The organism is Ruegeria sp. BHSC223 (assembly GCF_059613025.1).
Genome location: NZ_JBXWRR010000001.1, coordinates 668,653 through 778,864 on the forward strand (window position 1 = coordinate 668,653; position 110,212 = coordinate 778,864).

General features: G+C 63.8%; 115 protein-coding genes and 2 pseudogenes (2 of these 117 running past the window's edge). 40 read left to right on the forward strand and 77 right to left on the reverse strand.

What is annotated here, in order from left to right; translation table 11 throughout:
* The 5 genes from lptG to rsmA all read left to right on the forward strand — a co-directional run.
* A protein-coding gene (lptG, locus tag AC2FNY_RS03280) for an LPS export ABC transporter permease LptG (protein WP_234136417.1) crosses the window boundary here: on the forward strand, window positions 1-74 show its end. The gene continues 1,024 nt to the left of window position 1, outside the view; 74 of the gene's 1,098 nt are visible here — the last part of the coding sequence; the start codon falls outside the window, past its left edge; it ends in the stop codon at window positions 72-74.
* The gene (locus AC2FNY_RS03285; RefSeq protein ID WP_496801618.1) at window positions 74-2,230 is read left to right on the forward strand and encodes an LPS-assembly protein LptD; all 2,157 of its coding nucleotides are present in this window, start codon (window positions 74-76) and stop codon (window positions 2,228-2,230) included. The genes lptG and AC2FNY_RS03285 overlap by 1 nt, the downstream gene beginning before the upstream one ends.
* A complete protein-coding gene (locus AC2FNY_RS03290) occupies window positions 2,215-3,453 on the forward strand; it encodes a peptidylprolyl isomerase (protein WP_496801619.1) in 1,239 nt (412 codons plus the stop codon). Before AC2FNY_RS03285 ends, AC2FNY_RS03290 begins: the two co-directional genes overlap by 16 nt.
* Window positions 3,454-3,457: 4 nt before the next feature.
* Window positions 3,458-4,417, forward strand: a complete 960-nt coding sequence (gene pdxA, locus AC2FNY_RS03295; RefSeq protein ID WP_496801620.1) for a 4-hydroxythreonine-4-phosphate dehydrogenase PdxA — start codon at window positions 3,458-3,460, stop codon at window positions 4,415-4,417.
* Window positions 4,418-4,502: 85 nt separating this feature from the next.
* Window positions 4,503-5,342 carry a 16S rRNA (adenine(1518)-N(6)/adenine(1519)-N(6))-dimethyltransferase RsmA gene (gene rsmA / locus AC2FNY_RS03300; protein WP_496801621.1) on the forward strand — a complete coding sequence of 280 codons (840 nt, stop codon included), beginning with the start codon at window positions 4,503-4,505 and terminating at the stop codon, window positions 5,340-5,342.
* 170 nt (window positions 5,343-5,512) lie between these two features.
* Here rsmA and AC2FNY_RS03305 read toward each other — a convergent pair whose 3' ends face one another.
* The 3 genes from AC2FNY_RS03305 to prfA all read right to left on the reverse strand — a co-directional run bounded on the left by AC2FNY_RS03305 (window position 5,513) and on the right by prfA (window position 8,275).
* Window positions 5,513-6,148: a DUF4167 domain-containing protein gene (locus tag AC2FNY_RS03305; RefSeq protein WP_496801622.1), complete on the reverse strand. Its 636-nt coding sequence runs from the start codon at window positions 6,146-6,148 to the stop codon at window positions 5,513-5,515.
* A 232-nt stretch (window positions 6,149-6,380) separates the two neighbouring features.
* Window positions 6,381-7,223 carry a peptide chain release factor N(5)-glutamine methyltransferase gene (gene prmC, locus AC2FNY_RS03310; RefSeq protein ID WP_496801623.1) on the reverse strand — a complete coding sequence of 281 codons (843 nt, stop codon included), beginning with the start codon at window positions 7,221-7,223 and terminating at the stop codon, window positions 6,381-6,383.
* Entirely contained in the window at window positions 7,220-8,275 is a 1,056-nt protein-coding gene (gene prfA / locus AC2FNY_RS03315) for a peptide chain release factor 1 (RefSeq protein WP_234136410.1), read from the reverse strand. The genes prmC and prfA overlap by 4 nt, the downstream gene beginning before the upstream one ends.
* Window positions 8,276-8,337: 62 nt before the next feature.
* Between prfA and AC2FNY_RS03320 the strand changes: the two genes are divergently transcribed.
* Window positions 8,338-8,631, forward strand: coding sequence for a hypothetical protein (locus tag AC2FNY_RS03320; protein WP_496801624.1), 294 nt, complete (start codon window positions 8,338-8,340; stop codon window positions 8,629-8,631).
* On the opposite strand, the gene AC2FNY_RS03325 is transcribed toward AC2FNY_RS03320, so the two are convergent.
* From AC2FNY_RS03325 to AC2FNY_RS03335, 3 genes are all read right to left on the reverse strand, one after another.
* Complete coding sequence (locus AC2FNY_RS03325; RefSeq protein ID WP_496801625.1) at window positions 8,572-8,970, reverse strand: DUF1499 domain-containing protein; 399 nt, start codon at window positions 8,968-8,970, stop codon at window positions 8,572-8,574. The genes AC2FNY_RS03320 and AC2FNY_RS03325 overlap by 60 nt on opposite strands.
* A 9-nt stretch (window positions 8,971-8,979) precedes the next feature.
* A complete protein-coding gene (gene speB / locus AC2FNY_RS03330; RefSeq protein ID WP_496801626.1) occupies window positions 8,980-9,927 on the reverse strand; it encodes an agmatinase in 948 nt (315 codons plus the stop codon).
* An 84-nt stretch (window positions 9,928-10,011) separates the two neighbouring features.
* Complete coding sequence (locus AC2FNY_RS03335; protein WP_496801627.1) at window positions 10,012-10,551, reverse strand: winged helix-turn-helix transcriptional regulator; 540 nt, start codon at window positions 10,549-10,551, stop codon at window positions 10,012-10,014.
* A 39-nt stretch (window positions 10,552-10,590) separates the two neighbouring features.
* Between AC2FNY_RS03335 and AC2FNY_RS03340 the strand changes: the two genes are divergently transcribed.
* Window positions 10,591-10,968, forward strand: coding sequence for a VOC family protein (locus AC2FNY_RS03340; RefSeq protein ID WP_234170870.1), 378 nt, complete (start codon window positions 10,591-10,593; stop codon window positions 10,966-10,968).
* Window positions 10,969-11,010: 42 nt separating this feature from the next.
* Here the strand turns inward: AC2FNY_RS03340 and speB (AC2FNY_RS03345) are convergent, their stop codons facing one another.
* Both speB (AC2FNY_RS03345) and AC2FNY_RS03350 read right to left on the reverse strand, forming a co-directional pair.
* Complete coding sequence (gene speB / locus AC2FNY_RS03345; protein ID WP_234136404.1) at window positions 11,011-11,988, reverse strand: agmatinase; 978 nt, start codon at window positions 11,986-11,988, stop codon at window positions 11,011-11,013.
* A 51-nt stretch (window positions 11,989-12,039) separates the two neighbouring features.
* Window positions 12,040-13,203 (reverse strand): M20 aminoacylase family protein, encoded by a 1,164-nt coding sequence (locus AC2FNY_RS03350; protein WP_496801628.1) that lies wholly within the window; start codon window positions 13,201-13,203, stop codon window positions 12,040-12,042.
* 65 nt (window positions 13,204-13,268) lie between these two features.
* Here AC2FNY_RS03350 and mazG point away from each other — a divergent pair, with 65 nt between their 5' ends.
* The 4 genes from mazG (at window position 13,269) to AC2FNY_RS03370 (ending at window position 15,966) form a co-directional block, all read left to right on the forward strand.
* Window positions 13,269-14,090 carry a nucleoside triphosphate pyrophosphohydrolase gene (gene mazG / locus AC2FNY_RS03355; RefSeq protein ID WP_496801629.1) on the forward strand — a complete coding sequence of 274 codons (822 nt, stop codon included), beginning with the start codon at window positions 13,269-13,271 and terminating at the stop codon, window positions 14,088-14,090.
* Between the two features lie 125 nt (window positions 14,091-14,215).
* A complete protein-coding gene (locus AC2FNY_RS03360) occupies window positions 14,216-15,157 on the forward strand; it encodes a nucleoside hydrolase (RefSeq protein ID WP_496801630.1) in 942 nt (313 codons plus the stop codon).
* Window positions 15,154-15,603 carry a GNAT family N-acetyltransferase gene (locus tag AC2FNY_RS03365; protein WP_234166306.1) on the forward strand — a complete coding sequence of 150 codons (450 nt, stop codon included), beginning with the start codon at window positions 15,154-15,156 and terminating at the stop codon, window positions 15,601-15,603. Before AC2FNY_RS03360 ends, AC2FNY_RS03365 begins: the two co-directional genes overlap by 4 nt.
* Window positions 15,604-15,699: 96 nt before the next feature.
* Entirely contained in the window at window positions 15,700-15,966 is a 267-nt protein-coding gene (locus tag AC2FNY_RS03370) for a hypothetical protein (protein ID WP_496801631.1), read from the forward strand.
* On the opposite strand, the gene AC2FNY_RS03375 is transcribed toward AC2FNY_RS03370, so the two are convergent.
* The gene (locus AC2FNY_RS03375) at window positions 15,947-16,663 is read right to left on the reverse strand and encodes a haloacid dehalogenase type II (RefSeq protein WP_234166304.1); all 717 of its coding nucleotides are present in this window, start codon (window positions 16,661-16,663) and stop codon (window positions 15,947-15,949) included. The genes AC2FNY_RS03370 and AC2FNY_RS03375 overlap by 20 nt on opposite strands.
* Before the next feature lie 62 nt (window positions 16,664-16,725).
* Here AC2FNY_RS03375 and AC2FNY_RS03380 point away from each other — a divergent pair, with 62 nt between their 5' ends.
* Window positions 16,726-17,013, forward strand: a complete 288-nt coding sequence (locus tag AC2FNY_RS03380) for a DUF1330 domain-containing protein (RefSeq protein ID WP_496801632.1) — start codon at window positions 16,726-16,728, stop codon at window positions 17,011-17,013.
* Between the two features lie 172 nt (window positions 17,014-17,185).
* Here AC2FNY_RS03380 and eno read toward each other — a convergent pair whose 3' ends face one another.
* Together eno and AC2FNY_RS03390 are read right to left on the reverse strand one after the other, a co-directional pair.
* The gene (gene eno, locus AC2FNY_RS03385; protein WP_234136397.1) at window positions 17,186-18,463 is read right to left on the reverse strand and encodes a phosphopyruvate hydratase; all 1,278 of its coding nucleotides are present in this window, start codon (window positions 18,461-18,463) and stop codon (window positions 17,186-17,188) included.
* 149 nt (window positions 18,464-18,612) lie between these two features.
* A complete protein-coding gene (locus AC2FNY_RS03390) occupies window positions 18,613-19,497 on the reverse strand; it encodes a DMT family transporter (protein ID WP_496801633.1) in 885 nt (294 codons plus the stop codon).
* A gap of 226 nt (window positions 19,498-19,723) precedes the next feature.
* Between AC2FNY_RS03390 and AC2FNY_RS03395 the strand changes: the two genes are divergently transcribed.
* Complete coding sequence (locus AC2FNY_RS03395; RefSeq protein ID WP_496801634.1) at window positions 19,724-20,041, forward strand: hypothetical protein; 318 nt, start codon at window positions 19,724-19,726, stop codon at window positions 20,039-20,041.
* 99 nt (window positions 20,042-20,140) lie between these two features.
* Here the strand turns inward: AC2FNY_RS03395 and AC2FNY_RS03400 are convergent, their stop codons facing one another.
* Entirely contained in the window at window positions 20,141-20,554 is a 414-nt protein-coding gene (locus tag AC2FNY_RS03400; RefSeq protein WP_234136394.1) for a Fur family transcriptional regulator, read from the reverse strand.
* A gap of 339 nt (window positions 20,555-20,893) precedes the next feature.
* Between AC2FNY_RS03400 and AC2FNY_RS03405 the strand changes: the two genes are divergently transcribed.
* On the forward strand, window positions 20,894-22,153 hold the full coding sequence (locus AC2FNY_RS03405; RefSeq protein ID WP_496801635.1) for a DEAD/DEAH box helicase: 1,260 nt from the start codon (window positions 20,894-20,896) through the stop codon (window positions 22,151-22,153).
* 38 nt (window positions 22,154-22,191) lie between these two features.
* Here the strand turns inward: AC2FNY_RS03405 and AC2FNY_RS03410 are convergent, their stop codons facing one another.
* Window positions 22,192-22,611: a cupin domain-containing protein gene (locus AC2FNY_RS03410; RefSeq protein ID WP_234137011.1), complete on the reverse strand. Its 420-nt coding sequence runs from the start codon at window positions 22,609-22,611 to the stop codon at window positions 22,192-22,194.
* 64 nt (window positions 22,612-22,675) lie between these two features.
* On the opposite strand from AC2FNY_RS03410, the gene AC2FNY_RS03415 reads away from it, so the two are divergent.
* Window positions 22,676-24,094, forward strand: a complete 1,419-nt coding sequence (locus tag AC2FNY_RS03415) for a protein adenylyltransferase SelO (RefSeq protein ID WP_496801636.1) — start codon at window positions 22,676-22,678, stop codon at window positions 24,092-24,094.
* Between the two features lie 164 nt (window positions 24,095-24,258).
* On the opposite strand, the gene AC2FNY_RS03420 is transcribed toward AC2FNY_RS03415, so the two are convergent.
* On the reverse strand, window positions 24,259-24,858 hold the full coding sequence (locus AC2FNY_RS03420) for a superoxide dismutase (RefSeq protein ID WP_234136391.1): 600 nt from the start codon (window positions 24,856-24,858) through the stop codon (window positions 24,259-24,261).
* A 101-nt stretch (window positions 24,859-24,959) separates the two neighbouring features.
* Here AC2FNY_RS03420 and AC2FNY_RS03425 point away from each other — a divergent pair, with 101 nt between their 5' ends.
* A complete protein-coding gene (locus AC2FNY_RS03425) occupies window positions 24,960-25,712 on the forward strand; it encodes an FkbM family methyltransferase (protein ID WP_234136390.1) in 753 nt (250 codons plus the stop codon).
* Between the two features lie 184 nt (window positions 25,713-25,896).
* On the opposite strand, the gene AC2FNY_RS03430 is transcribed toward AC2FNY_RS03425, so the two are convergent.
* From AC2FNY_RS03430 to AC2FNY_RS03450, 5 genes are all read right to left on the reverse strand, one after another.
* A complete protein-coding gene (locus AC2FNY_RS03430) occupies window positions 25,897-26,463 on the reverse strand; it encodes a sarcosine oxidase subunit gamma (RefSeq protein WP_496801637.1) in 567 nt (188 codons plus the stop codon).
* Window positions 26,456-29,488, reverse strand: coding sequence for a sarcosine oxidase subunit alpha family protein (locus tag AC2FNY_RS03435; protein WP_496801638.1), 3,033 nt, complete (start codon window positions 29,486-29,488; stop codon window positions 26,456-26,458). Before AC2FNY_RS03435 ends, AC2FNY_RS03430 begins: the two co-directional genes overlap by 8 nt.
* Window positions 29,489-29,533: 45 nt before the next feature.
* Window positions 29,534-29,863, reverse strand: coding sequence for a sarcosine oxidase subunit delta (locus AC2FNY_RS03440; RefSeq protein ID WP_234136387.1), 330 nt, complete (start codon window positions 29,861-29,863; stop codon window positions 29,534-29,536).
* A gap of 4 nt (window positions 29,864-29,867) precedes the next feature.
* On the reverse strand, window positions 29,868-30,197 hold the full coding sequence (locus AC2FNY_RS03445; protein ID WP_234136386.1) for a TfoX/Sxy family protein: 330 nt from the start codon (window positions 30,195-30,197) through the stop codon (window positions 29,868-29,870).
* Between the two features lie 79 nt (window positions 30,198-30,276).
* Window positions 30,277-31,521 (reverse strand): sarcosine oxidase subunit beta family protein, encoded by a 1,245-nt coding sequence (locus AC2FNY_RS03450; RefSeq protein ID WP_496801639.1) that lies wholly within the window; start codon window positions 31,519-31,521, stop codon window positions 30,277-30,279.
* Window positions 31,522-31,698: 177 nt separating this feature from the next.
* Between AC2FNY_RS03450 and ccmI the strand changes: the two genes are divergently transcribed.
* From ccmI to AC2FNY_RS03465, 3 genes are read left to right on the forward strand one after another with little or no spacing between them, the layout of a single operon-like run.
* Window positions 31,699-32,937, forward strand: a complete 1,239-nt coding sequence (ccmI, locus tag AC2FNY_RS03455) for a c-type cytochrome biogenesis protein CcmI (protein ID WP_496801640.1) — start codon at window positions 31,699-31,701, stop codon at window positions 32,935-32,937.
* On the forward strand, window positions 32,934-33,398 hold the full coding sequence (ruvX, locus tag AC2FNY_RS03460; RefSeq protein ID WP_496801641.1) for a Holliday junction resolvase RuvX: 465 nt from the start codon (window positions 32,934-32,936) through the stop codon (window positions 33,396-33,398). Before ccmI ends, ruvX begins: the two co-directional genes overlap by 4 nt.
* A 13-nt stretch (window positions 33,399-33,411) precedes the next feature.
* Window positions 33,412-33,645, forward strand: a complete 234-nt coding sequence (locus tag AC2FNY_RS03465; protein WP_234136382.1) for a DUF1289 domain-containing protein — start codon at window positions 33,412-33,414, stop codon at window positions 33,643-33,645.
* Between the two features lie 9 nt (window positions 33,646-33,654).
* Here the strand turns inward: AC2FNY_RS03465 and AC2FNY_RS03470 are convergent, their stop codons facing one another.
* From AC2FNY_RS03470 to AC2FNY_RS03545, 16 genes are all read right to left on the reverse strand, one after another.
* The gene (locus tag AC2FNY_RS03470; RefSeq protein WP_496801642.1) at window positions 33,655-34,440 is read right to left on the reverse strand and encodes a hypothetical protein; all 786 of its coding nucleotides are present in this window, start codon (window positions 34,438-34,440) and stop codon (window positions 33,655-33,657) included.
* Complete coding sequence (locus AC2FNY_RS03475) at window positions 34,434-35,258, reverse strand: sulfite exporter TauE/SafE family protein (RefSeq protein WP_234136380.1); 825 nt, start codon at window positions 35,256-35,258, stop codon at window positions 34,434-34,436. Before AC2FNY_RS03475 ends, AC2FNY_RS03470 begins: the two co-directional genes overlap by 7 nt.
* 595 nt (window positions 35,259-35,853) lie before the next feature.
* A complete protein-coding gene (locus AC2FNY_RS03480; RefSeq protein ID WP_496801643.1) occupies window positions 35,854-37,158 on the reverse strand; it encodes an amidase in 1,305 nt (434 codons plus the stop codon).
* Complete coding sequence (locus tag AC2FNY_RS03485; protein WP_496801644.1) at window positions 37,124-37,288, reverse strand: hypothetical protein; 165 nt, start codon at window positions 37,286-37,288, stop codon at window positions 37,124-37,126. Before AC2FNY_RS03485 ends, AC2FNY_RS03480 begins: the two co-directional genes overlap by 35 nt.
* A 45-nt stretch (window positions 37,289-37,333) precedes the next feature.
* Complete coding sequence (locus AC2FNY_RS03490) at window positions 37,334-39,049, reverse strand: AMP-binding protein (RefSeq protein ID WP_496801645.1); 1,716 nt, start codon at window positions 39,047-39,049, stop codon at window positions 37,334-37,336.
* A 3-nt stretch (window positions 39,050-39,052) separates the two neighbouring features.
* A complete protein-coding gene (locus tag AC2FNY_RS03495; RefSeq protein ID WP_496801646.1) occupies window positions 39,053-39,844 on the reverse strand; it encodes an amidohydrolase family protein in 792 nt (263 codons plus the stop codon).
* Window positions 39,845-40,714 carry an amidohydrolase family protein gene (locus AC2FNY_RS03500; protein ID WP_496801647.1) on the reverse strand — a complete coding sequence of 290 codons (870 nt, stop codon included), beginning with the start codon at window positions 40,712-40,714 and terminating at the stop codon, window positions 39,845-39,847.
* Window positions 40,711-41,733, reverse strand: a complete 1,023-nt coding sequence (locus AC2FNY_RS03505; protein ID WP_496801648.1) for a branched-chain amino acid ABC transporter permease — start codon at window positions 41,731-41,733, stop codon at window positions 40,711-40,713. Before AC2FNY_RS03505 ends, AC2FNY_RS03500 begins: the two co-directional genes overlap by 4 nt.
* A 67-nt stretch (window positions 41,734-41,800) precedes the next feature.
* On the reverse strand, window positions 41,801-42,559 hold the full coding sequence (locus tag AC2FNY_RS03510; RefSeq protein ID WP_496801649.1) for a branched-chain amino acid ABC transporter permease: 759 nt from the start codon (window positions 42,557-42,559) through the stop codon (window positions 41,801-41,803).
* A 50-nt stretch (window positions 42,560-42,609) separates the two neighbouring features.
* Window positions 42,610-43,272 (reverse strand): ABC transporter ATP-binding protein, encoded by a 663-nt coding sequence (locus AC2FNY_RS03515; RefSeq protein WP_496801650.1) that lies wholly within the window; start codon window positions 43,270-43,272, stop codon window positions 42,610-42,612.
* Window positions 43,273-43,322: 50 nt separating this feature from the next.
* Complete coding sequence (locus AC2FNY_RS03520) at window positions 43,323-43,892, reverse strand: ATP-binding cassette domain-containing protein (protein WP_496801651.1); 570 nt, start codon at window positions 43,890-43,892, stop codon at window positions 43,323-43,325.
* A 38-nt stretch (window positions 43,893-43,930) separates the two neighbouring features.
* Entirely contained in the window at window positions 43,931-44,092 is a 162-nt protein-coding gene (locus AC2FNY_RS03525; RefSeq protein WP_255699783.1) for an ATP-binding cassette domain-containing protein, read from the reverse strand.
* 4 nt (window positions 44,093-44,096) lie between these two features.
* The gene (locus AC2FNY_RS03530; protein WP_496801652.1) at window positions 44,097-44,276 is read right to left on the reverse strand and encodes a hypothetical protein; all 180 of its coding nucleotides are present in this window, start codon (window positions 44,274-44,276) and stop codon (window positions 44,097-44,099) included.
* 138 nt (window positions 44,277-44,414) lie between these two features.
* A complete protein-coding gene (locus AC2FNY_RS03535) occupies window positions 44,415-45,338 on the reverse strand; it encodes an ABC transporter substrate-binding protein (protein ID WP_496801653.1) in 924 nt (307 codons plus the stop codon).
* 97 nt (window positions 45,339-45,435) lie between these two features.
* Window positions 45,436-45,630, reverse strand: a complete 195-nt coding sequence (locus AC2FNY_RS03540; protein WP_234166284.1) for an arginase family protein — start codon at window positions 45,628-45,630, stop codon at window positions 45,436-45,438.
* Window positions 45,630-46,373 carry an arginase family protein gene (locus AC2FNY_RS03545; RefSeq protein WP_496801654.1) on the reverse strand — a complete coding sequence of 248 codons (744 nt, stop codon included), beginning with the start codon at window positions 46,371-46,373 and terminating at the stop codon, window positions 45,630-45,632. The genes AC2FNY_RS03540 and AC2FNY_RS03545 overlap by 1 nt, the downstream gene beginning before the upstream one ends.
* 87 nt (window positions 46,374-46,460) lie before the next feature.
* On the opposite strand from AC2FNY_RS03545, the gene AC2FNY_RS03550 reads away from it, so the two are divergent.
* Window positions 46,461-47,159 carry a hypothetical protein gene (locus AC2FNY_RS03550; protein ID WP_496801655.1) on the forward strand — a complete coding sequence of 233 codons (699 nt, stop codon included), beginning with the start codon at window positions 46,461-46,463 and terminating at the stop codon, window positions 47,157-47,159.
* Complete coding sequence (locus AC2FNY_RS03555) at window positions 47,159-47,365, forward strand: LuxR C-terminal-related transcriptional regulator (protein WP_234237207.1); 207 nt, start codon at window positions 47,159-47,161, stop codon at window positions 47,363-47,365. Before AC2FNY_RS03550 ends, AC2FNY_RS03555 begins: the two co-directional genes overlap by 1 nt.
* A gap of 238 nt (window positions 47,366-47,603) precedes the next feature.
* Here the strand turns inward: AC2FNY_RS03555 and AC2FNY_RS03560 are convergent.
* The 5 genes and pseudogenes from AC2FNY_RS03560 to AC2FNY_RS03580 all read right to left on the reverse strand — a co-directional run.
* Window positions 47,604-47,798: pseudogene (locus tag AC2FNY_RS03560) on the reverse strand (cupin domain-containing protein); the annotation flags it as partial.
* Between the two features lie 227 nt (window positions 47,799-48,025).
* Complete coding sequence (locus AC2FNY_RS03565; protein WP_496801656.1) at window positions 48,026-49,267, reverse strand: acyl-CoA dehydrogenase family protein; 1,242 nt, start codon at window positions 49,265-49,267, stop codon at window positions 48,026-48,028.
* Between the two features lie 29 nt (window positions 49,268-49,296).
* On the reverse strand, window positions 49,297-50,844 hold the full coding sequence (locus tag AC2FNY_RS03570; RefSeq protein WP_234136367.1) for a class I adenylate-forming enzyme family protein: 1,548 nt from the start codon (window positions 50,842-50,844) through the stop codon (window positions 49,297-49,299).
* A 23-nt stretch (window positions 50,845-50,867) separates the two neighbouring features.
* On the reverse strand, window positions 50,868-52,238 hold the full coding sequence (locus tag AC2FNY_RS03575; protein ID WP_496801657.1) for an acetyl-CoA carboxylase biotin carboxylase subunit: 1,371 nt from the start codon (window positions 52,236-52,238) through the stop codon (window positions 50,868-50,870).
* Between the two features lie 7 nt (window positions 52,239-52,245).
* Window positions 52,246-53,802, reverse strand: coding sequence for an acyl-CoA carboxylase subunit beta (locus tag AC2FNY_RS03580; protein WP_234136365.1), 1,557 nt, complete (start codon window positions 53,800-53,802; stop codon window positions 52,246-52,248).
* A gap of 149 nt (window positions 53,803-53,951) precedes the next feature.
* On the opposite strand from AC2FNY_RS03580, the gene AC2FNY_RS03585 reads away from it, so the two are divergent.
* Both AC2FNY_RS03585 and AC2FNY_RS03590 read left to right on the forward strand, forming a co-directional pair.
* Window positions 53,952-54,179: an acyl-CoA carboxylase biotin carboxyl carrier protein subunit gene (locus AC2FNY_RS03585; RefSeq protein WP_496801658.1), complete on the forward strand. Its 228-nt coding sequence runs from the start codon at window positions 53,952-53,954 to the stop codon at window positions 54,177-54,179.
* Between the two features lie 40 nt (window positions 54,180-54,219).
* A complete protein-coding gene (locus AC2FNY_RS03590) occupies window positions 54,220-54,960 on the forward strand; it encodes a GntR family transcriptional regulator (RefSeq protein WP_234136363.1) in 741 nt (246 codons plus the stop codon).
* On the opposite strand, the gene AC2FNY_RS03595 is transcribed toward AC2FNY_RS03590, so the two are convergent.
* From AC2FNY_RS03595 to AC2FNY_RS03610, 4 genes are read right to left on the reverse strand one after another with little or no spacing between them, the layout of a single operon-like run.
* Window positions 54,957-55,862, reverse strand: coding sequence for an amidohydrolase family protein (locus AC2FNY_RS03595; protein WP_496801659.1), 906 nt, complete (start codon window positions 55,860-55,862; stop codon window positions 54,957-54,959). The two genes, AC2FNY_RS03590 and AC2FNY_RS03595, sit on opposite strands and share 4 nt — an antisense overlap.
* A 58-nt stretch (window positions 55,863-55,920) precedes the next feature.
* On the reverse strand, window positions 55,921-56,964 hold the full coding sequence (locus AC2FNY_RS03600; protein WP_234166278.1) for a TRAP transporter substrate-binding protein: 1,044 nt from the start codon (window positions 56,962-56,964) through the stop codon (window positions 55,921-55,923).
* Window positions 56,965-57,009: 45 nt separating this feature from the next.
* Window positions 57,010-57,522, reverse strand: a complete 513-nt coding sequence (locus AC2FNY_RS03605) for a TRAP transporter small permease (RefSeq protein ID WP_234136360.1) — start codon at window positions 57,520-57,522, stop codon at window positions 57,010-57,012.
* Window position 57,523: 1 nt separating this feature from the next.
* Window positions 57,524-58,810 (reverse strand): TRAP transporter large permease, encoded by a 1,287-nt coding sequence (locus AC2FNY_RS03610; RefSeq protein WP_234136359.1) that lies wholly within the window; start codon window positions 58,808-58,810, stop codon window positions 57,524-57,526.
* 151 nt (window positions 58,811-58,961) lie between these two features.
* Here AC2FNY_RS03610 and AC2FNY_RS03615 point away from each other — a divergent pair, with 151 nt between their 5' ends.
* Window positions 58,962-59,951, forward strand: coding sequence for an NADPH:quinone oxidoreductase family protein (locus tag AC2FNY_RS03615; RefSeq protein WP_496801660.1), 990 nt, complete (start codon window positions 58,962-58,964; stop codon window positions 59,949-59,951).
* 9 nt (window positions 59,952-59,960) lie between these two features.
* Entirely contained in the window at window positions 59,961-60,989 is a 1,029-nt protein-coding gene (locus tag AC2FNY_RS03620) for a phosphotransferase (RefSeq protein ID WP_496801661.1), read from the forward strand.
* A gap of 56 nt (window positions 60,990-61,045) precedes the next feature.
* On the opposite strand, the gene AC2FNY_RS03625 is transcribed toward AC2FNY_RS03620, so the two are convergent.
* The 5 genes from AC2FNY_RS03625 to AC2FNY_RS03645 are packed head-to-tail and all read right to left on the reverse strand — an operon-like array spanning window position 61,046 to window position 67,182.
* Window positions 61,046-61,759: a FadR/GntR family transcriptional regulator gene (locus tag AC2FNY_RS03625; protein ID WP_011048257.1), complete on the reverse strand. Its 714-nt coding sequence runs from the start codon at window positions 61,757-61,759 to the stop codon at window positions 61,046-61,048.
* Between the two features lie 19 nt (window positions 61,760-61,778).
* Window positions 61,779-62,735 (reverse strand): ABC transporter ATP-binding protein, encoded by a 957-nt coding sequence (locus AC2FNY_RS03630; protein WP_439653262.1) that lies wholly within the window; start codon window positions 62,733-62,735, stop codon window positions 61,779-61,781.
* Window positions 62,735-64,600, reverse strand: coding sequence for a dipeptide/oligopeptide/nickel ABC transporter permease/ATP-binding protein (locus AC2FNY_RS03635; RefSeq protein ID WP_234215901.1), 1,866 nt, complete (start codon window positions 64,598-64,600; stop codon window positions 62,735-62,737). Before AC2FNY_RS03635 ends, AC2FNY_RS03630 begins: the two co-directional genes overlap by 1 nt.
* Window positions 64,597-65,544 (reverse strand): ABC transporter permease, encoded by a 948-nt coding sequence (locus AC2FNY_RS03640; RefSeq protein WP_496801662.1) that lies wholly within the window; start codon window positions 65,542-65,544, stop codon window positions 64,597-64,599. The genes AC2FNY_RS03635 and AC2FNY_RS03640 overlap by 4 nt, the downstream gene beginning before the upstream one ends.
* 60 nt (window positions 65,545-65,604) lie before the next feature.
* Window positions 65,605-67,182 (reverse strand): ABC transporter substrate-binding protein, encoded by a 1,578-nt coding sequence (locus AC2FNY_RS03645; protein ID WP_234176000.1) that lies wholly within the window; start codon window positions 67,180-67,182, stop codon window positions 65,605-65,607.
* 101 nt (window positions 67,183-67,283) lie between these two features.
* Between AC2FNY_RS03645 and AC2FNY_RS03650 the strand changes: the two genes are divergently transcribed.
* Both AC2FNY_RS03650 and AC2FNY_RS03655 read left to right on the forward strand, forming a co-directional pair.
* Window positions 67,284-67,949, forward strand: a complete 666-nt coding sequence (locus AC2FNY_RS03650) for a DUF1028 domain-containing protein (RefSeq protein ID WP_496801663.1) — start codon at window positions 67,284-67,286, stop codon at window positions 67,947-67,949.
* Window positions 67,942-69,171 (forward strand): Zn-dependent hydrolase, encoded by a 1,230-nt coding sequence (locus tag AC2FNY_RS03655; RefSeq protein WP_496801664.1) that lies wholly within the window; start codon window positions 67,942-67,944, stop codon window positions 69,169-69,171. Before AC2FNY_RS03650 ends, AC2FNY_RS03655 begins: the two co-directional genes overlap by 8 nt.
* A 425-nt stretch (window positions 69,172-69,596) precedes the next feature.
* Here AC2FNY_RS03655 and AC2FNY_RS03660 read toward each other — a convergent pair whose 3' ends face one another.
* Together AC2FNY_RS03660 and AC2FNY_RS03665 are read right to left on the reverse strand one after the other, a co-directional pair.
* Window positions 69,597-71,141, reverse strand: a complete 1,545-nt coding sequence (locus tag AC2FNY_RS03660; protein WP_496801665.1) for an alanine/glycine:cation symporter family protein — start codon at window positions 71,139-71,141, stop codon at window positions 69,597-69,599.
* Window positions 71,142-71,164: 23 nt separating this feature from the next.
* Window positions 71,165-71,599, reverse strand: a complete 435-nt coding sequence (locus AC2FNY_RS03665; RefSeq protein WP_234136350.1) for a universal stress protein — start codon at window positions 71,597-71,599, stop codon at window positions 71,165-71,167.
* 146 nt (window positions 71,600-71,745) lie between these two features.
* On the opposite strand from AC2FNY_RS03665, the gene AC2FNY_RS03670 reads away from it, so the two are divergent.
* Entirely contained in the window at window positions 71,746-72,201 is a 456-nt protein-coding gene (locus AC2FNY_RS03670) for an Lrp/AsnC family transcriptional regulator (RefSeq protein WP_234166270.1), read from the forward strand.
* A gap of 12 nt (window positions 72,202-72,213) precedes the next feature.
* On the opposite strand, the gene AC2FNY_RS03675 is transcribed toward AC2FNY_RS03670, so the two are convergent.
* Window positions 72,214-72,630, reverse strand: coding sequence for a VOC family protein (locus AC2FNY_RS03675; protein ID WP_496801666.1), 417 nt, complete (start codon window positions 72,628-72,630; stop codon window positions 72,214-72,216).
* A gap of 31 nt (window positions 72,631-72,661) precedes the next feature.
* Window positions 72,662-73,600, reverse strand: coding sequence for a tRNA dihydrouridine(20/20a) synthase DusA (dusA, locus tag AC2FNY_RS03680; RefSeq protein ID WP_496801701.1), 939 nt, complete (start codon window positions 73,598-73,600; stop codon window positions 72,662-72,664).
* On the opposite strand from dusA, the gene AC2FNY_RS03685 reads away from it, so the two are divergent.
* The gene (locus AC2FNY_RS03685) at window positions 73,599-73,973 is read left to right on the forward strand and encodes a hypothetical protein (protein WP_496801703.1); all 375 of its coding nucleotides are present in this window, start codon (window positions 73,599-73,601) and stop codon (window positions 73,971-73,973) included. The two genes, dusA and AC2FNY_RS03685, sit on opposite strands and share 2 nt — an antisense overlap.
* Here AC2FNY_RS03685 and AC2FNY_RS03690 read toward each other — a convergent pair.
* From AC2FNY_RS03690 to yajC, 11 genes and pseudogenes are all read right to left on the reverse strand, one after another.
* Window positions 73,906-74,260: pseudogene (locus AC2FNY_RS03690) on the reverse strand (transposase); the annotation flags it as partial. The gene AC2FNY_RS03685 and the pseudogene AC2FNY_RS03690 sit on opposite strands and share 68 nt — an antisense overlap.
* A 220-nt stretch (window positions 74,261-74,480) precedes the next feature.
* Window positions 74,481-75,020, reverse strand: coding sequence for a DsbE family thiol:disulfide interchange protein (locus tag AC2FNY_RS03695; protein WP_234136346.1), 540 nt, complete (start codon window positions 75,018-75,020; stop codon window positions 74,481-74,483).
* Window positions 75,013-75,171, reverse strand: coding sequence for a heme exporter protein CcmD (gene ccmD, locus AC2FNY_RS03700; RefSeq protein WP_234136345.1), 159 nt, complete (start codon window positions 75,169-75,171; stop codon window positions 75,013-75,015). Before ccmD ends, AC2FNY_RS03695 begins: the two co-directional genes overlap by 8 nt.
* Window positions 75,168-75,941 carry a heme ABC transporter permease CcmC gene (gene ccmC / locus AC2FNY_RS03705; RefSeq protein ID WP_234168847.1) on the reverse strand — a complete coding sequence of 258 codons (774 nt, stop codon included), beginning with the start codon at window positions 75,939-75,941 and terminating at the stop codon, window positions 75,168-75,170. The genes ccmD and ccmC overlap by 4 nt, the downstream gene beginning before the upstream one ends.
* A 45-nt stretch (window positions 75,942-75,986) precedes the next feature.
* Window positions 75,987-76,643, reverse strand: a complete 657-nt coding sequence (gene ccmB / locus AC2FNY_RS03710; protein ID WP_234168846.1) for a heme exporter protein CcmB — start codon at window positions 76,641-76,643, stop codon at window positions 75,987-75,989.
* A complete protein-coding gene (ccmA, locus tag AC2FNY_RS03715) occupies window positions 76,640-77,254 on the reverse strand; it encodes a heme ABC exporter ATP-binding protein CcmA (RefSeq protein WP_496801667.1) in 615 nt (204 codons plus the stop codon). The genes ccmB and ccmA overlap by 4 nt, the downstream gene beginning before the upstream one ends.
* A 139-nt stretch (window positions 77,255-77,393) precedes the next feature.
* Entirely contained in the window at window positions 77,394-77,747 is a 354-nt protein-coding gene (locus tag AC2FNY_RS03720; protein WP_234168842.1) for an Mth938-like domain-containing protein, read from the reverse strand.
* Window positions 77,748-77,749: 2 nt separating this feature from the next.
* Window positions 77,750-78,505 carry a sulfite exporter TauE/SafE family protein gene (locus AC2FNY_RS03725; protein WP_234143855.1) on the reverse strand — a complete coding sequence of 252 codons (756 nt, stop codon included), beginning with the start codon at window positions 78,503-78,505 and terminating at the stop codon, window positions 77,750-77,752.
* A 69-nt stretch (window positions 78,506-78,574) separates the two neighbouring features.
* Entirely contained in the window at window positions 78,575-79,543 is a 969-nt protein-coding gene (gene secF, locus AC2FNY_RS03730; RefSeq protein ID WP_496801668.1) for a protein translocase subunit SecF, read from the reverse strand.
* A 1-nt stretch (window position 79,544) separates the two neighbouring features.
* The gene (secD, locus tag AC2FNY_RS03735) at window positions 79,545-81,206 is read right to left on the reverse strand and encodes a protein translocase subunit SecD (RefSeq protein WP_234136338.1); all 1,662 of its coding nucleotides are present in this window, start codon (window positions 81,204-81,206) and stop codon (window positions 79,545-79,547) included.
* 28 nt (window positions 81,207-81,234) lie between these two features.
* The gene (gene yajC / locus AC2FNY_RS03740) at window positions 81,235-81,519 is read right to left on the reverse strand and encodes a preprotein translocase subunit YajC (RefSeq protein ID WP_234136337.1); all 285 of its coding nucleotides are present in this window, start codon (window positions 81,517-81,519) and stop codon (window positions 81,235-81,237) included.
* Window positions 81,520-81,683: 164 nt separating this feature from the next.
* Here yajC and AC2FNY_RS03745 point away from each other — a divergent pair, with 164 nt between their 5' ends.
* From AC2FNY_RS03745 to serS, 3 genes are all read left to right on the forward strand, one after another.
* Window positions 81,684-83,300 carry a mechanosensitive ion channel family protein gene (locus AC2FNY_RS03745; RefSeq protein WP_496801669.1) on the forward strand — a complete coding sequence of 539 codons (1,617 nt, stop codon included), beginning with the start codon at window positions 81,684-81,686 and terminating at the stop codon, window positions 83,298-83,300.
* A gap of 145 nt (window positions 83,301-83,445) precedes the next feature.
* The gene (locus AC2FNY_RS03750; protein ID WP_234136335.1) at window positions 83,446-83,862 is read left to right on the forward strand and encodes an SET domain-containing protein; all 417 of its coding nucleotides are present in this window, start codon (window positions 83,446-83,448) and stop codon (window positions 83,860-83,862) included.
* 140 nt (window positions 83,863-84,002) lie between these two features.
* Entirely contained in the window at window positions 84,003-85,295 is a 1,293-nt protein-coding gene (serS, locus tag AC2FNY_RS03755) for a serine--tRNA ligase (RefSeq protein ID WP_496801670.1), read from the forward strand.
* 39 nt (window positions 85,296-85,334) lie between these two features.
* On the opposite strand, the gene AC2FNY_RS03760 is transcribed toward serS, so the two are convergent.
* From AC2FNY_RS03760 to AC2FNY_RS03780, 5 genes are all read right to left on the reverse strand, one after another.
* Window positions 85,335-85,976 carry a helix-hairpin-helix domain-containing protein gene (locus AC2FNY_RS03760; protein WP_234136333.1) on the reverse strand — a complete coding sequence of 214 codons (642 nt, stop codon included), beginning with the start codon at window positions 85,974-85,976 and terminating at the stop codon, window positions 85,335-85,337.
* Window positions 85,977-86,069: 93 nt separating this feature from the next.
* Window positions 86,070-87,053: a fatty acid desaturase gene (locus tag AC2FNY_RS03765; RefSeq protein WP_496801671.1), complete on the reverse strand. Its 984-nt coding sequence runs from the start codon at window positions 87,051-87,053 to the stop codon at window positions 86,070-86,072.
* Between the two features lie 179 nt (window positions 87,054-87,232).
* Window positions 87,233-88,705, reverse strand: a complete 1,473-nt coding sequence (gene der, locus AC2FNY_RS03770; RefSeq protein WP_234183311.1) for a ribosome biogenesis GTPase Der — start codon at window positions 88,703-88,705, stop codon at window positions 87,233-87,235.
* 49 nt (window positions 88,706-88,754) lie between these two features.
* Entirely contained in the window at window positions 88,755-90,032 is a 1,278-nt protein-coding gene (locus tag AC2FNY_RS03775; RefSeq protein ID WP_496801672.1) for a PQQ-like beta-propeller repeat protein, read from the reverse strand.
* A 102-nt stretch (window positions 90,033-90,134) separates the two neighbouring features.
* On the reverse strand, window positions 90,135-90,806 hold the full coding sequence (locus AC2FNY_RS03780; RefSeq protein ID WP_496801673.1) for a tetratricopeptide repeat protein: 672 nt from the start codon (window positions 90,804-90,806) through the stop codon (window positions 90,135-90,137).
* A gap of 238 nt (window positions 90,807-91,044) precedes the next feature.
* On the opposite strand from AC2FNY_RS03780, the gene AC2FNY_RS03785 reads away from it, so the two are divergent.
* The 3 genes from AC2FNY_RS03785 to AC2FNY_RS03795 all read left to right on the forward strand — a co-directional run bounded on the left by AC2FNY_RS03785 (window position 91,045) and on the right by AC2FNY_RS03795 (window position 96,589).
* Window positions 91,045-92,286, forward strand: a complete 1,242-nt coding sequence (locus AC2FNY_RS03785; protein ID WP_234136328.1) for an efflux RND transporter periplasmic adaptor subunit — start codon at window positions 91,045-91,047, stop codon at window positions 92,284-92,286.
* Window positions 92,283-96,077: an efflux RND transporter permease subunit gene (locus AC2FNY_RS03790; protein ID WP_496801674.1), complete on the forward strand. Its 3,795-nt coding sequence runs from the start codon at window positions 92,283-92,285 to the stop codon at window positions 96,075-96,077. The genes AC2FNY_RS03785 and AC2FNY_RS03790 overlap by 4 nt, the downstream gene beginning before the upstream one ends.
* Window positions 96,078-96,334: 257 nt before the next feature.
* Window positions 96,335-96,589: a VPEID-CTERM sorting domain-containing protein gene (locus tag AC2FNY_RS03795; RefSeq protein WP_234166257.1), complete on the forward strand. Its 255-nt coding sequence runs from the start codon at window positions 96,335-96,337 to the stop codon at window positions 96,587-96,589.
* 9 nt (window positions 96,590-96,598) lie between these two features.
* Here AC2FNY_RS03795 and xrtE read toward each other — a convergent pair whose 3' ends face one another.
* The 3 genes from xrtE to AC2FNY_RS03810 form a co-directional block, all read right to left on the reverse strand.
* Window positions 96,599-98,182, reverse strand: coding sequence for an exosortase E/protease, VPEID-CTERM system (xrtE, locus tag AC2FNY_RS03800; RefSeq protein ID WP_496801675.1), 1,584 nt, complete (start codon window positions 98,180-98,182; stop codon window positions 96,599-96,601).
* Window positions 98,183-98,294: 112 nt separating this feature from the next.
* Complete coding sequence (locus AC2FNY_RS03805; protein WP_234166255.1) at window positions 98,295-100,121, reverse strand: ABCB family ABC transporter ATP-binding protein/permease; 1,827 nt, start codon at window positions 100,119-100,121, stop codon at window positions 98,295-98,297.
* Between the two features lie 71 nt (window positions 100,122-100,192).
* Window positions 100,193-101,866, reverse strand: a complete 1,674-nt coding sequence (locus AC2FNY_RS03810; RefSeq protein WP_496801676.1) for a LysM peptidoglycan-binding domain-containing protein — start codon at window positions 101,864-101,866, stop codon at window positions 100,193-100,195.
* Between the two features lie 125 nt (window positions 101,867-101,991).
* Between AC2FNY_RS03810 and AC2FNY_RS03815 the strand changes: the two genes are divergently transcribed.
* Window positions 101,992-102,543: an LOG family protein gene (locus tag AC2FNY_RS03815; protein WP_496801677.1), complete on the forward strand. Its 552-nt coding sequence runs from the start codon at window positions 101,992-101,994 to the stop codon at window positions 102,541-102,543.
* On the opposite strand, the gene rarD is transcribed toward AC2FNY_RS03815, so the two are convergent.
* The 3 genes from rarD to AC2FNY_RS03830 all read right to left on the reverse strand — a co-directional run bounded on the left by rarD (window position 102,480) and on the right by AC2FNY_RS03830 (window position 105,281).
* A complete protein-coding gene (rarD, locus tag AC2FNY_RS03820; RefSeq protein WP_496801678.1) occupies window positions 102,480-103,400 on the reverse strand; it encodes an EamA family transporter RarD in 921 nt (306 codons plus the stop codon). The two genes, AC2FNY_RS03815 and rarD, sit on opposite strands and share 64 nt — an antisense overlap.
* 97 nt (window positions 103,401-103,497) lie before the next feature.
* On the reverse strand, window positions 103,498-104,268 hold the full coding sequence (locus AC2FNY_RS03825; RefSeq protein WP_234136320.1) for an enoyl-CoA hydratase-related protein: 771 nt from the start codon (window positions 104,266-104,268) through the stop codon (window positions 103,498-103,500).
* Window positions 104,269-104,405: 137 nt separating this feature from the next.
* A complete protein-coding gene (locus tag AC2FNY_RS03830) occupies window positions 104,406-105,281 on the reverse strand; it encodes a DMT family transporter (RefSeq protein ID WP_234166252.1) in 876 nt (291 codons plus the stop codon).
* 111 nt (window positions 105,282-105,392) lie between these two features.
* Between AC2FNY_RS03830 and AC2FNY_RS03835 the strand changes: the two genes are divergently transcribed.
* Entirely contained in the window at window positions 105,393-106,097 is a 705-nt protein-coding gene (locus AC2FNY_RS03835; protein ID WP_496801679.1) for an endonuclease/exonuclease/phosphatase family protein, read from the forward strand.
* Window positions 106,098-106,190: 93 nt separating this feature from the next.
* On the opposite strand, the gene AC2FNY_RS03840 is transcribed toward AC2FNY_RS03835, so the two are convergent.
* Window positions 106,191-107,303 (reverse strand): anhydro-N-acetylmuramic acid kinase, encoded by a 1,113-nt coding sequence (locus AC2FNY_RS03840; RefSeq protein WP_496801680.1) that lies wholly within the window; start codon window positions 107,301-107,303, stop codon window positions 106,191-106,193.
* 62 nt (window positions 107,304-107,365) lie between these two features.
* On the opposite strand from AC2FNY_RS03840, the gene tyrS reads away from it, so the two are divergent.
* Window positions 107,366-108,613: a tyrosine--tRNA ligase gene (gene tyrS, locus AC2FNY_RS03845; RefSeq protein WP_496801681.1), complete on the forward strand. Its 1,248-nt coding sequence runs from the start codon at window positions 107,366-107,368 to the stop codon at window positions 108,611-108,613.
* 88 nt (window positions 108,614-108,701) lie between these two features.
* On the opposite strand, the gene AC2FNY_RS03850 is transcribed toward tyrS, so the two are convergent.
* A complete protein-coding gene (locus tag AC2FNY_RS03850; RefSeq protein ID WP_496801682.1) occupies window positions 108,702-108,824 on the reverse strand; it encodes a hypothetical protein in 123 nt (40 codons plus the stop codon).
* 45 nt (window positions 108,825-108,869) lie between these two features.
* Between AC2FNY_RS03850 and AC2FNY_RS03855 the strand changes: the two genes are divergently transcribed.
* Together AC2FNY_RS03855 and AC2FNY_RS03860 are read left to right on the forward strand one after the other, a co-directional pair.
* Window positions 108,870-109,772 (forward strand): GNAT family N-acetyltransferase, encoded by a 903-nt coding sequence (locus tag AC2FNY_RS03855; RefSeq protein ID WP_496801683.1) that lies wholly within the window; start codon window positions 108,870-108,872, stop codon window positions 109,770-109,772.
* 27 nt (window positions 109,773-109,799) lie between these two features.
* Window positions 109,800-110,212, forward strand: the 5' portion of a protein-coding gene (locus tag AC2FNY_RS03860; protein ID WP_234145464.1) for a 3-hydroxyacyl-CoA dehydrogenase. The gene runs 343 nt beyond the window's last position; 413 of the gene's 756 nt are visible here — the first part of the coding sequence; its start codon is at window positions 109,800-109,802; its stop codon lies off the right edge, out of view.

Consider the following 110,212-nt stretch of genomic DNA (forward strand, 5'->3'; position numbering starts at 1 on the left):
TGGCCGCCTGGGCGCCGCCGGTGGCGGCGATCCTGCTGACCTTTGGCCTCTTGCTGCATGCGGAGGACGGCTGATGCGGGCGCTGCTTTCCACCCTGTTGTCTGGCGTCGCCTGCCTGCATCTGGCGGGCGCCGCCACCGCCCAGACGTTGCCCCCTGTGCCCGCGGAACAGACCGAGGTGCAGCCCGCGATCCTTGTGGCCGACAGCGTCTTCATCACGCCAGAGCGGCAATTGATCGCCGAGGGCAATGTCGAGGCGTTCCAGGGCGATATCCGCCTGCAGGCCCAAAAGATCACCTTTGACAGACAGTCGGGACAGCTGAGCATCGAGGGACCGATCCGCATCGACCAGGGCGGTCGGGCGACGGTGCTGGCGGATGCGGCCGAGTTGGACAAGACCCTGCAAGACGGCCTGTTGACCGGCGCGCGCATGGTATTCGATCAACAGCTGCAACTGGCCGCGCTGCAAATGACGCGCGTGGGCGGGCGTTATACCCAGCTTTACAAGACCTCGGTCACCTCGTGCCATGTCTGCGAGAACGGCAAGCCGCCGCTCTGGCAGATCCGGGCACAGAAAGTGGTCCACGACCAGCTTGAACAACAGCTCTATTTCGAGGGCGCGCAATTCCGGGTGCTGGATGTACCGGTGTTCTACTTTCCGGCCATGCGCTTGCCCGACCCGAACCTGAAACGCGCGACCGGGTTCCTGATCCCGTCGATCCGAACCACCTCGCAGCTGGGCACCGGGATTAAGGTACCGTATTTCTTTCGCCTGGGCGACCACCGCGACCTGACGGTTTCTCCCTATGTCTCGTCCAAGACAAAGACGCTCGACCTGCGCTATCGCCAGGCCTTTGCCCGCGGCCGGATCGAGATCGAGGGCGCCTATACCCGCGACGACCTGATCCCGGGCGAGGATCGCGGCTATGTCTTTGCCACCGGCCAGTTCGACCTGCGCGACGATTACAAGCTGAAGCTTGGGGTACAGGCCGTCTCGGACAACGGCTATCTGGCCGATTACGGCCTGCCCGAATACGACCGACTGCGCAGCGAGATCTCGATCGAAAGGTTCCGCCGCGACAGCGCCTTTCGCATCGGGCTGATCCATTACGAGACCCTGCGCGACAGCGAGATCGAGGACGAGATCCCCACGGAGATCTTCGACATCAATGCCGAGAAACGGTATTTCCCGACCGGCCTTGGCGGCGAGGTGCGTCTTGCCTTTGACGGCCATGCGCATCAGCGCCAATCCTCGGCCAATGTTGTCGGGCGCGATATCGCGCGGGCGACGCTGGATGCGGAATGGCTGCGCAGCTGGACCTTTGCCAGCGGGCTGCGCGCCGATTGGCGCATGGGTGTCGCGGTCGACGATTACCGGGTCTGGGACGATTCCAACTATGCCAGCGGCACCCTGCGCAGCGCCCCGCGCGCCGCGCTGACCCTTCGCTATCCGATGATCTATCGCGGCACCACCGGCACCCATTTCCTGGAACCCATTGCGCAACTGGGCTGGAGCGACGTGTCCGGCGCGCCACTCCCCAATGGCGAGAGCAATTTTGTCGAGTTCGATCAGGGCAACCTGCTGGCGCTGTCTCGTTTTCCCGCCAACGATCAGCGCGAGGAAGGCAAGCGCGCGGTGTTCGGCCTGAACTGGGCGCGCTTCTCGCCCTCGGGCTGGCAGGCCTTTGCGACCGTTGGCCAAGTGTTCCGCAGCACGTCGGATCCTCGGTTCTCCAAATCTTCGGGTTTGGGTGGCACCGCCTCGGACCTGCTATTGGCCGGCCAGATCACCCTGCCCCAGGGTCTGGGCCTGACCGCACGCGGCCTGCTTGACGGTTCGCTCAACTTCTCCAAGGTCGAGGTGCGCGGCAGCTGGACGGATGACCGCACCAGCGTCAGCGGCAGCTATCTGTGGCTGGGCCGGGATCTGGCCGAGAACCGGGCGCTGGCGGTGTCCGAGTTCTGGTTCGACGGCAGCTACAAGGTGAACCCCTATTGGACCGCCTCTGCCAATATCCGCTACGATATCGAGGATTCGCGTGCCACCCGTGCCGGCATCGGATTTGCCTATCAAAACGAATGTGTCACGGTTAACATTTCGGTCAATCGCCGCTACACCTCTTCGACAAGTGTTGAGCCTTCGACCGATTTCGGATTTACCATTGCCCTGAGCGGCTTTGCCGTGGAAAGCGCAAACAAAGAATACAGGCGATCATGCAGCAAAACCTGACCACCCTGTCCCGATGCCTGGCCCGTATGATGGGCGCCGCCGCGCTGACCCTGACGCTGGCCGGTGGCCCCGTTGCGGCGCAAAGCCTGTTCAGCCCGGCGATCCGCGTCAATCAGGGCGTGATTACCCATTTCGAGCTGGAACAGCGCATCCGCCTGATGGAGGTGCTGCGCATCCCGGGCGATCCGCAGAAAGATGCCCGCCGCTCGCTGATCGAGGAAGCGCTCAAGATGCAGGCGGTCGAAGAGGCCGGCATCGAGGTGGCCCCCGAGGACGTGCAACTGGGCATCGACGATTTCGCCGCCCGCGCGCGCCTGTCGACCGACGAGTTCCTGGCGGCGCTCGCGAACGAGGGCGTCTCGGCCGAAACCGTGCGCGATTTCGTCAGCAAGCAGATGGCCTGGCGCGACTATGTCAGCGCCCGCTTCCTGTCCCGCGCCCGCCCCACTCCGGACGAGATCGACCGGGCGCTGGGCCTGGGTGGCGGTGGCGGACTGCAGGTGCTGCTCTCCGAGATCATCATTCCGCTTACTCCCCAGACCGTGGATCAGGTCGACGAGGTGGCCCAGCAGATCGCCGCGCTGACCAGCTACGAGGCCTTCTCAAGCGCCGCGGCCCAGGTCTCGGCAGCCGAAACGCGCGAGAATGGCGGCCGCATGCCCTGGATCCCGCTGGCGCAACTGCCCCCGGCCTTGCAACCGGTGATACTGGAACTTGAACCAGGCGAGATTTCGTCTCCGATCACCCTGCCTAACGCAGTGGCGCTGTTCCAGATGCGCGGTCTACGCGAAGCGGCGGTAGGCACCCCCCGCTATGCCGTGATCGACTATGCCGCCTATCGGATGGCGGGTGGGCGCAGCCCCGAGACGCTGAAGGCAGCAACAGGGCTGCGCCAGCGCGTCGATACTTGCGACGACCTCTATGGCGTAGCCAAGGGCCAGCCGGTCGAGGTGCTGGACAGGATCAGTGCGAAACCGTCAGAGATACCGCAGGATATCGCGCTGGAACTGGCGAAGCTCGACCCGGGCGAAACTTCGATTGCGCTGACCCGCAACAATGGCCAGACCCTGTTGTTTCTGATGATGTGCAACCGGACCCGCGATCTGGGCGGCGATGCCTCGCGCGAGGATGTGGCCAACGCCCTGACACAGCAACGCCTGCAAACCCTGGCAGAAAGCCATCTCGAGCAACTGCGCGCCGACGCCGTCATCACCGAGGAATAGCGCCATGCGCCCGATTGCGCTCAGCTGCGGCGAACCGGCGGGGATCGGCCCGGAACTGGCCGCCGCCGCGTGGGCGGCGCTGCGCGCGGACTGTCCCTTTGCCTGGATCGGCGACCCGTCGCATCTGCCCGCCGAGACACCGGTGGCCCTGCTTGACGACCCGGCGCAAGCGGTAGCGGCCTCCGCCCATGCCCTGCCGGTGCTGCCGCTGCCCTTTGCCGCCCCAAGCCAGCCCGGCCGCCCCGATCCGCGCAACGCCGCCGGTGTGATCGCCGCCATCGAACGCGCCGTGGCGCTTGTGCAATCGGGCGCCTGCTCGGCGCTCTGCACCGCCCCCATCCACAAGAAGGCGCTGATCGACGGCGCAGCCTTTGCCCATCCCGGTCATACCGAATTCCTCGCCGCGCTCGCGGGGTGTGACCGGGTGGTGATGATGCTGGCCAGCGATCAGCTGCGCGTGGTGCCCGCCACCATCCATATCGCCCTGTCCGAGGTCCCCCGCGCGCTGACCCCGGCACTGCTGCGCGAAACGATCGAGATCACCGCCGCCGGGTTGCGTGAGCGGTTCGCCATCGCCCATCCCCGGATCGCTGTGGCCGGACTGAACCCGCACGCGGGCGAAGGCGGCGCCATGGGGCGCGAAGAAATCGACTGGATCGCCCCGCTGCTGCAAGAGATCACGGGCGATTTCACGCTCACCGGCCCGCATCCCGCCGACACCCTGTTCCACGCCGCCGCCCGCGCCCGCTATGACGCGGCCGTGTGCATGTATCACGACCAGGCGCTGATCCCGATCAAGACGCTCGATTTTGACCGAGGCGTGAATGTCACGCTGGGCCTGCCCTTCATCCGCACCTCGCCCGATCACGGCACCGCCTTCGATATCGCCGGTAAAGGCATCGCCAACCCGACCAGCCTGATCGCGGCGCTGAAACTGGCCCAGCGCATGGCCACAAGCGGCTAGCTTCTTCATTCCGCGCCAAATACTCCCGCCGGAGGCGGAAAATATCTGGCACTCCCCCCCTGGCTGCGACTAAACCCGACACATCATGAGCGCCATCGACACCCTGCCCCCGCTGCGCGAGGTCATCGCCAGCCACCAGCTCTCGGCCCGCAAGTCGCTGGGCCAGAACTTCCTGCTCGACCTCAACCTGACCGCCAAGATCGCGCGGCAGGCGGGGACTCTGTCCGAATGCGACGTGCTGGAGATCGGACCCGGTCCGGGCGGGCTGACCCGAGGCCTGCTGGCCGAGGGCGCACGTCGGGTACTGGCCATCGAAAAGGACCCGCGCTGCCTGCCCGCGCTGGCCGAAATCGCTGCCGCCTATCCGGGCCGGCTCGAGGTGATCAATGGCGACGCGCTCGAGATCGACCCGCTGGCGCATTTGCGCCCACCGATCCGCATCGCCGCCAACCTTCCCTACAATGTGGGCACCGAGCTGCTGGTGCGCTGGCTGACCCCGCGCGACTGGCCGCCCTTCTGGCAAAGCCTGACACTGATGTTCCAGCGTGAGGTGGCCGAGCGGATCGTCGCGAAACCGGGGACCAAGGCCTATGGCAGGCTGGCCTTGCTGGCGCAATGGCGCGCCGAGGCGCGCATCGTGATGTCATTGCCGCCCGAGGCCTTCACCCCGCCCCCCAAGGTCTCCAGCGCCGTGGTCCATCTGACCGCCCTGCCGGAACCGCGCTTTCCCGCCGATGCCGCGATCCTCAGCCGCGTGGTCGCCGCCGCCTTCAACCAGCGCCGCAAGATGCTGCGCGCCGCGCTCAAGGGGCAGGCCCCCGATATCGAGGACCGTCTGATCGCCGCCGGGATCAAACCCACCGAACGGGCCGAACAGGTCCCGCTCGAAGCCTTCTGCGCGCTGGCGCGGGAATTGGAACGCTGAAACACGCGACACAGAATTTCTCAGAAATTCTGTGTCAGAAAATGGGACATTTTCTGAGCGTTTTCCTTGCAGGAAAACGACTGTCGTGGTCTTTATGCGCATCGCGACAAAAAACGCCGCCTCCGGTCGAGAGACGACGTTTCAAAGTTTCGGCGAACAGGCCCCAGTTCCTATTCGGCGGCCTCGGCGGGGCCACCCGGTTGTGGATCGGGCGCATCGCCCTCGCCTGCAGCGGGTTTGCGGGTACGCGGGCGGCGCGGTGCTTTCTTCTTAGGTTGATCCGCGCCCTCATCGGACGCGGCCGCGGCCTCTTCCGACCGCGGGGCGCGGCGCTTGCGACCTTCGCCCTTGCTTTCCGGGGTTTCGACCAGGCCGCTGACATCATCAGAGCCTTCGTCCGAACCAAGGTCGAATACATCGGGCTGCGGAGCACTGGACGGATCGGCCACCGCCACGGCGGGCGCGTTGTCGCGCTCCTGACGTTCGGCGCGCTCACGGTCGCGTTCCGCCTGCCGTTCGCGGTTCTGGCGTTCCTGCTCTTCGCGACGGGCGTCGATCTCGCGCTGTGCCTCGCTCAGCAGACGCAGGTAATGCTCGGCATGCTGCTGAAAGTTCTCGGCAGCCACCCGGTCATTGGCCAGCTGTGCATCGCGCGCCAGCTGATTGTATTTCTCGATGATCTGCTGAGGGGTGCCACGCACCTTGCCCTCGGGGCCCGAGCTGTCGAATACGCGATTGACGACATTGCCGCCAGAGGGCCGGTTGCGGTTGTTCTTCGACCGCGAACGGGATTTGGACGATCTCATATGTTTAACGTCAGCCTTGTTGGTCTTTGCCGATGAACCCGTTCGATGCCGCTTGCGGTTGGTGTTGCCGGACATCGACTTTTTGGGCTTGCTGTCGGGGATGCGCCAAGAGGGGCATCAAGTGCCGCGACGCCCTTGAGTAAGCACGTCCCGGCCCGGCAGACAAGGGGTTATGAGTAAAAATATCGGGAATTTGAGACAAACTGGCACATTTGCGCCTCACCCATCCGGGTTAGCGCGGCAGATGCGCCGCGACCACCCGGTCACGCCCATCCAGATCCGGAATCACCCTCAGCCCCGAAAGGCCCGCAGCCTGAAAGAGGTTCGAGACCGCCCGCGCCTGGGTCGGGCCGATCTCGACCAGCAGCCGGCCGCCGGGCAACAGGTAATCGGGCGCACCCGCGGCGATATGGCGATAGGCGCCCAACCCGTCTCCACCATCGGTCAACGCCAGTTCCGGCTCGTGCTCGCGCACTTCGGGGGCCAGCGTGTCCATCTCGCTCAGCGCGATATAGGGCGGATTGGACACGATCAGGTCGAACCGGCCCTCGACCGCCTCGAACCAGTCCGACCGGCGGATATCGGCGCGCGCGCCAACCCGGTGCAGCACCGCATTGGCGCTGGCCTGCAGACAGGCGGCCTCGCTCAGATCGACGCCCAGTCCGGTGGCGCTGGGACGTTCTCCCAGAAGGGTGACCAGGATTGCGCCCGACCCCACACCCAGGTCCAGAACCCGGTCGAACGGGGCACTCAGCGCCGCCTCGATCAGGGTCTCGGTCTCGGGGCGCGGGTCCAGCACCTCGCCCGAGACCTTGAACCGGCGGCCGTAGAAATCGCGCTCGCCCACCAGGTGCGAGACCGGCACGCGTACCGCGCGCAGCGAGATCAGCTGGTCATAGCGCTCGGCGATTTCGGGGGCGAGGTCCTCGGGCGCGATCAGGGTCACGCGGCTGGCCTCGATCCGGGCGGCATGGGCCAGGAGCAGCCGCGCATCGCGGGCCGGATCGGGCACACCGGCGGCGCGCAGCCGGGCGGTGGCGGCAACCATCGCCTTGGCGGCGGTCTGGCCGCTCATTGCCCCATCTCGGCCAACATGCGCGCCTGCCCGTCGGCGATCAGCGCGTCGATCACCTCGTCCAGATCACCCTGCATCACCGCGTCAAGCTTGTAGAGCGTCAGGTTGATGCGATGGTCGGTCATGCGGCCCTGGGGGAAATTATAGGTGCGGATGCGTTCCGACCGGTCCCCCGTCCCCACCTGCGCCGAGCGGCTGGCCGAGCGTTCGCTGTCCAGCCGCTGGCGTTCCAGATCGTAAAGCCGGGTCTTGAGCACCTGCATGGCGATCTCGCGGTTGCGGTGCTGTGATTTCTCGGAACTGGTAACCACGATGCCGCTGGGCAGATGGGTGATGCGGACGGCGGAATCGGTTGTATTCACGTGCTGCCCGCCCGCGCCCGAGGAGCGCATCGTGTCGATGCGGATGTCGCCCGGGTCGATCTGGATATCCACATCCTGCGCCTCGGGCAGCACCGCCACCGTCGCGGCCGAGGTATGGATGCGCCCGCCGCTTTCGGTCTCGGGCACGCGTTGCACCCGGTGCACGCCACTCTCGTATTTCAGCCGGGCAAAGACATTCTCGCCGCTGACCCGCGCCACCACTTCCTTGATGCCGCCCAGCTCGGTCTCTTGCAGTTCGATCAGTTCCAGCTTCCAGCCGCGCGCCTCGGCATAGCGTTGATACATGCGCAGCAGGTCGCCCGCGAACAAAGCCGCCTCGTCACCGCCTGTTCCGGGCCGGATTTCCAGCATCGCGGGCCGCGCGTCGGCCTCGTCCTTGGGCAACAGCGCCAGTTGCAGCGCGCGTTCGGCCTCGGGCAGGCGCGCTTTCAGAACCGGCAACTCTTCTTCGGCGAGCGCTTTCATGTCGGGGTCCGACAGCATCTCTTGGGCGTCGGCCATATCGGCGCAGAGCTGTCGCCAGGCGGCGATCTGTTCGACCACCGGGCGCAGGTCGGAGTATTCCTTGGCCAGACGCGCGATATCGCCGCCCGAGGCGCCATCGGCCATGGCCGCCTCCAGATACTGGAAGCGCTGGGTGATCTGGTCTAGGCGTTCTTCTGGGATCATTGCGGCGGTGTCCGATATCCGGGGGCATTGGTCAAGAGGCTGGGCTGTGCTAGCTTAGGGGCATGACACGGATTCTCGCCCTGATCCTGCTCATCGCGCCCCCGGCGCTGGCCGATGTCGTCGGCCCCGGCGGCAAGACCATCGACTGTTATTGCACCGACAGCTCCGGCGCGCGGATCGAGTTGGGCGAGACCATCTGCCTGATGGTCGACGGGCGCATGTTCATGGCGCAATGCCAGATGTCGCTGAACGTGCCGATGTGGCGCGAGGTGCAACCCGGCTGCCTCTCCTCGGATCTAATGCCCGAGCGCCGCCAGCCATTGGTCAACACGCGCGCGGTTTACCCCAAGATCTGAGCGTCCGAACCGGTTGCGCGCATGGATCAGCAACAGGTCCCCCTGTTGCCTGGCGGTGGTGTAATCGGGAAAGCCAAAGACACGGGTGCGGGTGACATAGGTCACCATGCCCTCGGTCACCGAACCGGCCAGCACCCGCGTGCGCGGGGCCAAGCGCGCGATGGCGTCGAACCGGGCCAGACCGTCCGCTCCCGTTTCGACCCGGCGCAGGACACCGCCCCGCATGTCGCGGTCGGCGCTGACTTGCGGCGCGCGGTGCCAGCGCGCCGGGTCCGAGGGCGCCAGCCGGATCCAGGCCAGACCCAGCACCACCAGCGCGATCAGGAACCAGATCAGCATTCGCACCGCTCAGCGCGCCCGCACACCGGGCAGCACGCAAAGCAGTTCATAGAGCAGGTTGGCCGCGGTCAGCGCGGTATTGCCCGACGGATCATAGGGCGGCGACACCTCGACCAGATCGCAGCCGACGATCTTCAACCCCCTCAGCGCCTGAATCAGTTCCAGCGCCTGCGGCGTGGTCAGCCCGCCAATCTCGGGCGTGCCGGTACCGGGCGCATAAGCGGGGTCCAGACTGTCGATATCATAGGTGACATAGACCGGCCGGTCGCCGATATCGCGGCGGATCTCGTCACCCAGCGGCTTCAGGCTGCGGTGCCACAACTCCCACGCCGGGAAGTGCTGGAACCCCCAGCCCTGCGCCTCGGTAAAGTCGGTGGCAGCATAGCCCGAGCCGCGAATTCCGATCTGATAGGTCTTGTCGGGTCGGATCAGCCCTTCCTCATAGGCGCGGCGGAACACGGTGCCGTGGGTTTCCCGCTCGCCGAACATCTCGTCGTTCACATCCGCATGGGCATCCACATGCACCAGCGCCACCGGGCCATGTCTGGCCGCAATCGCCCGCAGGATCGGCAGGGTGATCGAATGATCGCCCCCCATCGCCACCGGGATCACGTCATGGGTCAGGATCGCGTCGTAACTCTCCTTGATGATGCGCAAACTGTCGGCCAGTGAAAACGTGTTGATCGCCAGATCGCCGATATCGGCGACCTGCAAACTGTCGAACGGCGCCGCGCCGGTCGCCATGTTATAGGGCCGGATCATCGCGCTTTCCGAACGGATCTGTTTCGGCCCGAACCGCGTGCCCGAACGCCACGATGTGCCGATATCCATCGGTATCCCCAGAATGGCCACGTCCAGTCCATCCAGCGCCTGCGCCTGCGGCAGCCGCATGAAGGTGTTGGGGCCCGAGAACCGGGCCAGATCGTTGCCACCGATGGGCTGGTTGAATTCGCTCATGCGCGCCCTCCTGCTCTCCAGGTGCAAGCTTTCCCAGATTTCCGCACAACTGACAATTGCAGAAACAGGCGCAGGCCCCGCCCCCTATCCAAGGTCAAGAGCAATCGCGCGATGGATTTCGGCCCCGCGATTTGCCGCGCTATAGACCGGGAACGGCACCCGCTGCGACAGGTCCAGATCACGCCGCAGCCAGTCGTGATCCTCCAGCTGTTTCAGCGACACCGACAGCGCCCGGTCGGTGATTGGGGACAGGTCGGATCGGATCGCCGAAAACCGTCTGGGCTGGCCGGTCAGCGCCAGAATCGGCACCGTCCAGCTGCGCCGCAACAAGGCGCCCTCGGCCGCGCCGGGCACGGTGCCAAGCAGCCGGCCCGCCAGCGCGGCGGCCTCCTGCCCGGATGCGGTCAGCCGAAACTCGGGCCGCAGCGGATGGCCATGACCCGGGTTCCGCTCCAGCAGCCCAAGCTGCAACAGATGCGCCAGGCTTGCGGCAAAGGCGGTGCGCCCCGCGCCGGTCGCGGCCAGCAGCGGCGCCTGCCGTCCCGCTACGCCCTGATGCAGGTTCGCGAGGATCGGCAGCGACCAGGCCCGTGCGGTCAGCTTGACAAGCAGGTTTATGTCCATAAAGTATAGCTACTATATTTCTCGTGAAGGATAAACCCCATGCCCCTCGTCACTTTGGACAGCACGATCACGCTGGCGCTGTCGGTCCGGGACCGCCACGCCAGCGCCGAATGGTATCGCGAGACATTGGGATTCGACCTGATCCACCACATTGACGAGGCGGGATGGAGCGAGATGCGCACCCTGACACCGGGCGTGACCCTGGGCTTGGGCGAACAGGCGGAACCGGCACCGGGCAACACAGTGCCGGTCTTCGGCGTGGCCGATATCGCCACGGCCCGAACCGCGATGGAGGCGGCGGGCATCCGTTTTGACGGCCCGACCGAGACGATCGAGGGCATGGTGAGCACCGCCACCTTCTATGACCCGGACGGCAACGCGCTGATGCTGGCACAGGACCTGACTGAGAGCGCCTGACCCGCCCCCGCAAACAGGTCGCAGGGGCGGACCGACCGTGTTTCAGCCCGCGGCAGCCCCACAGAGCTTGGTCCACCCAAGCAGGCAGATGATCTGGGTCGCCACATGCGCCCCCGCAATCGCGGTGGCCCCGGTGGTGTCAAAGGGCGGAGAGACCTCGACCACGTCGCCGCCCTTGATGTTGATCCCACCCAGGTCGCGCAACATGATCGACGCCTGAAGCGAGGTCAGCCCGCCCCAAACCGGGGTGCCGGTGCCGGGCGCAAAAGCCGGGTCCAGCGCGTCGATGTCGAATGTCAGATAGACCGGATTGTCGCCCACGATCTGTCTGACCTTTTTCGCCACCGCCGCCGGGCCGCTCTCCTCGACCTCGCGCGGGTCGATGATGTTGACGCCCAACGTGTCCTCGTTGGTGGTGCGGATCCCGATCTGGACCGAACGCGCGGGGTCCACCAACCCCATCTTGACCGCCTTGTAGAACATGGTGCCGTGGTCGACGCGGTCCATGTTGTCATCGGGCCAGGTGTCTGTGTGGGCATCGAACTGCACCAACGACATCGGCCCGTATTTCTCGGCATAGGCCTTGAGGATCGGGAAGCTGATATAGTGATCGCCCCCCAGCACGACCGAGGGCACATCCGCCGCCAGAATGGTGCGGATATGCTCGGTCAAGAGGCCCGGAAAGCTTGGCACATCGGCATAATCAAAGGCCAGGTCGCCATAATCCACGATGGCCAGATCGCTCAGCGCCTTGAACGGCCAGCCATAGGGTTCGTCCATGGATTGCAGCGTGCTGGCCTCGCGGATGGCCCGCGGGCCAAGGCGTGTTCCGGGCCGGTTGGTCACCGCCTGGTCGAACGGCACGCCGGTCACCGCGATATCGACGCCGCGCAGGTCCTTGGTATAAAGCCGTCGCAGGAAGGACACCGCCCCCCCGAACGTATTTTCAAAGGACAACCCTTTGAGTTCCGGTACGGTGAACGCCTCGTCCACCGCTGATTTCGCATCTTCTAGAGCCACTTCTGCTTGCTCCTCCTTGGGTTCCCGGCGGGTTGGCGACGCGCGTGAACGTCAAGCCACCGGCTGTGCCTTCTCCACGATCCGTGCAAAGAAGGACGCCCCCACCGGCGCGATCTCGTCGTTGAAATTGTATTTCGGGTGGTGCAGCCCGGCGCTGTCGCCCTGACCGATGAACAGATAGGCGCCCGGCCGCTTTTCCAGCATATAGCTGAAATCCTCGGCCCCCATCTCGCGCCCGCCATCACCCACCACATTGGCCGCGCCCGACACCTCGCGCGCCACCTCGGCGGCAAACTCGGTCTTGGCGGCGTCGTTGACGGTGGCGGGATAGCCCACCACATAGTCCAGCTCTGCGGTCACCCCGTAAGAGGCCGCCTGCCCCGCCACGATCTCCTTCATCCGGCGCATCACCATTTTCTGCACCGCCGGGTCAAAGGTGCGCACAGTGCCGTTCAGATAGGCGGTATCGGGGATCACGTTGTTGACGGTGCCCGCATGGATCTGGGTGACCGAAACCACCAGGTCGTCCAGCGCATAGTGATTGCGGCTGACGATGGTCTGGATCGCCTGTGCGATACCACAGGCCGCCATCACCGGGTCGATGGTCTCATGCGGCATGGCGCCATGGCCACCCCGCCCCTGGATATGGATTTCGAACGTATCCACCGCCGCCATCAGTGGCCCCGGCGTGGTATAGAACGACCCTTCGGCATGACCCGGCGCATTGTGCAGCGCATAGACCTGGGCAATGTCGAACCGGTCGAGGATGCCCTCGCGCACCATGATATCGGCGCCACCGCCCTCTTCCTCGGCGGGCTGGAAGATCAGCGCCACCCGACCGCTGAAGTTCCGCGTCTCGGCCAGATAGCGCGCCGCGCCCAGCAGCATGGTCGTATGCCCGTCATGGCCACAGGCATGCATCTTGCCCGGATGGGTCGAGGCATAGTCGGCCCCGGTCTCCTCAGAGATCGGCAGCGCGTCCATGTCTGCCCGCAACCCGATGGTCGGCCCATCGCCCTGCCCGTTGATGATCGCCACGATGCCGGTGCTGGCGATACCCTCGTGCATCTCGTCGACACCGAATTCGCGCAACCGCTCGGCCACAAAGGCCGCCGTCTGATGGCAGTCGAATTCCAGTTCGGGGATGGTGTGCAGATGCTGGCGCCAGGCAGTCATGTCGGCGGCAAATTCGGCGATACGGTTGATGACGGGCATGGGGGTGGACTCCGGGGCCTTGCTGCGGGATGGATGCATCTGACACTGGAACGAGGAGCGCCGCAATGCCCGATGACACGCTGATCCACGACCAATCGGCCGGAATCGAGCGCCTGCTGGAAATCATGCGCCGCCTGCGCGATCCCGAAACCGGCTGTCCCTGGGATATCGAACAGGATTTCGCCACTGTCGCCCCCTATACGATCGAAGAGGCCTATGAAGTCGCCGACGCCATCGAGCGCGGCGCCTGGGACGAGTTGAAGGGCGAGTTGGGCGACCTTCTGTTCCAGTCGGTGTTTCACGCCCAGATGGCGGCCGAGGCCGGGCATTTCACCTTTCAGGACGTGGTGCGTACCATGTCCGACAAGATGGTCACCCGCCACCCGCATGTGTTCGGAAACGAGACCCGCGACAAGTCCGCCGAACAACAGACCCGCGACTGGGAGACGATCAAGGCCACTGAGCGGGCAGAGAAGGCGCAGCAAGGCGCGCTCGACGGCGTGGCGCTCGGCCTGCCCGCCCTGCTGCGCGCCTTCAAGCTGCAAAAACGCGCCGCCCGTGTGGGATTCGACTGGGGCGATGTGGATCCGGTGCTCGACAAGATCGCCGAAGAGACCCGCGAACTGGTCGAGGCGCGCGACAGTCTCGATGCGGATGCCATCGAGGACGAGTTCGGCGACCTCCTGTTTGTCCTCGTCAACCTCGGCCGTCACCTCGGCGTCGAGCCAGAAGCCGCCTTGCGCCGCACCAATGCCAAGTTCACCCGCCGTTTCGCCCAGATCGAGGCGCGGCTGGCGGCACAGGGAAAGACCCCCGAGGACAGCACGCTGGACGAGATGGACACGCTCTGGAATCAGGTCAAGGCTCAGGAAAAGGCCCGCCCCTGACCCTTCATTCCGCCGCAAGTACTCCGGGGGAGCGCCGTCAGGCGCGGGGGCAGCGCCCCCTGCCTGCCTCTGGACAGACGCTTGCGCACCTGTCACCACTGACCCCGACACGACCGGAGACGCCCATGCCCCCCCGCAAGATCATCATCGACACCGACCCCGGCCAGGACGACGCGGTTGCCATCCTGCTGGCATTGGCCAGCCCCGACGAGATCGAGGTGCTGGGCATCACCGCCGTGGCGGGCAACGTGCCGCTGCCCCTGACCGCGAAAAACGCCCGCATCGTCTGCGAACTGGCGGGGCGACCCGATGTGCCCGTCCATGCCGGGTGCGACGCGCCCATCGCGCGCAAGCTGGTCACCGCCGAGCATGTACATGGCAAGACCGGGCTTGATGGCCCCGACCTGCCTGAGCCAACCATGCCGCTGCAAGACGCCCATGCGGTCGATTTCATCATCGACACCCTGCGCGCCCATGCGCCGGGCACGGTGACGCTCTGCCCGCTGGGTCCGCTCACCAATATCGCCACTGCCTTCACCCGCGCGCCCGACATCGTCTCCCGCGTACAGGAAATCGTGCTGATGGGCGGCGCCTATTTCGAGGTGGGCAACATCACCCCCGCGGCCGAATTCAACATCTATGTCGACCCCGAAGCTGCTGATATCGTGTTCAAATCCGGCGCACCCATCGTGGCCATGCCGCTTGATGTCACCCACAAGGCGCTGGTCACCAAGGCGCGCAACGACGCCTTCCGCGCGCTCGACACTCCCGCCGGCATCGCCGTGGCCCAGATGACCGATTTCTTCGAGCGCTTCGACAAGGAGAAATACGGGTCCGAGGGCGCGCCGCTGCACGACCCTTGCGTCACCGCCTATCTTCTCAACCCCGATCTTTTCAGCGGTCGCCACGTCAATGTCACGGTCGAGACCACCTCGGACCTGACCCTCGGCATGACCGTCGCCGACTGGTGGCGGGTCACCGACCGCGCGCCCAACGCGCTTTTCATCGGCGACATAGACGCTGACGGCTTCTTCACGCTGCTGACCGACCGTCTGGCGCGCCTATGAGCGCCGCCCTGCACCTTGCCCGCCCCGAGGATCTCGACCGGCTGACCGCCATGGTCGGCGCCTTTCACGCCGAACAGGGTCTGCATGGGTCTGAGGAGGCCCGCCGCGACGCCCTGCAGCCGTTACTTGAGGGCATTCCGCATGGTTGCGTCTACCTGATCGGCCCCGCCCGCGCGCCGCTGGGCTACATCATCGTCACCTTCGGCTGGTCGGTCGAATTCGGCGGACTCGACGGATTCATCGACGAAATCTGGCTGCGTCCCGCGGTACGCGGCCGCGGTATCGCCAGCGAAGTGCTCGGCCAGCTGCCCAAGGCGCTGGCCGCCGCCGGCATGAAGGCGCTGCATCTGGAAGTCGACCGCCGCAATGAAGCCGCCCAACGCCTCTATGCCCGAGCGCGGTTCCAGCCGCGTCCCGATTACATGCTGATGAGCAAACGCCTCTGACAGGTGTTCTGCGCTCACGCACCGATTTTTCCCCTGACCTGCGCGTGACCCACACCGCTAGGCTGGACATGCAACAGCATCGAACAGGGAAACATCATGGAACAGATCATCGCTCAGCTCGTTGGCGGCGCGCTCGGAGGCACCGGGGGCGGCAAACTGATGCGCCAGGCGGATATGGGCGGCATGGGCAACGCCATCGCCGGCGCACTGGGTGGATTGGGCGGCGGTCAGCTTCTCGGTGGTCTGATGGGCGCTGGTGGCGCCGATATTGGCACGCTGGTGAGCAGTCTGGTCGGTGGCGGTGCCGCGGGACTGGTGGTTCAACTGGTCGTGGGGCTGATCGTCAAGCGTCTGCGCGGCTGACCCCGCCACTGGGCCCAAGTGCTGCGACCTTCCCGGCCAGCTCGGTGAAATCACGTGCGATCACGTCCCAATCGCTCTGCGCGCTGAGATCGCGCCGCTGTCCTGGCCCGTGCTCGGTTGGCCGGGGTACGAAACCGGTCCGCAGCCCCGCCGTCCGCGCCGCGATCAGATCATCGTTATGGGCAGCCACCATCATCACCGCCTCGGGAGGCAGGCGCAGCGCCGCGCAAGCGGCCAGATAAACCTCGGGCTGTGGCTTGTACCCGCGCGCGATATCGGCCCCCAGGATGCAATCCCAAGGCAGGCCGGCATGGCGCGCCAGACGGGTCATCAAGGCGATCGAGCCGTTCGAACAAGGCGCGATGATCACCTCCCGCTTGAGCCGCGTCAGCCCCGCGACCACATCCGGCCACGGATCAAGCCGCTCCCAGGCCGCGTTCAGTAGCATGCGGTCGGGAATGTCGACCGAAAACGCCCGTGCCACAGTGTCGAGGTTTTCCAGATGCAACTCGTCCAGAGCCACATAGCCCCGCGCGCCTTCCCGGACCCGTGCCATCGCCGGTTCGTATTCGGCGCGCCAGGCTGTCGCAAAGGCCTCCGCGTCGATGTCCGGTAGAACCGCCGCAACCGCGCGTGCGACCGATCCGCGCCAGTCCACGCATGTTCCGAACACGTCGAAGATCAGGGCCTTTATCATTCCGTTTCCGCCGCGAGTCACAATGCATGCTAACATCGGGACATAGCACATGGAGGATTTCAATGCCCAAAGCCTATATCGTCGCCCATATTCGCGTCCACGATCCCGAAACATTCGAGCGTTTCAAATCCATGTCGGCCCCGGCGATCAAGGACTTCGGCGGCCGGGTTCTTGTTCGCAACCCGAACATCGACCACCGCGAGGGCGCGGCCACCGGAACCTGCATCATCGTCGAATTCGACAGCCTCGAACAGGCCCGTGCCTTTTATGAGTCCGATGCCTATACGGCCGCGCGTCGGGTCCGCGAAGAGGCGGCCGAGACCGATCTGATCATTGCCGAGGGCATCTAGACAGATGACCGCGCCCGGCAAGGTGCTCATTGGCAAGCACTCTCAAAACGGGTTTCTTTCTGGTCGAAATACTCCGGGGGAGCCGCCCAAAGGGCGGCGGGGGCAGCGCCCCCACCCATTTTTTCGCGAAAAAATGTCTTCAGAAAATCTGCGATTTTCTGACTGCGCCGTCTCAGCCTCGCAGGATGGAACGACCGGCGTATTCGGCGACCTCGCCCAGCGCTTCCTCGATGCGGATCAGCTGGTTGTACTTAGCCAGCCGGTCCGAACGTGCCAGCGAGCCGGTCTTGATCTGACCGCAATTGGTCGCCACAGCCAGATCGGCGATAGTGGCATCCTCGGTCTCGCCCGACCGGTGGCTCATCACGTTGGTATAGCGTGCGCGGTGCGCCATATCGACGGCCCGCAGCGTCTCGGTCAATGATCCGATCTGGTTCACCTTCACCAGCATCGAGTTGGCGCAGCCCTTGGCGATCCCCTCGGCCAGACGCGCCGGGTTGGTCACGAAGAGGTCGTCGCCCACCAGTTGTACCTTGCCGCCCAGACGGTCGGTCAGCGCTTTCCAACCTGCCCAGTCATCCTCGGCCATGCCATCCTCGATCGAGATGATTGGGTAGTCGGCGACGAGGGCCGCCAGATAGTCGACATTCTCTTCGCTCGAGAGGGTTTTCCCTTCGCCAGCAAAGACATAATTGCCATCCTTGAAGTATTCTGTGGCCGCGCAGTCCAGCGCGAGGTGAATATCGTCACCCGGCTTGTAGCCTGCTTTCTCGATGGCCTTCAGGATGAAATCCAGCGCGTCCCGAGTGCTCGACAGGTTCGGTGCAAACCCGCCCTCGTCGCCCACACCGGTCGCCAGACCCGCCGCCGACAGCTCTTTCTTCAGCGTGTGGAACACCTCGGCGCCCATGCGCACGGCGTCGCGGATGTTTTCCGCCGCCACCGGCATGATCATGAATTCCTGGATGTCGATCGGGTTGTCGGCATGTTCGCCGCCATTGATGATATTCATCATCGGCACCGGCAGCACCCGCGCCGAAGTGCCCCCGACATAGCGATAGAGCGGCTGGGTGGTGAAATCCGCCGCCGCCTTGGCCACGGCCAGCGACACGCCCAGGATGGCGTTGGCGCCCAGCCGGCCCTTGTTCTCGGTCCCGTCCAGTTCGATCATCGCGGCGTCGATGGCAACCTGCTCGGTCGCGTCAAACCCCACCAGTTCCTCGGCGATTTCGCCGTTGACGGCGGCCACCGCCTCCAGCACGCCCTTGCCCAGGTAACGGCTCTTGTCGCCATCGCGGCGTTCCACCGCCTCATAGGCGCCGGTCGACGCGCCCGAGGGCACCGCGGCGCGGCCCATGGTGCCGTCTTCCAGAACCACGTCGACCTCGACGGTCGGATTGCCCCGGCTGTCCAGAATCTCGCGCGCGTGAATGTCGATGATGGTGCTCATGAAATCGGTCCCCGACTCTGCAATTGGATTGCCGCTCTCATAGCAGCCGAGCGGCGAAAGTAAACCTCACCTGCTATCGCTAACACGCGCGAAAACGCGCAGTTAGGGCTAACAAATTGCTGTTTGCGCCAACAATCCACCGCGACCGCTCACCCCGCTGCAAAGGCCAGTTCCCGCGCCAGGCGCCGTTCGCGCAGAAAGGTGTAAAGCCCCGAGCCGATGATCAGCGCGCCGCCCGCCAGAGTGGGCCAATCAGGCCGCTCGCCAAACACCAGCACCCCGGCAAGCAGCGAGAACAACAGCCGCGTATAGCGGAACGGCGTCACGACCGAGGCCTCGCCCACCCGCATCGCGGTGACGATGCCGTAATAGCCCAGAACCCCGAACAGGATCGCGCCCGCATAGGGGCCCCAATGACCCGGCTCGACCGGAACCAGCGCAGTCCCCGAGACCAACAGTATCCCGCCCCCGCCAAGGATCAACGCCAGATAGGCCTGGAACGACACCACCGCCGAGGCTACATGCGCGTCGATCCGCCGGGTGATCAGATCGCGCGCCGCCACGCTGATGACCGAGGCCACGACAAGAAGCTGCGCAGGCTGGAACCCGGCCATGCCGGGGCGGATGATCATCAGGACACCGACAAAGCCAACCGTGATGGCGCTCCAGCGGCGCCAGCCCACCTGTTCACCCAGAAACAGCGCCGCCCCCATCGTCACCACCAGCGGCATCGCCTGGAACACGGCCGCAACGGTGGACAGGTCGACCAGTGACAGAGCCGTGGCAAAGGTGAGCGCGCTTACCGCCTCGGACGCGGCACGGATCAGCAGCAGGGGCGACCAGGCGGCGCGGCTGAACACCCGCTTGCGCGTTGCCGCTGCCATGATCAGGAAGGTGGCGCCGCAGAACACGCCCAGCACCAGCAGGATCTGACCGATCGGCACCGTGACGGACAGTTTCTTGATGAACATGTCCTCGATCGAAAAAGCCGCCATCGCGGCGACAACCAGCAGGATGCCGTTTACGTTGTTCATAGGTCAAGGTCTCTCGCTGGCCGCAAGGGGCCGGGTCCACTTTCAGCCAAAGCGCATGCGCGCGGCCACGGCAAGCGCAATCGCGGCCCCCGTCATCAAAAGACGTGGACTGCCCCATCGCCCCCGGTGATGACGGGGTCACCCACGCCGCGCCTTCCCCTATGTCGATGAACCAATCCGCGCTATCCTAACGGCACGTGATCGCCCCCAATGGATTGGATTTGATATGACCCGACTTCTTTCCTATGCCGCGCTCTGCCTCGTGACCGCCACAACCGCCGAAGCTTGCCCCTGGGCAAGCGGCACCTTTGAATTCAGGGAACACGGCATCTACGGCAATTTCGCGGTCAATGGAGATTGCACCGAGCTGGTCTGGGACCGGCTGAGCAACGCGCCTGAGACCACGGCACTGGAGCGCAGCAAACATGGCTGGGCAGGCAAGCTCGCCAAGGCCGATGTCGAACTGCTGGACAATGGCGAAAACCTGCGGGTGACCGGCACCGGCGGCGCCATGCGTCAGGTCCGGGCCAAACCCGTAGACTGACGTCCCTTCATTTCGGCCCAAATACTCCCGGGGGGCCTACAAAATTCGGCGAATTTTGTAGGCTGGGGGCAGCGCCCCCCTCCACCGTCGTCGAAATGCCTAGCCCTTGCGGATCGGCACGCCATATAGCTCCAGCTTGTGCCCCTTGAGACGATAGCCCAGCTTTTCGGCGATCCGTTCCTGAAGGGCCTCGATCTCGGGATCGCAGAACTCGATCACCGCGCCGGAATTCATGTCGATCAGGTGGTCGTGATGATCGCGTTCGGCGTCCTCGTAGCGCGCCCGCCCGTCGCCGAATTCCAGCCGGTCGAGTATGCCCGCCTCCTCAAACAGTTTCACCGTCCGATAGACCGTGGCGATCGAGATCGCCGCATCCAGCGCCGAGGCGCGGGCATAGAGCTCCTCGACATCGGGGTGATCGTCGCTGTCTTCCAGCACGCGGGCGATGACCCGGCGTTGGCCGGTCATGCGCAGGCCCTTGGCCTCGCAACGGGCGATGATCGGTTGGGACATGGGGGCATCCTGTCTCGGCATTCGGGAATCCCGTTTACATGCTGTTGCGTCACAGGGCCAGCCGCGATTGGCGCAGGGCGGTTGACTTTTGCCGCGCGAACCGCCACATGGGCGCTAACGCCAACGTCCTCTGCCGCGTGAGCAGACAAGATAAGACGTGCGGGGCAAACCCGCCCGGCCCTCAAAGGAAGGGCCGCAACAGGACAGGCGCAACCGTTCCCACATTCACGCATGGGGCAAACCGCTGGACCGGTCCGGGGCATGAGGCTGCCGGATCCGAGGCTCCGCGGACCCGCTCGTGACGCCGTGCCATTTGGGGTGCGGCGCGAAAGGATTTTTGTGAGCGATTTTGACATGATGGGGCTCGATGACGCCCTGGTGAGCCGGCTGACCGCAATGGGTATCACCGAACCGACCCCGATTCAGGCCCGTGCCATCCCCGAGGCGCTGAACGGCCATGACGTGATGGGCCTGGCCCAGACCGGCACCGGCAAGACCGCCGCCTTTGGCGTGCCGCTGGTCACCCTGCTGGGCCGGGTCGGCCGCAAGCCGGCGCGCGGCACCGTGCGCGGGCTGGTGCTGGCCCCGACCCGCGAACTGGCGCAACAGATCGCCGAGACGCTGAAGGCGCTGACCGAGGATACGCCGCTCAAGGTGGCGATCGTGGTGGGGGGCGTGTCCATCAACCCACAGATCAAGCGGCTGGAACGCGGCGTGGATATCCTCGTCGCCACCCCCGGCCGCCTGATGGACCTGATGGACCGCAAGGCGGTCGATCTGGGCAGCTGCTCCTTCCTCGTGCTGGACGAGGCCGACCAGATGCTCGATCTGGGCTTCATCCACGCGCTGCGCAAAATCGCGGCGGTGCTGCCGAAAGAGCGCCAGACCATGCTGTTCTCGGCCACCATGCCCAAGCTGATGAACGAGATCGCGCAGAGCTATCTCAACAGCCCGCGACGGATCGAGGTCTCGCCCCCGGGCAAGGCCGCCGACAAGGTGACACAGGTGGTGCATTTCATCGCCAAGGCGGCCAAGACCGACTTGCTGATCGAATTGCTCGATACCCATCGCGACGAGCGCGCCATCGTGTTCGGCCGTACCAAATGGGGCTGCGAGAAACTGTCGAAGACGTTGGAAAAAGCCGGGTTCGCCACCGCCGCCGTGCATGGCAACAAGAGCCAGGGCCAGCGCGACCGCGCTATCGCCGCTTTCAAATCGGCGGATGTGCGGGTGCTGGTGGCCACCGACGTGGCCGCGCGCGGTCTGGACATCCCCGACGTGAAACATGTCTACAACTATGAACTTCCCAATGTGCCCGATGCCTATGTGCACCGGATCGGCCGCACCGCGCGGGCGGGCAAGGACGGCGCGGCGGTGGCCTTTTGCGCGCCTGACGAGATGGAGGAACTGGCCGCCATCCAGAAGGTGATGAAGGCGTCGATCCCGATCGCCTCGGGTCGCCCCTGGCAACCGATCGAGGATCCGGCCAAACCGGCGGCCCGCAATGGCCCCGGCGGCAAACCCGGCAAGCCCGGCGGCGGCGGTGCCCGGCGCAACCGGCGCGGCGGCCGTGGCCGCACCGCGCGAAAGGCGGCCTGATCGCGCAGGGTGCCGCCCATCCGGCGGCACCGCCTCCCTCAGGCGCGTGGAATGTCAAACCCCGGCAGCGCCAGTTCAAAGCCTTCGAACCGGAAGCCTGGCGAGACGGTGCAGCTGACCAACGTATATTCACCCGTGCTTCGCGCCGCCTGCCACCAGCCCGACGGCACGATCAGCTGCGGCGCGCCCGCGTTCAGATCGGGCGTCAGCATGTGATCGCTGGCGGGGCCGGTATCGGACTCACTCATCGACAGGACCAGCGGCGCACCGGCATGCCAAAGCCAGATCTCGGTGGCATCGACTCGATGCCAATGGCTGCGCTCGCCCGATTTCAGCAGGAAATAGATGCAGGTGCCACTGGCACGGCCCGGATTCTGTGCAATCCAGGTCTGCCGGTACCAGCCACCCTCGGGGTGCGGTTCCAGCTCCAGTCGGCGGATGATGTCTTCGGCGTGCATATCTGCGGTCATGGGGTCCTCGCTTGGGGCTGGTCTTTTGTTCCGTCCAGCATATCTTGGCCCCATGACAATCGCGATCCCCTTCGACAACAGCTATGCCCGCCTGCCGGGTGGTTTCTATACCGCGCAGGCCCCCCAGCCGGTGCGCGCGCCACGCCTCGTTGCCTTCAACACCGATCTGGCCCGCCTTCTGGGCATCGCCCCCGGCGAGGTCGAGGAGATGGCGCAGGTCTTTGCCGGTAACGCCGTTCCGCAAGGCGCCGAGCCGCTGGCCCAGCTGTATTCCGGGCACCAGTTCGGCAATTACAACCCGCAACTGGGTGACGGGCGCGCGATCCTGTTGGGCGAGGTGCTGGGCAGCGACGGTATCCGCCGCGACATCCAGCTCAAAGGCGCGGGCCGCACGCCTTATTCACGGGGCGGCGACGGACGGGCCTGGCTTGGCCCGGTGCTGCGCGAATATGTGGTGAGCGAGGCTATGGCCGCGTTTGGCATCCCCACCACCCGCGCGCTGGCGGCGGTCGAAACCGGCGAGACGGTGCGGCGCGAGAGCGCCCTGCCCGGCGCGGTGCTGACACGGGTGGCGCAGAGCCATTTGCGGGTGGGCACGTTCCAGGTCTTTGCCGCACGCGGCGAGATTGCGTATCTGAAACGGCTGACGGATTACGCCATCGCCCGCCACTACCCAGAGACCCAAGGGCCAATGGGTCTGCTTGCGGCGGTACGCGATGCCCAGGCGCGGCTGATCGCGGCCTGGATGGGGGTGGGCTTCATCCACGGGGTGATGAATACCGACAACAGCTCGATCGCGGGCGAGACCATCGACTATGGTCCCTGCGCCTTTATGGATACCTATCACCCCGACACGGTCTATTCCTCGATCGACCGCTACGGGCGCTATGCCTATTCCAACCAACCCGATATCGCGGTCTGGAACCTGGCACAGCTGGCGACCGCACTGATCCAGCAGGCCGAGGACAAAGAGGCCGCCGTCGAAGAAGCCACTGAGATCGTGCATGCCATGCCCGCCCTGCTGGAGCGCGAGTGGTTACGCGTCTTTGCCGCCAAGATCGGCATTTCCGCCCCAAGGGAAACGGACAAACCGCTTGTGACCGATCTGCTCACCCGCATGGCACGCGAACAGGCCGATTTCACCAACACGTTCCGCACTCTTGGCAGCGATCGAGCACGCGATCATTTCACCGATCCCGTCGCCTATGACAGCTGGGCCGCGGATTGGCGACAGCGCATCACGCAAGAGGCCGCCCCCGAGGCGGTGATGCGCAGCATCAATCCCGCCTTCATCCCGCGCAATCACCGTATCGAACAGATGATCGCGGCGGCGGTCGAAGGCGACTATACCCTCTTCCAGCGGTTCAACACGGTACTTGCCCGCCCTTACGAGGATCAGCCCGATCATTTCGACCTGACCCGCCCGCCAACGACAAGCGAGATCGTCCCCGCCACGTTCTGCGGAACCTGATCCTTCGTTTCGCTCAAAATACTCCGGGGGCCTACAAAATTCGACGAATTTTGTAGGCGGGGCAGCGCCCCGATGTCGCAATGCAGGTCATCACGTCTGCGCTACATGTAACAACCCGGTCCCCGAACGGGGACCGGGCCTGAACAGTCAAACCTTGCGCAAGGTTACATGCGCGAGGCGACGTTTTCCCAGTTCACCAGATTGTCGAGGAAGTTCGACAGGTACGCAGGGCGCTTGTTGCGGAAATCAATGTAATAGGAATGCTCCCACACATCACAGCCCAGCAGCGCGGTCTGACCAAAGCAGAGCGGGTTGACGCCGTTCTCGGTCTTGGTCACCGCTAGCGAACCGTCGGCATTCTTGACCAGCCAGCACCAGCCCGAACCGAACTGACCAGCACCTGCGGCGGAAAACTGCGACTTGAACTCGTCGACCGACCCAAAGCTCTCGACCAGCGCCTTTTCCAGTTCGCCCGGCATCGTGCTCTCGCCCGGGCCCATCATTTCCCAGAATTGGTTGTGGTTCCACAGCTGGCTGATGTTGTTGAAGATGCCGTTCTGCGCCACGGCGGTCTTGTTGTAGGTGCCGGTGATGATCTCTTCCATCGACTTCGATTCCCACTCGGTCCCGGCGATCAGCTTGTTGCCGTTGTCGACATAGGCCTTGTGGTGCAAGTCGTGGTGATATTCCAGCGTCTCGGCGCTCATGCCCTTGGAAGCCAGCGCATCATGTGCATAAGGAAGGTCGGGAAGTTCAAAAGCCATCTTGGCCCCCTGTTGAAATTTCTGTTGCGGTCCCAAGGTTACATGCTTCCCGGGCGGGCAGAGGTCAAGGGCCGAGACGGCAAAAGCGGGGTATTGGGCACATGTTCACCGGATTGCGCAAGATGGCCTATCGGGCGCGCGGCTATTATGCGGGCGCGCTGAATGGCGAGCCCTTCCGGCTTGATCCCTATCATTCCAAATTCTGGCGCAAGGCCACGGCGGGCGGATGGGAGCCCGAGACATTTACCGTTTTAGACCAATACCTGTCGCCTGATCGCGACTATGTCGATATCGGCGCCTGGATCGGGCCGACCGTCCTTTATGCCGCGCGCCGGGCGCGCCATGTCTGGTGTTTCGAACCCGATCCGGTGGCGCTGCGCCATCTCTTGTGGAACCTGGAGCTGAACGACATCCGCAATGTCTCGGCATTTGGCGTGGCGCTGTCGGACGGGTTCGGGCTGGCGCGCATGGCCTCGTTCGGGGGCGAGGCTGGGGATTCGATGACCTCACTGCTGGCTTCGGGGGCGCATGGCACAGAGGCTTTGACCATCGGCTGGGGCCAGTTTGCACAGACGGTCGACCTGTCGGGCGTCTCCTTGGTCAAGATGGATGTAGAGGGGGCCGAATTCGGCGTCGTGCCTACACTGACAGACTGGCTGCGCGCCCATCGTCCGGCCTTTTACTTGTCGACCCATGCACCGTTTCTGGAGGAAACGAAGCGCGCACCGGCAATGGCAGAGCTGGTGCGAGATCTGGCATTCTATTCCGAGGCCACCGACGAGACCGGCGCACGCGCCGACCTTATCGCACCCGAGGCACAAACCCGCTTTCGCAGTTTCCTGTTCAGCGGCTGAAGGGGTGGATCAGACGCCCCTTGGGAGCTTCGACCACTCAACGGATCGTACAGAACACGCCGTCGCGCCAGATATCGCGGACGCAAATCCTCTCCTTTCCAGGCAAATGATCGCTCCGAAAAAAAGCCCGGCCCCCATCAGGGGCCGGGCATTTCAATCGCTGGCGAGAAAGCCGCCGAAGTGCTCAGAACACGCCGACAGCGCTTCCCGGTTGCGCGGCCACTTTCAGCAGCTTGAACACGTAATCGGCGACCGACCGGAAGCAGATGATGCAGAAGCTGCCATCCTCCTCCATCCAGAAGGCACCGGCCACCTGCGCCAGGCGCGAGCGGCGGAAATCGCCGGGGCCGAAGGCGCCCGGGGCGAAATCGACCGGGGCGAGCTTGGCCATCACTTCGCGCGCGTTTGCGCCCGAGACACGAAACATGGCACGGGCATCCGACACATCCACCGCCAGGCTATGGGCATCGCCCAAGGCCTTGGTCATGGCGGCCAGCTTGTCGCCGACCTCACCATGGGGCACCAGCACCAGCAGCTCGTCGGGCGACATCCAGCACAGACCGCTGTGACCCGCCACATTGGCGCGGCGCTGACCGGGCATGTCCTGCCCGGTGGCGCCGGTGGCCGCTGCGATGACCGGTTTCGAAGCCAGATCGCCCCGCAGGGTGATCATGCCTTGCAGGCCGCATTCCTCGACCCGCACGATGCCGTCATAGGCGGCACCCATCAATGCGCTGACAGGTTTAGACATTCTGTTTCGCCCCTTCCTTGTCATAGAAAACCGGGTCCACGATCTTGGCCTTGTAGGTCTTGCCGTCGGTACCGGGGAATTCGACGATCTCGCCCATCCGGTCCGGCCCGTGCTGGATCAGGCCCATGGCGATGCCACGGCCCAGGTTCGCCGAGTAATAGGTCGAGGTGACCCGCCCGATCATGTTGCGCTGACCATTGGCGTTGACGCCCTCGCCCACCGCATAGGCACCATCCGGCAGAACCGAGCCGTCGACCGTTTCCAGACCCACCAGTTTCCAGCGGTCGCGGTCGGCCATGTGGCTGCGTTCCTGCGCGCGCTTGCCCAGGTAATCGTCCTTTTTCTTGGACAGAGCCCAGTGCAGCCCCAGATCCTGCGGGATCACGGTGCCGTCGGTCTCGTCCCCGATCATGATGAAGCCCTTTTCGGCGCGCAGGATGTGCAGGCACTCGGTGCCATAGGGCATGACGCCGAATTCCTTGCCCGCATCCACCAGCGCCTCCCAGAAGGCCAGACCCTGGCTTGCCGGAACCGCGATCTCGTAACTCAGCTCGCCCGAGAACGAGATCCGATAGGCGCGCGCGTCGAACTCACCAATCCGCCCGTCGCGCCATTCCATGAAGGGCAGCGCCTCGGCCGACAGGTCCATGCCGCCGCCCGCTTTGGCGTTCAGCTTTTCCAGCACCTTGCGGGCCTTGGGGCCGACCACGGCGATCTGGGCATATTGCTCGGTCACGTTGGCGACATAGACCTTCCAGTCCCACCATTCGGTTTGCAGCCATTCCTCCATGTGACCATGGATGCGCTCGGCGCCGCCGGTGGTGGTGTGACACAGGAACGTGTCCTCGTCGATCCGCGCAACCACGCCGTCGTCAATGAGGAACCCGTTTTCCGAACACATCAGGCCATAGCGGCATTTGCCCGGTTTCAGCGTGCTCATCATGTTGGTGTAGAGCATGTCGAGGAACTTGCCCGCGTCCGGCCCCTTGACGATCAGCTTGCCCAGCGTCGAGGCATCGAGCAGGCCGAGGTTCTCGCGGGTGTTCTTGACCTCGCGATTGACCGCATCATGCACGCTTTCGCCCGGACGGACATAGGCAAAGGGACGGCGCCACTGGCCAACCGGTTCCCAGTCGGCGCCATTGGCGTTGCTCCAGTCATAGATCGGCGTCTTGCGCACCGGCTGGAACACCTCGCCGCGCGCCTCGCCGCCGATGGCACCCATCGAGATCGGCGTGTAAGGCGGGCGGAAGGTGGTGGTCCCGACCTGCGGGATATCCGCGTTCAACGCATCAGCAAGGATCGCCAGGCCGTTGATATTGCTCAACTTGCCCTGATCCGTCGCCATGCCCAGCGTGGTATAGCGCTTGGTATGTTCAACGCTTTCATACCCCTCGCGCGCGGCCAGTTGCACGTCCGAAACCTTGACGTCGTTCTGGAAGTCGAGCCAGGATTTCATCCGCAGCTGCACCTCGGCATTTGCGGGCATCAGCCAGACCGCTTCCATCGCGTTCTCGCCCTCGGCCGCCCCCTCGGGCGCCTTGGTGCGCTTGGGGGTAAAGCCCGCCGCCTTGGCCGCGGCCTTGCCCGCGGCATCGGCGTCGGCCATCACCTGATCCAGCGCCAGCGGGCCGTTTGCGGACCCGGCGGCCACCACATAGCCCTTGCCATCCGCACCCAGCGGCGGACGGTCGGGATCGGGGCGGAAATGCGCATTGGCGCGGTCCCAGATCAGCTTGCCACCGCAATGGGACCACATATGCACCACCGGCGACCAACCGCCCGACATCGCGACCGCATCGGCCTCGACCTCTTCGCGGGCGCCGCCAACGCCGTCCTGGTTGCAGATCGAGATCTTCCTGACCCGCTTGCCGCCCTTGACCTTGGCAATCGCCTTGCCGGGATCGACCCGGATGCCCAGCGCGCGCGCTTCGTCGGCCAGCGCTCCGCCACCCTCCTTGCGGGCGTCGAGAATGCGCAGCACATCGACTCCGGCCTTTTTCAGGATGATCGCGGTGCGGTAAGCATCGTCATTGTTGGTGGCAACCACCACGCGCTGGCCCGGGGTCACGCCCCAGTTCACCACATAGTCGCGCATCGCGCCCGCCAACATCACGCCGGGCACATCGTTGCCGGCAAAGGACAGCGGCCGTTCGATGGCGCCGGTGGCGCTGACGATCTGCTTGGCGCGGATCCGCCACAACCGGTGGCGCGGCCCGGGCACGCCGGGCGTATGGTCGGCCACCCGCTCGTATCCCAGGGCATAGCCGTGGTCATAGACACCGGCGCCCATGGTGCGGGCGCGCAGGGTGACGTTGTCCATCGCTTCCAGCTCGGCCAGGGTGCGGCTCACCCATTCGTCGGGCGACAGGCCGTCGATGGTGCCGCCATCGACCGGCGCGCGGCCGCCCCAATGGGCGGTCTGCTCGATCAGCAGCACCCGCGCGCCCGAGCTTGCCGCCACCTTGGCCGCCTGCAACCCGGCCACGCCGCCGCCGATCACCAGGATATCGGTATGGACATGGAAATGCTCATAGGTATCGGCATCCACCAGCTCCTTGTTGGGCGCCTTGCCCAGACCGGCCGAGCGGCGGATGATCGGTTCATAGACATGTTTCCAGAACGGCGCCGGGTGGATGAACATCTTGTAGTAAAAGCCCGCCGGCAGAAAGCGCGACAGATAGGTGTTCACCGCCCCGATATCGAAATCGAGGTTCGGCCAATGGTTCTGGCTGGCGGCCTTGAGACCATCGAACAGCTCGGTCGTGGTGGCGCGCTGGTTCGGCTCGAACCGCGTCCCCTCACCCAGACCGACCAGCGCGTTGGGCTCTTCGGCGCCACTGGCCACCACCCCGCGCGGGCGGTGATACTTGAACGAGCGGCCCATCATCATCTGGTCGTTGGCCAGCAGCGCCGAGGCGAGCGTATCGCCCTCATACCCGCGCATGGTGGTGCCGTTGAAGGTAAAGGTCACCTGTTTCGAACGGTCGATCAGGCGGCCCTGTTTTGCGAGACGGGTGCTCATCTTACGTGAACCTTTCGCAAGAGAAAGTCATGACAGAGGCGGACATCAGGAGAATTCCCTCCAGCTCCAGCCGGGGCGTTTGGCGCTGATCGCGTCGCGGATTTCCTGCGGCGGGCCGCTGACCTGCGCCTTGTAGGTGCCGAACACTTCCAGCGTGGCGGTACAGCGGGCGGCATGGAACCACTTGCCGCAGCCCGAGGCATGGCGCCAGCGTTCCAGATGCACACCCTTGGGGTTTTCACGGGTGAACAGATAGCCATGAAGCTCTTCATCGCTCGAGCCCGGGCCAAAACGCTTCAGATGCGCTTCGCCGCCCGCGGCGAGTTCGGTTTCATCGGCCTCGACCCCGCAATAGGGACAGGTAAGGATCAGCATGTCTTCATCCTTTCGGCGGCAGGCCGGCCGCATGGGCCAGCGAGAATTCGGTCAGTTTTGCGCGCAGCGCGTCGTCTTCAAAGGCGCCGGCGTCCAGCTCCACCATGCCGCCCATCGGGCGGCCGGTGAACGAAAGCGGTTGCGCGCCCAGTTCCAGCGCCGCGCCCTCGCGCGCCTTGCCGGGGCGGTACATGGCGCCGTCGCGGGTGACGCCGCAGACCATGTTGCCATGCAACAGGAAACAGAGCCCGCCGAACATCTTCTTTTCGGACAGGCCTGGCTCGACGCCCAGATCGGCGCGCATCGTCTCGGCCAGGGCTTCGGAATAGGCCATCACGCCCCCCTCGCGTCTGCGCGGCGATCAGAGTTTTCGACGAAAACTCTGCACAAGATTTTTCGGAGAAAAATCTTGGTCAATGCGCCACCCCTGCGGCCACGCTCTCGTCGATGAAGCGGCCTTCCTTGAAGCGGTCGAGCGAGAAAGCCTCGGCCAGCGGCGAATGGCCCGTTGCCATCAACTGTGCCATGGCCCAGCCCGATCCGGGGATCGCCTTGAACCCGCCAGTGCCCCAGCCGCAGTTGATGAAGCAGCCGCCCAGCGGCGTTTTCGAGATGATGGGCGAGCGGTCGCCGGTCATATCCACGATGCCGCCCCATTGGCGCAGCATCTTGAGCCGGCTGATCATCGGGAAGGTCTCGACCAGGGCGCGCACGGTCTCCTCGATATGGTGGAAGCTGCCGCGCTGGGTAAAGTTGTTGAACCCGTCGGTGCCGCCGCCGATCACCATCTCGCCCTTGTCGGATTGCGACATGTAGCCATGCACCGTGTTGGCCATCACCACCACGTCCATGCAGGGTTTGATCGGCTCGGACACCAGCGCCTGAAGCGCCAGCGCCTCGACCGGCAGGCGGAAGCCCGCCATCTCGGCCAGCTGGCCGGAATGACCCGCCACCACGACGCCCAGCTTGCCGCAATCGATCGACCCCTTGGTGGTGTCGACACCGACAACCTGGCCGCCTTCGCGGCGCACGCCGGTGACCTCGCATTGCTGGATGATGTCCATGCCCATGGCCGAGCAGGCCCGCGCATAGCCCCAGGCCACCGCATCGTGGCGCGCGGTGCCGCCGCGCTCTTGCCAGAGCGCGCCCAGCACCGGATAGCGCGGCCCGTGCAGGTTGATGATCGGCACCAGCTGCTTGACCCGCTCGGGGCCGATCCACTCGGTCTTGACCCCTTGCAGCGCGTTGGCGTGCGCGGTGCGCTTGTAGCCGCGGATCTCGTGCTGGGTCTGGGCCAGCATCATCACGCCGCGCGGGCTGAACATCACGTTATAGTTCAGGTCCTGGCTCATCGTCTCGTAGAGCGAGCGGGCCTTTTCATAGATCGCCGCCGAAGGATCCTGGAGGTAGTTCGAGCGGATGATGGTGGTGTTGCGCCCGGTATTGCCGCCGCCCAGCCAGCCCTTCTCGATCACGGCCACATTCTGGATGCCGTAATTCTTGCCAAGGTAATAGGCGGTGGCAAGCCCGTGACCGCCAGCGCCGACGATGACGACGTCATAGCGCTTCTTGGGTTCGGGCGAGCGCCAGGCGCGCTCCCATCCGGTGTGATAACGCAGCGCTTCGCGCGCAACGGCAAAGGCGGAATAGTGCTTCATGTGCGAATCCGATCCGGTTCGTGACTTGGTGGCAGATATGCCGTGCCCCCCCAGCATAGCCCCGTCCCGGACCGCCGCAATATTGCGAGATTGCGACATGGCACCGCCTCGCGTCCTTTTGCCCCTTTTTTCAGCGCACAGGCAGGTCTAGATGAAGGGCATCAATGCGGAGCGCTCATGACATTCTGGATCCTCGTCACCCTGATGGCCCTGACCGTGGCGGCGCTGCTGGCGCTGTCGATGCTGCGCGCACGCGCTGCGGCGGAACCGGCGGCGGCCTATGACCTGCGTGTCTATCGCGATCAGCTTGCGGGCGTTGACCGCGATCTGGCGCGCGGCGTGATCGACGCCGCGGATGCCGAGCGCATCCGCACCGAGATCTCGCGCCGCATCCTGGCCGCCGATGCCCAGATGCGAGCCGAGGCCGAAGGCGATGGACAGTCCCGCCGCAAGGCCGGGCTGGCGGCACTGGTTGGTGCGGTGGTGATCGTGGGCGGCACGATGACGCTCTACTCCCGTCTCGGCGCGCCGGGCTATGGCGACCTGCCGCTGCAACTGCGCCTTGACATTGCCCAGGCGAACCGCACCGACCGCCCCGGCCAGGGTGAGGCCGAGGCACGCATTCCCGCACAGCCCGCACCGCAGCTGGAACCGGGTTATGCCGATCTGCTGGAGAAACTGCGCGACACCGTGGCCCAGCGCCCCGACGATATCCAGGGCCATATGCTGTTGGCCCAGCATGAGGCCAATACCGGCAACTTCCTGGCGGCCTATACCGCCAAGGGACGCGTGATCGCCCTGCTTCAGGGCGATGCCAGTCCGCAGGATTTCACCGAACAGGCCGAATTGATGATCCGCGCCGCCGGCGGCTATGTGTCACCCGAGGCCGAGGCGGTGCTGTTCGAGGCGCTGCGGCGTGACCCGGAATACGGGCCCGCGCGCTATTACTGGGGCACCATGCTGGCCCAGATCGGGCGGCCCGACCTGGCATTCAACACCTGGGCGCGCACGTTGCAGACCGCTCCGGCGGGCACCGCCTGGGGTCAGGCGATCCGCGATCAGATCGGCGAACTGGCGATGCGGGCCGGCGTCAACGACTATACCCCGCCTGCCCCACCGGCCGACACCGCCTCTCTGCCCGGCCCGCGGCGCGAGGATGTCGAAGCCGCCTCCGAGATGGACGCCGAGACCCGGGCTGAGATGATCCGGGGCATGGTGACCCGCCTGTCGACCCGGCTGGCCACCGAAGGCGGAACGCCGCAGGAATGGGGTCGCCTGATCGGCGCCCTTGCCGTGCTGGGCGAAACCGACCGCGCCCGCGCCATCCTGGAGGAGGCGCGTCAGGTCTATGCCGAAAGCGCGGATGCGCTGGTGCTGATAGAAAGCGCCGCGCAAAAGGCGGGGCTGGGCGAATGATCTGCGACACGGTCGAAGAGTTCGCCGCCGCCCTGCCGCCGTTCAGTGCGCTGTCCGGGCTTGATCTGGGCGACAAGACCATTGGCGTTGCCGTATCCGACCGGATGCGCGGCGTGGCCACCCCGCTGGAAACCATCCGCCGCAAGAAGTTCGGACTGGATGCCAGCGCCCTGCTTGCAATTGTCGAGCAGCGCGAGATCGCAGGGATCGTGCTGGGCCTGCCCCGCAACATGGATGGCAGCGAGGGGCCGCGCTGTCAGTCGACCCGCGCCTTTGCCCGCAACCTGAGCCGCCTGACCGAGGTTCCGATCACCTTCTGGGACGAGCGCCTGAGCACGGTAGCGGCGGAAAAGGCACTGCTTGAGGCGGATACGACACGAAAGCGTCGCTCAGAGGTGATCGACCACGTCGCAGCGGCCTATATCTTGCAAGGGGCGCTGGATCGCCTGCGCAATCTCTAAGGGGCTTTGGCCGATGTCCGACATGGTCTGGAAACGCAACGAGGTCGACAGCCCCTGCATCCGCATCTGCGTGGTGCACCCGACCGAACGAATCTGCACGGGTTGTTTCCGCACCATCGACGAGATCTCGCGCTGGTCGCGGATGCAGCCCGAAGAGCGTCGCGCGATCATGGAAGAACTGCCAGGCCGCGCACCCCAGCTGCGCAAACGGCGAGGTGGTCGCGCCGCAAGACAGGCGCAGGACTAAGCCGCAGCGCTAGACCTGCGCAACCCAACCTTCGACGCCATTGCGCAGCTCGGGTCGGAAATAGACGATCATGCGACCATCCGGCCCTGCATCGGCTCCGTCTGCCCAAGGCGCGACCCCGTGCAGGCAATGACGGTGCAAGAGATAGGCCTCGCCCGGGCGGGCATGCAGCACGATTTTGGGGCAGGTTTCGAACACCTCGCGCCGCGCTGCCTGATAAGCCTCGGTCACGTCAACGCGCGGCCAGTCCTCGGGCAGATACCCTTCCATCGCGCGCGCCAGCGCGGGGCCCAGGATGCGGTGGCTGCCCTCCCACAGGATCAGCGGGGAGGCCTCGGGCGGCGCTTCGCTCAGCGGCAGGCCGAGGATCCAGCCATGCGGTTCATCTACATGACGGCGCCGGTCAGGGCCTTCGGGCTTCAACCCGTCCACATGCGCCGCCCCCCGGTTCAGGCGATAGCGAAAGGCCGCCTCACCCTCGCCCCGGCGCGGACGGGGATAGCCCGGATAGGTCACCGAAACCTGCCCACGATGCAGGGGCAACACGCCCAGGTGACGGGTGATGAAGTCGATCGCCTGGCCCGCCAGCGGCGGACCGTCCCCCACCCGGCCCGTTTCGTCATTGTCCAATGCATCGACGCCGATGAACCAGGTCCCCTCGCAATCGAGCCATTGGGCATGGGCCGGGTCCGTCACCGCCCGCCGCGCGGCGGGCAGCACATGAGCGACCCAGTCCGCCAGCACCGGGTCGAACGGAAACCGCAGCCAGCCCCGGCGCAGAAAGGCCTCTACCATCCCAGCGCCTTGCGCAGCATGTTGAGCGCAACCAACGTCAGGAACACCGCAAAGATGCGTTTCAGCGGCTTGGGGTCCATCGCATGGGCCAGTTTCACCCCCCAGGGGGTGGTGATCAGGGTCATGCAGATGACCACGCCAAAGGCCACCAGATTGACCGCCCCCACCGTCAGCGGCGGCCGCTGCGCCGGGTCGATCTGCAAGAACAGGAACCCCAGCACCGAAGGAACCGCGATAATCACGCCAAAGCCCGCGGCGGTGGCGACCGCGCGGTGAATGGGCGTGTTGTAAAGGCTCATCAGAGGCACGCCAAAGCTGCCGCCGCCAATCCCCATCAGTACCGACAGAAAGCCCACCATGGGCGACAGGATCAACCGGCGCGGACCGCCCGGCATCGCCTCGCCCAGCCGCCAATGGGCACGGCCCAGCCCCAGATAGGCGCCGATCACGATCCCCAGCACGCCAAACAGCGCCTGCAACGCGACCGAGCGCAGCGAGGCCGCCACCATCACCCCCAGAACCGCGCCCACCGCGATCCCCGGCCCCCAGCCGCGCAGGATATCCCAATCCACCGCGCCCTTCTTGTTATGGCTCAGGACCGAGCGCAGAGAGGTCACGATGATGGTGGCGAGCGAGGTGGCCAGACACATCTGCATCAACTGCGGCCCGCCATAGCCCAGCGTCTGGAACGCGTAGAAGAAGGCCGGGACCAGCACGATACCGCCCCCCACGCCCAGCAACCCCGCCAGCACCCCGGCCAGCGCACCGATGACGATCAGCAGGGCCAGCATCTGCATCAGCAGCATCATGTCGGGCATCGGTCGGTCTCCGCGCTTTGGTTCTGACAGGGGTACAACGCCAGCGTGGCAAGGAAAAGCGCTCTTGTGGGGCTATGAGCTTGTCCAGGGTCACATGAGTTTGACTGGAGCGTCATCGGCAGACTGCGTATGCAGCGCGAAATGAAGAATGGCCGCTTAGAGCCCAACCGGTGAATCCGGATTTTCTGCTGTGTGCGCTCGCAGCGTGAAATCCACCGAATGAGCGAAACACCTCATACCGCAACGCAGCCGAAGCAGCGGCCATTGATGCGCAGCGCAGCGAAGAAATCTGTGGCATGGAACAGGGTGCGGACTTGTCTGTCATTCATCTTTCGTTCTTCGCTGACGCAGTAACGCTTCTTGCTTGAGGCATGTCTATCGCTGCAATGCTGCCCATGTTGCAGAAGCGATCATTCCAATATGAATTGCACTGATCCTGCGCGGCTCGGTAGCGCGATCCGGAACGGTGTCAAAACACGAGAGAAAGGATACATGCCCACGACAAGTCACGCGCCAAGAGCAGCTTCGATAGTATCAAGGCCAGCGCATCTCATCTCTCCCGATGGCCTGTGCCAACGCCCGGCCTCTCCAGCGTTCAGAGATTGGCGACGGAAACCGCCGGGCGGCGCGCGAACCAGTCTGTCGCGTCTTCTAACTGGGCCGACAGGTTCAGCAGAATATCCTCTCGTGCCAGCGACGTCGCGATCTGCACACCGGCCGGCAGCCCCTCGACCAGGCCGGTGGGCACGGTGATCGCGGGTTGGCCCATCACGTTGAAAGGCGCGGTCGCGTTGAAGCGGTTGAAGAGCTCATCATAGAACCGCCGCGCGCTCCAGTCGGGATGGTACTGTTCCAGCACGCCCAGCGGAATGGGCGGTGCGGCAAAGGGCGGCAGGATCACGGCATCGTAGCCTGCAAAGAACGCGCCCATCTGGTGACCGGTCATTCCCATGATCTGCACCGCTTCCATCATGTCTACCGCTGACATGGCCTGGCCGTCCTGGATCCCCTTCAATGTGCAGGTTTCGTACACATCCGTGCTGGCCGGAATACCAAAAGCCGTCGTGAGCGTCTGAGAGGCGGCGGCCAGCGTGGCCATCCAGAACCGGTGGTTCGCCCTGTGAAACTGTTCCTGGTCCGGTGGGATGTGGTCGATTTCCTCGACGTTGTGGCCAAGGTCGGCCAGAAGCTTTCCGACGCGAACGACCTCGGCCGAGATACCTGCATCGGTCGGGGCGGTGCCCTGAAAACCGGTTGGCGCGATAGCGATCCTGAGGCCCTGCATCGGGCGCTTAATGCTGTCGCCATAGGGCGTCTGCGGGTTTGCGAAAGGGATGAACGATCCCACCTCGGGGCCTGCAACCAGATCCAGAAGGGCGGCGGCATTCCGCGTCGTGCGGGTGACCGCGAATTCGTGCCCGAGCCCCAGTATGACAAGCTGGGCATCCGGGCCGAGCGGCGTGCGCCCCCGGCTGGGCTTGAGCCCGACAAGCCCGCAACAGGCGGCGGGGATACGGATGGACCCGCCGCCGTCATTGGCATGCGCTATGGGCACAACCCCGGCGGCCACGGCGGCTGAGGCACCGCCGCTGGAGCCACCGGTGGTGCGGGACGGATCCCACGGGTTGCGGCTGGGCCCGGTGGCCAGGGACTCGGTCGTGGCGTTGAAACCGTATTCCGGTGTGGTGGTGCGCCCCAGAGTGTACAGCCCCGCCGCCTTGAACCGCCGCATCAATTCACCATCATGCGGCGCGACATACACGTCGTTGCCCAGCAAACGCGTGCCCATCCCCTGCGGCACCCCCGCCGCCGTCATCATGATATCCTTGATCAGAAAGGGCACCCCGGCGAAAGCGCCGGAACTGTCACCGGCAATGGGCGGCTCCATGGCATCCAGCATGAAATTCAGCTGCGGGTTCACGGCGGCAATACCGCGCCGCGTCGGTCAGCTCGTCCGCCGAAACCTCTTTGCGGGCGACCAGTTCGGCCAGTCCCGTGGCGTCATAAGAGGCGTATTCGCTCAGCTTCATGTTCATCTCTCCTGTCTCTGGGTCGAACGTTGTCGTTGCGTGGCGTTAGTCCGAGGCCTCGGCCTGGCCGAGCATTTCGACCATCCGGTCGCGCATGATGAATTTCTGTGGTTTGCCGGTGATGGTCATCGGCAGCTCCGTCACGATGCGGACATGACGGGGCACCTTGAAATGAGCGATTTGCCCCTGGCAATGGGCGCGCACGTCTTCGGCGGTGATCTCGCGACCTGGTTTGGCGACGACCCATGCACAGACCTCTTCGCCCATTCGTGCGTCGGGAATGCCAAAGACCTGGACCTCTTTGATGTCAGGATGGCCGAACAGGAACTCCTCGATCTCGCGCGGATAAACGTTCTCGCCGCCCCGGATGATCATATCCTTGACGCGCCCGGTGATCGTGCAGAACCCTTCCGCGTCCAGAACGGCGAGATCGCCGGTATGCATCCAGCCGTCGCGGATCGCCTCGGCGGTGCGTTCAGGGTCGTCCCAATAGCCCTGCATCACCGAATAGCCGCGCGTGCACAGCTCTCCCTGAACGCCCACGGGCACGGTCTGCCCGGTGTCATCGACGATCTTGACCTCCAAGTGGGGGTGGATCCGACCCACGGTTTCACACCGCTTGTCGGTGCTGTCGTCAACAAAGCTTTGAAAAGACACGGGCGAGGTTTCGGTCATGCCGTAGCAGATCGTAACCTCGCCCATGTGCATCCGGTCGTTGACCTGTTTCATCACATCGACCGGACAGGGAGACCCCGCCATGATACCGGTGCGCAGCGACGACAGATCGCGCGGAGTTGCGGACAATTCCTGCAACATCGCCACGAACATGGTCGGCACACCATAAAGCGCCGTGCACCGTTCCGCCTCGACCGTGTCCAGCGTCTGTTCCGGGTCAAAGGCCTCGCCTGGGAACACCATCGTCGCGCCCTTGCTGACCGCCCCCAGCACGCCCATTACCATGCCGAAACAGTGATAGAGCGGCACCGGAATCGCGAGCCTGTCCCGCTCGGTCAGATTGATCCGGTCGGTCACGAACCGCGCGTTGTTGACGATGTTGCGATGCGTCAGCGTGGCCCCCTTGGGTTGGCCCGTCGTGCCCGAGGTGAACTGGATGTTGATCGGATCGTCCGGGTGCAGCACCTTGTCGAGTTCCGGCAGGCGGTCACGGTGTTCAGCGCCACCCATGCGGGCAATTTCGCCAAACGCCCATTCACCGGATTGCGCCGTGTCATCGCCCATGACGATCACATGCCGCAGTTCGAGGAGCTTCTCTGCCCGCAGCCCGCCCTTCTCGCAATTTGCCAGCTCCGGTGCAAGGGTGCGGATCATCTCCAGATAGTCCGAGGTCTTGAACGCGGGCGCCAGCACCAGCGCCTTGCAGCCCACCTTGTTCAGGGCATATTCCAGTTCGCTCAGGCGATAGGCCGGGTTGATGTTGACGAGGATCACACCGATTCTTGCGGTGGCGAATTGCGTCAGAACCCATTCGATGCGGTTGGGCGACCAGATGCCCAGCCGGTCCCCCTTTTGGAGCCCAAGCGCCAGAAACCCGCAGGCAAGGTCATCCACCGCCTGCGCAAACGCGTCATAGCTTAGGCGCCTATCCGCAAAGATCAGCGCGTCACTCGCTCCGCAGCGCAGAGCAGCCTCGCGCAGCAATTGCGGGATCGTTGCGTCGGTAAGGTCCGGCTGGTGTCCCCCCTTAACATGAGAAAGACCATCCCGGGCAGCCAATACGGCAGCCTCGTTTTGCTTTGCCATCTCCTAAGCCTCCCAAGTTGTTTCGCCGCCGCACAACGACAGCGCGGCACGGGCCGTGTCGATTTCTTCTGGCGCAAGCGCCTCGAGGTCCCGGTCCAATACCACAATATCGGCCTGCATGCCCTGCGCGATCCGGCCCAGGCGGTGTTCATCGAACCCCGCGTATGCGCCACCTGCGGAATAGCCATACAGGGCCTCTGTCAGAGACAGTCGGTTGTCCGGGCAATCCGTGGTCCACCTTTGCCGAGTCATCGCGGCCTTGATGCCGCGCATCTGGTCTATGTCCGACACGGGCCAATCCGACGAAAAGGCAAGCGGGACACCGTCGTTCAAAAGGGCGCGCACCGGAAAGGCCTGCGGCCAGCGTCCCTCGCCAGCTTTGCTACGCCACGGCTCCAGCGGGAAATCCATGGCGCCCGGCGGATGCGGCGGCTGCATGGATGCCACGACGCCCAGTTCGCGCAGGCGATGGGCATCGGCAGGGTGCAAGAGCTCAATATGCTCGACTCTGTGTCGGCTGTCACGTGCGCCATTGGCCCTGCGCGGCCTCGTACCCATCCAGCACGCGCTGGACGGAAGCGTCACCGATGGCATGAACGCTGATTTGCACCCCCCGCCTGTCGGCTTCGATCGCGGCAGCGGCGAAATGCTCGGCCGAATGCAGGGCTCACCACTCCAACCGGGGCGGTCGGCGTAATCGCCGACCAGAAAACCTGTGCCGCTGTCAATTACCCCGTCCATGAACATCTTGATCCGCCCTGACCGCAACCGGTCAGAGCGATAGGCTTCGTGCATTCAACCGGCCTCGTCCAGCGCGCTCAGCGGTTTTTCCGGCGTCAGGTGAAACAACACTTCGGTGCGGCAGATCAATTCGCCCCGCTCCTCCAGATCACGCAACAAGGCATGCTGATAGAGATTCCTGTCCAAATTGTGGAGGCTGGTGAAGCCGTAAGAGGCGCAGTATTCCAGCCCTTCCTTCATCACGCGAAGATCGTCATCGCGTTGGGCCGCGGTCAACCCGTCACCGGGTTCAAGCCCCATCAACCCGAGGTTTTCCCGCCCGCCGGAAGAGCGTAGCGACAAGACCGGATCAATCGCCGCCTGTTCGTGCAATTCGCCGGTGGCCGTGCCGTCGGAGGCCATGACAATTTCATTGCCCGTGGGCGGGTCGCGCCCTTGCAACACACCCGCACGCTCCAGCGCCGCCGTATTGGCCCAGGCGGTATGATGATCCCCCGCGATCAGGATGAACGGGCGGTCGCGCAGCACCTCATCCAGCAAGTGCCGTGTGGTGGCAACACCATCGCCAAACAGGGTATAATCCGCCGCCTTGCAGATCAGCAGCGCCGCATCGGGGTTGGCCGCCGCATAGGGATGCAACCTGTCCCGCAACGCCGCCGCCCCGCGCACAGTGTCTAGATGCAGCATACGCAGGCCAGCAGCCCCCAGGAAAAGATGCAAATGCGCCTCGACCATGCCGGGCATCACCGTGTTGCCCTGTGCGTCAAAGCGGCGTGTGTCGGGGCCTGCCATCGCCGCGATCTTGTCCCGCCCGCGCACCGCCAGGATTGCCCTGCCCCGCAGGGCGACGGCTTTGGCGCGCGGAGCGGCTGCATTCATGGTCAGCACTCGGCCGTTTTCGATGATGACATCGGCTTTGGTCATGGCTTCGACTCTTCTTCGTTTTTCGAAGCCTTTCGGCCCAGCATTTGGCGAAGCTGCCGCACTGACCCGGCCAGCCCCTTGGGCATCACCACGACCAATACAATCAGCGCTACACCGAGGATGAGATCACGTGCATCGCCCATACCCTTGGAAAATTCGATGATCAGCATCATCGTGCCCGCACCGATGATCGGCCTCCAGGTCGATCCGATGCCGCCGACGACGACCATCGACAACACGAACAGCAGCGTCGAGAAATCGAACAGGCTGGGCCCGGCGGCGCGGAAATGCCCGGCATAGGTCGCCCCGGCCAACCCGGTCAGAAAAGCCGAAATGGCAAAGGCGGCAATCTGGTATTTCCGGCGGTCGATGCCGCGACTGCTGGCATAGCCAACATTGTCGCGGATCGCGCGAAACGCCAGCCCCAGCCGCCCGTGGATAATCACGACGATGCCCAGGATCGTCACCGCAAAGGCCAGCGGAGCGACATAGTAATTCCCCAGAATCCATTTGCCCCGAAGCACTTTTCGGAACCCGAAATCCTCGAACTGCGAGAAACCCGCCGCCCCGCCGAACGTTTGCTGGCAAGAGTTGCGGACCATCATGAAACACTCGGTCTCGGTGATGATCAGGACATGAACCATTCCAACGATGGCATAGGTCAGCAGGGCAGAATAGGCCCCCGTCAGGCGCAGGCAGGCCAGCCCGATGAAAAACGCAAGGATCGCCGAAACGATGGCTGCCAGCGGCAACGCCGCCCAGATCGAAACACCAAGATAGGAAGTGCTCATGGCGACGGCATAGGCACCGGTGGCGAAGAACAGCATCTGGGCCAGTGAAAAGACGCCGGCATGCCCCATCAGCAGGTTCCAGTTCATTGCGACCATCGCCCAGAGAAAGAACAGGATAACCTCGCCCAAAAGGTATCGCTGCGTCATGATCAGGGGCAGCGCGGCAAAGCCCGCGACGATCAGCACCGACACCAGAAGATGCCGTTTCAAGGAATGTGACTGGTTCATAGACGCACCACCCTTTCGCGGCCAAACAGCCCTTGTGGCCGCCAGATCAGGAGGAGGATGACCAGCATCAGCATGGTCGGAAACCCGAACCGCCGCCGAAGTAACACCCGATCGCTGCCTCCAGCAGCGCGAGGCCAAAGGCGCAGACACCCGCGCCCCAGACATTGCCCAGCCCGGCGACCACGCAGATCACGAAGGCTTTCAGCGGTGGGTCACCCCCCATCTGCGGCGAAAGCGTCGACTGTGTCGAAATCATCAGCCCCGCGACCCCGGCCAGCATCCCCGCCAGTGCCATGACCTGCAAAAACTCCGTGTCGGCCTTGACCCCCATTAGCATCACGGCTTCGCGGTTCATCGCCGTCGCCCGGATCGCCCGACCAAAGCGGGTGTTCATCAACAGCCACGCCGTCCCCAGGATCAACGTCAAGGCCACCGCAACATTGGTAAGCGCCTGAAGCGTGATGCTCACGCCGCCAAGCTGGGCAAGGCCCTCGACCCGGACGACCTGCGGATAGAGGTATCCGCCATAGATCTTGATCTCGATGTCCTGCAACACGACCCCAAGCCCTGCGGTCGCGACCATGACGTTCAATCCGAAATCCGGCGTGCCCAGCATGAAGCGCATAATCAGAAGATGCGTCAGCACACCGATCAACGCGCCTGCGACCATCGCGGCCACAAACCCCAGAACCAAGGGCAGTTGAGACGCATTCGCCGCCGAATAGGCGGCATAGGCGCCCAGCGTCATGAACAGCCCATAGGTCATGTTGAACATGCCCAACGTGCCAAAGATCAGCGACAGCCCGACCGAGGCCAGCGCATACATCGCGCAAGGGTCACGCCGGTAAAGAAAATCTGGATGAGTACATCAATGGGTCAATGCCCTCCAAGATATGTCTTGAGAATGTCGCCCGAGTCCCGCGCCTCGGCGGCGCTGCCCTGCCAGACGATATGGCCAGCATCCATCAGGCAAAGCCGGTCCGCAAAAGGCATGAGGCGGCTTGGGTTTTCCTCGACCTCCAAAAACGCCTTGCCACGGCTGCGCAACTGGTCCAGCGCGACGTAGATCCGTTCGATCACCAGCGGTGCAAGGCCCAGCGACGGCTCGTCCAGCATGATCAGCCGCGCATCCGACATCAGGCCACGCCCGATCTCCACCATGCGCCGTTCGCCCGCAGACAGGCCGCTGGCAAGTTGATTGCGCCGATCCTTCAACTTGGGGAACAGCTGATAGGCATCGGCCAGACGCTGGGCGATCTCGGCCTTGTCCGACGCCAGATAGGCGCCCATCAAAAGGTTGTCCTCCACCGTCATCTCGGTGAAAAGCTGATCGCCTTGCGGAACGTGAAGCAGACCGGCCTCGACGCGCTTTTGCACCGACATCCGGCTGACGTCCTGCCCGTCGAATGTGATCTTGCCTTGGCGAAGAGGAAGGAAGCCGGAAAGTGTTCGCAACAGTGTTGTCTTGCCGTGCCCGTTGGGGCCGATCAACGCCAGCACGCCTTGCTGTGGAATCTCGATTGAAACGCCGTTTAGCACGGGCCGGTTCAAGTAGCCTGAAACCAGATTTTTACACGATAACAATTGGGTCATGCCGCGCCTCCAAGCCCGGCGCTGCCCAGGTAAACCTCGGCAACGGTCTTGTCATTGGCCAGCCCACCGGGCGTTCGGTCATAGATGATGCGGCCCTGATGCATCATGACTGCGCGGTCCGCGACCGCGGTCAGGAAACGCATGACATGTTCGATGAAAACCAGCGTCATGCCGCGTGATTTGAGCGTGAGCATCAGTTCGATCAATTCATCAATCTCGGGCGGCGTCAGGCCGCCAACGGGTTCGTCCAGCAACAGGATGTCCGGCTCGCTGATCAGGGCCATGGCGATCATCAGTTTCTTTCGCGCGAGGATGGGAATGCCCGCAACCGGTTCCGACGCGATGTCGGCCAGCCCGACCTCTTCCAGAAGCGCCTGTGTTGCCTGGCTGTCGGCCCGCGCCGTCAGCAGCCATCCCCCGGCGCTGCGGCGCCCTAAGGCGCGCGCGGTCAACAGGTTTTCAAACACTGTCATGTTGTCGAACCCGGAATTCAGTTGGAATGTCCGCGCCATGCCAAGCCGGCACAGACGATGCGGGGCAAGACCGGTAATATCCTGACCCTGCAAGCGAATTGTTCCGTCGGTGGTTCGCGTCAGCCCGCTGATCAGATCTGAAAAGTTGTTTTCCCCGCTCCGTTGGGGCCGCCGATGCCGATAACCTCGCCACGGTCGACGGCGAATTCCACCCCGTCGACCGCGGCAAGGGCTCCGTAGCGCTTGGTCACGCCACGGAGCTCGAGGAAGCCATGTGCATCTTCGGCCGTCAAAGCCTCAGCCCTTCAACCAGGGCGGCATCTTGAAGCCGGCCTTCTTGTAGGGCGGCGGGGCGATCAGCACGCCATCTTCCGCCTTGTCGAAGATCTGGCGGAAGATATGCGGCATGCCGAGGCTTGGGTCGTTGGTTTCGGTCGGATTGCTCCAGGCCGATTGCGTATCGGCATGGAAACGCATCGTCCCCACCGGCCCGAGATAGATCAGCGACCGCAGGCGGTCAGCAACAGCCTTGTTTTGCACATCGTCATAGGGCGCGCCCGGCCCACCGGCGAGAGCGGCGGCAATGGAATAGGCATAAAGCGCCGAATAGGTCTGTCAGCCGCTGGCAGTCGATGACAGATCGCCATGCCGTTCCTTGTAGGCCTTGGCGAAGGCGTCGCCCATTTCATCCTGCAAGGTGCCAAGCACTGTCGCGTAGGTCACACCGACCGAGTTGTCCCCTGCAATGTCGCGGAACGCGGCCAGCGAAGCGCCATATTGCAGATAGACAAGACTGTTCGGCGGGTCGGTCATGAACTGGTTCATGAACAGCGCCTGATCCTGCGGATAGAAGTGCGTGACGACGATCACCACCGGGGGATCGGCGCGCAGCTTGGCCAGGGTCGGTCCCCAGTCGGATACCGGAATGGCCACCGTTTCATTGAGCGAGACATCATAACCATATTCACCGGCCTCATCGCGGATGGCATTGGCGATGTTGACCGAATAGATGCCCGGCCCGGTGATGATCGCGATCATGTCATTGGGTCGGCTGAATTCTCCATTGTCCTCGATATCCTTGAGGAACTTGAGGAAGCCGCCGCCATACAGCGTCTCGGGCGGATCGTACTGGAAGGTGCCCCAATACCGGTCGGGATCGGATTTCGCCAATTCGTTATGCACGGCCACGGTGTTGGCATGCATCGCGATGATTCCGGCATCGGCGGTCACGTCATGCAACGCGGTGCCGTTTTCCAGGTTATAGCCCGTAATCAGGGCGCTGGCGTTGACCCGGTCGATCAGCCGCTGGGCGGACTGGATGACAACATCGCCCCCCTTGCTTTGCGTGTCGGCAAAGACCAGCTCGATCGGACGGCCGAGAATGCCGCCGACCGCGTTGATCTCGTCCGCCGCCATCTGGATGCCGCGCTGGAATTCGATCCCGTCCGCGGCGACGATCCCGGTCAGAGGCGCCGGGCAGCCGATCACCACCGGATCGGACGATTGCGCCTGTGCCGCGCTGTTGAGCCCTGCCAGCATCGCGGCCTAGCTCGTGGCCATGCTGGCGCCTTTCAGAAACCCGCGTCGGGTTTGGATGTGTTTCAAATCTTTAGTCATATGGACCTCCCTGGGTGTGTCAGCTTGAGAAATGCGCGTCTTTCGCACGCTTGATTGCGGCGGCCTGATCGTTGCTCAGGGCCTGACCGCCATAATTCGTGATGAAGTCGGCAAAGGGATCGGGCAGCGCATCGGATGCGCCGCTCAGTTCTTCCAGAACCGCAAGCCCGCAATAGGGAACATAGACAGGCGAATACCCGCCTTCATGCGTCACTACGATGCGCCCCGGCAATGCTTGGCGGCCAGCGTTATCATCTGGCGCGTCATCCAGCGGAAATCCTCGGATGACCGCATGCAGACGCCCAGCGGATCCACGGCCGAGACATCATAGCCGCATGGCAATACGATCAGTTCCGGCGCGAATGCGTCAAGTGCTGGAATGACGATCTGCTCGAAGGCTTCGCGATAGGCGCCCGAACCCGAACCGGGTGGCAGCAGGACGTTGATATTGCTGTTGCCCGCGCCCTTGAGCCCGATACCGCCCGAATCCAGCGGAAAAAGGTTGTCCTGATGTAGCGATGTGGTCAGCACGCCGGGATCGTCGAGGAGTATGGCCTCGGTTCCGTTGCCGTGATGCACATCCCAGTCCACAACGGCGATCCGCGTGAGGCCATAGGTCTTCTGGACATGCCGAATGCCCAGAGCCGCATTGGCGAAAAGACAGAAGCCCATCGCCGCGATGGCTCCGCCCACTGCCAGGCGCGCAATCTCAAGACTGGCGGGACCAGCCGGGGTCAACTCGCCGGCATCGCCGCCACCCCGTTCGCAGACCGCCGACAGGTGATCTATATGACTCTGCGGGTGGACCGTCCGGATGACTTCGTCCGAAGCGGGTTCCGGCCTGACATGTGAAAGGTGGTCCCACAGACCGGTCGCCAGAACCAGGTTCTGAAGACGACGTTTGGTTTCAGGGTTCTCGAAATGCTCAGCTGGCTGAGCGGTCAGACTGGGGACCATAAACCCGCACCAATTCTGGGTATCATGCCAATAGTAGAGCTCGGATGTGATCAAGGCAGTGTTCCGCGCACAGGTCGTGTTCTTGTGATGCAGAACGCCATCCTCCCTCTGTCGGGCTTTCAGCGGGGAGAAGTTTCAACAATACTACCAGAGGAGTATTGCAGGCGGAAATCTATGGTGATTAGGAATTATTCCAAAACGGAGGACGAAAAGATCCTGCAAGGAAGTTCGAAAGAGTACGAATTCTTCGGTCGCCTGTGTGCCGTGCGAACGATGGACGAGTTCGCACGCGAGGTAGTGCCGTTCTGCCGCGAAGTCTTTTCGACGCAGAGTGTTCTGGTGCTCCGATTCCATCGCGCCGCCACGCCCGAGCCGCTTTTCAGATGGGTTATGGAAAACCGCCTGGAAGTACTGTTCGACCGCGACTACACCCAGTTCGATTATATGCTCGACCCGTTTTACAAGCTGGCCCTTGAAACCGAGAACTGGGTGGCGTGTCCGCTTCGGGAAATCGCGCCGGACCGCTTTGAAACAAGCGAATACTATTCCAAGTATTTCGGGCCGATGGGATTGGTCGACGACATGGGTTTCGTCGCCCGCCTCGATGACGACACTTCGGTGAACTTTTCAATCGGCCGACACTCCGGGAAACGCCGGTTCAGGGCCAGCGAGATCACTCGGTTCAGGGCATTGTCAACCGTGCTCGTGCCAAGCCTGCTATCGGTCCTGATCACGCCTACAAAGCGGGATGCCGATACTCCGATCTCGCTTGAACACCGCTTCTAATGGTTTCCCGGAGCGGAGAAGAACAAATCTCCGTTCGCGAGGCCGAAGTGGCAGCCCTGATCGTGCAGGGCCATTCCAGCCGTGCCGTCGGCTACAAGCTCGGGATATCAAGTAACACGGTCAAGGTGCACCGGCGCAATCTCTACAAGAAATTGAACATTTCATCTCAAAGCGAACTGTTCGGGTTGTTGACCCAAAATGCATGACTGAAAGTCAGGGATCTCGGTAAAGCGTTTCGAGATTGATTTCGGGGGCGGGTCGATCTCGACAATCCGGCGATATCAAAAAGTTACGAGTTCTGCAGAAGATCAGAGAATTTAACCTGCTTCGATGCACAAAAACCGCCTGCCCAGGGAGCGGGTTGTTCGGCAGATCAAATCGGATTGCCCGGCAGGAATTGGTTAAAGGTAGGCAATGCAGAAACGCTCTTTGATCAAAGCAAGGTCATGTTTGCCGACCTTGTTTTGCCGGGACGTTTCGGCCCAATTCCCCAGGGGAAAACCAGCGGATCAGCTTTGCCTGCGTTTCTCTGACATTCTTCGGGTAGTGCGAAACGCCGCTTGGGCAATGCACCGTATCGCCGGGCCCAAGAGTGTAATGCGCATCACCGATCCTGACCTCAAGCTGTTCTTCGATGGTGTGAAAGGTCTGATCTTCTCATTTGTGATAGTGATCGGGATTGAACGCGCCCGGGGCGATGACGCCGTTGCTGATGACATGTTCGGCGTTCGTCGCGTCCCTGCCAACCACGAGCCTGGTGAACTCGTTCCCGGCCATCATTTAGTTCTTGCTGTTGTTCCGGCCGGTCAAGACGGTTTGTTTTCGCTTTCCGGCCTGCACGCGGTTATCGCTTCATCGCCTTGCGTTCAGGATGCGACAGCTCGAATATCAATGCCAAGGCGCCCGGCGGCGCGGTTGAATTCGGATCGTGCCACGGCGCGACGGTGCACTTCGTCTGGCCCATCGGCCAACCGCAGCGCGCGTTGCGCGGCATACATCCACGCCAGCGGCGTATCTTCCGACACCCCCGCTCCGCCAAAGGCCTGAATGGCATCGTCGATCACCTTGGCCGCCATGTTGGGTGCGGCGATCTTGATCATCGCGATCTCGTCCTTTGCCGCCTTGTTCCCGACGGCGCCCATCATCCAGGCCGCCTTCAGGCAGATCAGGCGGGTCATCTCAATCTCGAGGCGCGCATTGGCCACGCGTTCCTCCCAAACCGAATGCATGCCGATGGCCTTGCCGAAGGCATTGCGCGTCAGCAGGCGCTCGGTCATCAACTCAAGCGCGCGCTCAGCCGCCCCGATCGAGCGCATGCAGTGGTGAATTCGCCCGGGGCCAAGCCGCCCCTGCGCAATCTCGAAACCGCGACCTTCACCCAGAAGCACGTTGGAAATCGGCACACGCACATCCGTCAGCGAGACCTCCATATGCCCGTGTGGGGCATCGTCATACCCGAAGACCGGCAGATGCCGTTCGACAGTCACACCCGGCGTGTCGGCGGGAACCAGAACCATGGATTGCTGGGAGTGAACAGAGGCTTCCGGATCGGTCTTGCCCATCACGATGAAAATCTTGCAGCGCGGATCACCCGCGCCCGACGACCACCACTTGCGCCCGTTAATCACATACTCATCCCCCTCGCGACGGATGTTGCATTCGATGTTGGTTGCGTCAGACGAGGCCACATCGGGCTCTGTCATGAGAAAGGCAGAGCGGATCTCACCATCAAGAAGCGGGCGCAGCCAGCGGGATTTCTGGGCCTCGGTTCCGTAAAGAAAGAGGGTTTCCATGTTGCCGCTGTCCGGTGCGTTGCAATTGAACGCCTCAGGCGCAATGTGGCTGCGGCCTGTCAGCTCGGCCAGTGGCGCGTATTCCAGCACCGACAAGCCAGCACCAAACTCGACATCGGGCAGGAAGAGGTTCCACAGCCCTGCGGAACGGGCCTTGGCCTTCAGGTCTTCGATGATCGGCGGCACGTGCCAACGCGTGGCCGCGGCGCGGTGCTGCTCATGGTAAATCGCTTCGGCGGGGTAGACATGTTCTTCCATGAAGGCCGCAAGGCGTTCCTGAAACTCTTTCGCCATGGCAGAAGGTGCAAAATCCATTGTGGTCCTCTTTTGTTTCCGGGCAGGGCTCAGCTGCGCGCGGCCAGTTCGGCAAGTTGCATCCGGTCGACCTTATCGACAGGCGTGCGCGGCATCGCGTCGATCACGCTGACACGCTTGGGCACTTTGAAGTCGGCCAGCCGCGCTTTGCACCAGCCTGTGATGTCGTCACTGGTCAGTGGGGAGGCCAGCTCGACAAAGGCATGCCCTACCTGCCCCCATTGTTCGTCATCGACGCCGAGGACCGCCGCGGCACGGATGGCCGGGTGAGCCTCCAGTGCGATCTCGATCTCGCGCGGATAGACATTGAAGCCGCCGGATTTGTACATCTCCTTGCTGCGCCCGCAAAAGACTAGGTAACCATCGTCACGGATCTTGGCCAGATCGCCCGTATGCAGGAAACCATCGGCGGTGAACGCCGCCGCGCTGGCCTCGACGTTGCCGAGATAGCCCGCAAACGGGTGCGGGTGCCTGATCTGCACTTCACCCTCTTCGCCGTCAAGCAGGGGCTGGCCGCTCTCATCCGCGATCCTCAGCTCCAGCCGAGGGTCGGGTTTGCCGGTGGTGTTGAGCAGGATCTCGACATCCCGCGTCGGCGGCGTGAAGACGATGGGGCCGTTGCTTTCGGTCATCCCGTATTGCTGGGAGAAGACGGCATCCGTCGCATTCAACAGCTTACGCAAAACGGCCTCGTTGATCGGCCCCGCGCCCCAGCTGATCGCCTTGACCGAAGACAAGTCGGACGTTGCAAAATCCGGGTGCTCGACCAGCCGCGCCAACATCGCAGGCACCCCGCTTATGATCGCCAGCTTTTCCTCGAAAGCCGTCTTGAGCGTGGCGCCGGGATCAAATTGCTCGGACAGGATCATCTTGCCGCCCGACGCCATGGCAACGCCGATACCGCTGGCCAGTGCGCCGATATGGTTCACTGGCAGGTCAATCAGCTGTGTCGGCTCGGGCAGGTTGAAGCGGTCAGTGTGCAGCGTGTGCGAACGGAAAGCGAGACCGGCATGGGTGATTAGCGCCCCCTTCGGCTTGCCGGTTGAGCCCGAGGTATAGATCACCACCGACGGGCTGTCCGGTTCGAGCGTTCCGGAGGCCTCGCGCCACCGGCGCAGCACCTCATCGTATTGCAGCTTCTCGGGGAGAGCCTCGGGCGCGAAGGCAGGTGCAAAGCGCAGAACGCTGATACCTAGATCGGTCTCATGACTGGCCAGATCGTCCGCAAGGTCGCGCTTGCCGATGCGGGTCATCGACATTAGCACCTTCACGCCTGCGTCCGCGAGGATTTGCGCCTGCTCGCGGCGCTGATAGCGCGGGTTGATTCCCATCCACGTCGCGCCGATGAGCCAACAGGCAAGCAGCGACAGGATCGCTTCGGGACGGGGTGGAAACAAAGCCGCGACCCGATCGCCCTTCTGCACGCCCTTGGCAAACAGCACCTCTGCTAATGCGGCTGCATGCCCAGCCATGTCGCCAAAGGAGATGCGATGCGCACCAAACACCAGCGCTTCCTTGTCGGCCCCGGCCTCCAGAAACGGCTCCAGGGCATGAAGAAGCGATCTTGGGGGTCTCATGGTCATCCTCGTTTGTATGGCTCTCAGCCCGATTGCGCAGAAAGAAGGGCGTCCAGGTGCGTGTCGATGAAACCGGTCCAGACCTCGCCGCTTCGGAAGGTCGGGTTCGAGGTGATCGCGATCAGGAAATCGCGATTGGTCGCCAACCCCTCGACATGGGTCGCGCGCAAAGCCGCGTTGATCCGTTCCAGTGCCTCGTCGCGACTCTCGCCCCAGGCGATAATCTTGGCGATCATCGGGTCATAGAAAGGGGTAATCGTATCACCCTCGCGCACGCCAGTGTCCACACGGACTCCCTCCAACCCGTCAGGCAAGGAAAACCGCTCCAGCGTTCCAGGGGAAGGCAGGAATTTCTTTTCAGGGTTCTCCGCGTAAAGACGGCACTCGACGGCGTGCCCGTTTGGCGCACGACCTCCCAGGTCGTCGTAGATGTCATCGCCAGCAGCCAGCCGAAGTTGCGCGGCGACAAGATCGGTGCCCGTCACCAGCTCGGTGACCGGATGCTCGACCTGAATGCGGGTGTTCATCTCCAGGAAGAAGAATGCGCCGGTGTCGGCATCAAGCACGAACTCCACAGTGCCCGCGCCACTGTAATTCACCGCGCTCGCCAGTGCGCAGGCAACCTCACCCATGCGAACCACGATCGCGCGGTCAAGCTGGGGCGCGGGGCTTTCCTCGACCACTTTCTGAAAACGCCGCTGGAGCGAGCAATCGCGCTCGTGAAGATGTACGGCGCGGCCATCGCCAAAGCCGAACACCTGTATCTCGATATGCCGCGCGCGGGCGATGAACCGTTCGAGAAAGACCGAGCCGTCACCAAAGCTGCGCGCCGCGGCAGATTGCGTGCGTTCGGCGATCTTACGTAGCTTGGCCGGATCGTCCACGCGCTGCATCCCGATGCCGCCGCCGCCCGCCGTGGCCTTGACCAGAAGGGGAAAGCCGACAGCATCGCCCGCCGCTTCCAGCCCGTCCAATGCTCCCTCGGCAAAGCTCTCGGAACCGGGTAGAACAGGCACACCCGCCTTGATCGCAAGCGCGCGGGCACGGCCCTTGTCGCCCATATCCGCGATGGTGTCGGGTGCGGGGCCGATCCAAGTCAGGCCGGCATCCGCAACGGCGCGGGCAAAGGACGCGCTTTCCGACAGGAACCCATAGCCGGGGTGGATTGCCTCGCCCCCGGTTGCCTGGGCGGCTTCGATCAGTGCCTCGTGTTTGAGATAGCTCTGGGCCGCGGGCGGCGGGCCAAGGCACACGGCCTGATCGGCCATCTCGACATGCAGCGCCCCGGCATCGGCCTCGGAATAGACGGCGACCGTCTCGATCCCAAGCGATCGGGCCGCCCGGATGATACGGCAGGCAATTTCTCCTCGGTTGGCAATCAACAATCGCTTCATGGCGTCCTCACATCCGGAAGGTGCGGCCCTTGGGGCCAAGCTGATCGGCGATCAGTTTCCACGCGTCGTCCAGCCAATCATTGAGCAGCGCGCGGGTGTCACGCGGGTCGATAATGTCGGGTATGCGAAACTTCTCGGCCGTCAGGAAGGGCGATTCCATGTGGAAGAAATGGCCCTCGATCTCGGCCAGCCGCGCGGCCCTAGCCTCTGGGTCGAGCGCATCGAGCTCCTTCTTGAACGCCGCTTCGGCCCCGCCATCCACCGGGATCGAGCCCCATCGGCCAGAGGGCCAGGCATAATGCAGGTTGATGCCCTGAACCCGGCCGAACGTGCTGCCGGCAAGCCCATAACAGCGCCGTGTGATGATCGCACACCACGGCACCTGGCTTTGCTCGATCGCCATGCAGACACGGACAGAGCCTTTCACCGCACCGCTACGTTCGGCGTCTGGCCCGACGATGGTTCCGGGCTGATCAACCATATGCACAATGGGCAGATGGAACGTGTCACACAGGTCGATGAAGGCTTCCATCTTGGCTGCCGAGGCTTTGGTCATCCCGCCGCCATATTGCATCGGATCGGTGGTGATCACGCCGACTGGGCGCCCACCAAGGCGCGCGAAACATGTAACGATCGAACGACCATAGCCCTTGGTCAGCTCAAAGACCGACCCCTTGTCGAACACCATGTCGAGAATTTTGCGGGATTTGTAGACCTTGCGCTTGTCGCGCGGGATGATCTCGATCAGCGCATCCTCGCGGCGATCCTTGGGATCGTCGCTTTCGATGACGGGCGGCATCTCATAGACGCTCGACGGCAGGTAAGACAGGAACTTGCGCACCATCTCAAAGGCCTCTTCCTCGCTCTTGGCCTCATTGCCCATCACGCCGCTTTCGCGGGTATGGATTTTCGAGCCGCCCAGATCCTCCTTGTCGACCTTGATACCCATGCCGCGTTCCACCACCGGCGGGCCACCGGCAAACACCTGGCTGGTGCCCTTGACCATGACCGAGTAATGCGCGGTGGCCGCCTTAATCGCGCCCAACCCGGCACAGGGGCCAAGCGCCAGGCCGACAATGGGGATCGTGCCCATCATCCGGGCCAGGTTCCATGTCGGATAGGCCGGCAGCTTCGTCGCGGCGTTCTGGTCCAGGATCTTCACGCTGCCGCCGGCGCTTTCGACTAGCCGGATCAGCGGCATCCGCATCGCCTCGGCGTAGTTCTCGGCATAGATCCACTTCTCGGACACGGTCGCCTCGGACGAGCCGCCCCGGATCGTCCAGTCATCCCCGTCGATCGACACCTTGCGCCCGTCGATCGTGCCCGTGCCGATCACCGCATTGGCGGGCGTGACATCGACAAGGTTGTGATCCTTGTCATAGGTCGCCTTGCCGGTCAGCGCGCCAAGCTCGCGGAAGCTGCCTTCGTCGACCAGCATGTCGATCCGCTCGCGCACGGTCAGCCGGCCGGCATCGTGTTGGCGCTTGACCGCCTCTGGGCCGCCCAATGCCCGGGCGATCTCTCGGCGCCTGTTGATCTCGTCAACTTCCTTTTGCCAGCTCATGGTGCGCTCCGTGATGTCTCGTCATGTCCTGTATCCTCCGAGACTACACAAAATAAGATTGTTGACAATAAGAATGATTTGAAAAGAATGATTCCACCCTCCGCACGCAGCCAACCGCTCGCGCGTCACTGGATCATGGAGTCAACCTGATGAGCGAAGAAACGATCGAATCCGAAATCGCCGGAACCGTCTGGAAAATCGAGGTGAAGGTCGGCGACACCGTCGAAGAAGAGGACGTTCTGATGATCCTCGAATCCATGAAAATGGAAATTCCCGCCGAAGCCACTTGCGACGGCACGGTTGCCGAAATCCTTGTGCAAGAGGGCGATGGCATTTCCGAGGGACAGGCGCTTGTGCGCATAACGCCGAGCGAATAGAGTCGGCCCGGCTGCATCTCGCAGGCGCAGGGACGCGGAAATGTATCAACAGACCACAGCACTTCACCGTGCCATGCTTGCCTCGCTCCGACCTTCACTGGCCGGAGGCAGCGAGGCCTTGTCGATCTCCGAGCAGATCGCCATGCAGCTCGCCGACGAGATCGTGAACGAGAAATACAACCCCAATGACCGCCTTCAGGAGATCGGAATTTCCGAACGCTACAAGGTCAGCCGTGGCCCCGTGCGCGAGGCGCTGCGCATCCTGGAAAATGCCGGTCTCGTGACAATCGCGCCCAGGCGCGGCGCGATCGTGACGCAGCTGTCCGTTGAAGAGGTTGCCGATGTGTTCGACATCCGCGCCGTCCTGTCCGGGCTGGGCGCGCGGCGGCTTGCCGAGACACGCAGCAAGGACGACATCAAGATGCTGGAGCGTCAGCTTTCCGAGCTCAAGAAGCTCGCCAAGAAGTCAGGTTCCACGGCGGCGGCGGATTACGTTCATGCCGTGGTCGAGTTCGGCCTGTCGATCAGCGAGGCGTCAGGTAACACGCGCCTCAACTCGTTGGTGACGCTGCTATTCCACCAGACCCTGCGCTATTCGCGCTTGGGCTTGTCCTCGCCCGAGAGGCGGCAGAAATCCTGCGAGAACTGGGCCGAACTGGTCGATCACATCGCACAGGGCCGTGGCGAGGCCGCCGAACAGACGGCGCGCCGCCTTGTCGAGCAATCCAAGGTTCACGCGATACACCTGCTGAAGGAAGAGACCGACGCGGCGACCGGCTAGATCCGGTAGAACCGTTCGGCCGTCCCGATCAGCATGTCCCGGCGCTCATCCTCGGAAAAGCCCGAGATCACCTCGTCATAGGCGCGCCACAGACGCCCGTAGTCCGACATCAGCTTGTCCACCGGAAAATTCGATCCGAACATGATCCGCGCCGAGCCGAAAGCCTCGATGCAATGCAGCGCAAATGGGCGGATGCTGTCTGTCGTCCAGTTGTTGTCGACCATGCCGAAGCCGCTGATCTTCATCGACACATTCGGAAGTTCGGCCAATCGCGTAACCGCTCTACGCCAGCTTTCGATGCTTGTCTCGTCACGTTCAGCAGGCATCAACGCATGGTCGATCACGACGGGCAGATCAGGCAGGCTTTTGGCGATACCCGTTAGCGCCTCGGCCTGATGGTGGTAAATCTGCGCATCAAAGCTCAGCCCCATGTCGCACAGGCGCCTCAACCCCACGGCCCAGTTCGGGTCGACCAGGTAATCCAGCGGTGCGCGGTTGAGTTTCGGGTCGTCGTGGCGATTCAGCACCTGTCGCACACCGCGAAACCGGCCGCTTTCCGCATGCGCGGCCAGCACATCCGCCACGTCGGGCGCCGAAAGATCTGCATAACCTACTATCGCCGTCGGCAGGTTCTCCGAGCCGACTTCACCCGCCACGGCATCAAGCCAGCGCGTCTCGCCGATCGGGTTGGAAAAGTCAAAATTGGCCTGGACATGTACCGATTTGACGATGGTCAGGTCCGCATCCCGCGCATCGGCCAGCAAATCGGCGGGCGTGTAGTTGCGCATGATTGCCGCCGTGTCGCCCCAGCCGCGGTCGCCATGGTCTTGGATATACCAGGGATAGTTCGCGCCGTTCAGCTCGACATCCCAAAGGTGATGATGCGCGTCGATGAATTGCATGGTGTCTCCGCAAGATGCGAGGCCCGCCGGGAGGAAGCGGGCCCCGTGTTGATCCGGCTTACAGCGCGCCTGCCTCCTCGAGAAGCCCGATCAGCGCTGTCTGCCCCTGCTCTTCGAGAATGCGGCGTGCGAGCCCGGGATCATAGGTGCCTTTCACCGCAACCCAGGCTTCGACGGCTCCCTTGGACCATTCCGCGAGCTCGGCTTCGGTCGGAACATAGACGGACACCTTGTCCTGCATCGCGGCGATGGCTTCCTCTTGCCACGCCAGGTCATAGTTCAGTGCTTCGCTGGCGATGTCGGCGGCCACCTTGTCGATGGCTTCCCTGGCCCAGTCGGGCAGTTCGTCATAGCGCTGTTTGCTCATCATGACCGGGCGACCGCTGTACGAGCTTTCCACGCGCGTGACGAACTTGGTCACCTCATAAAACTTGGCCGCCGAAACGAAGACGTCCTGCAAATACATGCCTTGCACCACGCCGGACTGCAGCCCCTCGTAGAGCGAGGCCCAGGCATAGGGAATGGGCACCGCGCCCCAGCCCTGCACCAGATTGAACTCGGTCGGGCTCTTGGTCACGCGGATCTTGAGCCCCTTGAGATCGGAGGGCACGCGAACCTCGCGCTCGGTGTTGACCACGTTGCGGAAGCCGCCCGATGAAACCGTTGCCAGCACGTGAATGCCCATCTCTTCGGCCGCTTGCTTGGCCAGTTCATCGCTCAGCCAGTCGCGCATGATGGTCTCGGCTTCCTGCTGCCCCTTGAACAGGTAAGGCAGGTTCAAGATGTCGAACGTCTTGCCGAACGCGCCCATGTTGCCGGCCGAAACGGTCGTCATGTCGATCTGGCCTAGACCCAATTGCTCCATGCACGCGGCTTCGCTGCACAGCGCGCCGCGCTGGTGAACCTCTAAATCGATCCGGCCATCCGAATACTTCTCGAGGTTCGGTTCGATCACTTCGGTCAGAAGCTTGCCGAAACCCCATGTCGGCTGGCCGGCCACGCCGAAGACCAGCTTGATCTCGGCCTCGGCCATGGCCGCGCCGGCGGTCAGGGCAGCCAGCGCGCCGCCCAAAAGCGTTGCTTTCATCTTTCCAAGTTTCATTTCATCCTCCTTGTCTTTGGTTTGGCGCGCCCTGTGCGCGCAGCCTTATGGAAATTCCTGATCGTCCATGTGCGGGGCCTCATCCAAGGGACGGAACAGCGACAGGATCGACGCCACCAGAATGCCCACGCCCGTGATCGGCAGGATCATCAGCGGATAGGATTTCGGAAGGTTGCCCAACTCCCAATAGGAGCCGAGAATGCGCGAGGCGGCCTCGTATCCCTTTGTCAACAAGAGCAATCCGAACCCGGCAAAGGCCACGGCCCAGAGCTTGCGGAACCAGCGCCCGTAGTGGGCCGGGATCAGCTGATAGAGCGCCTCCATGGCGATGTTGGAACGTTCGCGCACCGCGATGATGAGACCGAGGAAAACCATCCAGACATTCGCGAACATGGCCAGCGTATCGCCCCAAAACGGCGGGTTCAGGAACACGGTGCGCATGACGACGGTATAGGCGATGAACGCCACCATCAGCACCAGCATCGCGCCGCAGATCACCGGCAGGATGCGCAGGATGATGAAATCCGCGCCGTCGGATATACGCTTCAGGACAGGCATCTCACAGGAACCCCAACAAAGCCGGAAGAAAGAGCGTCAGCGGCGCCAGAAAGAGCATCAGCAACAGCACCAGTATCTCGACCGCGAGGAACGGCAGCAGGGCCGCAGCGGATTGTTCGAGCCTGCACCCGGCGATGGCCGTGGCGGTGAAATAGCAGACTCCGACAGGCGGCGTGACCGTGCCCAGGAGGAAGCCGACGACGACCACCAACGCGGCCTGGACAGGTTCGTAGCCCGCGGTCTCGCAGGCGGCGACCAGCAAGGGGCCCAACACGATGATATTCGCCGCTGCATCCATGATCATCCCCGCCAAAAGGATCAGGCCCAACAACATGAGCGCGAAGAAGAACGGCGTTTCTGCGAAGCCGAGCAGCCAGTTCTGAAGCATTTCCAGCGCGCCCAGACGGGCCAGCAACCATGTGAACGGCCCCGCGGCCGCGATGATGACGAAGACGGATGCCGACATCCGGACCGTGCGGTTCAGGGCGGCAAGGAACGAGGCTAGGTCTAAATCACGATAAACCACCGTTCCCAGGATCAGCGCCACCAGCGCGGTGATCGCCCCGGCCTCGACCGAACTGAACCAGCCGCCGAAGATGCCGACCACGAGAATGAGCGGCACGCAGAGCGCCAGCGACGCGCCCCAGGCCGCGCTCAAAAACGCGCGGAACGTGAAGGGCTCGTCGCCGCGCTCATGATCCTTGACCTTGGCGATGATCCAGGCGGTCAGCATCAGCAGCAGACCGATCAGGATACCGGGCAGGATGCCGCCCGCGAACAGCGCGCCCACCGACAGGTTGACCGAACTGGCCAGAACGATCATCGCGATGCTGGGCGGGATGATTCCGCCGATCGTCGATCCGATAGCCGTGATCGCGGCGGCATAGGCGGGCGTGTAACCCTTGCGCTTCATGTCAGGGATCATGATCGTGCCGATGGTCGCAGTGTCGGCCACCGCGGATCCGTTCATGCCCGCAAAGAACATGCTGGCCACGATATTGACCTGCGCCAGCCCACCGCGCATCCGCCCCACGATTACGCGGCTCAGACGCATGATCCGTTGGGTCACCGAAGAGCCATTCATCAACTCGCCCGTCAGCATGAAGAACGGCACCGCCACGAGCGGGAAGTGCGCTATGCCCTCGTACATCTGATGTGGAACAGTCAGCAGCGGCGCGGCGTCGGTCAGCAGGATATAGATGGTCGGCATCAGGATCATCGCCAGCGCCACCGGCGCGCCGAGCAGCACAAGCAAGACAAAACAGACCACGAGCAGAACGATTTCCATCTGGCCCAATCCCTCCCCTTTCAACACGTCTCGCGAAGTCTGCGCCTGCCGCTTGCGAAGTGCCTTTGATGAGCCTAAAGTGGAAACATAAAGATTGTCAACAATATTAGCTCAGAGCCCGACCCGCCGGAAACCAACGCGAGGAACCATGATGAAAGCGCTGATCAGCAAGACCCCCGGAGGCCCCGACAGCCTCAGCCTGGAAAACATCGCAAAACCTGTTCCCGGCAAGGGAGAAGTGCGGATCGCCGTCAAGGCGGTCGGACTCAACTTCCCCGATCTTCTGATCATCCGCGACCTCTACCAGTTCAAGCCCCCCCGGCCCTTCGCGCCCGGCTCCGAACTGTCCGGCATCGTCGAGAGCACTGGCGAGGGCGTCACGCAGCTGAAGGCCGGCGACCGGGTTCTGGCCTTCTCAGGCTGGGGCGGACTGGCCGAGCAGGCCGTGGTTCCGGAAAACAGGGTCTCCAGAATTCCCGACCAGATGTCATTCGAGGACGCCGCGGCCTTCATGATGACCTATGGCACCTCCTATCATGCGCTCAAGGATCGCGCGGGACTGGGCCCGGGGAAAACGCTTCTCGTGCTCGGCGCATCGGGCGGTGTCGGGCTGGCCGCGGTCGAGTTGGGAAAGGTCCTGGGCGCACGCGTGCTGGCGGCGGCATCGTCCGAGGAAAAGCTGCAAACCGCGCTTGATGCCGGGGCCGATGACGGTCTGGTCTATCCGCTGGGTGAGATCAACAAGAAAGAGCTTTCCACGCGCTTCAAGGAGCTGTGCGGCAAATCGGGCGCTGATGTCATCTATGATCCGGTCGGTGGCGACTACTCCGAACCCGCCCTGCGCGCGATCGCCTGGGAGGGACAGTTTCTGGTCGTCGGCTTCCCGGCGGGCATCGCCAAGCTGCCGATGAACCTGCCGCTGCTCAAGGCTTGCAGCGTCACCGGCGTTTTCTGGGGCGCCGCCGTCGAGCGCAATCCCGCGCGGCACGCCGAGGCAACGGCGGAGCTTTTCGACTTTTACGCGGAGGGCAAGGTGAAGCCAAAGGTCGAAGTGATGCAAGGGCTCGAGAACGCCGCAGCTGCGCTCGAGAAGCTGTCGCGGCGTAAGGTGCAGGGCAAGCTCGTCGTCGGCCTGGGCTGAGACGCGATGATGGTAAAGCCCCTGCACGAATTCGACTGCTCCGAGCTCGGCTCCTACCTTGCCGCGCATGTCGAGGGGTTCGGCGCGCTGGACGACATCGAGCGTTTTGGCGGCGGGCAATCCAACCCGACCTACAAGATCACCAGCGGTGCGCGCACTTTTGTTCTGCGCGCCAAGCCCCCGGGCAAACTGCTTGCGTCGGCGCATCAGATCGACCGCGAATACCGCGTGCTACGCGCCCTGTCCGATACACCTGTCCCGGTGCCACAGGTCTATTACCTGAGCGGAGAAGCCAGCCCGCTGGGAACGATGTTTTACGTGATGGAAATGCTCGATGGGCAGATCTTCTGGGACCCTGCCCTACCAAAGCTGGCGCGTGACCGGCGCGGCGGCGTCTACACGCAACTGACTAGGACGCTCGCCGCCCTACACGATGTCGCCCCGACGAAGATGGGCCTGCGGGACTTCGGTGCTCCAGGTGACTACTTCGCGCGCCAACTGGCACGCTGGACCAAACAATATCGTGCCAGCACCGACGCAGAGAATCCTCTTATCAAACAGCTCATCGAATGGCTCGCGGCGCATCAACCCGAAGATGACGGACAGGTCAGCATCGTGCATGGCGACTTCCGGATCGACAATCTCGTCTTCTCCAAAGACGCCTCCCGCGTGATCGGCATTCTCGACTGGGAACTCAGCACCCTTGGTCATCCGATCGCCGATCTGGCCTATTTCTGCATGTGCCTGCGCCTGCCGCAGTCAGGCCTCGTGAAGGGCCTCGGATCGGCAAATCGCGATGACTTTGGCCTGCCCACCGAAGAGAGCATTGTCGCGCAGTATTGTGTGCAGCGCGGGATCGAGCCGCCAGCGTTCTGGACTTTCGCGCTGGCATTTTCGTTTTTTCGTCTTATCGCCATTGCAACCGGCGTACTGAAGCGCGCCCAGCAAGGGAATGCATCAAACCCCAGGGGAGAGGCAGAGACGAGGCGTGCCATTGAAACGTTGACCAAGCTCGCAGGCGAGGTGATTGCAGGTTAGCGTTCTTGCGAAAATGTCTGGGCAAGACTGACCCCACTAGCCACATGCCAATGCTGTTACTCCGAAATGAAACGGCTTTCCATTTCGACTTCCTGTTGCCGCATGAGCTTCCAGGCTGTTTTCATGTGATCCGTCATGATGGCTCGGGCCTTGTCGGCCTCGCCATTGCGTAGGGCAGCGATCAGTTGCTGTTGGTGGTCGCGCCCCTGTTTCCAAAGCTCGATGTTGGGCGGAGAGTAGAGGCGGCGGTAAACCGTCAGATCTGTCAGCAAGTTCACCATGAAGTCGATAACAAACCCGAGAAGTGGGTTTTGAGACTGATTTGCAAGGATAGCGTGAAACCGCAGAGATGCGACATGCTGATCGCGTTCCTCATCAAGCGTTGCCGCGGGTTCGACGTATTCGGCTGTTGTTTTCTCAAGCAGGTCAAGAGTGCTTTGGGACAACTTGCCGGCAAGTGAGGCAGCCAGTTCCGGTTCCAGAGTCAGGCGAAGTTGGTAAATGTCGCCGATGGTCAGGTCCTTGAAATAGAAATAGTTGCCCAATAGAGCCTTGGCGCGCTGTTGGCTGACTTCGTGTACGAAGCTACCGCCGCCGGGCCCGGTGCGGGTCTTGATCAGCCCTTGCGCCTCGAGAATGCGCATCGCCTCGCGGATCGTGCCTTTTGCCATGCCAAAGCGTTCAATCAGCTCGGCCTCGCCGGGAAGGCGATCACCGGCCTGCAACCCCTGCTCCACAACCCAATCCTTGATCGCTTCGGCGACCTGCACGGGGCGGCTGATCTTGGGTTCAGCCTTCGAGCGGGTGGTGGCAGGCGGCAAGTTGATCTTCTCCCATTTCAGTCAGCTTTGGCTCATCGGCTCGGCAAATTTCCGTGGCGCGGGGGCAGCGGCCCGCGAAGGCACAGCCCGGCGGCGGATTGAGCGGATCCGGCAGCTCCGATCCTTTCTGCTCGGGCGCGGTCAGCGGTTTTCCAACCACCGGCGCGCTGTCCGCGAGAAGCCTTGTATAAGGGTGTCGGGGGTTTGCAAAGATATTCTCGGCGCGGCCGATCTCGACCACGGCGCCAAAATACAAGACGATAATCCGATCACTTACGGCCTCGACGACGGCAAGGTCATGGGTGATGAAAAGATAGGTCAGCCCGAATTGCGCCTTCAGGTCCGCCAGCAGGTTCAGCACCTGCGCCTGCACCGACACATCCAGCGCCGAGACCGGCTCATCCAGAATGATGATCCGTGGATTGGCCGCCAGCGCCCGGGCGATACCGATCCGCTGCGCCTGCCCGCCGGAAAACTCGTGCGGGTAGCGGTCAAGAAACTCTTCGCGCAGGTTTACGCTAGCGAAAATCTCGCTGATGCGCTTGTCCCGCTCGGGTTTTTGCATCCGGTAGAGCCGCCTGAGCGGCGCCTCCATCACCTGACATATCGTCTTGCGCGGGTTGAGCGAGCTTTGTGGGTCCTGGAACACATACTGGATCAGCTTGCCGAACTCTGCCGGATCGGCATTGTCCAGCGCGCGCCCCTCGATCTCTATCGAGCCTTCGCTCGGCTCCAATAGCCCCACGAGCATCCGTGCCAAAGTGGATTTTCCGCAGCCAGATTCGCCGACCACGCCGAGCGTCTCGCCGGTGGCCACCTCAAAGCTCATGGGCCGCACCGCACGCACCCCGGGCGGAGCCGGACCGAAGATCGGCTTTTTCAAAGGGAAGGTCTTGGCGAGATTGGTGACTTTGAGCGCGGGCATCAGACGGCCACCTCCGGGTAGAGGCAGCGCACGGCGCGGGGCGCGGTGCCTTTCAGTGTAACATCCCCGGCGCGGCAGTTCTCCTGCGCCTTGTCGCAGCGTGGGGCAAAGGCACAGCCCTCGGGCAGGTTGTCGACTACTGGCGGCAGGCCGGGAATGGCGGCCAATGCGCGCCGCCCGCCCCCCAGCTCGGGCACACAGGCAATCAGGCGTTTGGTGTAGGGATGGGCGGGCGCCTTGAGAACGGCCTGCGTCGGCCCTTCCTCCACAATCCGCCCGGCATACATGACCGCCACCCGGTCACACAGCTGTGCCACGACCCCGAAGTCATGGGTGATGAAGATGATCGCCAGCCCCCGGTCGCGGCGCAGGTCATCCAAGAGCGACAGGATCTGCGCCTGCACGGTGACATCGAGTGCTGTTGTCGGTTCGTCCGCGATAATCACGTCGGGTTCGTTGGCCAACGCCATTGCGATTCCGACCCGCTGGCGCATGCCGCCGGACATTTCGTGCGGGTAATTGTCCACCCGCGCCTCGGCATTGGGGATGCGCACGTCTTGCAAAAGCCGGATGGCACGAGCGCGGGCCTCGGCATTCGAAACCTTGTGATGCGACTGAATCGCCTCGGCCAGTTGCTGGCCGACCCGGTAGAGCGGGTGCAGGGTCGAGAGCGGGTCCTGGAAGATATAGGCCACCCGGTCGCCGCGTTTCTGGCGCAGAGTTTCATAGCGCGCACCGATCAGGTCTTCGCCCTGAAAGCGCACCGCGCCGCCTGTGATCACCCCGGGCGGAGAGGCGACAAGACCCATGACGCTGAGTGCCGTGACGGATTTACCCGAGCCGGATTCACCGATGACACCCAAACATTCACCGGCTTTCACGGCCAACGACACGCCCCCCACGGCCCGGTAAATCCGGTTACCGACATGGAACTGGGTTTCCAGCTCCTGAATGGCCAGAAGGTCATCCGTCTCTTCGGGTATTTCTCCCTGCCGTTCGACCAATGTCGTGGCACGCGGTCGGCTGAGTGCGCCCGAGCGCAGGCGCGGGTCAAGCGCATCGCGAACCCCGTCACCCAGAAGATTGATCGACATGACGATGAGGAAAATCATTGTCCCCGGAACGATCGAGGTATGCGGATGCGAGATCATCGCCGAGCGCGCCTCGCCCAACATCGAGCCCAGATCGGCCTGCGGCGGTTGCGAGCCGAGGCCAAGGAACGATAGGCCCGCCGTTTCAAGGATCATCCATCCCACGGTGGTGGACATGGCAATGACGATGACAGGCAAGACATTGGGCAGCAGTTCGGTCAGGATGATGCGGCCATGCCCCATTCCCGCCAGTCGCGCCGCGTCGATGAACTCGCGTCCTGCGAGGCCCACGGTGATGCCCCGGATGTTGCGCGCGAAGAAGGGCACATTGACGGCCGCGACCGCGATCAGCGCGTTCATCAGCCCGGGGCCAAGCGCGGCGACGATGGCAAGCGCCAGCAGGATATAGGGAAACGCCATCAACATATCGACGCCGCGCATGATGATGTTGTCGGTGCGCCCGCCGAAATAGCCCGCGATGATCCCGATCGCCGAGCCGATGGTGGCGGCGATCAGCGCCGCAGCAATACCGACCGCAAGGCTCAGGCGGGTGCCATGGAGCAATCGGCTGAGCAGGTCGCGGCCCAGATGGTCGGTGCCCAGCAGATGCCCCTCGGTGAACGGGCGTTTGAACCGGTCTGCGGTGGCGGTCACATCCGGGTCCTGCAGCGGCAGGAAGGGCGTGAGCAGAACCAGCAGAAGGATCGCGCCGAGCACGACCGCCCCCATGGCGGCCAGACGGTTGCGGAACAGAAGCTTGAGAAAGAGGTTCATGTCTTGATCCTCGGATCAAGCAGGCTTTGCGCCACGTCCACCGCGATGTTGAACAGAACATAGCAGGCGGCCACGAAAACCACACCGCCCTGCACCAACAGGAGATCGCGCTTAAGGATCGCATCAACCAGCATGCGGCCGACCCCGGGCCATTGGAACACGATTTCGATATAGACCGCGCCCGACAGGACAAAGCCCGCCTGAATGCCAAGCACGGGGATGATCGACACCATCGCCGCACGCAAGGCATGGCCCATGATCACGCGCCGTTCGGGCACGCCCTTGGCGCGGGCGGTGCGGATGTAATCCTGCCGCAAGACCTCCAGCATGGCCGAACGCGCTAGTCGCGCGATGACGCCCGTCGCAACCGCCGCCAGCGCAAGCGCGGGCATGATCAGGTGTTTGAGCAGATCGGGCAGGTCTCCGCCGCCATAGATCGCATACATGCCAGACACTGGCAGCCAGCGCAGGTTCACCGCGAAGAGAAGGATCATCATCATACCGAGGAAGAAGGACGGCACCGAAATGCCGATCAGAACCACGAATGTGATCGCCTTGTCGCCCAAGCCATACTGACGCGCAGCGGAAACCACCCCGGCAAGGATTCCAAGCAGCGCGCACAGGACAAAAGCGGTGCCCGCCAGGATCATCGTGGCATTGAACCGTTCGAGGATTTCGTCAAGCACGGGCCGGTTGAGCGAGAAGGAACGCCCGAAATCGCCGGTCAGCATATTGCCGAGCCAGATGACGTAACGCTGGACCATTGGCTTGTCGAGGCCAAGGTCGCGGTTCAGCTTTTCTACATTTTCAGGGGTGGCGTATGAGCCAAGGATCGCAGTTGCCGGATCGCCGGGAATGAGCGACATGATCAGGAAAACGATGATCGTGATGCCCAGAAGAACGGGTATGGCCGAGATCAGACGTTTAATTATGTAGCCGCCCATCTGTGCCCCCCGACTGGTTTGTTTCCGGGGCCGGCAACAACCGGCCCCGAAACTACAGGATTAGTTTTTCACGACGCCTTGCAGGTGCAACAGGAACGACGGCTCAAGGCCGAAATTCTCGACCCGGTCACTTGTCACAGCGTTCTGTTTCCAGTTGGCCACGAACACCCAAGGAGCATCTTCCTGCACGATGGTCTGCATCTCGCGGTATAGCCGTGCGCGCTCGTCCTGATCAGTCGCCGTACGGGCCGCTTCAAGCAGTTCGTCCACTTTCGGGTTGGCGTAATAGCCCGAGTTGAAGCCACCTTTGTCGGGCCATGCTTCTGACCGAAGCGCCAGATAGGGCAGCGTGTCCGGATCGTTGGTCATCCATGCCATTTCGGCCATGTCCGCTTTGCCCTCGAGCCCCGGGTTCACCTCGCCCAGGAACGTGTTCCATTCGTAGGTTTCGATCTTCACGTTCAGACCCACGGCCTGAAGATCGGCTTGAATGGCGGTGCCCATGGGCACCGGGTCAAGCATGCCCGAACCACCCTCGGTCACGAAAAAGGTCAGTTCCGCACCCTCGGCACCCGCTTCGGCGATGAGCGCCTTGGCTTTTTCAGGGTCATAGGGATAGGGATCAAGCGCCTCGTTGTAAGCCCAGGCAAAGGCCGGCGGCGTCGGACCTGCGGCAACGGTGGCCGTACCTTCCAGCACGTCGTTGACGATCGCTTCCTTGTTGATCGCGTAGTTCGCAGCCTGGCGCACACGCTTGTCAGCAAACGGGCCTTCCTTGGCGTTCAGGATCAGGAACCACACATGCGGGCCGGCCTGTTCGGCGACGCTGAAGCCATCGCCCTGGAACTGACCCAGCGACGTGGGCGGCACTTCGACCATCATGTCGATGCCGCCTGCTAGCATCTCCGCAACACGGGTGTTGGCGTCGGTGATCGGGCGAAAGACCACAGCCTGCGTGCCCGCCACTTCACCCCAATAGGCGTCATTGCGCTCTACCACGACAGCTTCGTTCGAGCGCCATTCGGCAAACTTGAACGGTCCGGTGCCAGAGGGGTTACGCCCGAACTCCTTGCCATGCGCTTCGACCGCTGCAGGCGAAACCATCAGGCCCGTGGGATAGGCGAGGTTCGACAGGAACGGCGCATATGGTGCGTTGAGCGTGAACTTGACCGTCATGTCGTCGACGGCTTCGGTCTTTTCGACCGCACCGAAGAAAAACGACAGCGGGAATGGCCCCGTGTCGTGGAAAGGGTGATTCTCATCCAGCATCCGGTCGAAGTTGAACTTCACCGCCTCCGCGTTGAAGGGCGTTCCATCGTGGAAGCTGACACCCTCACGCAACGTGAAGGTGTATTCGGTGCCATCCTCGCTGATGTCCCAGCCCGTCGCCAGCGCCGGCTCCACTTCGAGAGTGCCGGATTTGTAGCGGGTCAATCCCTCGTAAACATTCACAAGAATTCGAAAATCATTGACCGCGGTCACGGCTGCCGGGTCCAGCGATTTCGGCTCGGCAATCTGGCCGACGATCAACACACCGGGGGGGGTCTGTGCGCTAGCCGATCCGCTCAGCCCCCCTGCGACAAGCGCCGCCCCGACAGCGGCCATCAGGCCGCGGCGGGACCAGGATAATGGTGTCATCTCATGTTCTCCCTGTTGATGCTCTGCACTGATAATTATCATGATAAATTGCAATCGTCAATTTATCATGATAAATGAAGAGGGATTGGCTAAGGTGAGACATGACTTTTTCAATTCTTGCACATGACCCCGAAACCGGTGCCATCGGAGGCGCCGCAGCAACCGGCAGCCTCTGCGTCGGCGGTTGGGTGCTTCGCGGTGATCTGAACGCGGGCATGTCCGCAAGCCAGGGCGCGGCACCCTCGACCTTCTGGGGCGAAGAGGTGCTGCAACACCTGCGCGACGGATCGCACCCCGAAGACGCGGTAAACCATGTTACGTCCAAAGACAGCGGTCGCGCCTACCGGCAGCTTGCCGCGATGGACCTGCTTGGCAATGCGGCCGCTTTTACCGGTTCGGAAAATCAGGACTTCAAAGGCAGTGTCACATTCGCCAGCGGCATCGCGTCAGGCAACATGCTGGGCGATAACTCGGTTCTTGGAGCGATGACCGAGGCCTTTGTCACTTCGGACCTGACTTTCGAGCGCCGCCTGCTGGCAGCGCTCATAGCGGCCGAGGGTGCGGGAAGCGATTTCCGTGGTCTCTTGTCCGCCGCGATGCTAGTGCTGCATCCTGATCGCCCGCCCGTGACCTTGCGGATCGACTACCATCCCGACAACCCGATCGGCGCTTTGGAACAACTCTATCAGAAAGCCACAACTGGCGACTATGCCGATTGGGCCAGGCAGGTGCCAGTTCTGTCAGACAAGGAGCGTATCCTTGACTGACTGGGGCGCACGGGCCCAGGCAATACTGAAAGACCTCGCGGCCTGCTCGGAAGCCGGTCCGGGCGTGACCCGCCTGCCATTTACGTCCGAACATCGCGCGGCTTGCGATCTGCTCCGGTCACATATGGAAGCGGCAGCCCTGACCGTCACTCTCGACGACGCCGGAACTCTGGTCGGCAGGTACGAAGGCCCGCCGGGCTCGAAAACCCTCTTGATGGGGTCACATCAGGATTCGGTGCGGGAAGGCGGCGCTTATGACGGGATAATGGGAGTCGTACTCCCTCTTCTGGCGCTTGCAAAACTGCGCTCGGATGCGGTGCATCTGCCGTTTTCCGTCGAGGCGCTTGCCTTTGCGGATGAAGAGGGCGTCCGTTTTCCAACGGCATTGGTCGGATCCCGTGCGCTGGCGGGAACCTTCGACCCAGCGGTGCTGTCGATGCAGGATGCAAAGGGCGTCACCTTGCGCGACGCGATGACCTCTTTTGGATTGAACCCCGACCGGATCGGCGCACTGAGGCGCGACCCCGCAGACGTGATCGGGTTTGTTGAAACACATATCGAGCAGGGTCCGGTTCTTGAAGACGCGGCGCAGGCCATTGGCGTCGTCACCGCGATCTGCGGGATTGAGCGCCACCAGATCGTGGTAACCGGGGAAACTGGCCACGCAGGCACGCTGCCCATGTCCGGGCGTCGCGACGCACTTGTCGTAGCCGCCGCCATCGTCACCGAAGTTGACCGGTTGGGGCAAACCATCCCCGACCTGCGCGCGACTGTCGGTGCGTTATCCGTCGAACCAAACGTCGTTAACGCCGTGCCGCGCCGCGTGACCCTGACTGCCGAATTCCGGTCGCCTGACGACGCGACCCGCCGCAATACCGGCGCAATACTGCACCGGTATGCTCAGGAACTGGCAGCGCAAAAACAGCTGACAATAAAGGCCGAAAGGACGTATTCCCAGGTTGCCCAGCCATGCGACGGCGCGCTGTCCGCGCAGCTGCTCCAAGCCGCCCGGCAGGCCGAAGAGCATAGCACGCTTCTGCCATCTGGTGCGACCCATGACGCATCTGCCCTGGCCGACCTTTGCCCGATCGCCATGTTGTTTGTCAGGTGCCGTGACGGGGTCAGCCACAAACCCGAAGAATTTGCCTCCGCGGGTGACATGGGTTCGGCGATTGCAGCTCTTGCCGCTTTTTTGCGGACATTGAACCCTCAAACTCACTAGAGCCGGGACCTTTCTAAACTGTATCCCACTGCATGAAGCTACAGGACCAGGCCGGGCCATGTGGTTGGTCGACCTACCCCATATCGCGATCGCAGAATTCAATCTGCAGAGTAGGTATATTTGAAGATCCACTGGAAATGACAAGATTGGTGGTCCGGTTCGGTGAAATGTGTGGCATCACCGAAAGGATGCCGCCGCAAATGCAGTGTATTGCTGCAAGAGCATTGGCGTGTCAGCTCAGGACTGTTTCGTCCGCAAACCAGACTTATTGAGTAGACGATGGCCTGGCGCTGGAGCCACGGGGCCGGAGCGAGTTTACGATCGAAAACACAATCCTTGGCAACAGAGGCATTCAGGGCGCATACCTTACCTACAACTAATAAGGGCGGGGTTTCCCCCGCCCTTTTCATCGAAGCCTCAGCCAGTTAGCTGAACTTCTTGATCTCGCCCGACTTGAGCCGCGACAGGTAGGAGTCGAGCTCTTTCTTGACGATCGGCATCAGCAGATAGAGTGCGATGATGTTGACAACCGCCATGGCAAAGATCGCCGCATCCGAGAAGTCGATGACCGGGCCCAGGCTGGCCGACGCGCCGATCACCACGAAGATGCAGAAGATCACCTTGAACACCAGTTCCTTGGTCTGGCCTTCGCCGAACAGGAAGGTCCAGGCCTTGAGGCCGTAATAGGACCAGCTGATCATGGTCGAGAAGGCAAACAGGATCACCGCGATGGCCAGGATGTACTTGAAGAACGGGAAGGCCGAGGAGAAGGCCGCCGAAGTCAGAGCCACGCCCTTGTTGCCGTCCACGGTCTGGATGGTGCTTGCGCCCTCGTCCAGCAGGTAGAGGCCGGTATTGGGATCGCTGACCAACTGACCGGTGATGATGATCACCAGCGCGGTCATGGTGCAGATCACCACGGTGTCGATGAACGGCTCCAAGAGCGACACGAAGCCTTCGGTGATCGGCTCCTTGGTGCGCACCGCCGAGTGGGCGATGGCAGCAGAACCCACGCCCGCCTCGTTCGAGAAGGCGGCCCGCTTGAAGCCCTGGATCAGCGCGCCGACCATGCCACCGGCAATGCCCAGCCCGGTAAAGGCGCCAGCAAAGATCTGGCCGAATGCCCAGCCGATCATGTCCGCGTTCATCAGGATGATGACCAGCGCGGTGGCCACATAGAGCACGCCCATGAACGGCACGACCTTTTCGGTCACGCTGGCGATGGATTTCAGGCCGCCGACGATCACGGCAAAGACGATACCGGCAAAGATCAGACCGGTGATCCAGCCCGGGAACTCACCCACGACATTGGTGATCTGCGCATGCGCCTGGTTGGCCTGGAACATGTTGCCGCCACCAAAGGCGCCCAGGATACAGAAGATCGAGAACAGGATGGCCAGGAACTTGCCCGCCGGAATGCCGCGCTCTTCGAACCCTTTGGTGATGTAATACATTGGGCCGCCCGAAACGGTGCCGTCTGCATATTCGTTGCGGTATTTCACGCCCAGCGTACATTCGGTGAATTTCGACGCCATGCCCATCAGGCCGGCGAGGATCATCCAGAAGGTCGCGCCCGGACCGCCGATGCCCACGGCAACGGCCACACCGGCGATGTTGCCCAGACCCACGGTACCCGACAGCGCGGTGGCCAGCGCCTGGAAATGGCTGACCTCGCCCGCGTCATTGGGGTCGGAATAGTCGCCCTTGACCAGCGAGATGGAATGCGGAAACGCCCGGAACTGGATGAACCCGAAATAGAGCGTGAACACCGTAGCGGCGATCACCAGCCACATCACGATCCAGGGAAAGGAAGTGCCGGGAAAGGGGCTGAAGATGAAATTGACGAACCAGCCGGTCGAGCTTGCGAAGATCTGATTGACCTTCTCGTCGATGGACTGGGCCAGGACCGGTGCCGCACTCAGCATGGCCACGGGCGCGGCCAGTGCCGCGGCTTTGATGGATGTGTTCATGATATCCCTCGTCTGTTGGCCGTTTACGGCACGATCGTGCAAGGCACGGGGGCGCATTGTGCGAGCGTTCCGGCAACCGAGCCGAAAACACGCGCGGCCAAGCCGCTTTCCCCCTGACGTGCGATGAAGATTTGTGCCGCACCGCTCTTGGTGGCGATGTCACACAGCGTGTCGGCGACCTGCCCATAGCGGATCGCGGTCTCGACCTCGACGCCGCTACTGGCCAGTTCCGCCTTGAGCGGGGCCAGGATCGCGGTTTCGGCGCGCGCCATTTCCTCGGCACGGCGCTTGTGGCGCTCTTCGATCTCGGTCGGGGTCAGGAACGAGTAGGGCGACCATTCCAGAACATGTGCGACGATGATCGAGGCTCCGCCAGCCTTCGCCCGCTCCATGGCGAAGTCGAGCGCCCTGCGGGACGCCGCGCTGCCGTCGTAGCCGACGACGAATTTGGTTGTCATGTCTTCCTCCCTGGGAATGCTGCGCGTCCTTCTGACGCACTTGTAAAGTACACCACAGAACCAGCGATTTGTTACGAAAATTCCTTGCCCGTCGGAAAATTTTCGGAAAAAATCCGAATGTGGGGGCAAGTACGGGAAATTTTCCGATGGATAGCTTGGACAAGAAGATACTTTCCGTCTTGCAGCAAGACGGCCAGATCTCGATGTCGGCCCTGTCCGAGCGGATCGGGCTGTCGTTATCGGCGTGTCACCGGCGCGTCAAGCTGATGGAGGCAGAGGGCATCATCCGCAACTATGCCGCCCAGATCGACCGCCAGACCGTGGGGCTGGAGGTGCAGGTCTTTATCGAGGTGAAACTGAATTCGCAACGGCGCGAAGACCTGGAAGCCTTTGAAAAGGCGATCCTGTCGATGCCCGAGATCCTGGAATGTCACATGATCACCGGCGAGTTCGATTTCCTGATCCGGGTCTGTGTGCATTCCCCCGCCGATTACGAGGCGCTTTACCGCAGCTCGCTGTCGGCGATTCCGGCAGTGTCTCAGATGAAGACGCTGCTCAGCCTGTCGACGGTCAAGGAGTTTCGCGGCTATCACCTGCGCTGACGCCTCCGGGCGTTACCCGTCCCGTCCGGGCTCTGCCGGGTTGCTGGAGAAGAGCGCGATCTTATTGCCCTGCGGATCGCGCAGATAGCTCACATAGAACTGCGGTCCGTAATCGGGGCGAAACCCCGGTTGCCCCTCGTCCGCGCCGCCAGCGACAAGGGCCGCGGCATGCAGCGCCCGCACCTGCGCCTGATTGCTGGCCTCAAAGGCAACCATGGCGCCGTTACCCGCCGAGGCCGCACCACCGTCAAAGGGCGGTTTGACGTAGAAATCCGGAAAGACAGGCGACTGTCCCGGCGCCACCGGCAGCGCATAGCTGAGACCCTCGGGCCCCTCTTTCAGACCATAGCCCAGCGCCGGCAGGAAGGCCGAATAGAACCGTTTCGCGGCAGCGATGTCATCGGCGCCAACAGTGACATAGGCAATCATTGCATCCTCCCTTTTCCCAAGGTCGCGGCGCTTACCCGGTGACCTGTTCCAGCGCCGCCTCGACCAGTTCCGGCCCGGCGCCCGGGCGCACCGCGCCTTCGGACAGCATCCGCCGCCAGCCGCGCGCACCGGGACGTCCGGCAAACAGGCCCAGCATGTGCCGGGTCACCTGATGCAGCCGCCCGCCCGTGGCCAGATGCGCCTCGATATAGGGCAGCATGGCGCGCACCACCGTCACAGGGTCGCTGGCCTCGCCTGTGCCATAGATCAGCGGATCGGCCTGGCACAGGATATCGGCGGGCTGATGATAGGCCGCCCGCCCGATCATCACCCCATCCAGCCCCGCATCCAGATGCGCCCGCGCCGCCGCAAGCGTGTCGATGCCACCATTGATCGAGATATGCAGTTCGGGAAACCGCGCCTTCATCCGGTGCACCAGATCGTAGTCAAGCGGCGGGATGTCCCGGTTCTCCTTGGGACTCAGCCCCTGCAACCAGGCCTTGCGCGCATGGATGATGACCCGCTGGCACCCTGCCCCGGCGATCTGTTCCAGGAAATCGGGCAGCACGGTCTCGGGGTCCTGATCGTCGACCCCGATCCGGCATTTGACCGTCACCTCGACATCGACCGCCGCGCGCATGGCGGCGACACACTCGGCCACCAGCCCGGGATGTTTCATCAGCACCGCGCCGAATGTCCCTGACTGCACCCTGTCCGAGGGACAGCCGCAGTTGAGATTGATCTCGTCATACCCCGCCTCGGCCCCCAACCGCGCCGCCTGCGCCAGCTCCTCGGGGTCCGAGCCGCCCAGTTGCAGGGCCACCGGGTGTTCTTCAGGACTGTACTCCAACAGATGAAGCGCCCCCCCGCGCACCAGGGCCGGCGCGGTCACCATCTCGGTATAAAGCAACACCTCGCGGCTCAGCAGCCGGTGCAGGTAACGGCAATGCCGGTCGGTCCAGTCCATCATGGGTGCGACAGACAGGCGGGCCGCCTTGGAAACCAAGGGTTTTTCTGTCTTTTCAGCCACCATCGTTGAACTTCGCGACCACGTTATTGAACCCTATTTTGCGGGATTTTCCGACGTTTTTCAGTTCTCGGCATACCCACTAGCAGCTTGGCATACGAGAGGCCCATATTATTGGACTGCCAAAAACAAGGAGTGGGAAATAATGGGCACTATCGTAGAGCGCAAGAACAAATCTGGCACCAAGTACCGAGCACAGGTCATCAAGAAAACATGGAGAGGTCGTTCTTCGCAAATCAGCGACTTTCGCGCGAAAAACGACTGCTGCGGCATTCCTTTCTCGCGACCATACTGGTCGCGGTGCGGTGTGCCGTGAGAGCGGTTGCGTCTATTAATATTGTCTTCTCTTCTCCGTGCTCGGCGGCCAAACCGACCATAATTCGCGCGAATATGCCCTTCTCGCTCCAACGCCTCCACCGGCTGGAGAGCCGCCTTGTGTGACCCAAAGCTTCCGAGGCGTCTCGCCAGCGCAATCCATTGCGATTGACAAAGATAATCCCGCTCAATACCCGCCTGTCATCGATCCGGTACTTGCCATGCGACTTCGGGAAAAGGGGCGAGCCTGGCCATTTGCTCGTCGGTACGCCAACAAAGGTCGCTCATGTCACCGCTCCGTTTGCCCGGCCGTGAATCATGCAGCCCACTCAAAATCAAAGCATCCTGACCCTAGGGATACAGAGGCGACGGTAGCACCGAGCCATTTTTACGGTGAGAGAACAATGCTCCATCTCGCGAAGCCGCATGGGGAGAATACTCTCCTAGGGCAAGTAGCGGGGGGCAACCAACCGTAACCCTTATGTCAGAAACAGGTGAAACCACACGCCTATTTCGCCGCAGCCTTTTCCAGCGCCGGGCGGATGGTGCTGTCGATCACCCGTTCGGTAATCGGCCCGGCAAAGCGCAGCATGATGGTGCCGTCACCCGCGATCACATAGGTCTCGGGCACGCCATAGACGCCCCAGTCGAGGGCGGTGCGCCCCTGCTCGTCACGACCCAGCGCGACAAAGGGATTGCCCAGTTCGTCCAGAAAGCCCTGCGCGTTTTCCACCTTGTCCTTGTAGTTTATGCCGTAGATCGGGATGCCCTCGCCCGCGAGCTTTTCAAGGCTGGGATGTTCGGCCCGACAAGGCGCGCACCAGCTGGCCCAGTAATTGACCAGCTTCACCGTTCCGTCGCGCATCGTCGCATCGTCAAAGCCCGGCGCGCCGGGAAAGGCGGTCAGCACCAGCGGCGGCGCGGGTTGCCCCTCGCGCGCCGAGGGCAGCGCCTCGGGATCGTCGCGGAACATGCCGACGGCGGCCAGCAGAACGAAGGCGCCGAAAATCAGCGGCGGCGCCACCATCAGCGGCGAGATCCTAGCCATTGCGCGACATCCTCTGTTCGATCTTTTCCATCTCGGCGCGCAGCTTGCGGCCGCGCCGCAGGCTGAGCACCACCAGACCGATCAGCAGCACCAGCGAGGCGCCATAGGCGCTCAGCACCGTGGCGGCATATTTGCCCAGATCGGGGATCATCCGTTTGCCCTTTCCCGTGCGATCAGCGCCTTGATCCGACGCGCCCGGATCTCGGTTCCGGTGCGGTAAAAGACCAGCGTCACGAACAACAGGCCAAAACCCAGCAGACACAGAAGCAGCGGATAGGCATAGACATTGCTCACCTTCTCCTCGGTATCGGTGCCACTGACCGCGCCCGCGCGCAACACCGAGGCCCCTTGATGCAGGCCCTGGTTCCAGAAATAGACCGCATAGCGGCTGAGCACCGCAAAGACCGAGCCGACAAGGCACAGGACCGAGGTCAGGTCGGCGGCGGTATCACCATCCTCGATCGCCTCCCACAGGGCCATGTAGCCGAGGTAGAACAGGAACAGCACCAGGAACGAGGTCAGGCGCGGGTCCCATTCCCACCAGGTGCCCCACATGGGCTGGCCCCAGATCGCCCCGGTGATCAGCGCGATCAGCGTCATCACCGTGCCCACGGGCGCCGCCGCGCGCGCGGCCAGCGCGCTGACATGGTGGCGCCGGATCAGCCAGACCAGCGAGGTCACCAGCATCATGAACCAGACGCTGGTGGCCAGAAAGGCCGAGGGCACATGGATATAGATGATCTTGACGGTGGACCCCTGCTTGTAATCGTCAGGCGTGAAGAAAAAGCCCCAGACCAGACCACCCACAAGGGTGACCGCAGTCAGCACCCACAGCGCGGGCAGGACCCGCTCGGTCAGGGTCAGGAACTTGCGCGGGTTGGCATATTCCCAGAGCGCGTTGAGTCTCGTCGATATCGTCATGGGTCCTATCTAGTGCGAAGCGGGGCGGTTCTCAATTGACTTGCGTCAACGCAGATTGACGCGGAGGACGGCGGCGCTGGCAAAGGGGAGCAGAGCGATGACGGCGGCGGTGATCCCCGCCAGCATCAGAAGCGGCGTGGCCACCTCCATCCCCGCCGCGCCGCGCCGCGCCACCTCGGCGCCAAAGATCAGCGTGGGCACGTAGAGCGGCAGCACCAGCAGCGACAGCAGCAACCCGCCGCGCTTCAACCCCACGGTCAGCGCGGCGCCGAACGTGCCCACCACGCTCAGCGCCGGCGTGCCCAGCAAGAGCGAGACCACCAGCCAGACAAAGCCGGGGGTGGGCAGGTTCAGAAGCACCCCCAACACCGGCGCGGCCAGCACCAGCGGCAGGCCGGTGGTCAGCCAATGGGCCAGCGCCTTCATCGTCACCACCGATTCCAGCGGCAGCGGCGCGGTGGCCAGCAGGTCGAGCGTGCCATCCTCCCAATCGAGCGCCAGAAGACGGTCAAGCGACAGGAGGCAGGCCAGAAGCGCCCCCAGCCACAGCACCCCCGGCGCGATCGAGGACAAGAGCGCCGATTGCGGCCCCACCGAAAACGGCACCAGAACGGTGACGATCAGGAAAAACGCCAGCCCCAGGCCAAAGCCGCCCCCGGCCCGAAAGGCCAGTACCAGGTCGCGTTTCAACAGGGCGATCACAGGAAATCTCCATCCGGGTCGTCAAGCGGCGCCGGGCGGGCGCGATAGGGACCGACATCCAGAACCTCGCCGTCCAGTCCCAGGTCGATATGGGTGGCGATCAGGGCCGACCCGCCCTGCCCCAGATGCGCACGCACCGCATCGGCGAACATCGCCACCGCGTCGCGGTCAAGCGAGACGGTGGGCTCGTCCAGCATCCAGATGGGGCGCCCGGTCACCAACAGCCGCGCCAGACCCAGCCGCCGCTTCTGCCCAGCCGACAGATTGCCCGCGTGACGCTCGGCCAGGTCGCCCAGCGCAAAGGCATCGAGCGCCGGGGCAATATCGCGCCCGCCAAAGACGGCAGCCCAGAACAGCAGGTTCTCGGTCACGCTGAGCGTGGGTTTCAACCCGTCGGAATGGCCCGCATAGGCGATCCGGTCCTCGGCGCCCTCAATCTGGCCCGCCAGCGGCGGTTGCAACCCAGCCAGCGTGCGCAGCAGCGTGGTCTTGCCCGCGCCGTTGGGGCCGCGCAGGATCAGCGCGCGGCCGGGGGCGAGCGCGAAACTCAGCCCCTCGAGCACGGGAATGCCGCCGCGGGCAATGGCAAGATCGGTGACGGTGAGTGTCATGCTCCTCGCTTATCCCATTGGCGCGGGGGGCAAAAGGCGGGATTTGCCGCATCGGGGACGCTTTGCGCCTTGCGGACGGGAGCGAGGGGCGCCGCCCCTCGCGCTCCCCGGAGTATTTGTGGCGAAATGAAGCGCAGGGTCAGACCGGGAGCGCGGCCAGCGCGATGCGGCGGCCCTCGCCCAGGAGCACGTTATAGGTGCGGCAGGCTGCGGGCGAGGTCATCGCTTCGACCCCCAGTCCGGCCTGTTCGAGGCTCTGGCGCAGGGCCTGCGGGATATGGGCAACCTCGGCACCGGTGCCGATAAAGAGTACATCGACCTGCCCCGCCAGCGCCAGCAGCGGGGCGGTATCCTGGTATCCGGTCCAGGGCGCGGGGCCGTCGGGGCCGGTCAGCAGCGCGCCCTGATGAACCTCGCCGCCGATGCGGAAGAAACCCGGCCCGTAGCCATCGACCGGGCGGGCACCGGAATAGGTCACTTCGGTCAGGCGCATGGTCACTCTCCCAGGGTCCAGAATGGCAGCCCCGCCAGCGCCGCGCCCAGGATCAGCCCATAGGCGGCAAGGCGATAGGCCCGCTCGTATCCCGGCACAAATAGCGCCGCGCCCAGCATCGTGCCAAGCATATTCGGCACGATCAGCGCCAGTCCGGTGACGATCCAGGCCGGATCAAGCCGCCCGGCCAGCCCCATCATCGCCAGCACCATCCAATCATAGCCGAAGAGGTAGAAAGTGATATTGGCCCGGATCGCCGCCGCCGGTTTGGGGCTGGCCATATAGACAAATATCACCGGCGGACCGGGCAGGCCCGCCACCCCGCCCAGAAAGCCCGAGGCGGCGCCGGTGGCGGTCACGGCACCGGGTCGCAGCGCGCCGTGATAGCGCCAGCCCAGCACCAGCCCGGCCAGCATGGTCAGCGACACGCCCGAGACCAGCAGGCGGAACAGGCCCGGTTCGAGCAGGAACAGCATGTAGAGCCCCAAAGGCAGGGCCACCGCCGCCCCGAGCAATAGCCGCGCCAGATCGCCCCTGTCCACATGCCGGGCGGCACGCGGCAGCATCGGCAGCGGACCGACGATATCGGTCAGCACCAGCGTGGTGATCGCGGCCACCGGCCCCAGCACGATCCCCGCCAGCGGCAGATAGATCAGCGCAGTACCGAAACCCGCAAAACCGCGGGTGCAGCCGGCCAGAAAGGCCGCTCCGATCAGCAGGGCGATTTCAGGAGTGGAAAGGGCGAGGAGCGGTTCCATTGCGGGCAGCCTGCCCCGATCCCGACCGCGCCTCTAGCGCCAAGACGGGACCGGGAATGGCACCAGTTCTCAGGCGTCGATATCGGCGAACTGGTTGCCCGAGGTATTGGTGGGCTTGGACCAGTCGCGCTTGACCCCCAGCCACAGCAGAATGGTCGAGGCCACGAAGATCGAGGAATAGGTCCCCACCACGATGCCCCAGATCATCGCAAAGACAAAGCCGCGGATCACGTCGCCGCCCAGCACGTAGAGCGAGATCAGCGCCAGCAGCGTGGTGATCGAGGTCATCAGGGTCCGGCTCATCGTCTCGTTGATCGAGAGATTCAGGACCTCTTTCAGATCCTTCTGCTTGTACTTGCGCAGGTTCTCGCGGACCCGGTCGAACACCACCACGGTATCGTTCAGCGAATAGCCGACAATGGTCAGCAGCGCGGCGATGATGGCCAGGTCAAAGCGGATCTGAAGTTCGGAGAAGATGCCGATGGTCAGGATCACGTCATGCACCAGCGCGGCCACCGCGCCCAGGGCGAACTGCCATTCGAAGCGCAGCCAGATATAGACCAGAACCGCCAGGATCGCGAGACCCACCGCCAGGACCGCGGTCTGGATCAGCTCTCCCGACACCTTGGGGCCGACCGATTCGACCGAGACGAACTTGATGTCCGGGGCGACGCCGCGCAGCGCGTCCTGCACCTTGGCAATGGTTTCGGCCTTGACCGCCTCGGCCTCGTCCTGGGCCTGGATGCGGATCATGGCCACGTTCTCGTCAGGGCCGAAGGTGGGGTCGAACACCTCGGTGATCGAGACATCGCCCAGCCCCAGCGGGTCGAGCGCGCCGCGATAGGCGCCCACATCCACGGCCTGGGTGCTTTCGGTGCGCACCGTGGTGCCGCCGCGAAAGTCGATACCGAAATTCAGGCCCTGGATCAGGAACGAGGCAAAGCCGATCACGACCATCAGCGCCGAGATGCCCAGCCAGACCCGCCAGCGCTTGAAGAAATCGAACGTCGTATCGTCAGCAATGAGTTTCAGGCGCATGTCAGACCTCGATCGTCTTGGGACGGCGGCGTTCGAACCAGGTCACCACCAGCAGGCGGGTGACAAAGATCGCGGTGAAAACCGAGGTGAGAATGCCCAGCCCCAGCGTGATGGCAAAACCCCGAACCGGACCCGAGCCCATGGCGAACAGGATCACCGCCGTGATGAAGGTGGTGATGTTGGCGTCCAGAATGGCGCTGAGCGCCTTTTCGTACCCCAGTTCGATGGCCCGTGCCGGGCCTTTGGCGGTTTTCAGCTCTTCGCGGATCCGCTCGAAGATCAGCACATTGGCGTCCACCGCCATGCCGACCGTGAGAACGATGCCCGCGATGCCCGGCAGGGTCAGCGTGGCGCCGATCACCGACAACAGGCCAAACAGAAGGCCCACGTTCACGACCAGCGCGATATTGGCGAAGATGCCGAACAGGCCATAGCTGGCCCACATGAAGCCCAGCACCGCCACGAATGCGACCACGGTCGCGACCTTGCCCGCGTCGATGCTGTCCTGCCCCAGTTCCGGGCCGATGGTCCGTTCCTCGAGGAATTCCAGCCCCGCAGGCAGGGCGCCGGCGCGCAGGAGAACGGCCAGATTGGTGCTTTCCTCGACGGTGAAATTGCCGGTGATGATGCCCGAGCCGCCGGGGATGTGGCTCTGGATGACCGGGGCGCTGATCACCTCGCCATCCAGTGTGATGGCAAAGGGCGCGCCGACATTGTCGCGGGTGTAATCGCCGAACTTGCGCGCGCCAGAGGTATTGAAGCGGAAGTTGACCGCCGGGCGGCCGTTCTGGTCAAAGGCGGGCTGGGCGTCGACCAGTTCCTCGCCGGTGACCACGGGGGCGGATTCGATGGTGTAGAACACGCCTTCCTGATCCAGCGATGGCGCCAGTTTCTCGCCCACGCCGACACGGGCATTGGCATCGGTGCCGCGCGAGACAACCGGGTTGAAGGTCAGCTGTGCGGTGGTGCCGATGATCTCTTTCAGTTCCGAGGCGCTGCCGATGCCGGGCACCTGTATCAGGATGCGGTCGGCGCCCTGACGTTGGATGGTGGGTTCGCGGGTGCCGACCTCGTCGATGCGGCGGCGCACGATTTCCAGCGCCTGGCGCACGGTGCGGTCATCGGTGGCAAGGCGCTCGGCCTCGCTGAGGGTCACGACGATCTCGTCCCCCTCACCGCGTACCTCGATATCGTTCGATCCGGCCCCGGTCAGGGTCTGGATCGGGCGGGCCAACCCACGCACCAGTTCCAGCGCGCGGCTCATGCCCTCGGGCTGGCTGATCTTGACCCGGATCTCGTCGGGTTTCGAAGGCTGCTTGCGGATGGTGCCGACAGTCGCCCGCGCGTCACGCAGGGTGTTGCGGATTTCGGGCCACATGGCGTCCATCCGGGCGGCATAGACATCCGACACCTTCACTTCGGCCAGCAGATGCGCACCGCCCCGCAGGTCGAGCCCCAGATTGACCAGCGAGGACGGCATCCAGCCGGGCCACTGCCCCGCCGCCGCCGTCAGTTCGGGCGTTTCGCCGCGCAGCTCGATCGCGGCGCGGGCGTCGTTGCTCTGTTCAACGCGGGTATAGAACGCGTTCGGCAGGGCCAGAACCAGCCCGCCGATACAGACAAGCCAGATCAGGACCCGTTTCCAGGTATCTATTTGCAGCATGACCCTGCCTTTTTTCGCCTCGGCCGGCTTACTTCGCCGGTTCGGTCTTGTTCAGCACCTGCGCGATGGTGGACTTGACCACGCGCACCTTGACGCCCTCGGCGATCTCGACCTCAAGCTCGCCGTCTTCCTTGACCTTGGCGACCTTGCCGATCAGCCCGCCCTGGGTGATCACCTGATCGCCGCGACGCAGGGCGCTGACCATGGCCTGATGTTCCTTGACCTTCTTCTGCTGCGGCCGGATCAACAGGAAATACATGATCGCGAAGATCAGGATAAGCGGGAGAAACTGGGCGATTGCGCCACCATCCATGGGACATTCCTTTGTGCTGAGTGGCGGGGAGCGGCCCCGCGAAATTTCCGGGAACCTATGCGCAGAACCGTGGCATTGCAAGCCGCCCCGGGCGCGATATGGGGGCTATGCTTGTCGAAGCGCACAGCTATAGTCGAAAGGCCCAAGACAGAAAAAGGTGACAGATGCTCCGCTCCCTGATTGCCCTGATCCTGACCGTGCTGGTGCTGAGCGGCCTTCCGGCGCTTGCGCAGCAGGATACGCCCGACGAGGGTATCGAACGGACCGACCTGTTTTCCCCGGTCATCGTCGACGGTGAGCGTTTGTTTGTCCTGCGCGGCGCCAGCGGCCTGCCTGCCGAACGGCGTGCCGCCGAGGTGGTCGAACGGATCGAGGCGATTGCCGCCGCGTCCATGGCCGAGAGTGTCACGATCACCACCCAGCCCAATGCCTTCGGCATCGCCATCCTGGCCGACGGGGTCGAGGTCGTGACCGTCACCACAGCGGATGCAAGGCTGGAGCGGCTGGATATCGACACCCTGATCGAGGTGCAGGGCAATGCGATCCGCGACGCGATCCTGAACTATCGCTCCGCCCGCACCGACAGCGCACGACTGGAAAGCGCTATCGAAGCGCTGGCCTGGACCGGTGGCTTTGTCCTGTTCACCTTGATCGGCTTCTGGATCCGGCGGCGGCTGAACCGTATTTGTACACGCCTTGTGCGACGCTATTTCGCCGGACTGGAATCCGCCACCAATGCCCAGGTTCAGGCTGACGCCATCGCCGCGCTGATCCGCTTTGGCCTGAACTTCGTGCTGCTGGCGCTGTTTTTCCTGGGCGTCTACTATTATCTCTCGCTGGTGCTGCTGTCCTTTGCCGAAACCCGCTATGTGGCGCAGTTGCTGCTGACCTATGTGACGACACCGGTCCTGAACATCGTGTTCGGCTTTGTCGGCTATCTGCCCAACCTGATCACCCTGGCAATCATCGCGCTGATCACCCGCTATGTGATCCGGGGTCTCAAGGTGTTCTTTGACGCGGTCGAGGCGGGCAGTTTCGATCTGGGCGATTTCGAACGGCACTGGATCGGCCCCACCTTCAACATCCTGCGCGTGGTGGTGGTGATGATCGCGCTGGTGTTCTCGTTTCCCTATATTCCCGGCTCGGATTCGGCCGCCTTTCAGGGGCTGACGATCCTTGTGGGCGCAATGCTGTCGCTGGGGTCGAACTCGGTGATGAACAACGTGATCTCGGGGCTTTTCGTGATCTATCGCCGCTCGACCTCGATCGGCGACCGCATCCGCATCGGCGAGCATGTGGGTGACGTGGTGCAGATCAAGCTGATGGAGACGCACCTGAAGTCGATCAAGAACGAGATGATCTCGATCCCCAACGCGCAGCTGCTGAATTCGGACGTGATCAACTATACCAAGCATATCGATGGCAACGGCCTCCTCGTCTACACCACCGTCGGCATCGGATACGAGGAACCCGCCGACAAGGTCGAGGCGATGCTGATCGAGGCGGCGCAGCGCACAAAGGGGCTCAAGGCCAGGCCAGCACCCTTTGTCCTGTGGTCGGCGCTGGCCGATTACGCGGTCAACTACCAGATCAACGCCTATACCACGCGCGGCGCCATCATCCCCAAGATCACCTCGGATCTGCATCGCAACATCCTGGATGTGTTCACCGAAAACGAGGTGCAGATCATGACCCCCTCGTATATCGCCGACCCGCCCGAACCCAAGATCGCGCCGGCCGGCTGGGACGGGGTGCTGGCGCATCAGCGCAAAGAGATGTAAGCGGCGCCAGAGTCACGCAAAACCCGTTGCAAAACGCCGCGAATCGGCGCTTTGATTTTTTCGCGCAAGCCGCCAAGCGCGGGGCCCACCCCCTTTCTCCGGTCCGGAAGGCGGCCCGGCCATCCTTTACAGAAGGAACAGGCGCATGATGATGGTGCGCTGCTATCTCGCCCCCTCCGAAATCGAAGGGCTGGGGGTATTCTGCCATGACGACATCGCCCGGGGCGACAAGGTCTGGCGCCATGACAAGATGCTCGACATCACCTTTCCCGAAAGCAAGCTCGACAATGTCGAACCGCATGTGAAGGAATTCCTGGAGCGTTACAGCTATCCCGATATCAACCGGCCCGGATACCTCATCCTGGAAAGCGACGAGGGCCGGTTCATGAACCATTCGATGTATCCCAATCTGGATTTCTCGGATGGGATCTGGGGCGTGGCGCTGACCGATATTCCGGCGGGCACCGAGCTGACCTGCGACTATGCCGATTTCCTGACCGGCGTGATCCACATGCAGCCGCCGCGCCACAAGATCGCGGCCCCCCGCGTCGCCTTCAGCTGAGTCGGGCCGCAAGATCAACCGGGGGCCGGGAGCAACACCCGGCCCCTTTCTCTGTCCGCAAGCCGGCGGGGGCGCTACACCCCGGCGCGCGGATGGTGCATAACCGGGCCAGTGAATCACCCAGTCCAAGGACCAGACCCATGCACGACATCCGCGCCATCCGCGAGAACCCCGCCGCATTCGACGCCGCGCTTTCGCGCCGTGGGAGCGCGCCGGTGTCGTCGGACATCCTGGCCCTGGACGAAGCCCGCCGGGGCAAGATCCTGGCTGCCGAGACCGCTCAGGCCGAACAGAACAAGGCCAGCAAGGAAGTCGGCGCCGCCAAGGCACGCGGTGACGAGGCCGAATTCGAGCGCCTGCGCGCGCTGGTGGCCGACAAAAAGGCCGAGATCGCCGCGATGCAGGCCGAGGCCAAGGAGCTGGACACCCAGTTGACCGACCTGCTGGCGGGCCTGCCCAACCTGCCCGCCGAGGACGTCCCGCAAGGGGCGGACGAGGCAGACAACGTGGAACTGCACCGCTGGGGTACCCCGCGCCAGATGGATTTCGCGCCCAAGGAACATTTCGACCTTGCCTCGGTTCAGGACGGCATGGATTTCGAGACCGCCGCCAAACTGTCGGGCGCGCGGTTCGTGCTGCTCTCGGGCGCCGTGGCCCGTATCCACCGGGCTCTGGCGCAATTCATGCTCGACACCCATAGTGAACAGAACGGGTTGACCGAGGTGAACGGTCCGGTGCTGGTCCTGTCCGAGATGATGTATGGCACCGGCCAGCTGCCGAAATTCGGCGAGGACAGCTATCAGACCCGCGAGGGTTGGTGGCTGATCCCCACATCCGAAGTGTCGCTGACCAACATCGTCAATGGCGCGACCATTGCCGAGGATTACCTGCCGCGCCGCTATACCGCCCATTCGCTGTGCTTCCGCTCCGAGGCGGGCTCGGCCGGCAAGGATACCCGCGGCATGCTGCGCCAGCACCAGTTCGAAAAGGTCGAAATGGTCTCGGTCACCCATCCCGATCATTCCGACGACGAGCAAAAACGCATGCTGCGCTGCGCCGAGGGTATTCTCGAGGCGCTGGGGATTCCCTATCGCACCATCGTGTTGTGCACTGGCGACATGGGGTTCGGCGCCCGGCGCACCTATGACATCGAGGCCTGGCTGCCCGGCCAGGACACCTATCGCGAGATCAGCTCGGTCTCGACCTGCGGCGATTTCCAGGCCCGCCGCATGAATGCGCGCTTCAAACCCGCCGATGGCGGCAAGCCGCAATTCGTGCACACGCTGAACGGCTCGGGCCTGGCGGTGGGGCGCTGCCTGATCGCGGTGCTGGAGAACGGCCAGAACGCGGACGGTTCGGTCACCCTGCCCCAGGCGCTGGCCCCCTATCTGGGCGGCAAGCTGACGCTGAAAACGGACGGCACCCTGAGCTGATCTCAGGGAGCCACCCCCGACCGGAACGAGGCGAAGACGTTACTTCTTCGCCTTTTTCTTTGCCTTCTTCTTGTCCTTGTCGTCCTTTTTCTTGCCGGACTTCTTCTTGCCGGACTTCTTCTTGTCCGACTTCTTCTTGACCTTGGCTTCGGCCTTGCGGATTTTCTCTTCGAAATCCTTTTTCTTCTGCTTGGCCTTCTCTGCCTTTGCCGCTGCCTTGGCCTTTTTGCGGGCCTTGGCGTCGGCCTCGGCCTGTTCGGCCAGGGCCGCTGCCTCGCCCGCCCGGACCTCGGCCTCGCTTGCCTCGTCACGGGGGGACGCGGGCTTGGCGGGTGCCGACTGCGGGGGGGCCGCGGTGGCGGGTTTGGCCCGGACAGGGTCGGACTTCTTTGCCGTTGCGCCGCGCCCGGCCACCGGGCGGCGCGTGCGAGAGGTTCGCCCTGCCGGTTTGCGGGCCGGTGCGGGGCTGGCAGCCGGTGCGGCGGTTTTCGACGGAGGCGCCGATACCAGCGCCTGCGCCGCGGCATGAATGGCCTTGGCCCTGAGCGCGCCGATGCGCGGCAGGTTCATCAACCGTTCGATGCTGGCGGCGGCAACCGCCTCGGCACTGTCAAACCCGTTCTCGGCCAGCATTCTTGCCAATGCCGGGCCAACGCCCTCGATCTTCTTGACAGGGGTCATGTCAAACTTCCTTTGCCTCCCGTTTGTCAAAGATTACTCGTTGTATACACAATCTGTCTTTCTTCCGTGCCCCCTTTTTGCGGCATACGTGGTCTAGCCGGTCACCGTCTCGACCACGTCCGCGCGTCTCGGAAAGGGCACCAGGCAACGGGCGTCCTCATCCCAGAGCTTGAGGTTCAGCGCGGCGACCGCCTCGGTAAAGCGTATGCGGCGCGGCGCGTATTCGGGCGGCAGGTTGTAATGGCAGGCCCGCAGCCGATAGGACGGGATGCGCGCGTTGAAATGATGGATATCGTGCAGGGTGATACAGGCCACGGCCATATCGAACCACCAGCCGAAATCCAGCGCCGACGACCCCTGCAACGCCGCCAGCTGCGGGTCCAGATAGGGGCGGCGGTCCCAATAGGTGTCCTCGAAATTGTGCTGGAGATAGACGAGGAACACCCCGATCATCCCGCCCAGAAAGGAAAAGCCCAGCCAGACCAAAAGACCGGTCATCCCCGCCAGCGCCCAGAGCAGGGCCAGAAAGACGACAATGGAAAGATTGTGCAGCAGCACCCCGCGCGCCCCGAACCGGGTCGCGTTCTTGGGCCAGCGGTAGCGGATGAAATAGGTGAACGCCGCCCCCAGCGGGATCAGGATGAACGGGTTGCGATAAAGCCGATAGGCGAGCCGCGTGCGCCAGTCGGCCCCCCGCCATTCCCGCAGGGTCATGGTGTGGATCTCGCCGGTCTCGCGGTGTTCCAGATTGCCCACCCCCGCATGATGCAGGTTGTGGTTCTGCTTCATCACCTCGAAGGGCGCAAATGTGAAGGGCGACAGGACGTGACCGGCCAGTTCGTTCTGCGTGCGCGTCTCGAACAGGGAATGGTGGCCGCAATCATGTTGAAGAACGTAGAGCCGCACAGCGGCAAAGGCAAAGACCACCCCGGCGGGCACCAGCACATACCAGCGATCCACATGGGTGATCGCCAGAGAGAGCGCAGTAAAATAAACCGCGAATGTCCCGAAATAGCTCAAAGCGGCAAGGCGGTTGTCCTGCACCGCGTATTGACGTGTGTATGCTCTCAGATCCATCTCCGCACCGCTCCCTCGGATGGCCGGGTTCTCTTGCAACAGACGACTTGGGTGCGCGACGCAGGAATGACAAGCGCGCCGCGACAAAGAAACCTTTGCGTACATAGTGATAGCGCCGCAAGCGGGTATTTGTCACCCGCTGCGACAATAAGCATCGCATGCTGGCATGCGTCTGCGACCTAGCCGCGCGACTTGAGGTGCTTGGTCAGGGCGCCGGCATTCTTCTTGCGCCGGCCCTTGTAGGGGTTCTTGTCCCCCTGCCCGCGCAGTGTCAGGCGGATCGGCGTACCCGGCATGTCGAAATCGGCGCGCAGACCGTTGACCAGATAGCGCGAATAGCTTTCGGGCATCTTGTCGGGATGGCTGCACATCACTACGAATCCCGGCGGCCGGGTTTTGGCCTGGGTCATGTAGCGCAGCTTGATCCGCTTGCCCTGCGGCGCGGGCGGCGGATGCTGTTCCAGCATGCCGATCAGCCAGCGGTTCAGCGCGGCGGTGGGAATGCGGCGGTTCCAGACCGCATGGGCGCGCAGGATGGCGTCATGCAGACGGTCGAGCCCGCGCCCGGTCTTGGCCGACACGGTGACCAGCGGCGCACCGCGCAGCTGCGGCAAGAGCCGGTCAAAGCTTTCCTTTAACTCGCGCAGCTTGTCCTGCTTGTTTTCCTCGACATCCCATTTGTTGACGGCGATCACCACGGCGCGGCCTTCGCGCTCGGCCAGGTCGGCGATGCGCAGATCCTGCTGTTCAAAGGGGATGGCCGCGTCGAGCAGCACCACCACGACCTCGGCAAACTTGACCGCGCGCAGCCCGTCCGAGACCGAGAGCTTCTCCAGCTTTTCCTGCACCTTGGCCTTCTTGCGCATGCCGGCGGTGTCGAAAATCCGCATCGGCGTGCCGTCCCAGTCGATCTGGAGCGAGATGGCATCACGGGTAATCCCCGCCTCGGGACCGGTCAGCAGACGCTCTTCGCCCAGGATGCGGTTGATCAGAGTCGACTTTCCTGCATTGGGACGGCCCACCACCGCAACCTGAAGCGGCTTGTCTGCGGTGATGACGGGAGCCTCCTGCACGCCGCCCTCGGCGTCATCCTCTTCACCCTCGGGGTCGAGGTCGACGTCGGTTTCCGGCGCCTGCTCTTCGGCGGCCTTCTCCATCTTGTCGGCCAGCGGCATCAGGATGGCATAGAGATCGTTCAGCCCCTCGCCGTGTTCGGCGCTGAGCCGGATCGGCTCGCCCAACCCCAGCCCATAGGCCTCGATCACGCCGGCATCGGCGGCCGCGCCCTCGGCCTTGTTGGCGGCCAGGATCACGTGCGCCGAGCGGCGACGCAGGATATCGGCGAAGATCTCGTCATTGGGGGTCACGCCAGCACGGGCGTCGATCATGAACAGGCAGATATCGGCCATGTCCACCGCCCGCTCGGTCAGCCGCCGCATCCGGCCCTGCAGACTGTCGTCGGTGGCGTTTTCCAGCCCCGCGGTGTCGATCACCGTAAAGCGCAGATCGCCCAGTCGCGCCTGCCCTTCGCGCAGGTCGCGGGTCACGCCCGGCTGGTCGTCGACCAGCGCCAGCCGTTTGCCGACCAGACGGTTGAACAGGGTGGATTTGCCCACATTGGGCCGCCCCACGATGGCGAGGGTCAGAGACATGGCACTCTACTTTTCTAGACTCAGACGCGCCCTATAGCGCGTCCACGCGTCAACGGAAAGCGTGCAGTTGGCCCTTGGTCCCAACGACATAAAGGGTATTGCCCGCCACCACCGGCCCGGTGGTGGCCCCGCCCGGCACCTCGACCCGGCTGATCATCGCCCCATCCTCGGGGTTGTAGAGCCGCAGGTAGCCGTCATTTGAGGCGACGATTACCCGCCCACCGGCCAGAACCGGGCCGTAATGGGCATAGCTGGCGCCGCGCTTCTTGGGCTTGTCCTTGACGAAACCGGGCAGGTCCTGCGCCCAGATCACGCTGCCGTCGCTGGCGTCGAGGCGGACGATCTGGCTGCGGTCGCTGACCAGGAACACGCTGTCACCCGCCGGCCAGACCGGTCCCAGCGCGCCTTCGGTCGCGGTCCACAGCCGCTCGCCATTGTCGGCGCGAAACGCCACGGTGCGACCCGAATGGTTGCCCGCGTAAACGGTCGACCCCTGGATCACCGGGCTGCCGGTGACATCGCCGATCCGCGCCGCCGCGCGGCCTTTGCGCTGTCCCGAAACCGAGGCGCCCCAGCGGCGTACCCCGCCTTGGCGGAAGCTGCCGATCAGGTCGCCCGAGCCAAAGGCAAAGATCACCAGGTCCGAGGTCATCGCCGGCGCCGGTGCGCCCAGGACGTTGCCGACGCTGGGCGTGGCCTGAACCTGCCAGGCGATGCGCCCGTCCTTGATGTTGATGGCCCAGCCGGTATCGTCTCCGGCCACCAGATAGAGCAGCCCGTCGCGGATGGTCGGCGTGCCCGAACCGGTGGCGTTCAGCTTCTGCTGCCAGCGCACCGCGCCGGATTTCGCGTCGAGCGCGGTCAACAGACCATAGCCGGACGAGACATAGAGAATGCCATCGGCATAGGCCATGCCACCGCCGGTGGCCTGTCCCTCATCTTCGCCCGGCGGCACCAGATCGGTCTGCCAGGCCAGCCCGCCACCCGGGGTCACGCCCGAAACGCGCGCCGCGCTGTCGAGCGTATAGATCAATCCGCCCGCCACCACCGGATCGGCGGTGATGCGCTGGCGTCTCTCGTCGCCCGAGCCAATCGGGGTCGACCAAATCAGTTGCGGCGAGCTGCGCAGCGCCGGGTGGGCGGTGCGGAACGCTTCGGTTCCCGGTGCCTGCGCCCAGGCGCTGTTGGCCTGTTGCGCCGGCAGGCGGATGGCACGGCCCTGATTGACAGCCTTGTCGGTAGCCCCGGCGCGGATATCCTCACGCTCACCGGGCAGGATCACCTCAGGTTCGGCGCAGGCAGAGAGCAGCAGCAGCGCGCTGCCCATCAGGGATGCCCCAATCCGGGAGAAAGAGCTGGTCACCATGGTCGAATTCGCCTGTCTTTCGTTTTCTCTTTGCCGCCGCGCGGCGCTGTCCGTGTCCCGGGCTCAGCCCTGGCGGGTGGGCAACGGTGCGGGTTCGGCGCCCAGCGCCACCATCAACTGAGTTGCGCGCTGTTGCAAGTCTGTGCTGACCTCGGCGTCCTCGCGAATGGATTGCAGCCGGGCCAGTGCGGCCTCGGTGTCGCCTTCGGCGATGTCGATCAACGCCATTTGTTCCAGCGCCAGAAGGCGCAGCGGTGCGCCGGGCAGCGCCAGGGCCTCGAAACGCTGACGGCGGTCGCCCACAGACAGAGTGTCGGCCTGCAAAAGCAACGCTTTGAACGAAGCAATCTCGCGATAGATCGAAGGTAAATCACCTTGCACTGCAAGGCTCTCAAGCCGGCTGATGGCAGCGGTCTTGTCACCCTTGCCGGTTTCGGCCGCTGCCGACAGCAGCGCCAGAACCGCCGCACCACCTGTGCTGTCGGGTTCAATCCCCTCGAGCGCCTCGGCGCGAGCGGCGGCATCGTTGGAGGATAACGCCGCAATCACCGCGTCGCCCAGGGCCTCTGCCTTGGCGGTCGCCTGGGCCTTGGAATACTCGTTCCAGCCCGCGCCGCCGACGATGGCCAGCACCGCCAGCCCGCCGATCCAGCCCCAGCGCTTGAGCAGCAGGAACATGCGATCGCGGCGAACCTCTTCGGTGACCTCGTCAATGAAACTGTCGGTGTCGCTCATGCCTGGCCCCTGCCCTGTTGTCCTGACCTTTTCCGGTTCCGGCCTCTCATACCGCGCGCCACGCGGCAAGCCAAGAGGCTGCAGACTTGCATTTTTCTTGCCCATTTGCCCCAATGGGGCGAAAAATCAAATGAACTGAGCGGTTCAGTATGGACAAGACGTTACGGAAACCCCATGTCTCTGCGCAAACGGCTCGGGATGCGTATTTAACCCGGGTCGGACTGAAGAAAGGCATTTGATGCGACTGGTACCCTTCCTAACGGCGATCTTGGTAACCGTCACACTTTACATGATGGTTTTCGAACGCGAGACACTGATGGTCTTTGCGAAAGCCGAGTCCGCCAGTCAGGCCGTAACGGCCAGTCCGCCTGCCGCTGATACCGCCGGTGCCGCTTTTGCCGATACTGCTGCTATCGGAGTGGTCGTGCTCCGCTCGCAGGCGACCGAGATCGACAGCGCGGTGGTGCTGCGCGGCCAGACCCGCGCCATACGCCAGGTCGAAGTACGGGCCGAGACCACCGGAGCAGTAATTTCGGAACCCAAGCGCAAGGGTAGCTTTGTCGAGGCCGGCAATCTGCTGTGTGAACTCGACCCCGGCACCCGCCCCGCCAGCCTGGCCGAGGCGCGCGCGCGCAAGGCGCAGGCCGAAAGCTCGATGCCCGAGGCCGAGGCGCGGTTGGACGAGGCCAAGGCGCGGCTGAAAGAGGCGCGCATCAACGACAATGCCGCTCAGAAACTGGCCGAGACCGGTTATGCCTCGGAAACCCGCCGCGTATCGACCGAGGCCGCGGTCCGGTCGGCCGAGGCCGGGATCAAGGCCGCCGAGGCGGGGCTGGAAACCAGCCGCGCCAGCATCGAGGCCGCCACCGCCGCCGTGGCCGCCGCCCAGCGCGAGATTGACCGACTGACCATCGAGGCCCCGTTTCAGGGCCTCTTGGAAAGCGACACCGCCGAGCTGGGCAGCCTGCTGCAACCCGGCGCGCTTTGCGCCACCATCATCCAGCTCGACCCGATCAAGGTGGTGGGCTTCATCCCCGAGACCGAGGTGAACCGGGTGCAGGTCGGTGCGCTGGCCGGGGCCGAACTGGCCACCGGGCTTCAGGTGCAGGGTCGTGTCACATTCCTCAGCCGCTCGGCGGACGCGACCACCCGCACCTTCGAGGTCGAGATCACCGTCGCCAATCCCGAACTGCTGATCCGCGATGGCCAGACCGCGACAATCGCGATCTCGTCCGACGGCGCCAAGGCGCACCGGCTGCCCCAATCGGCGCTGACGCTGAACAACGAGGGCGAGTTGGGCGTGCGTACCGTCGAAGAGGGGAACAAGGTGGGTTTTGTCCCGGTTGAACTGGTGCGCGACACCCCGACCGGCATCTGGGTGACCGGCCTGCCCGAACAGGCCAATGTGATCGTGGTCGGTCAGGATTTCGTGACCGAGGGCGTGACCGTGGAACCGACCTGGCGGGAGGCTTCTGAATGACCGGCATCGTCGACTGGGCCGCGTCCCGGGCGCGGATGGTTCTGGCCTTTATCGCCATCTCTCTGCTGATCGGCGGCTTTGCCTATGTGAGCCTACCCAAGGAGGGCGAGCCGGATATCGAGATCCCGGCGTTGTTCGTCTCGGTCAGCTTTCCCGGCATTTCCGCCGAGGATAGCGAAAGCCTTCTGGTCAAGCCGATGGAGACCGAGCTGGCCGATCTGGACGGGCTGAAGAAGATGTCGGCCACCGCGGCCGAGAACTATGCCGGCGTGGCGCTGGAGTTCGAGTTCGGCTGGGACAAGACCGCTATCACCGCCGATGTGCGCGACGCGATGAACACCGCCCAGGCCAGTTTCCCCGACGGGGCCGAGCAATATACGCTGACCGAGATCAACTTTTCAGAATTTCCTATCGTCATCGTCAACCTGACCGGTTCGGTGCCCGAGCGTACCATGGCGCGGGTTGCCAAAGACTTGCAGGACGATCTGGAATCGCTCGACTCGGTGCTCGAAGCCGGGATTGCTGGCAATCGCGACGAAATGCTCGAGGTGATCATCGACCCGCTGCGGCTCGAGGCCTATAACGTCACCGCGCTCGAGCTGATCAACGTGGTGCAGAACAACAACCAGTTGATCGCGGCGGGTGAGATCGAGAGCGAACAGGGCGCCTTCGCGGTCAAGATCCCCTCGTCGTTCAAAACTGCACGCGATGTCTATGACCTGCCGATCAAGGTCAATGGCGACCGGGTGGTGCGGCTGGGCGAACTGGCGCAGATCAACTACACCTTCGAAGACCGCAAGGGCACCGCGCGGTTTGACGGCGAGAACACCGTCGCGCTGCAAGTGGTCAAGCGCAAGGGCTTCAACCTGATCGACACGGTCGAACAGGTGAAGGAGACCGTGGCCAAGGCCCGCGCCGCCTGGCCGCCCGAACTGCAGGCCGCCGTTCAGATGGGCACCTCGAACGACCAGAGCCGGGTCGTGGGCTCGATGGTCAGCCAGCTCGAAGGCTCGGTCCTGACCGCGATCGCGCTGGTGATGATCGTGGTGCTGGCCAGCCTGGGCAGCCGCGCGGCGCTGCTGGTGGGCTTTGCCATCCCGACCTCGTTCCTGCTGTGTTTCGCCTTTCTGGCGGCGATGGGCGTGTCGATCTCGAACATCGTGATGTTCGGTCTGATCCTGGCGGTGGGGATGCTGGTCGACGGCGCCATCGTGGTGGTGGAATATGCCGACAAGCGGATCAAGGACGGCATCGGCCCGATGCATGCCTATGTCGAAGCGGCGCAGCGGATGTTCTGGCCGGTGGTCTCGTCCACGGCGACCACACTCTGCGCCTTTCTACCGATGCTGTTCTGGCCCGGCGTGCCGGGCGAGTTCATGGGGATGCTGCCGGTCACGCTGATCTTCGTGCTGTCAGCCTCGCTGGTGGTGGCTTTGATCTATCTGCCGGTGATGGGCGGCGTGTCCGGACGCATCAGCCGGTTGTTCAACCGCATGTCCGACTGGCTGCGCGCACGCACGCCCTGGGTGGTGCGCGCGGCCCTGGTTCCGCCCGCGCTCTACGGCATGTTCCTGGGTGCGATGCAGCTGTTGAACCCCGCCTATCTGCTGCCGACCGGAGCGCCGGGCGGGACGCTTGTCGGCGCTGTGCTGTTCCTCATGTCGGCCTTTGCGGCCTCGGTCACGCTGGGCGCGGCCCGGATCGAGATGCCCCAGCGTCGTGTCCCCGCCCCCGGCGGGCACACGCCCTTTGGCCATGTGATCAAGTTCATCGCCGGCAACCCGGTGATGCCCATCGTTTCGATCTTTGTGGTGTTCTTCGCCGTTTATCAGGTGGTGTTCGTCATCTTCCCCGAGCGCTCTCTGGGGGTCGAATTCTTTGTCGAAAGCGAACCGGAACAGGCCACCACCTATGTCCGCGCGCGGGGCAACCTGTCGCTGGCGGAAAAGGACGTTCTGGTGCGCCAGGCCGAAGAGGTGATCGCGGCCCATCCGGCGGTGGTCAACGTGTTTGCCTTTGCAGGCGAAGGCGGGTTGAACCAGAACAACGGCGGCGCCCAGGCGCCCGCCGATACCGTCGGCCAGATCCAGTTCGAGATCATCCCGTGGGAAGACCGCCCAACCGAGACCCACCCGCTGAGCGGCTGGCTGGGTAGCCGGCTGAGCGCCTGGCTCGGTTTCGAGGAAGAGGTGGTTGCCGCCGAATATGACGGCGATTTCGTGCTGGAACAGCTGAGCAACGAACTGGCAAAACTGCCCGGCATGGTGGCCGAGATCGAAGCGCTGGGCCGTGGCCCGGCCTCAGCCAAGCCCGTCCATCTGCGCATCAAGGGCGACGATTGGAACACGCTGCTGGCCACCACCGGCCAAGCGCGCGCGAAATTCGAAGAAACGGCAGGCCTGATCAAGATCGACGATAACCTCCCCCTGCCCGGCATCGACTGGCAGATCGACGTGGACGTGGCCAAGGCGGGCCGCTTCGGCGCCGATGTGGCCACCGTGGGCGCCATGGTGCAGCTGGTCACGCGCGGCGTGTTGCTGGGCGAATACCGCCCCGCCGATGCCGATGACGAGATCGAGATCCGCGTCCGCCTGCCGGAAAAGGACCGGGTGCTGAGCACGCTCGACACGCTCAAGGTACGCACGCCCGAGGGGCTGGTGCCGCTGTCGAACTTCATCAGCCGCAAACCGGTCGAGAAACTGGCCAAGATCAACCGCGTCGATCAGAAACGCTATTTCGACGTCAAGGCGGATGTGGAGCCGGGCCTGTTCAAACTGGTCTCTGCCGACGATCCGCAGGTGGAACTGGCCGTGCTGCGCGCGCTGCCGCAAGGGGTGACGCCAACCGGCGAGGTGTTAACCCGCCCCGCTGATGGCGCACTGTTCCAGATCGTGAGCATTGGCGGCTTCGAAAGCGCCGCCGCCGCACGCGACGCCGTCGACACCGGCAACGCACGCTTTGCACCGATCAATGCCAACGAGCGTATTCTCACCCTGACCCAGTGGTTGGAGACCGACCCGTTCGGCCCGGCGGTGGAATGGGAATGGACCGGCGATCAGGAGGACGAGAAGGAAAGCCAGGAATTCCTGTCCAAGGCCTTTGCTGCTGCGCTGGGACTGATGTTCATCATCCTGCTGGCGCAGTTCAACAGCTTCTACAACTCGGTGCTGGTGCTGCTGGCGGTGATCCTCAGCACCACGGGCGTGCTGATCGGCATGATGGTGATGGGACAGCCCTTCTCGGTGATCATGACCGGCACCGGCATCGTGGCGCTGGCCGGGATCGTTGTGAACAACAATATCGTGCTGATCGACACCTATCAGGAATACAGCCGCTATATGCCCCGGATCGAAGCCATCGTGCGCACCGCCGAGGCGCGGATCCGTCCCGTGCTGCTGACCACGATCACCACCATGGCGGGTCTGACGCCGATGATGTTCGGGCTCAGCCTCGATTTCATCAATGGTGGCTATTCGATCGACAGCCCCACCGCGCTGTGGTGGAAACAGCTGGCCACGGCGGTGGTGTTCGGCCTGGGTATCGCCACCGTGCTGACCCTTGTGGTGACACCCTCCCTGCTGGCGCTCCGCGTCTGGGCATCGACCTATCTGGTGATGATCGGGCGCGGCCTGGCACGGATCACAGCAGGACGCTCCAGCCGCATCGCCCGCGATATGATCCTGCGCCGCTCGGCCAAGCGGCTGAAGGCGACCGAGATCATCTGGGACCCGATGCTTGCCCCCACGCCGCCGCAGATCGCGTCGGAGCAGCCGCTTAAGGCCGCGGAATAAGCGCCTCTGCGCGGCGAGTCGCTGTCGGTGTAACGCTGCTACTCCGCTCGAAACACCGACCCGACCGCGAGCCTGAGACCAGCAACTAACCACAAATTGGGCGCAATCCTCAGCTTTCAGGGGCGATCGTTTCCAGTTTCTCTGCGAATTTCGGAAAAACCATCTCGAAACATGGCAAAATCTTGCAAAGATTGAGGCAAAATAGCATTCTTTCCCTCAACATTGATATGATCCGGCATGAGAAGGAAACCAGCACAATGTTCAGTAAGAGTTTCGCTGTTGCGAGTGCCGCTCTCTCGGCACTGGTTCTGACAACACAAACCGCGTCCGCGCAGACCTTTAGATGGTCGCACTGGTGGGGTGGCTGGAGCTATGGCGGCGGGAGCGGCAGTAGTGGTGGCACCAGTTCCGCTGTACCTGAGATCGACGCGTCCACCGGGGCGTTGGCCCTCGCAGCCGTTGCGGCAGGCTTGCTGCTTGCGCGCGAGTTGCGCCGCCGCAAGACCCGCTAAACGCACGCTTCAAATCAACGACCAGTCGCCGGTGATCAGCGCAGTCAGCGCGATAATGCCATTGGCGACTGCGTGAGCCGCGACGGCGTCGCTCAGACGTCCCTTGCGCATAGCGATCCAGGCAAAGATAAGACCAGCCAATCCGGCCTCGACCACCCGTCCGTGCAGCAGAGCAAATGAAAGGCTGGTGACTACCACCGCCAGCGCCCTCTGCCACGGTGCCGGGCCATTCAGCAGCCGTAATAAATATTCTCTGAAGAATGCTTCTTCGATCACCGGCACCAACAAAGTTGTGCCGAGGATTCGGCACAACACCCAGCCCGCCAGCGCCGCGCCGGTCAGGTCTGACAGACCCGCAGGTGCAGGGCCGCCACGAAAGGTCAGGAGCCAGCCCACTCCCACCGCCACCCCGGCCAAAAGGGCTATGGGGTCCAACCGCCGGTCGAAAGCGAGCAGCGGCTTGCGGAACAGCCACAGTGCCACGGCCATCAAAGCGACCTGAAGCGGATATCCAAGCGCCGGAGATTGCCAGAGGCTCTGCACCAGCAGGCCCGACAGCATGAAAACGATGAATGGCGCGATCAGCGCCGCATTGGTGTCATGGCGAAAGGCAGTGCGCGGCTCTGAACTCGGTGCCACAACACTCGCCCGGTGCAACGAAGGTCGCGACTGCACCACCCAGATCACCCCCAGCGCCAACAGGGTAAAGAACAGCCAGCCGGCAAAGCTGTGAAACCCGTTCACCGCCAATTCCGGAGAAATCCGTGCCCCGATGGCGATCAGCGCAGCGATGCGCAACACGTTGAACACCCAGCTGACCAGCAATGCCAACGGAAAAACGATCAACCAGAACCGGCCCAAGCGTAGCGTGTCACGCATCAGAACCGAGTATATCACGAAAAATCCGGTGGTTAGGGCAAAACCCTCGATCCCCGAACAGGTGCCCGCCATTTCGACAAAAAAGTCCTCGGTACCAATGGTGGCCACCTCTGGCGTCAGCACCACGTGAAAGCCCAGTGCCGCCAGCACCACCGCCACCCCATAGAAGGTGACCAGGATCAGGCCGCGAAATGCCCACCAGAACGGCGCCAGCGCATCGGCCAGATCAGGGATCAACGCCGCCACCAGCACCACCAGCGCGAGACCTGCGCCACCCTCACGCAGCAGACCGAACATTTGGCGGCGCGGCACCAGCAGGAACAGCGCGCCCGTTGTCGCCAGAACCGCCCCCGCCAGCAGCGTGGTCAGATGCGCCTGGAAATCTGCGTTCAGACTGGCCGGATCCGCCCTGAGCCAGGGCACAAAAATCAGGCCCAACCCGATCAGATGCACCGCCCACCAGCGCCGCGCCTCGCTATCGGCGGTGTCGGCGGCGCTTATCAGACGGCGGCGCAGATGCGGGCGGAACCAGATGAACAGGCCCAGACCGATGCCGACACAGAGGATACGGATGGTGGCGCTGCGCAGCGCGCGGCAGGCGGTCTCGATTTCGGTCAGGCGGCATTCGACCGAGGAAAAAATCTGAAAGATCAGGACGATGGCCAGCATCTCCAGAGCAAAAAGAACCGTCAGCTTATAAAATTGGTGCCGCAACGCCGCGTCGATCCTCGTAACGCGCCCGCAACCCACGGGCGCGTCATAGCTATCGCGCGAAAAGGGCATCACTGTGAAGGACAAATGACGCTTCCATGGCGCTAGGGGCAGCTTAGGCGGCCTCGTCCTCGCCCGCCTGCTGGCGCGTCCAGAGCTGGGCATAGCGCCCGCCGCGCGACAAGAGCGCGTCATGGGTGCCCTGCTCGACGATCTCGCCCTTTTCCAGCACCACGATCTTGTCGGCCTCGGCGATGGTGCTGAGGCGATGGGCGATGGTGATCACCGTGCGCCCCTCGCCCGCAAGGGCCAGCGCTTCCTTGATCTCCTGCTCGGTCTCGGTATCCAGCGCGCTGGTCGCCTCGTCCAGCAGCAGGATCGGCGGGTTCTTGAGCAGGGTGCGGGCGATGCCGACCCGCTGTTTCTCGCCCCCCGACAGTTTCAGCCCGCGCTCACCCACCTTGGTGTCATAGCCTTCGGGCAGCGAGGCGATGAAGTCGTGGATCTGGGCTGCACGCGCCACCGCTTCGACATCGGCCTGGGTGGCGTTCTCGCGACCATAGGCGATGTTGTAACGGATCGTGTCGTTGAACAGCACCGTGTCCTGCGGCACCACGCCGATGGCGTCATGCAGGCTGGTCTGGGTCACATCCCGGATGTCCTGCCCGTCGATGCACAGCGCGCCGCCGGTCACATCGTAGAACCGGAACAACAGCCGCCCGATGGTCGACTTGCCCGAGCCGGTGGCCCCAACGATGGCCACGGTCTGTCCCGCCGGCACGTCGAGTGTCACGCCCTTGAGGATCTCGCGATCCGCCTCATAGCCGAAGCTCACATCCGTCAACGTGATCGCGCCGCCACTGACCTCGAGCGGCGCGGCGTCCACTTTGTCGCTGACCTCGGCGGGCTGTTCCAGCAGGTCGAACATCTCGCCCATATCGACCAGCGCCTGCCGGATCTCGCGATAGACGGTGCCCAGAAAGTTGAGCGGAACGGTGATCTGGATCATATAGGCGTTGACCATGACGAAATCGCCCACGGTGAGTTGCCCCGCCTGTACCCCCAGCGCTGCCAGCACCATGACCCCGATCAGGCCGCAGGTGATCAGGAAAGATTGGCCAAAGTTGAGAAACGCCAATGAATACGAGGTCTTGAGCGCCGCGCTGGCATAGGCCTGCATCGACTGGTCATAGCGGTTCGCCTCCCGTTCCTCGGCGCCGAAATACTTGACCGTCTCGAAATTCAGCAGGCTGTCGATGGCGCGCTGGTTGGCCTCGGTATCCTGATCGTTCATCTCGCGGCGCAGTTTGACCCGCCATTCGGTCACCGCGAAGGTGAACCAGATATAAAGCGCGATGGTTCCCACCACCACGGCCAGATACCAGACATCGAACAGGTACATCAGGATTGCCGCCACCAGCACCAGTTCCAGGATCAGCGGCCCGATGGAAAACAGCATGAAGCGCAAGAGGAACTCGACCCCCTTGACCCCGCGCTCGATGATCCGGCTCAGCCCTCCGGTCTTGCGGGTGATGTGATAGCGCATCGACAGCCGGTGGATATGGCGAAAGGTCTCCAGCGCCAGCGCCCGCAGCGCCCTTTGCCCAACCGGCGCGAACAGCACGTCACGCAACTGCTGGAACCCCACTGTCATCATCCGTGCCACGCCATAGGCAACGGTCAACCCGACCGCGCCCAGTGCTAGCGGCGGCACGCCCTCGCCCGCCAGCGCGTCGACCGCGCCCTTGTAGAGGATGGGGGTATAGACCGCGATCAGCTTGGCCAGCACCAGCATCGCCAAGGCCGCCACCACGCGGCGTTTCACCCATCCCTCGCCCTCGGGCCAGAGATAGGGCGCCACCCGGCGCAGGGTGCGCCAGCCCGAGCGGCGCTCGGCGGATGCGGTCTGATCCGCCGGGGCTGTGTGTGCCAGTCGTCTCATCACGTACCCTCGTTGCGGTCAGAGCGTCGGTTCGGGGTAACCCCTGGAGCGTGGCGGCACAAGGCCGCCGCTTACTCGGGCACGGTAAAGACCTGGCCGGGATAGATCAGGTCGGGGTCGCGGATCGCATCGCGATTGGCCTCGAACACCTTGACGTAGAGCACGCCATCGCCATAGCGCTCGCGTGAAATCGCCCAGAGCGTATCGCCCTTCTGCACGGTGACCGCGCGCACCGGTGGCTGTTGGGGTGTGGTGCCCGGCTCTGCCGCAGGCTTGGCCGGGCGCAGCACCTCGGGCGCCTCGCGCTTGAACGGGGTTTCCAGCCGGCTCAGCACCGCCCCCTGCGCATCCAGCTCGTCCAGCCGCAGCGTATAGACACCGGGCGCGATATCCACGATCTCGCCGCGCCATTTGCCCAGCGCATCGGCGGTCATGTCGGCCACCGCGCGATTGTCGAAATAGGCCCGGACCAGGGAGCCGACATTGGCGCGGCCCGCAAGGCGCACATTGCCCGCATCGTTATAGCCGATCGTGTCCAGCGCCACCCGGAGGGGTTCCGCGGTCTGGGGTTGCTCGGCGGGCTGGACCAGTTCCACCCCGCTCTCGTCCGAGCGCAGAACCGCCACACGGGCGGGCGTTTCGGGCGTGGCGGCGGGTTGTGGCGCCTCGGCGGTCTGCTGTTCGGCGGTCTGTTCGGTGGCGGGCTGTTCGCTGACAGCCGGTTCGGTTGCGGCGGGCGTGGCCGGATCCGCTGTTGCCGCGGCGGTCTGTTCCGGTGAGGTGGGCTGCGGTGCGGGCTGGGGCGCCTCGGTAGACTCAACCAGCTCCGACTGCGGCTGGGGCGCGACGGTCGTCGCCTCGGAACTTTCGATCACGGGCGTCTGAGCCGCGTCCGCTGCGGGTGCCGCGGCACGCGCGGTGTCCGTGGCGGGCGCCGGTTCGGCTTCATTTGTCGCCGGCGCGGGTTCGACGGGGTCGACCGGTTGCGCTTCGGGCTTGACCTCGGCGGGTTCGGGTTGCGCCTCGGGCGTGGCCTCGTCAAGCTCGACGGGTTCGGGCTGCACCTCGGGCGTGGCCTCGGCAACCGCGACCGGCTGCGGTTCGGGCAGCGGGGCAAGGATGTAATCGCCAGACAGCGCCTCTTGCCCGTCGCGGGCGGCGCGCAGGGTCAGAACGCGGGCGGCGGCGCTGAACGGCACCGTCAGGAACTCGGCGAATTTACCATCGCCGGGCACCTCGAAATCATGCAGTGCCGCGCCATCCAGCAGCACCGCGATTCGCGCGCCTGCGGGCGCGGTACCCGAAAGCAGCGCGGTGCCGTCGGGCTCGACAAAGATCTGATCCAGGACCGGCGCACCAAGCACGGCCAGCTGTTCCGCTGTCTCAACCGGAGCGGCGGCTGCTTCGGGCGCGGCCTCGCTCTCTGCTTCGGCGGTGGCTTCCGGTTCCGGCGTGGCGGTCTCGGCTGTGGCCTCGGGTTCCGAAGCAGGCGCGGCTGCGACTTCTGGCACGGGGTCGGACTTGGCTTCAGCCGCTGGCTCGACCGCTGCAACCGCGGGGTTTTCCTCTTTTTCTTCAGAATCTTGTGGAGCATTGGCCACAACGGGAACCGGCGCTGCCGGATCCTGCCTGCCCCCGATCACCCCACCGAAATAGAGCCCGGCCACCCCGGCCACCAGAACGCCCCCCGCAACAACTGCCCAGCCAAACCCGCCAAGCCCCCCGGTTCCGGTTTCTCCTGCCATGTCCGTCCTTCCCCATTCACGGATCAGACTCACGGCCCGGTCCGTCCCATCACGGTTGAGCCGCCCCGCCGTTCCCGATATCAGAGCCCCATCTCTCTGTTCACGGAATCCCGGAAAGGCCGCTCATGACCGTCAAATCCGTTTGTATCTATTGCGGATCGCGCGCCGGAGCAATGCCCGCCTATGCCGAGGCGGCCCGCCGGATGGGCGCGCTGCTGGCCGAGGCCGGCTGGCGGCTGGTCTATGGCGCCGGCGATGTGGGCCTGATGGGAGAGGTCGCGCGCGCCGCCCAGGCCGCCGGCGGCGAGACCTTTGGCGTGATCCCGGTGCACCTGCTGCGGCGCGAGGTCGGCAAGACCGACCTGAGCACCTTCGTCGTCACCGAAACCATGCACGAGCGCAAGAAGGTCATGATCATGAATGCCGACGCGGTCGTGGTGCTGCCCGGCGGCCCCGGCTCGCTGGACGAGTTGTTCGAGGCGCTGACCTGGCGCCAGCTGGGCCTGCATGACAAGCCCATCCTGGTGATGAATGTGGACGGTTACTGGGACCCGTTGCGCGCATTGATCGAGCGCACGGTGGACCACGGCTTTGCCGATGCCTCGCTGGCGGATTACCTGACCTGGGTCGATACGCCCGAAACCGCCATGACGGCCCTGCGCGCCGCCCTGTCCTGACGGACCAGCGACAGCGAAAACACCGCCACCGCCCCCCAGATCAGCGCAAAGGCGATGCCGTGCCAGCGGGTGAAGGGCTCGCCAAAGATCACCACCGCGCACATGAATTGCAGGGTCGGGTTGATATATTGCAGCACGCCCACCGTCGACAGCGGCACCCGGCGCGCGGCATAGCTGAACAGGATCAGCGGGATAGCCGTCAGTGGCCCCGACCCGATCAACAGGAGAGAAGTGGTCAGATCGCCGCCAAACGCCCCCTGCCCGCGCAGATGGAACCAGGCCAGCACCGACAAGAACAACGGCATCATGATCACGATCTCGGCAGTGACCGAGATCACCGGCCCCAGCGGCAGGAATTTCTTGACCGCGCCATAGAGCGCAAAGCTGCAAGACAGGATCAGCGCCACCCAGGGTGCCACGCCCAGCCCCCAGGTCAACAGGGCCACAGCCAGCGCCGCCAGCACCACCGCCAGCCATTGCCCGCCGCTCAGCCGCTCGGCAAACCAGAACCGTCCGATGAGCACCGCGATCAGCGGAAAGATGTAATAGCCCATCGAGGCCTCGGTGGCGTGTCCTAGCTGGATCGACAGGATGAAGACGAACCAGTTGAGCGAGATCATCACCGCCGCCAAAGCAATCAGCCCGGTCTGGCGCGGGCCGGCATAGGCGCGGCGCAACTCTCCCAGCCGCCCCTGCATCGCCAGATAGACACCGAACAGCAGGACAGACCAGAACGTGCGATGCGACAGCACCTCGGGCGGGGGCACATGCGCGAGCAGCTTGTAATAGAGCGGCGAAAGACCCCAGACCAGACAGGTTCCGATCATCGCCAGAATACCGCGCCCGCGCTCGTCCATGCCCTACCCCTGCCCGATACTGGGCGGTATTACCCCTACCCACATTACCGGGCGGTGATGCCCCGCCCTGCACCGCTTAGCAAGCGCGAGTTTTGCCTCAATCGGTCCAGTCCAGATGGCGGCGGCCCGGGTCCATGAAATGCTCGACCATGACCGGGGTTGCCAGCGCATAGGCCTCTTCCAGCGGCAGCTCCAGATGCCGCTGGAGCGTTTCAAGCCCGCGCCGCAGCGGTGCCTGGTTGCGCGCCGCCAGCGTGCCTGCCAGATCGGCCACATAGGCCGCTAGGGCCGCCTCGGGCAGGATACGGTTGATCAGACCTGCCGCTAGCGCCCAGTCGGCGTCATAGGTGGCCCCGCTCAGCGCCATCTCGGTAACCGCGCGGCGCCCGATCACCCGTGACACGGCCACCGCGGGCGTGGTGCAAAACCCGCCATTCTGCACCCCGGGCAGGCAGAATCGCGCAGCAGGAGAGGCATAGGCCAGATCGCAGGCCGCCATCAGTTGCAGACCGGCGGCGGTTGCGATCCCCTCGACCATGGCGATGGTGGGCTTGGGGCAGCGCGCCAGATCCAGCATCAGCGCGCTGCACGCCTCAAACAGGTCGGTGACGAAGGCCCGCCCCTCGTCCGGGTCGGCCCGGTGACGCGCGATTTCCTTCAGGTCGTGGCCCGCACAAAAGATGCGCCCCGGCCCGTGAATCACCATCACATGGACCCGGTCATCTGCCATTGCTCGCCGCACCGTCTCATGCAGCGCCTCGATCATCGCCCGCGACAATGGATGGGCCGGCGCCCGGCCCAGAGTCAGAGTCAAAACCCCGGCCTCCAGTGTCCTGCCCACCAGTGGTTCCTGCGGCATCTCGATCATGCACTCTACCTCCAGGTCGCAGAATGCCCTCTGCAACTCCACCTGGCCAGCCCCTTCATTTTGCTCAAAAGAACTCCGGTGGAGGTGAAAAACTCCTCGATCTCATTGTCTGAGGCAGCACCCATGCCCTGCCCAGCTCAGCGCCTGTTGATCAGCACGATCCCCGCCGCCACCAGTCCCAGCGCCAGCCACACCAAAAGCCCCACCTGCTCGCCCAACAGCAGCCAGCCCAGTATCACCGCCAGCACCGGCGACAGAAAGCTGAACGAGGCAACGCCGTTGGCCCGGTAAACGGCCAGCAGCCGGAACCAGATCAGGAAGCCCAGGCCCACCACGCCAACCGCCTGAAACATCAGGCCGGCCCAATGCAGCAGCTCGGGCGTGCGCAGGGTCTCACCCGTCAGCGGCGCCAGCAACAGCAGCAGCGGCGCCGAGATCACCAACTGGCTCATCAGCTGCATCTCTGCCGGTACCTGACCCAGCGGTGTCAGCCGCACCCCCAGCGCGATCGCCGCCCAGCACATGGCAGCAAACATGGCCAGCACGTCGCCCAAAAGGCTTACATGTGCGGCATCGCGCTCTATCAGCGCCAGCACCACCCCGCCCATGGCCAGCACCAGCCCCAGCACCCGCATGCCCGAAAGCCGTTCGCCAGGCAGCAGCAGATGTCCGCCCAGCGCCAGCCAGACCGGCATCGAATAGAACAGGATCGAGACTCGCGAGACCGAGGTCAGATCAAGCGCGGCAAACAGCGCCATGAACTCGACGGTAAAGAGCAGCCCGGTGATCAGCGCCCCCATAAGGGCCGCGCGCGGAAATGCGATGGGTTTGCGCAACAGGCGCATCCAGACCAGCACAAAGACCAGCGCCAGGGTTGAGCGCAGCCCGGCCTGGAACAGCGGGCCAAAGCCACCGCCAGTGATCTTGATCACCACCTGATTGAAGGCCAACAGCGCGGCAATGCCAATCAGGGCGGCCGCTCCGGCCGCATCGACGGGACGTTTCTCTTCCATCCGCCCACAGGAAGGCCGGGTCCTGCACATGTCAAGCAGATCCCGCGAACGGCCCCTTGCACCCCGCCGCGCGCTGCCGCATGACGGGGGACAGGATCCATGACGCAACCGATGACGATAGCCCCGACGCTGCGCCTTGCCAGCTACAACATCCAGAAATGCGTGGGCCTCGACCTGCGCCGCCAGCCGCGCCGTATCGTTCAGGTACTGGGGGCGCTCGGCGCCGATATCGCAGTACTGCAAGAGGCCGACAAACGCCTGCCGCCGCGTCCCGCCGCCCTGCCGCATTTCGTGCTACAGGAGGCCGGCTGGAACGTGGTGGACCTGGGCGGCGCCGGATCACTGGGCTGGCACGGCAATGCAGTGATCTGGAAGGGCGCCGGCATCACCCAGCTTGCGAGCGCCCATCACGACCTCCCGGGTTTCGAGCCGCGCGGCGCGGTACGGGTCGAGTTCGATACCCCAATCGGATCGCTGCGGGTTCTGGGCCTGCATCTTGGCCTGCTCGCAGCCTCGCGCCGGGACCAGATCGTGCATCTCGCCCACGATCTGGAGCGGCTGCCGCCGATGCCCACGGTCTGGGCCGGCGATTTCAACGAATGGTCGCGCCAGCCTGTGCTGGACCATCTGGCGCCGATGCTGCGCTTCCTTCCGGCCCGGCCCAGCTTTCCGGCGCCGCGCCCGCTGGGCGCTTTGGACCGGATCGCGCACAGCGCGGAGCTGAGCGCCGTTGCGCATGGCGTCTTTGCCGAGCGTCCCGCCCCCATCGCCTCGGATCACCTGCCGGTCTGGGCCGATCTCACGCGTCCGGACTGACAACCCTCAAACGGCGCACAGGCTTCTTTCTGCTCGGACATTTTTCCCGGGGGGCGAAAAAATTCGACGAATTTTTTCAGCAGCAGCACCCTGTCATGCCTCATCCGGCAGGCTGACGATGCCGCCGCCCACCAGCGCGCCCACGCCGGTGGTGCCGGGGCACGAGGTCGGCAGGCCGCGCGCCACCCGCACCGCCAGATAGGCGAAGGCCTGCGCCTCGAGCATGTCGCCATCGAGCCCGACGCTTTCAACCGGTTCGACGGCACAATCCAAGGACACCTGCAACATCTCCATCAGCACCGGGTTATGCCGCCCGCCGCCGGTAACCAGCACCCGCGCGGGCGGGCGCGGGCAATGTTCCATCCCCTGCGCCACCGCTGCCGCGCACATACCCGTCAGCGTCGCCACCGCGTCGCTGTCGCTGAGTTCGGACACCAGCCCGATCATCTCGGCAAAATCGTTTCGGTCCAGCGACTTGGGCGGCATTCTTGCAAAATATGGTTCGGCCAGGAACAGTTCCAGCGCGCCGGTCTCTACAGTCCCGCCCCGCGCCACCGCGCCGCCCTCGTCCATCGGAAACCCCAACCGCGCCTGCATCAGGTCGTTGACCGGCGCATTGGCCGGACCGGTGTCAAAGGCCAACAGAGCGCCGGGCACCTCGGGCCGGTCATAAGCCGGGTCCACATAGGTCAGGTTGCCCACTCCACCGAGGTTCAGGAAACACAAGGGCTCGCTCGCGCCGATCCACTTGGCGCAGGCAAAGTGGAAAAACGGCGCCAAAGGCGCGCCCTCACCGCCCAGCTGCACATCGTCGCTGCGGAAATCCCAGACCACCGGCCGCCCCAGGGTCGCCGCCAAAGCCGCGCCATCGCCCACCTGAAGCGTGCCCCGCCCGCGTGGCTCATGCGCCAGGGTCTGGCCGTGGAACCCCACCAGATCGACACCCTCGAACCCGGCCAGCGCCTCGGCATGGGCGCGCGTCACCAGATCGCCCGCCGCCTCGACCTCGGGCCCGCTCCAGCGCCCCAGCCCGGCACGCAGCACGCTGCGTTCCTCGGGCGCATAGGCGCGGTACCCCACCGGCCCGAACCCAAAAATCGTCAGACCATCGGTCTCGACCACCGCCGCATCGACCCCGTCCAGCGACGTGCCCGACATCGCCCCCAGCGCCGTGACCGGCCCCTCTCGCCCGATGGCCCTCTTCATGGCCTTTTCCTTTGTTCAACTGCCGCCTATAAGTGCCCCGCAATCCAACCCCGAGGCAAGACATGACCTACCATCCCAAATCGGATTTCATCGCGGTGATGATGGAGCGCGGCTTTCTCGCCGACTGCACCGATTACCAGGGCCTCGACGAGGCGCTGATCAAGGGATGCCAGCCCGGCTATATCGGCTTTGACGCCACCGCCAAATCGCTGCATGTGGGCAGCCTCATCCAGATCATGATGCTGCGCTGGCTGCAAAAGACCGGGCACAAGCCGATCACGCTGATGGGCGGCGGCACCACCAAGGTGGGCGATCCGTCCTTCCGCGCCGACGAACGCCCGCTGCTGACGCCCGCGCAGATCGACGAGAACATCGCCGGGATCCGCAAGGTATTCGCCGCCTATATCGACTATGACAGCGGCGCCGAGAACGCGGCCCTGATGCTGAACAACGACGAGTGGCTGGCCGATCTGAACTATCTCGATTTCCTGCGCGACATCGGGCGGCATTTCAGCGTCAACCGGATGCTGTCGTTTGAGTCGGTGAAATCCCGCCTCGACCGCGAACAATCGCTCAGTTTCCTCGAATTCAACTACATGATCCTGCAAGCCTATGATTTCATGGAGCTGAACCGCCGCTATGGCTGTATCCTGCAAATGGGCGGCTCGGACCAGTGGGGCAATATCGTCAACGGTATCGACCTGACGCGCCGGGTGATCGACCACGAGGTCTATGGCCTCACCTCGCCGCTGCTGACCACCTCGGACGGCAAGAAGATGGGCAAGAGCCAGGACGGCGCCGTCTGGCTCAACCCCGACATGCGCTCGCCCTATGAATTCTGGCAGTTCTGGCGCAACACCACCGATGCCGATGTGGGCCGCTTCCTCAAGCTATACACCGAGCTTCCGGTGGGCGAATGCGACCGTCTGGGCGCGCTGGCGGGCTCCGAGATCAACGCCGCCAAGGTGATCCTTGCCAACGAGGTCACCACGCTCTGCCACGGGGCCGAGGCGGCCGCCGCGGCCGAGGCCACCGCCCGTGAAGTGTTCGAAAAGGGCGGCATCGGCGACGACCTGCCCACGCTGACGCTGGGCGCCGCCGACCTGCCCGCCTCCATCGTGCAGTTGATCGTCAAGACCGGCCTCGCCAAATCCGGCAAGGAGGCCAAGCGCCTCATCGCCGAGGACGGCGCCCGTCTGAACGACGCGCCGCTGACCGATGCGGGGATGATGATCGAGGCGGGTGACCTCACCCAACCGATCAAGCTCAGCGCAGGCAAGAAACGCCACGCGCTGGTACAGCTGGCGTAAAACAACCGCCCCTTCATTTCGCCCCAAATACTCCGGGGGTGAGGCCCGCTAGGGCCGAGGGGGCAGCGCCCCCTTGCCCCGACTGGGCTCAGAACAGGGCCATACCCCCCAAACCCAGCAGCAGCACAGCGGACAGGATCGCCGCCAGCAAGGCGGCGACCGCCCGCGTCAGTCTCGGGGCGGCGATACCCTGGCCAAATACCCGTTTCATACACGCATTAACCCGGTCTTAGGTTTCAAACCGGTTAATGGCGCCATGTGCGACACCCCCGCCCCCGATGCGCCCCCCTTGCAGCAAAGCGCCGAATTCGCCGCCGCACTGGCGCTTTGCGGCCAGCGGGCGGCGCGACTGGATGACGGAACACTGGTGCTGACACGGCGCATTGGCGGGCTGCCCATCGCCCTGCTCAGCCGTGCCCGGCTTGCCCCGCCGACCCTGCCCGACCTGCTCGCCCGCGCCGGGTTGCGCCGCAGCCTGATCCTGATGAACCCGGACACACCCTGCCCGGGTCTCCAACGGCTGGGCGCGGTGCCATTGATCACCCCGGCCCATGTGGCCGAACTGGACCTGACCGGCGACCTGATGGCCGGGTTGCACCAGAAATGGCGCAACCGCCTGCGCCATGCCCGCGGCCAGGGCTTGCGCGTGACCCAAGGCCCGCTGCCGCTGGACCCCGCGCATTGGCTGCTCATCGCCGAGGCCGCGCAACAACGCGCGCGCGGCTATCGCAACTGGCCCATCGCCCTGACGCTGGCCCATGCGCGCGCCAATCCCGGCGCGGCGCAGCTGTTCACAGCCCACCAAAGCGGCACCCCCGTCGCGGGCCTGCTGATCCTGCGTCACGGCACGGCGGCGAGCTATCACATCGGCCACAACACCCCGGCGGGCCGCGCCGCCAGCGCCCAGACCCTGCTGATGTGGCAGGCGATGACATGGCTCGCGGCCCAAGACGCGACCCGGCTTGACCTCGGCCCGGTGGAGACCGAGCAGACCCCCGGCCTGACCCGGTTCAAGCTGGGCACCGGCGCCCGCGCCCGCCCCCTTGGCGGTACCTGGGCCTGGTGGCCGCCTATGGGCAAAACGTTGCGTCCGCTGGCCTGGCTCGACCGCAGGCGTATGCAACAATGCTGGACAGACGCCCCCGCCCCGGATTATTGAACATATGTTCATATCAGGGAGAGGCCCATGCAACTCGACACAACCGCAGCCGTGATCACCGGCGGCGCCTCCGGTCTGGGCGAGGCAACCGCCCGCTATTTCGCCGAGAACGGCGCGCAGGTGACTATCCTCGACCGCGATGCCGAACGCGGTGAAAAGGTCGCCGCCGAGATCGGCGGGCATTTTGCCCAGACCGACGTGACCAGCGAGGACTCGGTCGCCGCCGCCATCGCCCACGCCATGGAGAAGATGGGCAAGATCACCGCCGCGGTGAACTGCGCCGGTATCGCCTATGGCATCAAGACGGTGGGCAAGGAAGGCGCGCATCCCCTGGACGCCTTCCAGCGCACCATCGACATCAACCTGGTCGGCAGCTTCAACGTCGCGCGCCTGGCCGCCGTCGAGATGGCAAAGAACGAACCCGAACCGGATGGCGCGCG

Bases quoted from the DNA above. Each gene is read 5' to 3' on its own strand.
- dusA (WP_496801701.1), bottom strand. From the start codon at position 73,600: ATGATGGACTGGACCGACCGGCATTGCCGTTACCTGCACCGGCTGCTG.
- AC2FNY_RS03795 (WP_234166257.1), top strand. From the start codon at position 96,335: ATGTTCAGTAAGAGTTTCGCTGTTGCGAGTGCCGCTCTCTCGGCACTG.
- AC2FNY_RS03395 (WP_496801634.1), top strand. From the start codon at position 19,724: ATGACCCGACTTCTTTCCTATGCCGCGCTCTGCCTCGTGACCGCCACA.
- AC2FNY_RS03450 (WP_496801639.1), bottom strand. From the start codon at position 31,521: ATGAAGCACTATTCCGCCTTTGCCGTTGCGCGCGAAGCGCTGCGTTAT.
- AC2FNY_RS03510 (WP_496801649.1), bottom strand. From the start codon at position 42,559: ATGTATGCGCTGGCCTCGGTCGGGCTGTCGCTGATCTTTGGCACGTTG.
- AC2FNY_RS03530 (WP_496801652.1), bottom strand. From the start codon at position 44,276: ATGCGTTTCCATGCCGATACGCAATCGGCCTGGAGCAATCCGACCGAA.
- AC2FNY_RS03570 (WP_234136367.1), bottom strand. From the start codon at position 50,844: ATGAGACCCCCAAGATCGCTTCTTCATGCCCTGGAGCCGTTTCTGGAG.
- AC2FNY_RS03615 (WP_496801660.1), top strand. From the start codon at position 58,962: ATGAAAGCGCTGATCAGCAAGACCCCCGGAGGCCCCGACAGCCTCAGC.
- AC2FNY_RS03725 (WP_234143855.1), bottom strand. From the start codon at position 78,505: ATGGAACCGCTCCTCGCCCTTTCCACTCCTGAAATCGCCCTGCTGATC.
- AC2FNY_RS03480 (WP_496801643.1), bottom strand. From the start codon at position 37,158: ATGCTGGATGCCATGGAGCCGCCCATTGCCGGTGACAGTTCCGGCGCT.
- AC2FNY_RS03665 (WP_234136350.1), bottom strand. From the start codon at position 71,599: ATGACAACCAAATTCGTCGTCGGCTACGACGGCAGCGCGGCGTCCCGC.
- secD (WP_234136338.1), bottom strand. From the start codon at position 81,206: ATGCTGCAAATAGATACCTGGAAACGGGTCCTGATCTGGCTTGTCTGT.
- AC2FNY_RS03760 (WP_234136333.1), bottom strand. From the start codon at position 85,976: ATGACCCCTGTCAAGAAGATCGAGGGCGTTGGCCCGGCATTGGCAAGA.
- AC2FNY_RS03695 (WP_234136346.1), bottom strand. From the start codon at position 75,020: ATGGCTAGGATCTCGCCGCTGATGGTGGCGCCGCCGCTGATTTTCGGC.
- AC2FNY_RS03325 (WP_496801625.1), bottom strand. From the start codon at position 8,970: ATGCTGATCTGGTTCCTGATCGCGCTGGTGGTGCTGGGTCTGGCCTGG.
- AC2FNY_RS03825 (WP_234136320.1), bottom strand. From the start codon at position 104,268: ATGATCGAGATGCCGCAGGAACCACTGGTGGGCAGGACACTGGAGGCC.
- AC2FNY_RS03545 (WP_496801654.1), bottom strand. From the start codon at position 46,373: ATGGTCCCCAGTCTGACCGCTCAGCCAGCTGAGCATTTCGAGAACCCT.
- AC2FNY_RS03435 (WP_496801638.1), bottom strand. From the start codon at position 29,488: ATGAGCACCCGTCTCGCAAAACAGGGCCGCCTGATCGACCGTTCGAAA.
- AC2FNY_RS03635 (WP_234215901.1), bottom strand. From the start codon at position 64,600: ATGAACCTCTTTCTCAAGCTTCTGTTCCGCAACCGTCTGGCCGCCATG.
- AC2FNY_RS03605 (WP_234136360.1), bottom strand. From the start codon at position 57,522: ATGCCTGTCCTGAAGCGTATATCCGACGGCGCGGATTTCATCATCCTG.
- AC2FNY_RS03410 (WP_234137011.1), bottom strand. From the start codon at position 22,611: ATGCACGCCGAAGACATCATCCGCCGACTGGAGCTGGAACCGCACCCC.
- AC2FNY_RS03430 (WP_496801637.1), bottom strand. From the start codon at position 26,463: ATGTCTAAACCTGTCAGCGCATTGATGGGTGCCGCCTATGACGGCATC.
- AC2FNY_RS03380 (WP_496801632.1), top strand. From the start codon at position 16,726: ATGCCCAAAGCCTATATCGTCGCCCATATTCGCGTCCACGATCCCGAA.
- AC2FNY_RS03765 (WP_496801671.1), bottom strand. From the start codon at position 87,053: ATGGATCTGAGAGCATACACACGTCAATACGCGGTGCAGGACAACCGC.
- AC2FNY_RS03600 (WP_234166278.1), bottom strand. From the start codon at position 56,964: ATGAAACTTGGAAAGATGAAAGCAACGCTTTTGGGCGGCGCGCTGGCT.
- AC2FNY_RS03830 (WP_234166252.1), bottom strand. From the start codon at position 105,281: ATGGAAGAGAAACGTCCCGTCGATGCGGCCGGAGCGGCCGCCCTGATT.
- AC2FNY_RS03505 (WP_496801648.1), bottom strand. From the start codon at position 41,733: ATGAACCAGTCACATTCCTTGAAACGGCATCTTCTGGTGTCGGTGCTG.
- AC2FNY_RS03580 (WP_234136365.1), bottom strand. From the start codon at position 53,802: ATGAGCTGGCAAAAGGAAGTTGACGAGATCAACAGGCGCCGAGAGATC.
- AC2FNY_RS03790 (WP_496801674.1), top strand. From the start codon at position 92,283: ATGACCGGCATCGTCGACTGGGCCGCGTCCCGGGCGCGGATGGTTCTG.
- AC2FNY_RS03750 (WP_234136335.1), top strand. From the start codon at position 83,446: ATGATGATGGTGCGCTGCTATCTCGCCCCCTCCGAAATCGAAGGGCTG.
- AC2FNY_RS03290 (WP_496801619.1), top strand. From the start codon at position 2,215: ATGCAGCAAAACCTGACCACCCTGTCCCGATGCCTGGCCCGTATGATG.
- eno (WP_234136397.1), bottom strand. From the start codon at position 18,463: ATGAGCACCATCATCGACATTCACGCGCGCGAGATTCTGGACAGCCGG.
- AC2FNY_RS03660 (WP_496801665.1), bottom strand. From the start codon at position 71,141: ATGAACACATCCATCAAAGCCGCGGCACTGGCCGCGCCCGTGGCCATG.
- AC2FNY_RS03375 (WP_234166304.1), bottom strand. From the start codon at position 16,663: ATGATAAAGGCCCTGATCTTCGACGTGTTCGGAACATGCGTGGACTGG.
- AC2FNY_RS03590 (WP_234136363.1), top strand. From the start codon at position 54,220: ATGTATCAACAGACCACAGCACTTCACCGTGCCATGCTTGCCTCGCTC.
- secF (WP_496801668.1), bottom strand. From the start codon at position 79,543: ATGCGCCTGAAACTCATTGCTGACGATACGACGTTCGATTTCTTCAAG.
- ruvX (WP_496801641.1), top strand. From the start codon at position 32,934: ATGATCTGCGACACGGTCGAAGAGTTCGCCGCCGCCCTGCCGCCGTTC.
- AC2FNY_RS03360 (WP_496801630.1), top strand. From the start codon at position 14,216: ATGCCCCCCCGCAAGATCATCATCGACACCGACCCCGGCCAGGACGAC.
- tyrS (WP_496801681.1), top strand. From the start codon at position 107,366: ATGACCTACCATCCCAAATCGGATTTCATCGCGGTGATGATGGAGCGC.
- der (WP_234183311.1), bottom strand. From the start codon at position 88,705: ATGTCTCTGACCCTCGCCATCGTGGGGCGGCCCAATGTGGGCAAATCC.
- AC2FNY_RS03350 (WP_496801628.1), bottom strand. From the start codon at position 13,203: ATGCCCGTCATCAACCGTATCGCCGAATTTGCCGCCGACATGACTGCC.
- AC2FNY_RS03285 (WP_496801618.1), top strand. From the start codon at position 74: ATGCGGGCGCTGCTTTCCACCCTGTTGTCTGGCGTCGCCTGCCTGCAT.
- AC2FNY_RS03415 (WP_496801636.1), top strand. From the start codon at position 22,676: ATGACAATCGCGATCCCCTTCGACAACAGCTATGCCCGCCTGCCGGGT.
- serS (WP_496801670.1), top strand. From the start codon at position 84,003: ATGCACGACATCCGCGCCATCCGCGAGAACCCCGCCGCATTCGACGCC.
- AC2FNY_RS03400 (WP_234136394.1), bottom strand. From the start codon at position 20,554: ATGTCCCAACCGATCATCGCCCGTTGCGAGGCCAAGGGCCTGCGCATG.
- AC2FNY_RS03420 (WP_234136391.1), bottom strand. From the start codon at position 24,858: ATGGCTTTTGAACTTCCCGACCTTCCTTATGCACATGATGCGCTGGCT.
- AC2FNY_RS03500 (WP_496801647.1), bottom strand. From the start codon at position 40,714: ATGACCAAAGCCGATGTCATCATCGAAAACGGCCGAGTGCTGACCATG.
- AC2FNY_RS03645 (WP_234176000.1), bottom strand. From the start codon at position 67,182: ATGACACCATTATCCTGGTCCCGCCGCGGCCTGATGGCCGCTGTCGGG.
- speB (WP_496801626.1), bottom strand. From the start codon at position 9,927: ATGAGCGAATTCAACCAGCCCATCGGTGGCAACGATCTGGCCCGGTTC.
- AC2FNY_RS03445 (WP_234136386.1), bottom strand. From the start codon at position 30,197: ATGGCCTATTCCGAAGCCCTGGCCGAGACGATGCGCGCCGATCTGGGC.
- AC2FNY_RS03340 (WP_234170870.1), top strand. From the start codon at position 10,591: ATGCCCCTCGTCACTTTGGACAGCACGATCACGCTGGCGCTGTCGGTC.
- AC2FNY_RS03555 (WP_234237207.1), top strand. From the start codon at position 47,159: ATGGTTTCCCGGAGCGGAGAAGAACAAATCTCCGTTCGCGAGGCCGAA.
- AC2FNY_RS03685 (WP_496801703.1), top strand. From the start codon at position 73,599: ATGGGTGCGACAGACAGGCGGGCCGCCTTGGAAACCAAGGGTTTTTCT.
- yajC (WP_234136337.1), bottom strand. From the start codon at position 81,519: ATGGATGGTGGCGCAATCGCCCAGTTTCTCCCGCTTATCCTGATCTTC.
- AC2FNY_RS03850 (WP_496801682.1), bottom strand. From the start codon at position 108,824: ATGAAACGGGTATTTGGCCAGGGTATCGCCGCCCCGAGACTGACGCGG.
- prfA (WP_234136410.1), bottom strand. From the start codon at position 8,275: ATGATCCCAGAAGAACGCCTAGACCAGATCACCCAGCGCTTCCAGTAT.
- AC2FNY_RS03775 (WP_496801672.1), bottom strand. From the start codon at position 90,032: ATGGGCAGCGCGCTGCTGCTGCTCTCTGCCTGCGCCGAACCTGAGGTG.
- AC2FNY_RS03425 (WP_234136390.1), top strand. From the start codon at position 24,960: ATGTTCACCGGATTGCGCAAGATGGCCTATCGGGCGCGCGGCTATTAT.
- AC2FNY_RS03475 (WP_234136380.1), bottom strand. From the start codon at position 35,258: ATGCCCGACATGATGCTGCTGATGCAGATGCTGGCCCTGCTGATCGTC.
- AC2FNY_RS03320 (WP_496801624.1), top strand. From the start codon at position 8,338: ATGACACGGATTCTCGCCCTGATCCTGCTCATCGCGCCCCCGGCGCTG.
- ccmA (WP_496801667.1), bottom strand. From the start codon at position 77,254: ATGACACTCACCGTCACCGATCTTGCCATTGCCCGCGGCGGCATTCCC.
- AC2FNY_RS03440 (WP_234136387.1), bottom strand. From the start codon at position 29,863: ATGCTGATCCTTACCTGTCCCTATTGCGGGGTCGAGGCCGATGAAACC.
- AC2FNY_RS03675 (WP_496801666.1), bottom strand. From the start codon at position 72,630: ATGATTGCCTATGTCACTGTTGGCGCCGATGACATCGCTGCCGCGAAA.
- AC2FNY_RS03305 (WP_496801622.1), bottom strand. From the start codon at position 6,148: ATGAGATCGTCCAAATCCCGTTCGCGGTCGAAGAACAACCGCAACCGG.
- AC2FNY_RS03550 (WP_496801655.1), top strand. From the start codon at position 46,461: ATGCAGAACGCCATCCTCCCTCTGTCGGGCTTTCAGCGGGGAGAAGTT.
- AC2FNY_RS03650 (WP_496801663.1), top strand. From the start codon at position 67,284: ATGACTTTTTCAATTCTTGCACATGACCCCGAAACCGGTGCCATCGGA.
- AC2FNY_RS03630 (WP_439653262.1), bottom strand. From the start codon at position 62,735: ATGCCCGCGCTCAAAGTCACCAATCTCGCCAAGACCTTCCCTTTGAAA.
- AC2FNY_RS03575 (WP_496801657.1), bottom strand. From the start codon at position 52,238: ATGAAGCGATTGTTGATTGCCAACCGAGGAGAAATTGCCTGCCGTATC.
- AC2FNY_RS03620 (WP_496801661.1), top strand. From the start codon at position 59,961: ATGGTAAAGCCCCTGCACGAATTCGACTGCTCCGAGCTCGGCTCCTAC.
- rsmA (WP_496801621.1), top strand. From the start codon at position 4,503: ATGAGCGCCATCGACACCCTGCCCCCGCTGCGCGAGGTCATCGCCAGC.
- AC2FNY_RS03585 (WP_496801658.1), top strand. From the start codon at position 53,952: ATGAGCGAAGAAACGATCGAATCCGAAATCGCCGGAACCGTCTGGAAA.
- AC2FNY_RS03535 (WP_496801653.1), bottom strand. From the start codon at position 45,338: ATGCTGGCAGGGCTCAACAGCGCGGCACAGGCGCAATCGTCCGATCCG.
- AC2FNY_RS03465 (WP_234136382.1), top strand. From the start codon at position 33,412: ATGTCCGACATGGTCTGGAAACGCAACGAGGTCGACAGCCCCTGCATC.
- AC2FNY_RS03805 (WP_234166255.1), bottom strand. From the start codon at position 100,121: ATGAGACGACTGGCACACACAGCCCCGGCGGATCAGACCGCATCCGCC.
- AC2FNY_RS03565 (WP_496801656.1), bottom strand. From the start codon at position 49,267: ATGGATTTTGCACCTTCTGCCATGGCGAAAGAGTTTCAGGAACGCCTT.
- AC2FNY_RS03610 (WP_234136359.1), bottom strand. From the start codon at position 58,810: ATGGAAATCGTTCTGCTCGTGGTCTGTTTTGTCTTGCTTGTGCTGCTC.
- AC2FNY_RS03390 (WP_496801633.1), bottom strand. From the start codon at position 19,497: ATGAACAACGTAAACGGCATCCTGCTGGTTGTCGCCGCGATGGCGGCT.
- AC2FNY_RS03490 (WP_496801645.1), bottom strand. From the start codon at position 39,049: ATGGCAAAGCAAAACGAGGCTGCCGTATTGGCTGCCCGGGATGGTCTT.
- AC2FNY_RS03720 (WP_234168842.1), bottom strand. From the start codon at position 77,747: ATGCGCCTGACCGAAGTGACCTATTCCGGTGCCCGCCCGGTCGATGGC.
- ccmD (WP_234136345.1), bottom strand. From the start codon at position 75,171: ATGATCCCCGATCTGGGCAAATATGCCGCCACGGTGCTGAGCGCCTAT.
- pdxA (WP_496801620.1), top strand. From the start codon at position 3,458: ATGCGCCCGATTGCGCTCAGCTGCGGCGAACCGGCGGGGATCGGCCCG.
- AC2FNY_RS03640 (WP_496801662.1), bottom strand. From the start codon at position 65,544: ATGGGCGGCTACATAATTAAACGTCTGATCTCGGCCATACCCGTTCTT.
- AC2FNY_RS03470 (WP_496801642.1), bottom strand. From the start codon at position 34,440: ATGGTAGAGGCCTTTCTGCGCCGGGGCTGGCTGCGGTTTCCGTTCGAC.
- AC2FNY_RS03785 (WP_234136328.1), top strand. From the start codon at position 91,045: ATGCGACTGGTACCCTTCCTAACGGCGATCTTGGTAACCGTCACACTT.
- AC2FNY_RS03855 (WP_496801683.1), top strand. From the start codon at position 108,870: ATGTGCGACACCCCCGCCCCCGATGCGCCCCCCTTGCAGCAAAGCGCC.
- AC2FNY_RS03780 (WP_496801673.1), bottom strand. From the start codon at position 90,806: ATGAGCGACACCGACAGTTTCATTGACGAGGTCACCGAAGAGGTTCGC.
- AC2FNY_RS03810 (WP_496801676.1), bottom strand. From the start codon at position 101,866: ATGGCAGGAGAAACCGGAACCGGGGGGCTTGGCGGGTTTGGCTGGGCA.
- AC2FNY_RS03335 (WP_496801627.1), bottom strand. From the start codon at position 10,551: ATGGACATAAACCTGCTTGTCAAGCTGACCGCACGGGCCTGGTCGCTG.
- AC2FNY_RS03840 (WP_496801680.1), bottom strand. From the start codon at position 107,303: ATGAAGAGGGCCATCGGGCGAGAGGGGCCGGTCACGGCGCTGGGGGCG.
- ccmC (WP_234168847.1), bottom strand. From the start codon at position 75,941: ATGACGATATCGACGAGACTCAACGCGCTCTGGGAATATGCCAACCCG.
- AC2FNY_RS03365 (WP_234166306.1), top strand. From the start codon at position 15,154: ATGAGCGCCGCCCTGCACCTTGCCCGCCCCGAGGATCTCGACCGGCTG.
- AC2FNY_RS03495 (WP_496801646.1), bottom strand. From the start codon at position 39,844: ATGCACGAAGCCTATCGCTCTGACCGGTTGCGGTCAGGGCGGATCAAG.
- ccmI (WP_496801640.1), top strand. From the start codon at position 31,699: ATGACATTCTGGATCCTCGTCACCCTGATGGCCCTGACCGTGGCGGCG.
- AC2FNY_RS03745 (WP_496801669.1), top strand. From the start codon at position 81,684: ATGCTCCGCTCCCTGATTGCCCTGATCCTGACCGTGCTGGTGCTGAGC.
- mazG (WP_496801629.1), top strand. From the start codon at position 13,269: ATGCCCGATGACACGCTGATCCACGACCAATCGGCCGGAATCGAGCGC.
- AC2FNY_RS03835 (WP_496801679.1), top strand. From the start codon at position 105,393: ATGACGATAGCCCCGACGCTGCGCCTTGCCAGCTACAACATCCAGAAA.
- rarD (WP_496801678.1), bottom strand. From the start codon at position 103,400: ATGGACGAGCGCGGGCGCGGTATTCTGGCGATGATCGGAACCTGTCTG.
- prmC (WP_496801623.1), bottom strand. From the start codon at position 7,223: ATGAGCGGCCAGACCGCCGCCAAGGCGATGGTTGCCGCCACCGCCCGG.
- AC2FNY_RS03670 (WP_234166270.1), top strand. From the start codon at position 71,746: ATGGATAGCTTGGACAAGAAGATACTTTCCGTCTTGCAGCAAGACGGC.
- AC2FNY_RS03485 (WP_496801644.1), bottom strand. From the start codon at position 37,288: ATGAAGCTGAGCGAATACGCCTCTTATGACGCCACGGGACTGGCCGAA.
- AC2FNY_RS03370 (WP_496801631.1), top strand. From the start codon at position 15,700: ATGGAACAGATCATCGCTCAGCTCGTTGGCGGCGCGCTCGGAGGCACC.
- AC2FNY_RS03815 (WP_496801677.1), top strand. From the start codon at position 101,992: ATGACCGTCAAATCCGTTTGTATCTATTGCGGATCGCGCGCCGGAGCA.
- AC2FNY_RS03595 (WP_496801659.1), bottom strand. From the start codon at position 55,862: ATGCAATTCATCGACGCGCATCATCACCTTTGGGATGTCGAGCTGAAC.